113 protein-coding genes, 5 tRNA genes and 1 pseudogene (2 of these 119 running past the window's edge) are annotated in these 115,343 nt (G+C 43.7%); 83 read left to right on the plus strand and 36 right to left on the minus strand.

The window, feature by feature from the left end; all coding sequences use genetic code 11:
* The 9 genes from fabZ to mog form a co-directional block, all read left to right on the plus strand.
* A protein-coding gene (fabZ, locus tag HMPREF9064_RS08000) for a 3-hydroxyacyl-ACP dehydratase FabZ (RefSeq protein ID WP_050540575.1) crosses the window boundary here: on the plus strand, nt 1-363 show its 3' portion. 48 nt of this gene lie to the left of the window's left edge; 363 of the gene's 411 nt are visible here — the last part of the coding sequence; its start codon lies beyond the left edge, outside the window; it ends in the stop codon at nt 361-363.
* Nucleotides 364-382: 19 nt separating this feature from the next.
* Nucleotides 383-1,171, plus strand: coding sequence for an acyl-ACP--UDP-N-acetylglucosamine O-acyltransferase (lpxA, locus tag HMPREF9064_RS07995; RefSeq protein ID WP_006716881.1), 789 nt, complete (start codon nt 383-385; stop codon nt 1,169-1,171).
* A 79-nt stretch (nt 1,172-1,250) separates the two neighbouring features.
* A complete protein-coding gene (gene lpxB / locus HMPREF9064_RS07990) occupies nt 1,251-2,435 on the plus strand; it encodes a lipid-A-disaccharide synthase (protein ID WP_032997756.1) in 1,185 nt (394 codons plus the stop codon).
* Nucleotides 2,428-3,027 carry a ribonuclease HII gene (gene rnhB, locus HMPREF9064_RS07985; RefSeq protein ID WP_006716887.1) on the plus strand — a complete coding sequence of 200 codons (600 nt, stop codon included), beginning with the start codon at nt 2,428-2,430 and terminating at the stop codon, nt 3,025-3,027. Before lpxB ends, rnhB begins: the two co-directional genes overlap by 8 nt.
* Before the next feature lie 39 nt (nt 3,028-3,066).
* Nucleotides 3,067-4,929 (plus strand): SLC13 family permease, encoded by a 1,863-nt coding sequence (locus HMPREF9064_RS07980; protein WP_006716888.1) that lies wholly within the window; start codon nt 3,067-3,069, stop codon nt 4,927-4,929.
* 17 nt (nt 4,930-4,946) lie between these two features.
* The gene (locus HMPREF9064_RS07975; protein ID WP_006716890.1) at nt 4,947-5,555 is read left to right on the plus strand and encodes a CDP-alcohol phosphatidyltransferase family protein; all 609 of its coding nucleotides are present in this window, start codon (nt 4,947-4,949) and stop codon (nt 5,553-5,555) included.
* A 10-nt stretch (nt 5,556-5,565) separates the two neighbouring features.
* Nucleotides 5,566-6,198 carry a lysophospholipid acyltransferase family protein gene (locus tag HMPREF9064_RS07970; RefSeq protein ID WP_006716891.1) on the plus strand — a complete coding sequence of 211 codons (633 nt, stop codon included), beginning with the start codon at nt 5,566-5,568 and terminating at the stop codon, nt 6,196-6,198.
* Nucleotides 6,198-7,127, plus strand: coding sequence for a phosphatidate cytidylyltransferase (locus tag HMPREF9064_RS07965; protein WP_006716893.1), 930 nt, complete (start codon nt 6,198-6,200; stop codon nt 7,125-7,127). The genes HMPREF9064_RS07970 and HMPREF9064_RS07965 overlap by 1 nt, the downstream gene beginning before the upstream one ends.
* Nucleotides 7,128-7,195: 68 nt before the next feature.
* On the plus strand, nt 7,196-7,777 hold the full coding sequence (gene mog, locus HMPREF9064_RS07960; RefSeq protein ID WP_032997757.1) for a molybdopterin adenylyltransferase: 582 nt from the start codon (nt 7,196-7,198) through the stop codon (nt 7,775-7,777).
* Between the two features lie 95 nt (nt 7,778-7,872).
* Here the strand turns inward: mog and proB are convergent, their stop codons facing one another.
* Entirely contained in the window at nt 7,873-8,979 is a 1,107-nt protein-coding gene (gene proB / locus HMPREF9064_RS07955; protein ID WP_006716901.1) for a glutamate 5-kinase, read from the minus strand.
* 165 nt (nt 8,980-9,144) lie between these two features.
* Between proB and HMPREF9064_RS07950 the strand changes: the two genes are divergently transcribed.
* From HMPREF9064_RS07950 to folA, 3 genes are read left to right on the plus strand one after another with little or no spacing between them, the layout of a single operon-like run.
* Nucleotides 9,145-9,930, plus strand: a complete 786-nt coding sequence (locus HMPREF9064_RS07950) for a threonine/serine exporter family protein (protein WP_081456142.1) — start codon at nt 9,145-9,147, stop codon at nt 9,928-9,930.
* Between the two features lies 1 nt (nt 9,931).
* On the plus strand, nt 9,932-10,396 hold the full coding sequence (locus tag HMPREF9064_RS07945; RefSeq protein WP_006716906.1) for a threonine/serine exporter family protein: 465 nt from the start codon (nt 9,932-9,934) through the stop codon (nt 10,394-10,396).
* A gap of 39 nt (nt 10,397-10,435) precedes the next feature.
* Nucleotides 10,436-10,918, plus strand: coding sequence for a type 3 dihydrofolate reductase (folA, locus tag HMPREF9064_RS07940; protein ID WP_006716908.1), 483 nt, complete (start codon nt 10,436-10,438; stop codon nt 10,916-10,918).
* A 140-nt stretch (nt 10,919-11,058) separates the two neighbouring features.
* On the opposite strand, the gene HMPREF9064_RS07935 is transcribed toward folA, so the two are convergent.
* The 10 genes from HMPREF9064_RS07935 to asd form a co-directional block, all read right to left on the minus strand.
* Nucleotides 11,059-12,354, minus strand: coding sequence for a polyamine export protein PaeA (locus HMPREF9064_RS07935; protein WP_032998080.1), 1,296 nt, complete (start codon nt 12,352-12,354; stop codon nt 11,059-11,061).
* A 91-nt stretch (nt 12,355-12,445) separates the two neighbouring features.
* The gene (locus HMPREF9064_RS07930; RefSeq protein ID WP_006716911.1) at nt 12,446-12,970 is read right to left on the minus strand and encodes a DUF1523 family protein; all 525 of its coding nucleotides are present in this window, start codon (nt 12,968-12,970) and stop codon (nt 12,446-12,448) included.
* 31 nt (nt 12,971-13,001) lie between these two features.
* Nucleotides 13,002-13,784, minus strand: coding sequence for a TatD family hydrolase (locus tag HMPREF9064_RS07925; RefSeq protein WP_006716913.1), 783 nt, complete (start codon nt 13,782-13,784; stop codon nt 13,002-13,004).
* Nucleotides 13,785-13,787: 3 nt separating this feature from the next.
* Nucleotides 13,788-14,771 carry a DNA polymerase III subunit delta' gene (locus tag HMPREF9064_RS07920; protein WP_006716915.1) on the minus strand — a complete coding sequence of 328 codons (984 nt, stop codon included), beginning with the start codon at nt 14,769-14,771 and terminating at the stop codon, nt 13,788-13,790.
* Nucleotides 14,768-15,400 (minus strand): dTMP kinase, encoded by a 633-nt coding sequence (gene tmk / locus HMPREF9064_RS07915; protein ID WP_006716917.1) that lies wholly within the window; start codon nt 15,398-15,400, stop codon nt 14,768-14,770. Before tmk ends, HMPREF9064_RS07920 begins: the two co-directional genes overlap by 4 nt.
* A 1-nt stretch (nt 15,401) precedes the next feature.
* Nucleotides 15,402-16,445, minus strand: a complete 1,044-nt coding sequence (gene mltG, locus HMPREF9064_RS07910) for an endolytic transglycosylase MltG (RefSeq protein ID WP_006716918.1) — start codon at nt 16,443-16,445, stop codon at nt 15,402-15,404.
* 124 nt (nt 16,446-16,569) lie between these two features.
* Complete coding sequence (locus HMPREF9064_RS07905) at nt 16,570-17,625, minus strand: AI-2E family transporter (RefSeq protein ID WP_006716921.1); 1,056 nt, start codon at nt 17,623-17,625, stop codon at nt 16,570-16,572.
* Nucleotides 17,626-17,628: 3 nt separating this feature from the next.
* Nucleotides 17,629-17,967, minus strand: a complete 339-nt coding sequence (glnB, locus tag HMPREF9064_RS07900) for a nitrogen regulatory protein P-II (protein ID WP_006716923.1) — start codon at nt 17,965-17,967, stop codon at nt 17,629-17,631.
* A 221-nt stretch (nt 17,968-18,188) separates the two neighbouring features.
* Nucleotides 18,189-18,821 carry an FKBP-type peptidyl-prolyl cis-trans isomerase gene (locus HMPREF9064_RS07895; protein ID WP_006716926.1) on the minus strand — a complete coding sequence of 211 codons (633 nt, stop codon included), beginning with the start codon at nt 18,819-18,821 and terminating at the stop codon, nt 18,189-18,191.
* A gap of 25 nt (nt 18,822-18,846) precedes the next feature.
* On the minus strand, nt 18,847-19,716 hold the full coding sequence (gene asd, locus HMPREF9064_RS07890; RefSeq protein WP_006716928.1) for an archaetidylserine decarboxylase: 870 nt from the start codon (nt 19,714-19,716) through the stop codon (nt 18,847-18,849).
* A gap of 227 nt (nt 19,717-19,943) precedes the next feature.
* On the opposite strand from asd, the gene bioA reads away from it, so the two are divergent.
* The 13 genes from bioA to HMPREF9064_RS07830 all read left to right on the plus strand — a co-directional run bounded on the left by bioA (nt 19,944) and on the right by HMPREF9064_RS07830 (nt 31,010).
* Complete coding sequence (gene bioA, locus HMPREF9064_RS07885) at nt 19,944-21,233, plus strand: adenosylmethionine--8-amino-7-oxononanoate transaminase (RefSeq protein WP_006716932.1); 1,290 nt, start codon at nt 19,944-19,946, stop codon at nt 21,231-21,233.
* The gene (locus tag HMPREF9064_RS07880) at nt 21,226-22,398 is read left to right on the plus strand and encodes an 8-amino-7-oxononanoate synthase (protein WP_006716934.1); all 1,173 of its coding nucleotides are present in this window, start codon (nt 21,226-21,228) and stop codon (nt 22,396-22,398) included. The genes bioA and HMPREF9064_RS07880 overlap by 8 nt, the downstream gene beginning before the upstream one ends.
* Complete coding sequence (locus HMPREF9064_RS07875) at nt 22,383-23,033, plus strand: DUF452 family protein (protein ID WP_006716936.1); 651 nt, start codon at nt 22,383-22,385, stop codon at nt 23,031-23,033. The genes HMPREF9064_RS07880 and HMPREF9064_RS07875 overlap by 16 nt, the downstream gene beginning before the upstream one ends.
* Nucleotides 23,027-23,791, plus strand: a complete 765-nt coding sequence (gene bioC, locus HMPREF9064_RS07870; RefSeq protein WP_006716938.1) for a malonyl-ACP O-methyltransferase BioC — start codon at nt 23,027-23,029, stop codon at nt 23,789-23,791. Before HMPREF9064_RS07875 ends, bioC begins: the two co-directional genes overlap by 7 nt.
* Complete coding sequence (bioD, locus tag HMPREF9064_RS07865; RefSeq protein WP_032997758.1) at nt 23,791-24,432, plus strand: dethiobiotin synthase; 642 nt, start codon at nt 23,791-23,793, stop codon at nt 24,430-24,432. The genes bioC and bioD overlap by 1 nt, the downstream gene beginning before the upstream one ends.
* 71 nt (nt 24,433-24,503) lie before the next feature.
* Entirely contained in the window at nt 24,504-25,028 is a 525-nt protein-coding gene (yceD, locus tag HMPREF9064_RS07860; RefSeq protein WP_006716942.1) for a 23S rRNA accumulation protein YceD, read from the plus strand.
* A 16-nt stretch (nt 25,029-25,044) separates the two neighbouring features.
* On the plus strand, nt 25,045-25,215 hold the full coding sequence (rpmF, locus tag HMPREF9064_RS07855) for a 50S ribosomal protein L32 (RefSeq protein ID WP_005544470.1): 171 nt from the start codon (nt 25,045-25,047) through the stop codon (nt 25,213-25,215).
* 27 nt (nt 25,216-25,242) lie between these two features.
* Entirely contained in the window at nt 25,243-26,277 is a 1,035-nt protein-coding gene (gene plsX, locus HMPREF9064_RS07850; RefSeq protein ID WP_006716990.1) for a phosphate acyltransferase PlsX, read from the plus strand.
* Nucleotides 26,278-26,312: 35 nt separating this feature from the next.
* Nucleotides 26,313-27,263 (plus strand): beta-ketoacyl-ACP synthase III, encoded by a 951-nt coding sequence (locus HMPREF9064_RS07845; protein WP_032997759.1) that lies wholly within the window; start codon nt 26,313-26,315, stop codon nt 27,261-27,263.
* A gap of 107 nt (nt 27,264-27,370) precedes the next feature.
* Nucleotides 27,371-28,309 (plus strand): ACP S-malonyltransferase, encoded by a 939-nt coding sequence (fabD, locus tag HMPREF9064_RS07840; RefSeq protein WP_006716993.1) that lies wholly within the window; start codon nt 27,371-27,373, stop codon nt 28,307-28,309.
* A 21-nt stretch (nt 28,310-28,330) separates the two neighbouring features.
* Nucleotides 28,331-29,059 carry a 3-oxoacyl-ACP reductase FabG gene (gene fabG, locus HMPREF9064_RS07835; RefSeq protein WP_006716994.1) on the plus strand — a complete coding sequence of 243 codons (729 nt, stop codon included), beginning with the start codon at nt 28,331-28,333 and terminating at the stop codon, nt 29,057-29,059.
* A gap of 269 nt (nt 29,060-29,328) precedes the next feature.
* Complete coding sequence (gene acpP, locus HMPREF9064_RS0109380) at nt 29,329-29,559, plus strand: acyl carrier protein (RefSeq protein ID WP_005627318.1); 231 nt, start codon at nt 29,329-29,331, stop codon at nt 29,557-29,559.
* A gap of 224 nt (nt 29,560-29,783) precedes the next feature.
* Complete coding sequence (locus HMPREF9064_RS07830; protein WP_006716996.1) at nt 29,784-31,010, plus strand: MFS transporter; 1,227 nt, start codon at nt 29,784-29,786, stop codon at nt 31,008-31,010.
* A gap of 129 nt (nt 31,011-31,139) precedes the next feature.
* Here the strand turns inward: HMPREF9064_RS07830 and rho are convergent, their stop codons facing one another.
* The gene (gene rho, locus HMPREF9064_RS07825) at nt 31,140-32,402 is read right to left on the minus strand and encodes a transcription termination factor Rho (protein WP_005701308.1); all 1,263 of its coding nucleotides are present in this window, start codon (nt 32,400-32,402) and stop codon (nt 31,140-31,142) included.
* 298 nt (nt 32,403-32,700) lie between these two features.
* On the opposite strand from rho, the gene rhlB reads away from it, so the two are divergent.
* The 10 genes from rhlB to lipA all read left to right on the plus strand — a co-directional run bounded on the left by rhlB (nt 32,701) and on the right by lipA (nt 42,099).
* The gene (gene rhlB, locus HMPREF9064_RS07820) at nt 32,701-33,957 is read left to right on the plus strand and encodes an ATP-dependent RNA helicase RhlB (RefSeq protein WP_032997760.1); all 1,257 of its coding nucleotides are present in this window, start codon (nt 32,701-32,703) and stop codon (nt 33,955-33,957) included.
* 66 nt (nt 33,958-34,023) lie between these two features.
* A complete protein-coding gene (rsfS, locus tag HMPREF9064_RS07815; RefSeq protein WP_006717000.1) occupies nt 34,024-34,332 on the plus strand; it encodes a ribosome silencing factor in 309 nt (102 codons plus the stop codon).
* A gap of 48 nt (nt 34,333-34,380) precedes the next feature.
* Nucleotides 34,381-34,848, plus strand: coding sequence for a 23S rRNA (pseudouridine(1915)-N(3))-methyltransferase RlmH (gene rlmH, locus HMPREF9064_RS07810; protein WP_006717001.1), 468 nt, complete (start codon nt 34,381-34,383; stop codon nt 34,846-34,848).
* Nucleotides 34,849-36,786: a penicillin-binding protein 2 gene (mrdA, locus tag HMPREF9064_RS07805; protein ID WP_006717002.1), complete on the plus strand. Its 1,938-nt coding sequence runs from the start codon at nt 34,849-34,851 to the stop codon at nt 36,784-36,786.
* Nucleotides 36,773-37,894 (plus strand): rod shape-determining protein RodA, encoded by a 1,122-nt coding sequence (gene rodA, locus HMPREF9064_RS07800; RefSeq protein ID WP_006717004.1) that lies wholly within the window; start codon nt 36,773-36,775, stop codon nt 37,892-37,894. The genes mrdA and rodA overlap by 14 nt, the downstream gene beginning before the upstream one ends.
* Before the next feature lie 47 nt (nt 37,895-37,941).
* The gene (locus tag HMPREF9064_RS07795; RefSeq protein ID WP_006717006.1) at nt 37,942-38,805 is read left to right on the plus strand and encodes a septal ring lytic transglycosylase RlpA family protein; all 864 of its coding nucleotides are present in this window, start codon (nt 37,942-37,944) and stop codon (nt 38,803-38,805) included.
* 30 nt (nt 38,806-38,835) lie between these two features.
* A complete protein-coding gene (locus HMPREF9064_RS07790; protein ID WP_032997761.1) occupies nt 38,836-40,023 on the plus strand; it encodes a serine hydrolase in 1,188 nt (395 codons plus the stop codon).
* 72 nt (nt 40,024-40,095) lie between these two features.
* Nucleotides 40,096-40,398, plus strand: coding sequence for a DUF493 family protein YbeD (gene ybeD / locus HMPREF9064_RS07785; RefSeq protein WP_006717010.1), 303 nt, complete (start codon nt 40,096-40,098; stop codon nt 40,396-40,398).
* Nucleotides 40,399-40,443: 45 nt separating this feature from the next.
* Nucleotides 40,444-41,082, plus strand: a complete 639-nt coding sequence (gene lipB, locus HMPREF9064_RS07780) for a lipoyl(octanoyl) transferase LipB (RefSeq protein ID WP_006717011.1) — start codon at nt 40,444-40,446, stop codon at nt 41,080-41,082.
* A 54-nt stretch (nt 41,083-41,136) separates the two neighbouring features.
* Nucleotides 41,137-42,099 carry a lipoyl synthase gene (gene lipA / locus HMPREF9064_RS07775; RefSeq protein ID WP_006717013.1) on the plus strand — a complete coding sequence of 321 codons (963 nt, stop codon included), beginning with the start codon at nt 41,137-41,139 and terminating at the stop codon, nt 42,097-42,099.
* Nucleotides 42,100-42,224: 125 nt separating this feature from the next.
* Here the strand turns inward: lipA and cysS are convergent, their stop codons facing one another.
* The gene (gene cysS / locus HMPREF9064_RS07770) at nt 42,225-43,604 is read right to left on the minus strand and encodes a cysteine--tRNA ligase (protein ID WP_006717015.1); all 1,380 of its coding nucleotides are present in this window, start codon (nt 43,602-43,604) and stop codon (nt 42,225-42,227) included.
* Nucleotides 43,605-43,703: 99 nt separating this feature from the next.
* On the opposite strand from cysS, the gene HMPREF9064_RS07765 reads away from it, so the two are divergent.
* On the plus strand, nt 43,704-44,216 hold the full coding sequence (locus HMPREF9064_RS07765) for a peptidylprolyl isomerase (RefSeq protein ID WP_006717017.1): 513 nt from the start codon (nt 43,704-43,706) through the stop codon (nt 44,214-44,216).
* Nucleotides 44,217-44,260: 44 nt separating this feature from the next.
* Nucleotides 44,261-45,052, plus strand: a complete 792-nt coding sequence (locus HMPREF9064_RS07760) for a TatD family hydrolase (RefSeq protein WP_006717019.1) — start codon at nt 44,261-44,263, stop codon at nt 45,050-45,052.
* Nucleotides 45,053-45,079: 27 nt separating this feature from the next.
* Here the strand turns inward: HMPREF9064_RS07760 and nrdG are convergent, their stop codons facing one another.
* From nrdG to HMPREF9064_RS07745, 3 genes are all read right to left on the minus strand, one after another.
* On the minus strand, nt 45,080-45,547 hold the full coding sequence (gene nrdG / locus HMPREF9064_RS07755; RefSeq protein ID WP_032998084.1) for an anaerobic ribonucleoside-triphosphate reductase-activating protein: 468 nt from the start codon (nt 45,545-45,547) through the stop codon (nt 45,080-45,082).
* Nucleotides 45,548-45,932: 385 nt separating this feature from the next.
* Nucleotides 45,933-48,059, minus strand: coding sequence for an anaerobic ribonucleoside-triphosphate reductase (gene nrdD, locus HMPREF9064_RS07750; RefSeq protein WP_006717025.1), 2,127 nt, complete (start codon nt 48,057-48,059; stop codon nt 45,933-45,935).
* Between the two features lie 280 nt (nt 48,060-48,339).
* Nucleotides 48,340-50,127 carry an AMP-dependent synthetase/ligase gene (locus tag HMPREF9064_RS07745; protein WP_006717027.1) on the minus strand — a complete coding sequence of 596 codons (1,788 nt, stop codon included), beginning with the start codon at nt 50,125-50,127 and terminating at the stop codon, nt 48,340-48,342.
* A gap of 245 nt (nt 50,128-50,372) precedes the next feature.
* On the opposite strand from HMPREF9064_RS07745, the gene dnaE reads away from it, so the two are divergent.
* Nucleotides 50,373-53,849, plus strand: a complete 3,477-nt coding sequence (gene dnaE, locus HMPREF9064_RS07740) for a DNA polymerase III subunit alpha (RefSeq protein WP_032997762.1) — start codon at nt 50,373-50,375, stop codon at nt 53,847-53,849.
* A 69-nt stretch (nt 53,850-53,918) separates the two neighbouring features.
* Here dnaE and HMPREF9064_RS07735 read toward each other — a convergent pair whose 3' ends face one another.
* The 8 genes from HMPREF9064_RS07735 to HMPREF9064_RS07700 form a co-directional block, all read right to left on the minus strand.
* The gene (locus HMPREF9064_RS07735; RefSeq protein WP_032997763.1) at nt 53,919-54,749 is read right to left on the minus strand and encodes a class II glutamine amidotransferase; all 831 of its coding nucleotides are present in this window, start codon (nt 54,747-54,749) and stop codon (nt 53,919-53,921) included.
* Nucleotides 54,750-54,949: 200 nt separating this feature from the next.
* Nucleotides 54,950-56,299: an NADP-specific glutamate dehydrogenase gene (gdhA, locus tag HMPREF9064_RS07730; protein ID WP_006717034.1), complete on the minus strand. Its 1,350-nt coding sequence runs from the start codon at nt 56,297-56,299 to the stop codon at nt 54,950-54,952.
* 270 nt (nt 56,300-56,569) lie between these two features.
* Nucleotides 56,570-57,943 carry an argininosuccinate lyase gene (argH, locus tag HMPREF9064_RS07725; protein ID WP_032998085.1) on the minus strand — a complete coding sequence of 458 codons (1,374 nt, stop codon included), beginning with the start codon at nt 57,941-57,943 and terminating at the stop codon, nt 56,570-56,572.
* A 114-nt stretch (nt 57,944-58,057) separates the two neighbouring features.
* Entirely contained in the window at nt 58,058-58,846 is a 789-nt protein-coding gene (locus tag HMPREF9064_RS07720; RefSeq protein ID WP_006717039.1) for a glycosyltransferase family 32 protein, read from the minus strand.
* Nucleotides 58,847-58,957: 111 nt separating this feature from the next.
* A tRNA-Val gene (locus HMPREF9064_RS07715) sits at nt 58,958-59,033 on the minus strand.
* A gap of 27 nt (nt 59,034-59,060) precedes the next feature.
* Nucleotides 59,061-59,136, minus strand: a tRNA-Val gene (locus tag HMPREF9064_RS07710).
* A gap of 36 nt (nt 59,137-59,172) precedes the next feature.
* Nucleotides 59,173-59,248, minus strand: a tRNA-Val gene (locus tag HMPREF9064_RS07705).
* Nucleotides 59,249-59,286: 38 nt separating this feature from the next.
* Nucleotides 59,287-59,362 (minus strand) — tRNA-Val (locus HMPREF9064_RS07700).
* 170 nt (nt 59,363-59,532) lie between these two features.
* On the opposite strand from HMPREF9064_RS07700, the gene gltX reads away from it, so the two are divergent.
* From gltX to hemN, 10 genes are all read left to right on the plus strand, one after another.
* Nucleotides 59,533-60,978, plus strand: a complete 1,446-nt coding sequence (gltX, locus tag HMPREF9064_RS07695; RefSeq protein WP_006717041.1) for a glutamate--tRNA ligase — start codon at nt 59,533-59,535, stop codon at nt 60,976-60,978.
* Nucleotides 60,979-61,056: 78 nt separating this feature from the next.
* Nucleotides 61,057-61,132: transfer RNA gene (locus HMPREF9064_RS07690), tRNA-Ala, on the plus strand.
* 267 nt (nt 61,133-61,399) lie between these two features.
* Entirely contained in the window at nt 61,400-61,999 is a 600-nt protein-coding gene (rppH, locus tag HMPREF9064_RS07685; protein ID WP_006717043.1) for an RNA pyrophosphohydrolase, read from the plus strand.
* A 2-nt stretch (nt 62,000-62,001) separates the two neighbouring features.
* Complete coding sequence (locus HMPREF9064_RS07680; protein WP_006717046.1) at nt 62,002-62,799, plus strand: sulfite exporter TauE/SafE family protein; 798 nt, start codon at nt 62,002-62,004, stop codon at nt 62,797-62,799.
* Between the two features lie 8 nt (nt 62,800-62,807).
* Nucleotides 62,808-63,605: a prolipoprotein diacylglyceryl transferase gene (gene lgt / locus HMPREF9064_RS07675; RefSeq protein ID WP_006717048.1), complete on the plus strand. Its 798-nt coding sequence runs from the start codon at nt 62,808-62,810 to the stop codon at nt 63,603-63,605.
* Nucleotides 63,602-64,453: a thymidylate synthase gene (locus HMPREF9064_RS07670; RefSeq protein ID WP_006717050.1), complete on the plus strand. Its 852-nt coding sequence runs from the start codon at nt 63,602-63,604 to the stop codon at nt 64,451-64,453. Before lgt ends, HMPREF9064_RS07670 begins: the two co-directional genes overlap by 4 nt.
* Before the next feature lie 63 nt (nt 64,454-64,516).
* A complete protein-coding gene (gene tadA, locus HMPREF9064_RS07665; protein WP_006717052.1) occupies nt 64,517-65,044 on the plus strand; it encodes a tRNA adenosine(34) deaminase TadA in 528 nt (175 codons plus the stop codon).
* Between the two features lie 99 nt (nt 65,045-65,143).
* Entirely contained in the window at nt 65,144-65,704 is a 561-nt protein-coding gene (gene yihI, locus HMPREF9064_RS07660; protein WP_006717055.1) for a Der GTPase-activating protein YihI, read from the plus strand.
* Nucleotides 65,705-65,717: 13 nt separating this feature from the next.
* Nucleotides 65,718-66,152, plus strand: a complete 435-nt coding sequence (locus HMPREF9064_RS07655) for a DUF2489 domain-containing protein (protein WP_006717057.1) — start codon at nt 65,718-65,720, stop codon at nt 66,150-66,152.
* A 16-nt stretch (nt 66,153-66,168) separates the two neighbouring features.
* Entirely contained in the window at nt 66,169-67,536 is a 1,368-nt protein-coding gene (gene hemN / locus HMPREF9064_RS07650; RefSeq protein WP_006717059.1) for an oxygen-independent coproporphyrinogen III oxidase, read from the plus strand.
* Nucleotides 67,537-67,642: 106 nt separating this feature from the next.
* On the opposite strand, the gene HMPREF9064_RS07645 is transcribed toward hemN, so the two are convergent.
* Nucleotides 67,643-68,086, minus strand: a complete 444-nt coding sequence (locus tag HMPREF9064_RS07645) for a hypothetical protein (RefSeq protein ID WP_032997764.1) — start codon at nt 68,084-68,086, stop codon at nt 67,643-67,645.
* Nucleotides 68,087-68,261: 175 nt separating this feature from the next.
* Here HMPREF9064_RS07645 and tpiA point away from each other — a divergent pair, with 175 nt between their 5' ends.
* From tpiA to HMPREF9064_RS07585, 14 genes and pseudogenes are all read left to right on the plus strand, one after another.
* Nucleotides 68,262-69,053, plus strand: coding sequence for a triose-phosphate isomerase (gene tpiA / locus HMPREF9064_RS07640; protein ID WP_006717063.1), 792 nt, complete (start codon nt 68,262-68,264; stop codon nt 69,051-69,053).
* Nucleotides 69,054-69,164: 111 nt separating this feature from the next.
* The gene (menB, locus tag HMPREF9064_RS07635) at nt 69,165-70,022 is read left to right on the plus strand and encodes a 1,4-dihydroxy-2-naphthoyl-CoA synthase (protein WP_005701557.1); all 858 of its coding nucleotides are present in this window, start codon (nt 69,165-69,167) and stop codon (nt 70,020-70,022) included.
* A 102-nt stretch (nt 70,023-70,124) separates the two neighbouring features.
* A pseudogene (locus tag HMPREF9064_RS10040) lies at nt 70,125-70,415 on the plus strand (nucleotidyltransferase domain-containing protein); the annotation flags it as partial.
* 21 nt (nt 70,416-70,436) lie between these two features.
* Nucleotides 70,437-71,438 carry an o-succinylbenzoate synthase gene (gene menC / locus HMPREF9064_RS0109385; protein WP_032998086.1) on the plus strand — a complete coding sequence of 334 codons (1,002 nt, stop codon included), beginning with the start codon at nt 70,437-70,439 and terminating at the stop codon, nt 71,436-71,438.
* Between the two features lie 106 nt (nt 71,439-71,544).
* Nucleotides 71,545-71,994, plus strand: a complete 450-nt coding sequence (aroQ, locus tag HMPREF9064_RS07630; RefSeq protein ID WP_006717072.1) for a type II 3-dehydroquinate dehydratase — start codon at nt 71,545-71,547, stop codon at nt 71,992-71,994.
* A 147-nt stretch (nt 71,995-72,141) separates the two neighbouring features.
* Nucleotides 72,142-72,603: an acetyl-CoA carboxylase biotin carboxyl carrier protein gene (gene accB / locus HMPREF9064_RS07625; RefSeq protein ID WP_006717076.1), complete on the plus strand. Its 462-nt coding sequence runs from the start codon at nt 72,142-72,144 to the stop codon at nt 72,601-72,603.
* Between the two features lie 41 nt (nt 72,604-72,644).
* Nucleotides 72,645-73,991, plus strand: a complete 1,347-nt coding sequence (accC, locus tag HMPREF9064_RS07620; RefSeq protein WP_006717078.1) for an acetyl-CoA carboxylase biotin carboxylase subunit — start codon at nt 72,645-72,647, stop codon at nt 73,989-73,991.
* 57 nt (nt 73,992-74,048) lie between these two features.
* Entirely contained in the window at nt 74,049-74,324 is a 276-nt protein-coding gene (locus tag HMPREF9064_RS07615; protein WP_006717080.1) for a YhdT family protein, read from the plus strand.
* Nucleotides 74,321-75,754, plus strand: coding sequence for a sodium/pantothenate symporter (panF, locus tag HMPREF9064_RS07610; RefSeq protein ID WP_006717083.1), 1,434 nt, complete (start codon nt 74,321-74,323; stop codon nt 75,752-75,754). Before HMPREF9064_RS07615 ends, panF begins: the two co-directional genes overlap by 4 nt.
* A 17-nt stretch (nt 75,755-75,771) precedes the next feature.
* Nucleotides 75,772-76,656, plus strand: a complete 885-nt coding sequence (gene prmA, locus HMPREF9064_RS07605; protein WP_006717085.1) for a 50S ribosomal protein L11 methyltransferase — start codon at nt 75,772-75,774, stop codon at nt 76,654-76,656.
* A 287-nt stretch (nt 76,657-76,943) separates the two neighbouring features.
* Nucleotides 76,944-77,906, plus strand: coding sequence for a tRNA dihydrouridine synthase DusB (gene dusB / locus HMPREF9064_RS07600; RefSeq protein WP_206540976.1), 963 nt, complete (start codon nt 76,944-76,946; stop codon nt 77,904-77,906).
* 20 nt (nt 77,907-77,926) lie between these two features.
* Nucleotides 77,927-78,223 (plus strand): DNA-binding transcriptional regulator Fis, encoded by a 297-nt coding sequence (gene fis / locus HMPREF9064_RS07595; protein ID WP_032997766.1) that lies wholly within the window; start codon nt 77,927-77,929, stop codon nt 78,221-78,223.
* Between the two features lie 159 nt (nt 78,224-78,382).
* Nucleotides 78,383-82,276 carry a phosphoribosylformylglycinamidine synthase gene (gene purL / locus HMPREF9064_RS07590; RefSeq protein ID WP_006717093.1) on the plus strand — a complete coding sequence of 1,298 codons (3,894 nt, stop codon included), beginning with the start codon at nt 78,383-78,385 and terminating at the stop codon, nt 82,274-82,276.
* Nucleotides 82,277-82,339: 63 nt separating this feature from the next.
* On the plus strand, nt 82,340-83,188 hold the full coding sequence (locus tag HMPREF9064_RS07585) for a hypothetical protein (protein ID WP_006717095.1): 849 nt from the start codon (nt 82,340-82,342) through the stop codon (nt 83,186-83,188).
* Between the two features lie 101 nt (nt 83,189-83,289).
* On the opposite strand, the gene metK is transcribed toward HMPREF9064_RS07585, so the two are convergent.
* The 5 genes from metK to HMPREF9064_RS07565 all read right to left on the minus strand — a co-directional run bounded on the left by metK (nt 83,290) and on the right by HMPREF9064_RS07565 (nt 88,814).
* The gene (gene metK / locus HMPREF9064_RS07580) at nt 83,290-84,444 is read right to left on the minus strand and encodes a methionine adenosyltransferase (protein ID WP_006717097.1); all 1,155 of its coding nucleotides are present in this window, start codon (nt 84,442-84,444) and stop codon (nt 83,290-83,292) included.
* Between the two features lie 201 nt (nt 84,445-84,645).
* Nucleotides 84,646-84,915 (minus strand): 30S ribosomal protein S15, encoded by a 270-nt coding sequence (gene rpsO / locus HMPREF9064_RS0109390; RefSeq protein ID WP_021615823.1) that lies wholly within the window; start codon nt 84,913-84,915, stop codon nt 84,646-84,648.
* Nucleotides 84,916-84,993: 78 nt separating this feature from the next.
* Nucleotides 84,994-85,758 carry a 2-succinyl-6-hydroxy-2,4-cyclohexadiene-1-carboxylate synthase gene (gene menH, locus HMPREF9064_RS07575; RefSeq protein ID WP_006717099.1) on the minus strand — a complete coding sequence of 255 codons (765 nt, stop codon included), beginning with the start codon at nt 85,756-85,758 and terminating at the stop codon, nt 84,994-84,996.
* 51 nt (nt 85,759-85,809) lie between these two features.
* Nucleotides 85,810-87,516 carry a 2-succinyl-5-enolpyruvyl-6-hydroxy-3-cyclohexene-1-carboxylic-acid synthase gene (menD, locus tag HMPREF9064_RS07570; RefSeq protein ID WP_006717101.1) on the minus strand — a complete coding sequence of 569 codons (1,707 nt, stop codon included), beginning with the start codon at nt 87,514-87,516 and terminating at the stop codon, nt 85,810-85,812.
* Nucleotides 87,507-88,814 carry an isochorismate synthase gene (locus HMPREF9064_RS07565; RefSeq protein WP_006717104.1) on the minus strand — a complete coding sequence of 436 codons (1,308 nt, stop codon included), beginning with the start codon at nt 88,812-88,814 and terminating at the stop codon, nt 87,507-87,509. Before HMPREF9064_RS07565 ends, menD begins: the two co-directional genes overlap by 10 nt.
* A 117-nt stretch (nt 88,815-88,931) precedes the next feature.
* On the opposite strand from HMPREF9064_RS07565, the gene HMPREF9064_RS07560 reads away from it, so the two are divergent.
* Entirely contained in the window at nt 88,932-90,146 is a 1,215-nt protein-coding gene (locus HMPREF9064_RS07560) for a pyridoxal phosphate-dependent aminotransferase (RefSeq protein WP_006717107.1), read from the plus strand.
* Nucleotides 90,147-90,239: 93 nt separating this feature from the next.
* Here the strand turns inward: HMPREF9064_RS07560 and fadR are convergent, their stop codons facing one another.
* Complete coding sequence (gene fadR / locus HMPREF9064_RS07555; RefSeq protein ID WP_006717109.1) at nt 90,240-90,965, minus strand: fatty acid metabolism transcriptional regulator FadR; 726 nt, start codon at nt 90,963-90,965, stop codon at nt 90,240-90,242.
* Nucleotides 90,966-91,152: 187 nt separating this feature from the next.
* On the opposite strand from fadR, the gene nhaB reads away from it, so the two are divergent.
* Nucleotides 91,153-92,694 carry a Na(+)/H(+) antiporter NhaB gene (gene nhaB, locus HMPREF9064_RS07550; RefSeq protein WP_006717111.1) on the plus strand — a complete coding sequence of 514 codons (1,542 nt, stop codon included), beginning with the start codon at nt 91,153-91,155 and terminating at the stop codon, nt 92,692-92,694.
* A gap of 24 nt (nt 92,695-92,718) precedes the next feature.
* The gene (dsbB, locus tag HMPREF9064_RS07545; protein WP_006717113.1) at nt 92,719-93,258 is read left to right on the plus strand and encodes a disulfide bond formation protein DsbB; all 540 of its coding nucleotides are present in this window, start codon (nt 92,719-92,721) and stop codon (nt 93,256-93,258) included.
* A gap of 60 nt (nt 93,259-93,318) precedes the next feature.
* Here the strand turns inward: dsbB and HMPREF9064_RS09955 are convergent, their stop codons facing one another.
* The 3 genes from HMPREF9064_RS09955 to folB are packed head-to-tail and all read right to left on the minus strand — an operon-like array spanning nt 93,319 to nt 95,331.
* Entirely contained in the window at nt 93,319-93,465 is a 147-nt protein-coding gene (locus HMPREF9064_RS09955; protein WP_006717115.1) for a hypothetical protein, read from the minus strand.
* Nucleotides 93,434-94,954 carry a membrane-bound lytic murein transglycosylase MltF gene (mltF, locus tag HMPREF9064_RS07540; protein WP_006717117.1) on the minus strand — a complete coding sequence of 507 codons (1,521 nt, stop codon included), beginning with the start codon at nt 94,952-94,954 and terminating at the stop codon, nt 93,434-93,436. Before mltF ends, HMPREF9064_RS09955 begins: the two co-directional genes overlap by 32 nt.
* A gap of 23 nt (nt 94,955-94,977) precedes the next feature.
* Nucleotides 94,978-95,331 carry a dihydroneopterin aldolase gene (folB, locus tag HMPREF9064_RS07535; protein WP_006717119.1) on the minus strand — a complete coding sequence of 118 codons (354 nt, stop codon included), beginning with the start codon at nt 95,329-95,331 and terminating at the stop codon, nt 94,978-94,980.
* A 94-nt stretch (nt 95,332-95,425) separates the two neighbouring features.
* On the opposite strand from folB, the gene plsY reads away from it, so the two are divergent.
* Nucleotides 95,426-96,022 carry a glycerol-3-phosphate 1-O-acyltransferase PlsY gene (plsY, locus tag HMPREF9064_RS07530; protein WP_032997768.1) on the plus strand — a complete coding sequence of 199 codons (597 nt, stop codon included), beginning with the start codon at nt 95,426-95,428 and terminating at the stop codon, nt 96,020-96,022.
* 67 nt (nt 96,023-96,089) lie between these two features.
* On the opposite strand, the gene sodA is transcribed toward plsY, so the two are convergent.
* Together sodA and HMPREF9064_RS07520 are read right to left on the minus strand one after the other, a co-directional pair.
* Complete coding sequence (sodA, locus tag HMPREF9064_RS07525; protein WP_006717123.1) at nt 96,090-96,734, minus strand: superoxide dismutase [Mn]; 645 nt, start codon at nt 96,732-96,734, stop codon at nt 96,090-96,092.
* Between the two features lie 145 nt (nt 96,735-96,879).
* On the minus strand, nt 96,880-99,144 hold the full coding sequence (locus tag HMPREF9064_RS07520; protein ID WP_006717125.1) for an NADP-dependent malic enzyme: 2,265 nt from the start codon (nt 99,142-99,144) through the stop codon (nt 96,880-96,882).
* 228 nt (nt 99,145-99,372) lie between these two features.
* Between HMPREF9064_RS07520 and rsuA the strand changes: the two genes are divergently transcribed.
* From rsuA to HMPREF9064_RS07435, 17 genes are all read left to right on the plus strand, one after another.
* On the plus strand, nt 99,373-100,077 hold the full coding sequence (rsuA, locus tag HMPREF9064_RS07515; RefSeq protein WP_006717127.1) for a 16S rRNA pseudouridine(516) synthase RsuA: 705 nt from the start codon (nt 99,373-99,375) through the stop codon (nt 100,075-100,077).
* A gap of 1 nt (nt 100,078) precedes the next feature.
* Complete coding sequence (locus HMPREF9064_RS07510; RefSeq protein ID WP_032997769.1) at nt 100,079-101,275, plus strand: Bcr/CflA family multidrug efflux MFS transporter; 1,197 nt, start codon at nt 100,079-100,081, stop codon at nt 101,273-101,275.
* 193 nt (nt 101,276-101,468) lie between these two features.
* Nucleotides 101,469-102,104, plus strand: a complete 636-nt coding sequence (gene ccmA / locus HMPREF9064_RS07505; protein WP_032998087.1) for a cytochrome c biogenesis heme-transporting ATPase CcmA — start codon at nt 101,469-101,471, stop codon at nt 102,102-102,104.
* 4 nt (nt 102,105-102,108) lie between these two features.
* Complete coding sequence (ccmB, locus tag HMPREF9064_RS07500) at nt 102,109-102,774, plus strand: heme exporter protein CcmB (RefSeq protein ID WP_006717132.1); 666 nt, start codon at nt 102,109-102,111, stop codon at nt 102,772-102,774.
* Between the two features lie 10 nt (nt 102,775-102,784).
* Nucleotides 102,785-103,522, plus strand: coding sequence for a heme ABC transporter permease (locus tag HMPREF9064_RS07495; protein WP_006717134.1), 738 nt, complete (start codon nt 102,785-102,787; stop codon nt 103,520-103,522).
* 17 nt (nt 103,523-103,539) lie between these two features.
* Nucleotides 103,540-103,746, plus strand: a complete 207-nt coding sequence (ccmD, locus tag HMPREF9064_RS07490) for a heme exporter protein CcmD (protein ID WP_006717136.1) — start codon at nt 103,540-103,542, stop codon at nt 103,744-103,746.
* Nucleotides 103,743-104,261, plus strand: a complete 519-nt coding sequence (gene ccmE, locus HMPREF9064_RS07485; protein WP_006717138.1) for a cytochrome c maturation protein CcmE — start codon at nt 103,743-103,745, stop codon at nt 104,259-104,261. Before ccmD ends, ccmE begins: the two co-directional genes overlap by 4 nt.
* On the plus strand, nt 104,261-106,219 hold the full coding sequence (locus HMPREF9064_RS07480; protein WP_006717140.1) for a heme lyase CcmF/NrfE family subunit: 1,959 nt from the start codon (nt 104,261-104,263) through the stop codon (nt 106,217-106,219). Before ccmE ends, HMPREF9064_RS07480 begins: the two co-directional genes overlap by 1 nt.
* A gap of 29 nt (nt 106,220-106,248) precedes the next feature.
* Nucleotides 106,249-106,797 (plus strand): DsbE family thiol:disulfide interchange protein, encoded by a 549-nt coding sequence (locus HMPREF9064_RS07475; RefSeq protein WP_006717144.1) that lies wholly within the window; start codon nt 106,249-106,251, stop codon nt 106,795-106,797.
* Nucleotides 106,797-107,279 (plus strand): cytochrome c-type biogenesis protein, encoded by a 483-nt coding sequence (locus HMPREF9064_RS07470; RefSeq protein WP_006717146.1) that lies wholly within the window; start codon nt 106,797-106,799, stop codon nt 107,277-107,279. Before HMPREF9064_RS07475 ends, HMPREF9064_RS07470 begins: the two co-directional genes overlap by 1 nt.
* The gene (gene ccmI / locus HMPREF9064_RS07465; RefSeq protein WP_006717147.1) at nt 107,276-108,196 is read left to right on the plus strand and encodes a c-type cytochrome biogenesis protein CcmI; all 921 of its coding nucleotides are present in this window, start codon (nt 107,276-107,278) and stop codon (nt 108,194-108,196) included. Before HMPREF9064_RS07470 ends, ccmI begins: the two co-directional genes overlap by 4 nt.
* Before the next feature lie 477 nt (nt 108,197-108,673).
* Nucleotides 108,674-110,197 carry an ammonia-forming nitrite reductase cytochrome c552 subunit gene (gene nrfA / locus HMPREF9064_RS07460; protein WP_169308657.1) on the plus strand — a complete coding sequence of 508 codons (1,524 nt, stop codon included), beginning with the start codon at nt 108,674-108,676 and terminating at the stop codon, nt 110,195-110,197.
* A 72-nt stretch (nt 110,198-110,269) separates the two neighbouring features.
* Nucleotides 110,270-110,935: a cytochrome c nitrite reductase pentaheme subunit gene (gene nrfB / locus HMPREF9064_RS07455; RefSeq protein WP_006717150.1), complete on the plus strand. Its 666-nt coding sequence runs from the start codon at nt 110,270-110,272 to the stop codon at nt 110,933-110,935.
* Nucleotides 110,935-111,612 carry a cytochrome c nitrite reductase Fe-S protein gene (gene nrfC, locus HMPREF9064_RS07450; RefSeq protein WP_005695543.1) on the plus strand — a complete coding sequence of 226 codons (678 nt, stop codon included), beginning with the start codon at nt 110,935-110,937 and terminating at the stop codon, nt 111,610-111,612. The genes nrfB and nrfC overlap by 1 nt, the downstream gene beginning before the upstream one ends.
* Nucleotides 111,609-112,574, plus strand: a complete 966-nt coding sequence (gene nrfD, locus HMPREF9064_RS07445) for a cytochrome c nitrite reductase subunit NrfD (RefSeq protein ID WP_006717157.1) — start codon at nt 111,609-111,611, stop codon at nt 112,572-112,574. The genes nrfC and nrfD overlap by 4 nt, the downstream gene beginning before the upstream one ends.
* A gap of 354 nt (nt 112,575-112,928) precedes the next feature.
* Nucleotides 112,929-114,839 carry a heme lyase NrfEFG subunit NrfE gene (gene nrfE, locus HMPREF9064_RS07440; protein ID WP_006717158.1) on the plus strand — a complete coding sequence of 637 codons (1,911 nt, stop codon included), beginning with the start codon at nt 112,929-112,931 and terminating at the stop codon, nt 114,837-114,839.
* Nucleotides 114,832-115,343 carry the 5' portion of a DsbE family thiol:disulfide interchange protein gene (locus tag HMPREF9064_RS07435; protein ID WP_006717160.1) on the plus strand. It continues 19 nt past the right edge of the window, so 512 of the gene's 531 nt are visible here — the first part of the coding sequence; its start codon is at nt 114,832-114,834; the stop codon falls past the right edge of the window. Before nrfE ends, HMPREF9064_RS07435 begins: the two co-directional genes overlap by 8 nt.

A 115,343-nucleotide genomic window follows, 5' to 3' on the forward strand; every position in this document is an offset into this window, starting at 1 on the left:
ATCAATTTTGAAGAAGGCAAATGGTTGACTGCGATTAAAAATATCAGTGTGAATGAGCCTTGTTTTACCGGCCATTTCCCGGGAAATCCCATTTTACCGGGCGTGTTAATTCTTGAAGCCATGGCGCAGGCTATGGGTATCTTAGCTTTCAAAACCCATGAGTTAGCCGGTGGTGAGATTTTCTATTTCGCCGGTGTTGATGAAGCCCGCTTTAAGCGTCCGATTGTTCCTGGCGATCAAATGGTATTACACGTTGAAGTGATTAAAGAACGTCGTGGTATTACTGCCTTTACCGCTACAGCAACCGTTGATGGTGAAGTGGCCTGTGAAGCGAAACTAATGTGTGCTCGTCGTGTAGCATAATTCAGACAAGGGGATAAATATGATTCACCCAACAGCCAAAGTTCATCCGCAGGCCATTGTTGAAGAAGGTGCCAAAATTGGTGAAAACGTGGTTATCGGCCCGTTTACGATTATCGGTAAAGACGTTGAAATCGGCAAAGGCACCGTCGTCCACTCCCATGTTGTGATTAATGGGCATACACGAATCGGTGAAGATAATGAAATTTATCAATTTGCCAGCATTGGTGAGGTGAACCAAGATCTTAAATATCAAGGCGAGCCGACACGCGTTGTGATCGGTAACCGTAACCGTATTCGTGAAAGTGTTACCATTCATCGTGGTACCGTACAAGGTGGCGGAGTGACGAAAATCGGTGATGACAACTTATTCATGATTAACGTCCATATTGCACATGACTGCGTGATTAAAAACCGCTGTATTTTAGCCAATAATGCCACCCTTGCCGGACACGTGGAATTGGACGATTTCGTGATTGTCGGCGGAATGTCTGCGATTCACCAATTCGTTGTCGTAGGCGCTCATGTGATGTTGGGTGGTGGTTCCATGGTCAGCCAAGATGTGCCTCCATATGTCATGGCACAAGGCAATCATGCTCAACCGTTCGGGGTAAACATTGAAGGGTTAAAACGTCGTGGCTTCGATAAGCCAACAATGCATGCGATTCGTAACGTTTACAAAATGATTTATCGTAGCGGTAAAACATTAGATGAAGTGATGCCGGAAATTGAACAAATTGCTGCCACAGAGTCAGCGATCAGTTTCTTCTTGGATTTCTTTAAGCGTTCCACCCGCGGCATTATCCGTTAATCCTTTTAATAAATTCATTTATTGCCGACCGCTCTTTTCTATGACTAAAAGAGCGGTCGTTTTTTTCAGAGTTTTGACTATGCCAAATTCAATATCCCTCAATCATTCTCCAACCATTGCAATCATCGCAGGCGAAGTCTCCGGTGACATTCTCGGAGCAGGTTTAATTCATGCCCTGAAAGCGTGTTATCCGCATGCCAAATTTATCGGTATTGGCGGTGAACGCATGATTGCCGAAGGATTTGAAACTCTGTTTGATATGGAAGAGTTATCCGTGATGGGATTGGTGGAAGTGCTGAAACATCTACCACGCTTACTCAAAATCCGCCGTAGCATCATCGAGCAATTATCGGCATTAAAACCGGATGTTTTCATTGGCATTGATGCACCGGATTTTAACTTAGACGTAGAATTGAAGCTCAAACAACGAGGCATTAAAACCATTCATTATGTGAGTCCGTCAGTGTGGGCATGGCGTCAGAAACGTGTGTATAAAATCGCAGCAGCCACTAATTTAGTGCTTGCCTTTTTGCCTTTTGAAAAAGCCTTTTATGATCGTTTCAATGTGCCTTGTCGCTTTATTGGGCACACCATGGCGGATGCCATTCCGTTGAAACCAAATCGTGATGAAGCCTGCCAATTACTGAATTTAGATCCAACGCAGCGTTATGTGGCGATGCTGGTGGGGAGTCGTGGTTCAGAGGTGGAATTTCTGAGTGAACCTTTCTTACAAACTGCGCAACTGCTACATCAGCGTTATCCGGATGTTAAATTTCTTGTGCCGTTAATTAATCAAAAACTTCGTCAGCAATTTGAACAAATCAAACAATGCGTTGCGCCGGAATTGGATATGATTTTATTGGACGGCAATGCGCGTGCCGCCATGATCACCGCAGAAGCAACGTTGCTGGCCTCAGGTACGGCTGCGTTGGAAGCGATGTTATGTAAATCCCCGATGGTAGTGGGGTATCGTATGAAGCCTTTCACCTATTTCTTAGCCAAACGCTTGGTGAAAACCAAATACGTTTCTTTACCAAATTTGCTGGCGGATGAAATGTTAGTGCCGGAATTAATTCAAGAAGACTGCAATCCGACGAAGTTGGCAGAAAAATTGTCCCTGTATTTAAGTGAGGATAAAAGTGCGGTGCAAAATCGCCATGTTTTATTACAACGTTTTGCTGAGTTACACCAAAGGATTCAATGCAATGCCGATCAACAAGCCGCACAAGCAGTGATTGATTTATTGGAGCCATCTCATGGATAAGTTTGTGTACCCACAGGGCTATGCGCTAATTGCCGGTGTAGATGAAGTAGGACGCGGGCCGTTAGTCGGTGCCGTGGTGACGGCAGCAGTGATTTTGGATCCGAACAATCCTATTGAGGGGCTTGCTGATTCTAAGAAACTGTCGGAAAAAAAACGTTTATTGTTAGCGGAAGAAATTAAGCAAAAAGCCTTGGCGTGGGCGCTTGGGCGAGCGGAACCACATGAGATCGACGAGTTGAATATTTTGCATGCTTCCATGCTTGCCATGGAACGGGCGGTAAAACATTTGAAAATTCAACCGCACTTTGTGTTGGTGGATGGCAATCGGATTCCTTCAAATTTGTCGATACCTGCTCAGGCAGTTGTTAAAGGGGATGCTTTAGTCGCGGAAATTAGTGCGGCGTCTATTTTGGCAAAAGTCGCACGGGATCAGGAAATGTTGGAATTGGATCAACAATATCCACAATATGCCTTTGCGCAACACAAGGGCTACCCAACGAAATTGCATTTGGAAAAAATCGCCGAATTTGGCCTTTTACCACAGTATCGCCGTAGTTTTGCGCCTGTTAAAAAATTATTAGAATCGCTATAATTTGACCTGCATTTGAACATTTTTAGCACGGAGGGCGCCATGAACCAATTCACCAGCTTACTTGATTCTTTCCGTCCGGAACCTTGGGTATGGGTGCTATTGTTGCTCATTGCTTCCGTGATTCTCTTCATTCGTAACCGCATTCGCATGGACGTCGTCGCTATTTTGGTGATGTTGGCGTTCAGCCTCAGTGGCATTTTAACCGTACAAGAAGTGTTTGCCGGGTTTAGTGACCCTAATATTATTCTGATTGCTTTATTGTTCATTGTTGGGGAAGGCTTGGTACGTACCGGCGTGGCGTATCAAGTGAGTGAATGGCTGTTAAAAGCTTCTCATAACAGCGAAGCCCGAGTCTTAGTTTTCATGATGTTAGCCGTGGCTGGACTGGGGGCTTTCATGAGTTCCACGGGTGTCGTGGCCATTTTCATTCCTGTGGTGCTGATGATTTGTCGCCAAATGAATATCTCGCCAAAACGTTTGATGATGCCACTGAGCGTTGCCGGGCTTATTAGCGGCATGTTGACGTTGATTGCGACAGCGCCCAACCTCGTGGTGAATGCCGAGTTGGTACGCGAAACGGATATGCGTTTGAAATTCTTCGATTTTACGCCTATTGGTTTAGTGATTTTGTTTATGGGGATCGGCTATATGCTGGTTGCCCGTCGTTGGTTAAAGTCCGATAAAGAAAATGAAACCAACAGCATGGATAAACGTTCCATGAGTGATTTAATTCATGAATATGGTTTGCAACAACGCACGCAGCGTTTTGTGGTAAGAAAAGGCTCACCGCTTATTGGTAAAAATCTGGATGAATTACATTTACGTTCTAAATTTGGTTTGAACGTGTTGGCGATTGAACGTTGGAAGCGTTTTCGCCCGATATTTATTGCTGCGCTTGGTTCCTCAGAAGTCCGTGAGAAAGACATTTTATTGATGGATAGCAGCGATCCTGAACTCAATTTGAAAGCATTTTGTCAGGAATATAATCTAGAGCGGGCGGAAATTCGCGCACAGTCTTTTTCTGAACAAGCCAGTTCTATTGGCATGGCGGAATTGATTTTAGTGCCGGATTCCGACTGTATCGGAAAATCGACTGAGGAACTTGCTTTTCGCTCCAAATACGGTTTGAACGTGGTGGGCATTAAGCGTGACGGAGAAGTGCTTGGTGGGCATTTTGTCGAAACTCCCTATAAAGCCGGGGATTTATTGTTGGTGATTGGTGATTGGAAACTCATCCAGCAAATGCGTAGCCACAGCAAAGATTTCTTTGTATTAAATTATCCGAGCGAAATTACTAGAGCGGTGCCGGCGCAAAGCCAAGCGCCTTATGCCTTGTTAAGTATTTTGGTGATGGTGGTGTTGATGGTGACCCGCCTTGTGCCAAATGTGGTGGCTGCCCTCATTGCTTGCTTAATGCTAGGCTACTTCCGTTGCGTAGATAGCAAAAGTGCCTATGATTCGATTCACTGGTCAAGTCTTGTATTGATTGTAGGCATGATGCCATTTTCGTTGGCTTTACAGAAAACCGGCGGGGTGTCGGTGATTGTCGAGTTAATGCTGAATTTAGTTGGCGGCATGGGCAAACATTGGATTTTAATTAGCCTGTTTATTCTCACTGCTGTTGTCGGTTTATTCATTTCTAACACAGCGACTGCAATTTTGATTGCGCCAATCGCCATTACAATGGCACATCAACTCAATTTATCCCCGATGCCATTTGCGATGGTGGTGGCCATCGCTGCTTCAGCCGCGTTTATGACGCCGGTATCATCGCCGGTGAATACCATGGTTTTTGGCCCCGGTGGCTATAAATTTGCTGATTTTGTCAAAGTCGGTGTGCCGTTCACTCTTTTAGTGATGTTAGTGAGCGTGTTTCTTATTCCTTTACTCTTTCCTTTTTAACGTTTAAGGAGAATGTGATGAGTATTTATGATCTGAAACCTAAATTCCAAAATCTATTACGTCCTCTCGTGATAAAGCTGGAACAACGTGGTGTGACTGCCAATCAAGTCACCTTAACCGCGTGTGCCATTTCTGTTATTTTAGGGCTAATTTTGACCGCATTTTCCGGTTATCACTGGCTTTTTATTTTGATTCCTATTTGGTTGTTCGTGCGCATGGCACTTAATGCCATTGATGGTATGTTAGCGCGTGAATTTAACCAAAAATCCCGTTTGGGCGGATACCTGAATGAAATCACTGATGTCGTGTCTGACGCCGCATTATATTTGCCTTTTGCTTTTGTCCATCCTTTTGATACGTTACAAATTGGCTTGATCATTTGGTTGTCGGCATTGACGGAATTTTGTGGTGTGCTCGGGCAAGTGCAAGGAAAAACACGTCGTTATGATGGTCCGTTAGGTAAAAGCGACCGAGCGTTTTTGTTTGGCGTGTTAGGCTTGGTTTATGTTTTTGTTCCGACTTTACCGGATTTTCTCTATTGGCTGCTTTGGATTGTCATCATTCTGTTAATTGTCACTTGTGTCAAACGTGTGAAGTCTGGCTTGGCTGAAGTGGGTAACGAATAGGAGCGTGATTATGTTAGCCAAATTGATCGATTTTCTTTTATGTCGTTTCACCTCCTTTATCACCGGCGTCCGTCCACAAAAAAATGTGGAACAGCAATCCGCGGATAAACATCGTTTGTATTTTGCCAACCATAACAGCCACGGTGATTTTATTTTGTTGTGGGTCTCTTTGCCTTATCAAGTGCGCAAAAACACCCGTCCGGTTGCCGGTGCGGATTATTGGACAAAAGGGCCGATTCGTCGTTTCTTAGCATACAAAGTGTTTAATATGTTGTTGATTGAGCGGGGCGGCGATAACCCGCAAGCCATTACCGAACAAATTAGTGATGCCTTGCAACATCATTCTCTGATTATTTTCCCTGAAGGCACCCGTAAAATGGACGACGATGTGGCGCTACAACCTTTCAAAAGTGGTTTGTATTACATCGCAAAGCAAAACCCGCAATTAGAACTTGTGCCGGTATGGATTAGTAATATGCATAATGTTTTGCCGAAGGGTTTTGTGGTGCCAATTCCGCTGTTGTGCGATTTATATATGGGAGAGCCGCTCTTCTACCGTGAGGCGGAAGACAAAACCGATTTCTTGAACCGAGCCGAACAGGCACTATTAAGTCTAAATTTAACCGAAAAAGGGAAAGCATAATGGAAATATGGCAACTGTTTGGTGGGTTAATCATCACCTTAATTATTGCGTCATCAATCGGTTATGGATTGAAATTCAAAGTCGGCTTTTCCACCCCTCATGCGGTAATTGATAATCTTAACGCACGCATTAATGCCTGGTGGATCATGATTCTGATCATCTTTGCCGCCGCGGCATTGGGATTTTATGGCGTAATCGGGTTATTTTTTGTCATTTCTTTCATGGCATTGCGTGAATTTTTATCATTGCTTTATATTCGTCGTGGCGATCATCTCGCACTTGCCGCTTGTTTTTACGTCATTCTGCCTCTTCAATATTTTTTAGTGGCAATTGACTGGTTCAGTATGTTCACCATCTTCATTCCGGTGTATGGTTTCCTGTTTTTGCCAATCCTTTCCGCCTTGTTGGGCGACACAGCGCATTTCTTAGATCGCTCCACCAAAGTGCAATGGGCATTGATGATCAGTGTCTTTTGTATTTCTCACATCCCGGCAATCCTGACATTAGACATTGAAGGTTTTGAAGATAAAAAACTGCTATTGATGATTTTCTTGATTTTAGTGGTGCAATCCAGTGATGTATTACAATATGTATGGGGCAAGTTGTTCGGCAAACACAAAATTGCGCCAAAACTCTCGCCATCCAAAACCGTGGAAGGTTTTGTAGGCGGTGTCGTCAGCGCCAGTGTGCTGGGTGGCTTGCTTTATTGGCTTACGCCCTTTAACCCGGTACAAGCGGTGTTAATGAGCTTATTAATCTGCCTTATGGGCTTTTTAGGCGGCTTAGTGATGTCCGCGATGAAACGCAGCATGGGGGTAAAAGACTGGGGGAATATGATTAGTGGCCACGGCGGTATGCTAGATCGCATGGATTCCCTTTGCTTTGCTGCGCCAATTTTCTTCCATGTGGTGAGATATTATTGGGCTTAGTAGGATTTTTGTGAGAACGGCTTCTAGCCGGATTTATTGATTAACAAACCTTAAAAATGAGAGAAAAAATGACCGCACTTTTAAAGATTGGGTTGGTGTCTGTTTCTGATCGGGCATCGCAAGGCGTGTATCCGGATCAAGGCATTCCGGAACTTAAACATTGGTTGGAACAGGCGTTGGTGGAGCCTTTTGAGGTAGTCGAACGCCTGATTCCGGACGAGCAACCGGAAATCGAGCGCACGCTATGCAACTTAGTGGATGAAGAACATTGTCATTTGGTGCTCACCACCGGCGGCACCGGGCCGGCAAAACGAGATGTTACACCGGATGCGACACTTGCTGTCGCGGATCGTGAAATGCCGGGGTTTGGCGAGCAAATGCGTCAAGTCAGTTTGCATTTTGTGCCGACAGCCATTCTTTCTCGTCAAGTGGGCGTGATTCGTAAAGACAGTTTGATTTTAAATTTACCGGGGCAGCCGAAGGCGATTAAAGAAACGTTAGAAGGCGTAAAAGATGAAAACGGTAATGTGTTGGTGAAGGGGATTTTTAGCGCCGTGCCGTATTGCTTGCAGCTCATCAACGGATTGTATATCGACACTAAACCGGAAATCATTGCCAGTTTCCGCCCGAAATCAGCACGCCGGAGTTAAATGGGGAGAAAAGTGCGGTCATTTTTGACGGCATTTTTACAGCGCACTAAAACAAAAACGGTATTCCCTTGTTTTGATGGAATACCGTTTTTTGTTTATAGCACAATCATATCATCTCGATGAATGGCGACGGCTCCATATTCATAACCAAGCAGTTGTTCAATATCATGAGACTGTTTACCTTTGATTAATTCCAGTGCATCGCTGTTATAACGTGGCATGCCGAGAGCAATATCTTTGCCTTGTGAGTTACGAATGCGCACAACTTCACCACGGGAGAAACGCCCGCTCACATCAACGATACCCGCCGGTAGCAAGGATTTGTGCTGAATTAACACCGCACTTTGTGCTCCATCATCGATCGTTAGCACGCCTGCTGAGGGGGCGGCGAAGAGCCATTGCTTGCGACTTTCCAATCGATCCGCCTGTACCGTGAATTTAGTGCCGATGGCTTGATCGTATGCTAAATCGACGATGACGTTAGGTTGATTACCCGGCGCAATAATAGTTTCAATGCCAGAACGGGTAGCGACATCTGCTGCGGTGATTTTGGTGGACATGCCACCGGTACCTAAATTTGTGCCGCTACCACCCGCGATAGAACGAATATGATCGGTGATTTTCTCCACGACCGGAATCAATTTCGCCTGTGGATTTTTACGCGGATCGCTGTCAAACAAGCCCTGCTGATCGGTCAATAAATAAAGCTGTTCCGCTTGCACTAAAATTGCCACTAAGGCGGATAAATTGTCGTTATCACCCACTTTAATTTCTGCTGTGGCGACAGCATCATTTTCATTGATAACAGGGATGATGTGATTATCCAATAATGCATGCAATGTATCGCGCGCATTGAGAAAACGTTCGCGATCTTCAATATCCGCACGGGTTAACAACATTTGCCCGATATGAATATCATAAATGGCAAAGAGTTTTTCCCACGTTTGAATCAGCTGGCTTTGACCCACTGCCGCCAATAATTGTTTGGATGCTACAGTAGGTGGTAATTGCGGGTGATTTAAATAATGTCGACCGGCGGCAATGGCGCCTGAAGTGACAATCACTAAACGAAAGCCGGCGCGATGTAATTGTGCCAACTGACGGACGATTTCCATCATGTATGCTAAATTTAATTTGGGTGTGCCTTGGGTTAAGGTGCTGGTGCCGAATTTCACCACAATCGTTTTGTTATTCTGTTGCATACTGACTCCTTGTCAAAAATGCGTTTAAGTTAGCATTAAGCGTGGCAAAAAGCATTAAATTTATCGGGGAAATCCACCGCACTTCAATAGGGGCAGGATGAAATACTGTTGTTCCTTTTAGAAAGTTTTATAATGGGCGGCACAGTCAATTTAGGTAAAAGTATGATGAAAGCAGAACAGATTACTCAGGAATACCAACGAGACGTTACCCGTGTATGCGTAGAAACAGCGTTGTTGTTATTACAACATGGTGTGGAAAGTGCGGTGGTCGTGCAAATGACGCAACGACTTGGTGTTGCGCTTGGGGTTGCCAGCGTGGAATGTGCATTAACCGCTAACGCAGTGATTCTTACCACGCTCACCAACGGACATTGTATTACGACGACCCGTAAAAGTGCCGACAAAGGCATTAATATGCAAATGGTCACGGATGTTCAACGCATTATTATTTCTGCGGAACATGGTATATACGATTTACATCTGGTGAAGAAAAAACTAGACCACCTCAAACCATTAAAATATAACCGTTATTTTGTTGTCTTGATGGTGGGGTTGTCTTGTGCCTCCTTTGCGCATTTATCCGGAGGCGATGCATTAATTAGTCTTATCACTTTCTTGGCTTCCTCTGTGGCGATGTATGTGCGGCAGGAATTATCGAAACGCCATTACAATCCCATGATTGTTTTTTGCATTACAGCCTTTGTGGCGTCATTGATTGCGGGCATGAGTTTGAAATATCAAATCGGCAATGATCCGCAAATTGCCTTGGCGTCCAGCGCGTTGTTGTTGGTGCCTGGATTCCCGTTAATCAATTCACTGGCGGATATTTTAAAAGGCTACGTTAACATGGGGATTAGTCGTTGGGCGGTGGCGACCATTCTCACCTTTGGGGCGTGTTTGGGCATTGTCTTTGCGCTCAGCGTGCTGAACATTACGACTTGGGGGAACTAAGATGGATTGGTTATTTTGGTTACTCGATGATATGTTCTTTGCGGCAATTCCAGCCGTGGGCTTTGCGCTGTTGTTCAATGTGCCGGCTAAAGCACTGAAATATTGCGCGATGCTTGGCGCGTTAGGGCATGTAACCCGTACCTTGTTGCTCCATTGGGATATGCCGATTATTTTTGCCACGGTGGTTGGTGCTGCGCTGATTGGTTTTATCGGGGTTCACCTTTCCCATCGTTATTTGGCCCATCCGAAAGTCTTCACCGTGGCGGCAATTATTCCAATGATTCCCGGCGTGCATGCTTACAAAGCCATGATAGCGATTGTGCAGATTCACCATTACGGTTTTTCTGACGAACTGTTTGCACAAATGATCAATTCCTTTATAAACACCACCTTTATTCTTGGTGCATTAGTTTTTGGGTTGGCGTTGCCGGGCCTGTTGTTCTATCGTGGAAAACCTGTGGTATAGTAACCGCACGTTAAGCCATTAAATAACTTAGGAAAATACATGAATTTAAGCCTAATTGTCGCCATGACGAAAAATCATGTTATCGGTAAAGATAACCAAATGCCGTGGCATTTGCCTGCTGACCTGGCTTGGTTTCGTCAAAACACGACCGGCAAGCCAGTGATCATGGGGCGCAAAACCTTTGAAAGCATTGGTCGCCCGTTGCCGAAACGCACGAATATTGTGCTTTCACGTCAACCCTTCATGCATGAAGGCGTTGTGTGGAAAGCGAGTCTGGAAAGTGCGGTGGATTTTGTGCGCGATTCCGAGGAGATTATGCTGATTGGTGGTGGACAGCTTTTCAAACAATATTTACCGCAAGCCGATCGTCTTTACCTCACTGAAATTCAAACAGAATTGGTGGGCGATACTTTCTTTCCACCAATCGATTGGAATGACTGGTCGATTGAATTTGAACAATACCGTCCTGCCGATGAACAAAATTCTTACGATTGCCGTTTTTTGATTTTGGTAAGAAAGTGATTTTTGCGTAAAAGTGCGGTGGGTTTTCCGTGCGTTTTGATATTCTTCCTCCTTGGTCTGATGTAGGGGGAGGAAGAATACTTGGAATAGGGTTGACGAGCGGGAGCAAAACGGAACGCTCGCCTAAGTGAAAAGAATCCTTATTCCGCCAAGTCTTTTCTAAAGGACACCATCAATTGATCGATTTTAAAATTCTCGGTGTCAATGATTTCAAATTTATAGCGGTCATATAACACAAAATCGGTTTTCTTCGGGATTTTGCGCAACATATACATCATAAAGCCGGCGATGGTCTCATAGTTTTCATCGTGCGGGAAACTTTCGATATCCAAGGCGCGTTTCACATCTTCCAACGGTGTGGCGCCATCAATCAGCCAAGAATCTTCATCACGGCGAATAATTTGTTCTTCTTCACTGGAAACCAATTCGCCCATTACAATGCTCATCACATCGTTTAAGGTCACAATCCCTACGACTAACGCGTATTCGTTGACGATGACGGCGAAATCTTCACCGGTGGATTTAAATAGCTCTAACACTTCATATAAGGACAACGTGTCCGGCACGTACAACAACTTGCGCAATAAGCGGTTATCAGTTAATTGCACTTGTTCTTCTTTTAAAAACAAGGTCAACAAACTGTGGGATTCCACATACCCTAAAATATGATCCAAGCCCTGATCGCAAATCAATAATTTAGAATGAGAGTTTTTCGTTAACGTGTCCAGCACTTGTTGACGGGTGAAAGTGCGGTCTAAAAAGATGATGTTTTCACGCGTGGTCATGGTTGAGGTGACCTTGCGTTGCTGCATATCAAAGATGTTTTCGATTAAATAATGTTCCTGTGCTTTTAACACACCGGCTTCTGCGCCCGCATCTACGACAGCGACAATATCTTCTGATGTCATGCTTTCAACGCGTACGGTGGAAATTCTGAACAGGCGGAACATCACATTCGCCAACGAATCAAAAATCCACACAATCGGTTTTAATAGGATAATGCACAGTTGCATAATGCGTACCGTGCGTAGTGCCACCGCTTCCGGATTGATTAATGCAAGACGTTTTGGCATTAAATCTGCTAATAAAATGAACGAAGCGGTGACAATGATAAAGGCAAGCCAAGATGCAGCACTGTCAACCCAAGGCGCATCGGTATATTGTTGCAGAAACGCTTGTAAATGCACGCTGATAGTTGCTTCGCCAATGACCCCGCCTAAGACGGCAACCATATTTAAGCCGATTTGCACCACCGTAATAAAACGCCCCGGCTGCTCCTGTAATTTGAGCACCATGGCCGCTTTAGTATTTCCTTCGTTAGCCATGTTTTGTAATTTAATACGACGCGCGCCTGCCAATGAAATTTCGGCAGAGGACACGATGGCGCTGACAATAATCAGTAAGATTAAAATTAAAATTGCGCTGAATAAACTCATAAGGTTCTCAATAACTTGATGTAAACGAGACATAAAGTGCGGTTAATTTTGACTGTGTTTTTAACCGCACAAAAGAAATGAAAAAAGAAACCTAATTTTCGCTATCAAACCAGCCGCGAATAAACTGCACGGCAAAGAAGAAGGTAAAGAATAAAAGTACGTAAAGAATATAGCTAAAAATCGGGTGGCTTGGGGTATTGGTTTCCGTTACTTCTTTTACGGATAACGCATTTGGAAACTCATCAAACATGGTCAGACGCCAACCGTAATATTTAATTTCCACGGTTTTTTCTTCATTGCCCAAGGCTTGCGCCAATGCCTGTAAATTTGCTGAGCCGAATTTGAAATAGAACGGAAAACCCCAACGGGTATCTTCGTTGCGATATACCATCACTTTGCCGTTTTCATGTTGCGTATTGATAAAATACACATCGCGGGTCGGGCCGTCTACCGGATTGGCTTTTGTAATCGGCCCGTCTTTATCTACCCGTTTCACCTCAACGCCGGTCACTTTGGTGACATCATAGCTCGGCATCGCATAATTTATCGCCGCAGCAATGCATAAATGAAAAAGAAAAATGACGGAAATAAAAAAATATTTTAAAAATTTTCTCATCTTTTTGTCCTATTGAAATGAGATTGGTTAATTATTGTACCTGAATTTTAAATAAACGCTCGAAGTTTTGCGTGGTGATTTGCGCCATTTCCTCGGCTGAAACGCTTTTCAATGTCGCAATATATTCACACACTTCGCGGGTATATGCCGGTTGATTTTGTTTACCGCGATAAGGCACCGGTGCCAAGTAAGGCGAATCGGTTTCCACCAACAGACGATCCAACGGTAGTTTGCGCACCACATCCCGAAGTTCTTCCGCATTTTTAAAGGTGATAATCCCTGAAATGGAAATGTAAAAACCCAAGTCTAACGCTTGTTTTGCCATGTCATAGTTTTCGGTAAAACAATGCAAAACGCCGCCGCACTTTTCTGCCTGATTGTCGCGTAATAGGCGAATCGTGTCTTCGCGCGCCTCGCGTGTGTGAATGATGACCGGTTTATTTAGCTGGTTGGCCACGTCAATTTGGCTAGCAAACACGGCTTGTTGGGCGGCTTTGTTTTCTGCACTGTAATAATAATCTAAGCCGATTTCGCCGATGGCGATGACTTTTGGATCTTGTGCCAAGCGTAACAAACGCGCGGCATCATAAGGTTCTTCTTCAAAATCCAGCGGGTGCACGCCACAGGCTAAAGAGACGTTATCGAATTTTGCTAATTCCGGATACACTTTTTCAAAACGGCCCAAGGTCACGCCAATCGCTAATAAATGTTTCACATCGCGTGCTTTTGCTTTTGCCACGACATCAGCAATATTTTGATGTAATGTTTCGTAATCTAAGGCATCCAAATGGCAATGGGAATCCACAATAAACATATTTTATCCTTCAAACACTTCAGTAATTAAACGGGTCAGCCCGTCGAGTAAAATCAATTCTAAATTCAACGCCGAATTTGCCGATAAATCTGACCGCACTTTGCCAACAATTTGTGTCGCTTTTAACAATGCCGGTGCAGACAGTCCTTGGCTAAATTGAATGACGCCTTGTTCAATATCCTGACAAATCCAGTCTTCGTGAATATGCAGCTTGTTTTTCAAACTGTCGCTTAAAAAAGCCGACAACCAATCCAGCTGCTGCAAGACAAGTTCTTTAGTAAAAAACGGCAGTAATTCCAAGGGCGAACAACGACGATAGAATAGCCAAAATTGGCGTAAAAATTCCCGTCGTTGCGCCAGTAAATTTTGCTCTAACATGGCAAGTGCGAGCAGTGGTCGAGCATAATTCACCCGAAGTGCGGTCAATATATCGGATGTTTCGGCGGATGTTTGTGATTGCAACCACTGTAATGCCGTGACTGTGTCCGGTGGTAAGAGGTTCCACACTTGGCAGCGACTGTAAATGGTTGGCAACAACGCCTTTTGCATATCGCACTGCAAAATGAAATAGGTGTTCGGACGAGGCTCTTCCAGTGTTTTTAAAATGGCGTTGGCAGCGGCTTCCGTCAGACGATGTGCCTGTTCGATATAAACGACTTTATTGCCGTTTTGCTGCGCATGCTGCGTCGCTTGTTCGTTCATGGCACGAATTTGATCCACGCCGATGTCTTTGTTATCAATGGGCGAGATAGGCTGGAAATCCGGGTGGCTGTTGGCTTGCATTAAATGGCAAGCATGGCATTCGCCACAAGCCTCCGCCCCGTTGGGTGTTAAGCACATCAGACGTTTTGCCAACGCGGAGCAAAGTTGCTCTACACCAAGGCCGTCATCGGCGCGAATCAGCAGGGCGTGGTGCCCTAAAGCCTCATCAAAAGCCTTTGTGATTTTGTGATAAGTTGGCGTCAGCCAAGGGGTTAAAAGGCTCATTTTGATAGCGAAATCCACCAATTTTTGACCGCACTTTTAATGTCTGCCTGCACTTGCTCAATGGATTGTTCCGCATTGATCATCACGGCTTTCGGATTGTCTTTTACCAATTCTAAATAACGGGCACGGGTACGGTGGAAAAAATCCAGATGTTGTTGTTCGATACGATCCAGCTCACCTCGTCCACGGGCGCGGGCTAAACCGACGGCTGGATCAATGTCTAAATACAGGGTCAAATCCGGTTCAAAATCGCCCAATACGATTTGTTTTAAATGCGTTAAAAAAGCAGCTCCCAACTGGCGGCCACCGCCTTGGTACGCTTGTGACGACATATCATGGCGATCCCCAACGACCCATTTGCCTTTGGCGAGGGCGGGCTTAATGACATTATCCACTAATTGAATTCGGGCAGCATATAACATCAACAATTCGGCTTTGTCTGTGACCGGCTCTTCTGTTTCATGTTTAATGAGGTGACGTAATTTTTCTGCTAACGGTGTGCCACCGGGTTCGCGGGTGAACACGACATCATTAACACCCAATTCCTTTAAGGTATCCACGACACATTGATGGGCGGTACTTTTGCCCGCGCCTTCCAAGCCTTCAATCACGATAAATTTGCCTGCCATATTATTTTCCGTTTTGTTGGCGGTACCAGCGTAAATATTCCTGCACCGCTTTATTGTGTTCATTCAAGTTTCGACTGAATTTGTGACCGCCCGTGCCGTCGGCAACGAAATAATAAAATTCCGTTTGCGCAGGATGCGCCACAGCTTGTAATGCATCTTCGCTTGGCATGGCAATCGGCGTTGGCGGTAAACCATCAATCACATAGGTGTTATAAGGGGTCGGCGTTTCTAAATCTTTTTTACGAATATTACCGTTGTAATCCTCCCCCATGCCGTAAATCACTGTCGGATCGGTTTGAAGCTTCATTTTGGCTTTCAAACGATTGATAAACACCGATGCCACTTGAGGGCGCTCTGCGGCGATGCCGGTTTCTTTTTCTACGATAGACGCGAGAATCAACATCTCGTAAGGATTTTCTAAGGGTAAGTCCTTATCGCGCTCATTCCAGGCTTTATCTAAGGCTTTTTTCATGCGTTCTGCAGCGCGTTGCAACAGTTCTAAGTCGGTAGAGTTCGGCGTGTAATTATAAGTGTCCGGATACAACCAACCGTCGATTTTCATCCATTCATCAATGGCTTTTGAGACTTTTGGCAGTGCCAATAACTGGAAAATCTCTTGTTCGGATTTATCTTTTAAGGTCTGTTTTAAGTGCGGTGCGTTTTCGAGGCGTTTTCGCCAATTTTTAAAGGTGTTGCCTTCAATAAATTGCACGTTAAATTGCGCTTCTTTGCCTGAGTTGAGTAATTTCAGCAAATCTTCTACGGTTTTCACATCATCCAACAAATAAGTGCCCGCTTTCACTTTGCTCAATTTCGGGTGCAATTTTAAGGCCCAAGGCAATAATGCGGCACTGTCCAAAATACCTTCTTGCTCTAACAACGTGACTAATTTATTACCGGTTGTGCCACGTTCTACGGTAAGAAGTTGATCCTTTTGTACATTGACGGGTTGTTGTACAAACTGTTCTAGTTGTTGATATCCCCAAAAGCCGGCGCCTGCCAATAAGGCAACGAGGAACAAAAGAAGGAAGAAAAATTTTTTCATATGCGTGATCGTGGCGTTGTGAAAGACGTTGTAAAAATGATGATAAAAGTGGCGGGATTATAGCACGAAATTGTGTTTTTTATCGAAAAAGAGCCTTGTCGAAACAAGGCTCTGATACGCAGGATTATTTATTTTCATGGGCACTGTCAGAATCACCGAGCAACAAGGCGTACTTCACGGTTGTTGGGCTAGCTTCTAAGGCAATTTTGAGTGCCATGGTGAGCGGCACAGACAGCAACATTCCTACTGTTCCTAGCAACCATCCCCAGAACAACAAAGACAGGAATACCACCAACGTGGAAAGCCCCAATTTTTTACCCATTAATCGAGGTTCAAGCACATTGCCGATAATCATGTTGATGGCAATGACACCGATAATGACTTCTAAGCCCACCACAAAACCGTTGAGTAACAATGCCTGTACGATAATCGGAATGGCAGCGATAATTGAGCCGATATTGGGAATGTAATTGAGCAGGAAACTCAGTGTTGCCCACAAAATCGCATATTGCACACCGACAATTTCCAATAAAAGCCAAATGCAAATAGCGGTTAACAAACTCATCATGGTTTTTACGCCAAGGTAGCTGATAACGCCTTGTAGAATACGATCTAAATAACGTTCTTGTTGGCTGATTTCCTTCGAGTCACTGCTAAATACCACGGCAAATTTGTGTTTAGCATAAGGGGCTTCCAACAACATGAAAATCACGACTAACACCAACACGAAAATATTGGTGACCACGCCGGAAAAACTGAGAAAAACACGACGCACAAAATTCATGATCACGCTTGGATCGAAATGCTCCATGATGCTTTTTTCGGAAATATCCAACGGGATTTTCAGACTTTGTGAAAGTGCCACTAGGCTATTAACCCGTTCGCCTAATAATTGGCGATATTGCGGGATCGATTGGCTAAATTCTTGGATTGTGCTGTTAATTAAGCCGAACAGAAAGAAAAAGACGATTAAAGTCAATGCTAACAACAAGCCAATAGCGAGACCGTAGGGCACTTTTTTCTTGGTCAGGTAATTGAGTGACGGCGAGCAAATAATCGCGATAAACAGCGACAGTAAAAATGGCACGACAATTTCTGAGGCCGCTTTAATACCGGCTAAAATAATCACGATAGCAGCACAGGCGACCAGTGCTTTTACTAAAGAAGCGTGTTTTTCCATTAACTAAATTGCATCCTCGTTTTCTTCACCGGTACGGATACGAATCACCCGTTCCACTTCATACACAAAAATTTTGCCGTCCCCGATTTTGCCGGTTTGTGCCGTATCGACGATAGCGTCCAAGCATTGTTCTAATAAATCATCAGGTACCACAATTTCCATTTTCACTTTCGGCAGAAAATCCACCATGTATTCGGCACCACGATACAATTCCGTATGTCCTTTTTGGCGTCCGAAACCACGGACTTCGGTGACGGTCATGCCGGTAATGCCAATGTCGGATAAGGCTTCGCGCACATCATCCAATTTAAACGGTTTAATGATTGCTTCGATTTTTTTCATTCTTGTTGCTCCTGAAAATGGTCATTAAAAATCAGCCTGTTGTGAGCGCAGACTTTATCAGATCTTGAGAGTGAAAAACACTGGAGAGTATGAAAAACATCACGGAAAACGACCGCACTTTTATGCACTTTTCTTGGTGAGGAAATTAAATAGCATGGAGATTTTTACATAAAAAAACGGCGCTATGATTAACGCCGTTTTGAGTGAGATAAGTTATCCGATTAAAGAATTTCTAATAATTCCACTTCAAAGACTAATGGACTAAATGGTGGGATGGCTGCGCCTGCGCCACGTTCGCCATAGGCTAATTCGTGTGGAATTGCCAAACGCCATTTGGAACCAACCGGCATCATAGAAAGCGCTTCGATCCAACCTTTGATTACGCCGTTAACCGGGAATTCTGCCGGTTGGCCGCGTGCGACGGAACTGTCGAATACGGTACCGTCCGGTAATGTGCCGGTGTAGTGAACGCGTACTTTGTCTGTTGTCGATGGCACGTTGCCGTTGCCTTCAACTAACACTTCATATTGTAAGCCGGAATCCGTGACTTTCACGCCGTCTTTTTGTTTGTTCGCCTCTAAGAAAGCTTTGCCTGCGGCTTCAATTTCTTTGAATTGCGCTTGTTGGGCTTCCGCAGCTTGTTGTTGCAATTGTTGCAACGCTTGGCTGATTTCGTTGAAATCTAATGCCGGCGCATGTTGATTTAACACATCGTAAATCCCTTTTGCTACCGCTTCCGCTTTCACCGCTAATTGGCTATCCAATAATTGTTGACCGATTTGCAAACCGATACCATAACTGCCTTTGGCTTCGGTATCGTCTAATGTCACTTGATTGAAAAATTCTGCTGTCATGTTGTTTTCCTTTCTGTTGATAAAACTATTTCATTGTGGCTAAGATTTCGCCCATTCTTACCGGAACGTCCACCTCTAAATGTTCTGCTAAGGTCACGGAATTCGCCGGGAATAAGTTAATGACGGTTGAGCCCAATTGGAATGCGCCCATTTCTTGACCTTTGGTAAGTTTAATGGCGTTGTCTCCTTGATATGTCCAGACTTTGACTTCACCGGTGCGTGGCGGATTAATGACGCCGGCCCAAACCGTGCTCATGCTGGCAGTAATGGTCGCCCCCACAAGGATTTGTGCCATTGGGCCGAACGCTGTATCAAAAACACAAATAACGCGCTCATTGCGAGCGAATAAATTTGGCACGTGTTCCGCTAAGAACGGATTGACCGAGAATAAATCGCCCGGCACATAAATCATTTTGCGCAAGGTCGCATCGCACGGCATGTGGACGCGGTGATAATCACGCGGAGATAAATAAATCGTGGCAAATTCGCCGTTTTTAAAGGTGTTAACTAATTCTTCATCGCCGGCTAATAAATCAGATAGGCTGAAAAAATGCCCTTTGGCTTGCAATAAACGTTCATCGTCAATATGCCCGATTTGGCTCACGCGACCATCCGCCGGCAAGCAAAGTGCGGTCGGATTTTCATTGATTTTTCTCGCGCCGTCTTTTAACTCACGAATAAAAAATTGGTTGAAGCTTTCATAATCACTAAAGTTCTCTTTTTTTGCTTCGCTCATATCTACGTTGTATTTCTTTGCGAAAACCTTGATCACGAAATGTGTTACCGCACCCCATTTTTGTTGGGCAAACCAGCCGGCTAATTGGGTTAAATACAGTTGCGGCATAATGTATTGAAAAGCAACTTTCGCACGTTGCCAATAAGTGAATTTATTCATAGTGGTTATTTTTTCTACAGTGTCAAAAAGAAGTCGGTGATTATAACAACTTATTCGGCTTGTGCAATGTATCGGCGGATTTGCCTCCTTATTCCACGCTGAAAATCATCAAAATTGTGGCAAATGCCTCAAAAAACACAAAAAATCGGACGGGGAAGTGCAAAGCTTTAGAATTGCCTTATTTTCTCAGGTAAAATTACGACTTCTCAATTTTTGAAGCTAAGCCTATGAACCAACAACAGTTATTGCAAATTGATCGTGAGCATATTTGGCATCCTTATGCCGCCCTTCCACCGACTACACCGATTTATGCCGTTGAACGCGCTGACGGTGTGATGATCACGCTTAAAGACGGTCGCCAACTAATTGACGGCATGTCCTCTTGGTGGGCGGCGTTGCACGGCTACAATCATCCGCGCTTGAATGCGGCCGCGATAAAACAGTTGGAACACATGAGCCACATTATGTTTGGCGGCTTAACGCACGAACCCGCCGTCAAATTGGCGCAAAAATTATTGCCTTTATTGCCGCAGGGGTTGGAGCAAATCTTCTTTGCCGACAGCGGCTCCATTGCAGTAGAAGTAGCGATGAAAATGGCGATTCAATATCAACACGCCAAAGGCGAAACACAACGGCATAAATTCGCCACCATTCGTTCCGGTTATCATGGCGACACTTGGCATGCGATGTCGGTGTGCGATCCGGTGACAGGCATGCATGGGCTGTTTGCGAAAAGTTTGCCGGTGCAATATTTTCTCCCGCAGCCGCAAACGCCTTTTGGGCAGCCTTGGAACGAAGACGATATTAAACCTTTAGCAGATTTATTAGAAAAAAAAGGCGCAGAACTGACCGCACTTATTTTGGAACCGGTGGTACAAGGGGCGGGAGGAATGTATTTCTATTCGCCGATGTACTTGATGCGCGCCAAGCAGCTGTGCGAACAATACGGCGTATTGGTGATTTTTGATGAAATTGCCACCGGTTTTGGACGCACGGGCAAATTGTTTGCCGCGGAATATGCCGGTATTTCGCCGGATATTATGTGCATCGGCAAGGCACTTACGGGCGGTTATTTAACCCTGTCCGCCACCATCACCACACGCGCTATTGCGCAAACCATTTGTCAGGGCGAAGCGCACTGTTTTATGCACGGCCCGACCTTTATGGCGAATCCGCTGGCTTGTGCCATTGCCGCTGAATCCATTGATGTGTTGTTGGAAAGTGATTGGGTGGGTAATGTCCAACGGATCGAAGCCCAACTGAAAGCCGAGTTACAGGTCGCAGAAAGTTTTAAATCCGTCAAAGAAGTGCGTGTTCTAGGCGCCATCGGCGTATTGGAAATGCACGAACCGGTGAATTTGGCGAGTTTGCAGGCGCGTCTGGTGGCGCACGGTGTTTGGGTACGTCCTTTCGGCAAGCTCGTTTATATCATGCCGCCATTCATTATCACACCAACCCAATTATCTGCGTTAACGGCAGGCATGCTGGCGGCGATTGAAGAGGAATACCATGAGTAAGTCAGATTATTTTGCAGTGCAATTGGAAAAACTTCGTCAAAAAGAACAATATCGTCGTTTTCCGCAAATTGTGCATAAGGGCAAGTTTGTGGAGCAAAACGGACGGTCAATGCTGAATCTGGCTTCCAATGATTATCTCGGGCTGGCTAATGACGATGCATTGCAGCAAGCGTTTCTTGAAAAACTCGCTGAAAAACGACCGCACTTTACCTCATCCTCTTCCCGTTTATTAACCGGGAATTTCTCTGAGTATGAAAGTCTTGAGCAGCAGATGGCGGAGGCATTTCAGCGTGAAGCCTGTTTGTTATTTAACAGCGGCTATCACGCCAACATCGGCATTTTACCGGCGGTAGCCAATAAACAGACGTTGATCGTGGCAGACAAGCTGGTGCATGCCAGTATTATTGACGGCATTCGTTTGAGCGATGCGCCGTTTGTGCGTTATCGCCACAATGATTACGCCCATTTGCACGAGATTTTGCAAAAACAACATCTCAACTACGAACGCATTATTGTGGTGACGGAAAGCCTGTTTAGCATGGACGGCGATTTTGCCGATTTGCCTCAATTAGTTGAATTTAAACGGCAATTTGGCAATGTTATGTTGTATGTGGATGAAGCGCATGGCATTGGGGTTTACGGCGAACAGGGGTTAGGCGTTGCCGAGCAAATGAATTGTCTTCCGTACATTGATTTCTTGGTGGGCACGTTCGGCAAAGCGTTGGCGTCGATGGGGGCTTATGTGGTTTGCGATCAAGTGATCAAAGATTATTTAATCAACACCATGCGCCCGTTGATTTTCAGCACTGCGTTACCTCCGTTTAATGTGGCGTGGACAGAATTTCTCTTTGAAAAACGACCGCACTTTCAGGCGAAACGGCAACATCTTATGCAATTAAGCGCGCGCTTACGGCACGTCGTGGCAGAAAAGTTAAATATGCCAATGCCAAGCGAAAGCCATATTGTGCCGTTTATTCTGGGTGACAACCAATGCACCGTGCAAACGGCGCAACGTCTGCAACAGCAAGGATATTATTGCCTACCGATTCGTCCGCCGACAGTGCCTGTCGGCACCTCGCGCATTCGTTTGTCTCTCACTGCCGACATCACGCATGATGAACTTGAGCAATTTATAGAACAGTTATTTTTATGCAATATCAATTAATTAGCCAAAATCCACCAAGCCGGAATTTAATCGTTTATTTTGCCGGTTGGGGCACACCGCCTTCTGCCGTACAACATTTAGCCATTCCACCGGCGTATGATTTGTTGCTGTGTTATGACTATCGGGATTTTTCGTTGGAGTTTGATTTTTCTCGTTATGAAAATGTGCGTTTGGTGGCGTGGTCGATGGGCGTTTGGGTAGCTGAACGTGTGATGAGACAAATCCCTTTGCTTTCTGCAACGGCGATGAATGGCACAGGCTTGCCCATGCATGATGACTACGGCATTCCATGCGCCGTTTTTCAAGGCACGTTGGATACGCTAGATGAAATTAATCTAGGTAAATTTGAGCGTCGCATGTGTGGTGACAAACAGTTATTGCAGCAATATCAATCTTTGGAAGGACGGCGTTCAATTGAAGAAATACACGCAGAATTGACCGCACTTTATGATGTGTTATCGGCAGAACATCAACATACGGCGTTATCTTGGACGCAAGCGATTATTGGTACACAAGATCGTATTTTCCCTACACAAAATCAGCGAAATTATTGGCATGAACGCTGTGAGGTGAGTGAAATGGTTGGAGGGCATTACCTTTTCCCATTGCTACAAACTTGGGAACAGCTATGGTAGTAACACAACAACGGGTGATGCAATGTTTTAGTGCCGCCTTACCAACCTACGAACAAAATGCCATTGCTCAAAAGCAAATCACCGAGGATTTATTACAGTTGCTATTGGAGAAAGGCGGAAATCAATTTCACAGTGTGTTAGAGATTGGTTGTGGCACTGGCAATTTTACCCGCTTACTCATGCAACATATCAACACAACACATTGGGATTGCAATGATTTATGTGATATTGCCAACCACTTGGCACGTAATTTGCCACAGAAAAATTATCGTTTTTATCAAGGGTGTGCTGAGCGTCTCGATTTTGCCCATCAATATGATTTGATTGCTTCTGCCTCGACCATTCAATGGTTTGCTAATCCGCTGGCGTTTCTTCAACGTTGTTCAAATTATTTAACGCCTCATGGCATGATTTTATTCGGCACCTTTGCACCGACCAATTTACACGAAGTTAGAGCATTAACGGGCGTCGGTTTGGATTACCCCGATTTAGCACAATGGCAGGAGACATTAACGTCAGATTTTTCCGTGTTGCATTTAGAGCAAAAAGAAATTCAGTTGAAATTTGATTCGCCGTTATCGGTGCTTAAACATTTGAAAGAGACCGGTGTGACGGCCACCAATAATCAAATTTGGCACTACAAGAAAGTTGCCCAATTTTGTGAGCAATATCGACAACAGTATGCCGACGAGCAGGGCAAGGTCTCGTTAACTTATGTGCCTATTTTAATGTTGGCGCAGAAAAAAGAGGAAATATGATGGGAAAGGTATTATTCGTTTCGGGAATTGATACAGATATTGGTAAGTCTATCGCGACAGGGTATTACGCTAAGTATTTAATGCAGCAAGGATATTCGGTGATTACACAGAAAATGGTGCAAACGGGCTGTCAGGAAATATCAGAAGATATTGTCGTGCATCGAAAAATCCAAGGCATTGCGTTAACCGAGGAAGATCGTCAGGGCATTACATGTCCTTATTTGTTTGATTATCCTTGTTCGCCTCACATGGCCGCACGTTTGCAACAGACTTGCATTGATGAAAAAATCATTGAAAAATCCACCGCACTTTTGGCGCAAAACTACGATTATGTTTTGCTGGAGGGCGCGGGTGGCTTGATGGTGCCTTATTCCGAGGAGAAAACCACGTTGGATTACCTTGCGGCGCGTGGGTATCCGTTAATTCTGGTAACGTCGGGCAGATTGGGAAGTATTAATCACACATTACTCAGCCTTGAGGCATGCGCGCAGCGAAAAATTACCGTAGAAGCACTGATTTATAATCTTTATCCGTCGGCGGATGAATTGATTGCGCAAGATACGCAACAATATCTGCGCGGTTACTTAGCCAAACGCTTTCCGGAGACAAAATTTATGTTGATGGAAAAAATCGATTTTTAGCGTTGATTTTCATGCTCGGCGCAATAATTTCCTTTGACTATTTTTTTTTCAAAGGGTAATATGCGCTCCCTATGCAAAAGGTAAAACTACCCCTAACTGTTGATCCGGTAAAGGATGCGCAACGAAGATTGGATTATCAGGGTTATTACTCCGCTAATCAATTAAGTCGTCTTGCCGAATCGGTCAGTAAAGTGCTCAGCGATGCACAGGTTACATTATCGTTCTTTGTTGATCCGCAAAAATTGGTTGTCATGAAAGGCCATGCCAAGGTTGATGTTGAATTAAATTGTCAGCGTTGTGGTGAACCTTTCGTTCAAACCGTTGATTGTGAGTTTTGTTACAGTCCGGTGGCTAATTTGGATCAAATTGATGTATTGCCGGAAATCTATGAGCCAATTGAATTCAATGAATTCGGTGAAATAGATTTACTTGGAACAATTGAAGATGAACTCATTTTGAGTTTGCCGATTGTGCCAATGCATTCATCTGAACACTGTGAAGTGTCCGTGGCTGAACAGGTTTTTGGCGAATTGCCGGAAGAATTGGCAAAAAAACCGAACCCGTTCGCTGTATTAGCTAATTTAAAGCAAAAATAATTTAGGAGTATAGCCAATGGCTGTTCAACAAAATAAAAAATCCCGTTCACGTCGTGATATGCGTCGTTCTCACGATGCGTTAACAACTGCTGCAGTATCCGTTGATAAAGCAAGTGGTGAAACTCATTTGCGTCACCATGTAACCGCTGACGGTTACTATCGTGGTCGTAAAGTGATTAACAAGTAATTATCTCAATTACATAAAGGTAATCACTTGAGTCGTCTAACCCTTGCGTTAGATGCGATGGGCGGGGACATTGGTCCCCGTATTACTATCCCAGCATCCATTTTAGCCTTGGAACGAGATCCAACGCTTTCTCTCTTATTGTTTGGCGATCGCCAACAAATTCTTCCTCTTTTATCTTCTGCTCCTAACAGTATTCGGCAACGTTGTGACATTGTTCATTGTGCTCGTGTGATTGATAGTCGTCAGGGTATTTCCTACGCCTTGCGCCATAGCAAAGAGACCTCTATGCGTTTGGCAATAGAAGCCGTACAAAAAGGCAATGCGCAGGCTTGTGTGAGTGCTGGTGATACAGCAGCTTTGATGGGCTTATCGAAAATCTTGTTGCAACCTCTAGAAGGTATCCATCGTCCGGCACTGATTTCTACGATTCCAACGGTGACAGGTGAGCGTTCGATTATGTTGGATCTGGGGGCAAATGTTGAGTGCGATGCAGAAAACTTGTATCAATTTGCCTTGATGGGTGCCATTTTTGCAGAAAATACCCTGAATTTGGTTTATCCGCGTATTGCGTTATTGAATATTGGTATTGAGGCGGTGAAAGGATACAAATCCATCCGGGATGCGGCAGATTTACTGAAAAAAGACACTGCACTTAATTACATTGGATTCCTTGAAGGCAATTTTTTACTCAATGGCAAGGCGGATGTGATTGTGACAGACGGTTTTGCCGGCAATGTTGCGCTGAAAACCTTGGAAGGCGCCGCAAAGAACGTGATTTCTCTACTGAAAAGTGATAAGAAAAAGAGTATATTAAGTCACGTTTTTGGGTATTTAATTAAATATCTTTTCAAAGATAAATACCAACGATTAAAGCAAATCAACCCTGATCAATATAATGGCGCATCGCTTATCGGTTTGACTTCCGTTGTGGTGAAAAGTCACGGAAGTGCAAATATAGAGGCATTTGCTTATGCAATTGCCGATGCGGCATTACAAGCCCGACGTCAAATTCCACAAAAAATTTTCGCGGGCCTAAATAAAAATGAAATATTAATGAAGTAGTGAGTTCCCTCGCTATTATTTTTAACGAGATGACTATGTTTAGCAAAATTTTATCGACAGGTAGCTATTTACCTCAACATATTCGTACCAATGCTGATTTAGAAAAAATGGTAGATACTTCAGATGAGTGGATTGTTACCCGTTCCGGTATTCGTGAACGTCGCATTGCAGCACCGGATGAAACCGTCTCTACCATGGGATTTGAAGCGGCCCAAAAAGCCATTGAAGCGGCAAACATCAATCCACAGGAAATTGATCTTATTTTAGTGGCGACAACCAGCAATTCTCATGCTTATCCAAGCGCAGCTTGCCAAATTCAAGGGATGTTGGAGATTGATGATGCAATCGCGTTTGATTTGGCTGCAGCTTGTACCGGCTTTGTGTATGCGTTAGGTGTCGCTGATCAATTTATTCGTACCGGTAAAGTGAAAAAAGCGCTCGTGATTGGTTCTGATTTAAATTCCCGTAAGTTAGATGAAACAGACCGCAGCACTGTTGTGTTGTTTGGTGATGGGGCTGGCGCGGTTATTTTGGAAGCATCGGAACAAGAAGGGATTATTTCTACCCATTTACACGCCTCAGCAGATAAAAATGCCGCATTGTTACTTCCTCAGCCTGAGCGTGGCGTGGCAAAATCCGGCTATATCGAAATGCAAGGCAATGAAACCTTTAAATTGGCTGTGCGTGAACTTTCTAATGTGGTGGAAGAAACCCTTGCCGCCAATAATTTAGATAAAAAAGACATTGATTGGTTGGTGCCTCACCAAGCTAATTTACGTATTATTTCGGCGACTGCGAAAAAATTAGATATGGATATGTCGCAAGTGGTGGTAACGCTGGATCGTTATGCCAATAATAGCGCGGCAACCGTGCCGGTCGCATTGGATGAAGCGGTGCGTGATGGACGTATTCAGCGTGGTCAGTTGCTCCTTCTTGAAGCCTTTGGCGGTGGTTGGACTTGGGGTTCGGCTTTAGTGAGATTTTAGATAATCTGTTATTATTCGTGAAAAAAGTGCGGTTATTTTTGACCGCACTTTTCGACTGTAACGCATATCGGAATAAATTGATTTATTTTTTAATATAGGTAAGAGACATGAAAAAATTTGCAATGGTTTTCCCAGGACAAGGTTCACAAACGGTGGGAATGTTAGCGGAATTAGCCGGCGACTACCCAATTGTACAAGAAACTTTTAAACAAGCTTCAGAAGTATTGGGATATGATTTGTGGCAATTAGTGCAGGAAGGCCCTGTGGAAGAATTAAACAAAACATGGCAAACGCAGCCAGCGTTGTTAACGGCATCAGTGGCTGTTTATCGTGTATGGCAACAAAAATACCCGGCATTAAAACCAGAGGTGATGGCTGGTCATAGCTTAGGTGAATATTCTGCGTTGGTGTGTGCAGGTGTGTTAGATTTCCAAGATGCGGTTAAATTAGTGGAACTGCGCGGTAAGCTTATGCAACAAGCCGTACCGGAAGGTACGGGGGCGATGTACGCGATCATTGGTTTAGACAATGACGCCATTATTAACGCCTGCAAACAAGCAGAACAGGGCGAAGTGGTTTCCGCTGTGAACTTCAATTCACCGGGACAAGTCGTGATTGCCGGAGCGAAAGCCGCAGTAGAGCGCGCGGCTGCATTATGTAAAGAAGCCGGGGCTAAACGTGCATTACCGTTAGCGGTGAGTGTGCCTTCACATTGTGCTTTAATGAAACCAGCAGCAGATCAATTATCCGTTTCCTTAGAAAGTATTACGTTGAAAGAAGCAGGTGTTTCTGTTCTAAATAACGTAGATGTAAAAAATGAAATTGAAGCCGATGCGATTAGAAATGCCTTGGTTCGCCAACTTTATAGCCCGGTACGTTGGACGGAAACTGTAGAGAAAATGGCACAAAACGGTGTGGAAGTGTTGGTTGAAGTTGGCCCAGGTAAAGTGTTAAACGGGTTAACAAAACGCATCGTGGATTCCTTACAAGCGGTTTCTGTAAATGATGTTAAATCCCTCGATTCCGTCGAAGAAGTATTAGCATAAGAATAAAAAGGAGAGAAAGTTATGCAAGGTAAAATTGCATTAGTGACAGGTGCAACCCGTGGTATTGGTCGTGCAGTAGCCGAAGAATTAGTATCAAAAGGCGCTTTTGTCATCGGTACAGCAACGTCTGAGAAAGGCGCTGAAAGTATTTCTGCCTATTTAGGTGAGAAAGGCAAAGGATTGGTATTAAATGTTGCCGATCAAGCTTCCATTGATGCGGTATTGGAACAGATCAAACAAGAATTTGGCGACATTGATATTTTGGTGAATAACGCCGGTATTACCCGTGATAATTTGTTAATGCGCATGAAAGATGAAGAATGGTTCGATATTTTACAAACTAACTTGAGTTCTGTTTATCATCTTTCCAAAGCGATGCTACGCACTATGATGAAAAAACGTTTCGGGCGTATTATCAATATTGGTTCTGTCGTGGGTTCCATGGGCAATGCCGGTCAGACAAATTATTGCGCGGCAAAAGCAGGTCTCATTGGTTTCAGTAAAGCCTTAGCAAAAGAAGTGGCTTCCCGTGGTATTACGGTAAACGTCGTAGCACCGGGTTTTATCGCGACCGATATGACAGACGTATTAAGTGAAGAGTTAAAAAATAACTTATTAACTCAAATCCCGGCAGGCCGTTTGGGTGAGCCGAAAGATATCGCTAAAGCCGTGGCATTTTTGGCCTCTGAGGATGCGGCTTATATTAACGGCACAACGTTGCACGTTAACGGCGGCATGTACATGAGCTAAGCGCTATTTAGCAAAAGGTTACTCGCAGCAAAGCGGATAAAAGCAATAGCCAAACGTGTGGCTTAGTGTTAAAATCCCTTCGCAATGTAACTTGGTTAGGTCATTCAAGGGTTCGTGGAAGACGTAACTATTTTTTCACTGTATGGTTTTGTGAAAATTCAATGTTTTTGAGGTTTGACCTCTCACCGGAAATATTGCAAATTTTTTACAAATACATACACTACTTAACTTATCGCAATGAGCGTAAACTTAAACATAGGAAGAAACAAATGAGCATTGAAGAACGCGTAAAAAAAATCATCGTTGAACAATTAGGCGTGAAAGAAGAAGATGTAAAATCTGAAGCGTCTTTCGTTGAAGATTTAGGTGCGGATTCTTTAGATACTGTTGAATTAGTTATGGCTTTAGAAGAAGAATTCGATATCGAAATTCCAGATGAAGAAGCTGAAAAAATCACAACAGTTCAATCAGCAATTGATTACGTTCAAAACAATCAATAATTGATTTTCTAATTTAGGCGGTTTTTATAACCGCCTAAATTTTATCTAGCCTCAGCGTATTCCCTCCATAAAAAACGCCGTAAAAACTTACCGCACTTTATTGAAATTTTTCTTGAAATCAGTAAACTAGCGCACAATTTTTTGGCCTTGTTTTATGCAAGCTAAAAAATCACATCTTTATAAACTTTAAATGTTACCTGTGAGTAACAGAAGGACAATTCAACATGACTACAAAAGTAAATAGCTATGGCTGGAAAGCCTTGCTAGGCTCCGCCGTCGGGTATGCGATGGACGGTTTCGATCTTCTTATCCTCGGTTTTATGTTAAGTGCCATATCTGCCGATTTGGGGTTAACCCCAGCGCAAGGTGGTTCTTTAGTAACTTGGACATTGGTTGGTGCTGTTTTCGGTGGCATCGTTTTCGGTGCATTAAGTGATAAATATGGCCGTGTGCGCGTGTTAACGTGGACGATCATTCTTTTTGCGGTATTTACCGGTTTATGTGCATTGGCGCAAGGTTATTGGGATTTACTGATTTATCGCACCATTGCCGGTATCGGTTTAGGTGGTGAGTTTGGGATTGGCATGGCATTAGCGGCGGAAGCTTGGCCGGCACGTCACCGTGCGAAAGCTGCCTCTTATGTGGCGCTTGGCTGGCAGGTTGGGGTGTTAGGCGCGGCATTGTTAACTCCATTATTACTGCCACAAATCGGTTGGCGTGGCATGTTTGTGGTGGGCATTTTCCCCGCATTTGTCGCGTGGTATTTACGTGCCCGTTTGCATGAACCTGAAATTTTTGTGCAAAAACAGACCGCACTTCCAAAACCAACAAACCGTTGGGCATCTAAATTGGAGTCATTCAAGTTATTAGTGAAAGATAAAGCCACTGCGAAAGTCAGTTTGGGCGTGGTCATCCTGACCTCCGTACAAAACTTCGGTTATTACGGCATTATGATTTGGATGCCGAATTTCCTTTCCAAACAACTTGGTTTTAGCTTGACGAAATCCGGTGTATGGACGGCAGTGACCGTTTGCGGCATGATGGCCGGCATCTGGATTTTCGGGCGTTTGGCTGATCGTATCGGACGTAAACCAAGCTTCCTCTTGTTCCAAGCTGGGGCTGTCGTCAGTATCATCGCCTATTCTCAATTAACGGATCCGAATACCATGTTAATTGCCGGAGCATTCTTAGGGATGTTTGTTAATGGTATGATGGGCGGCTACGGTGCTTTAATGGCAGAAGCCTATCCAACTCAAGCACGCGCTACTGCGCAAAACGTGTTGTTTAACTTAGGACGTGCTGTGGGCGGCTTTGGCCCGGTAGCCGTGGGCGCAGTGGTTTCCGCATATTCCTTCCAAACCGCCATTGCCTTTTTAGCCGTGATTTATGTCATCGATATGTTAGCAACAGTGTGTTTAGTGCCGGAATTAAAAGGCAAAGAGTTACATTAATGCGATAAAAGTGCGGTTGAAAAATGAAATGTTTTTTCACCGCACTTTTTAAATTCATAAAATGCTATAAACAAAAAGCCGCTTTTGACATGATCAAAAGCGGCTTTTTTGTTGAAAGTGCGGTGAGAATTATGAGCGTTTCATAATCTCAAAGAACTCTTCGTTGGTTTTCGCCACAGCGAGTTTATCGATAAGGAACTCCATCGCTTCCACTTCACCCATCGGATTAAGGATTTTTCGTAGGATCCACATTTTTTGCAGCTCGTCAGGGGTGGTGAGCAAGTCTTCTTTACGGGTACCTGAACGATTAAAGTCGATAGCCGGGAACACACGTTTTTCCGCAATTTTACGGGAAAGATGTAATTCCATGTTACCTGTACCTTTAAATTCTTCGAAGATGACTTCGTCCATTTTAGAACCGGTATCCACTAATGCGGTGGCGATAATGGTTAAGCTACCGCCTTCTTCCACGTTACGCGCTGCACCGAAGAAACGTTTTGGACGGTGTAATGCATTGGCATCCACACCACCGGATAAAATCTTACCGGATGCCGGTGTCACGGTATTGTAAGCACGTGCTAAACGGGTGATGGAGTCGAGCAAAATCACCACATCTTTTTTGTGTTCTACAGAACGTTTGGCTTTTTCAATCACCATTTCTGCCACTTGGACGTGACGGGTTGCGGGTTCATCGAAGGTAGAGGCAATCACTTCGCCTTTTACGGAGCGTTGCATTTCAGTTACCTCTTCCGGGCGCTCATCGATCAATAACACAATAAGCTCCACATCAGGGTAGTTGTGGGTAATGCTTTGTGCAATATTTTGCAACAACATGGTTTTACCCGCTTTCGGTGGCGCCACGATCAAACCACGTTGACCTTTCCCGATAGGGGAGGCTAAATCTAAAATACGGGCGGTTAAATCTTCGGTAGATCCGTTGCCGCGTTCCATTCTTAAACGGGAGTTGGCATGTAATGGGGTTAAGTTTTCGAAAAGGATTTTGCTGCGGGAAACTTCCGGTTTGTCGTCATTGACTTGGTCAACTTTAAGGAGAGCAAAGTAGCGTTCTCCTTCTTTTGGCGGTCGAATTTTCCCTTCGATTTTATCCCCGGTTTGCAAATTGAAACGACGAATTTGGCTTGGAGAAACGTAGATGTCATCCGGGCCGGCTAAATAGGAACTGTCTGCCGAACGTAGAAATCCAAAACCGTCCGGTAAAATTTCCAAAACGCCGCCGCCGAAAATATCTTCTCCGCCTTTCGCGTGTTGTTTCAAAATGGCAAAAACGATGTCTTGTTTGCGTAAACGGGCTAAATTTTCCAAACCCATTTGGTCTTCGCCGAGTTTCACGAGATCGGAAACAGGCATATTTTTAAGTTCTGTAAGATGCATAATTAATTTGAAAGTTATTTAGATTAGATGAATTAGAAATAAATGAATGGGGTATTTGAAATTGGCGCGTAAATTAGCATTAAATTCAAGCACTGTCTAGTTTTTAGCTGAGTTTTTCTTGTTTTGCTTGATTGGCTTCAAATCGTATAGAAAAAGTGCGGTCATTTTTGACAGTGTTTTTAGCGCGGACTTTAATTTTTCTTGTTTTATTTACTGCAATTCGCACTGATGAATTTTTGGTGGATTTGCTTGGTTCGTGCTATTCTTAGCGGCAATTTTTTATAATGAATTTGAGACTATGCAACAGAATTATTTGAGCTCGGCACGTTTTGCTGATTTTCCGCTACATCCTTTGGTGTTACAGGCGTTGAACGATAAAGGATTTGAATTTTGTACGCCGATTCAGGCGCTTTCACTGCCCGTGACTTTACGAGGAAAAGATGTCGCAGGGCAAGCCCAAACCGGCACGGGAAAAACAATCGCATTTTTGACCGCACTTTTTCACCATTTATTAACCCATCCAACTGAGACAGATAAGAATCAACCGCGTGCGTTGATTTTAGCGCCGACCCGAGAATTGGCAGTGCAAATTGAACATGATGCGCAGATTTTCTTAAAAACAACGAAATTTAAGACCGCACTTGCTTATGGTGGTGATGGCTATGATAAGCAATTAAAAGCCATCGAAAACGGCGTGGATGTGCTTATTGGCACGACCGGACGCGTCATTGATTATGTGAAGCAGGGCATTATCCGCTTGGATCAGATTCAAACGGTGGTGTTGGATGAAGCGGATCGGATGTTTGATTTAGGTTTTATTCGCGATATTCGTTATTTATTGCGTAAATGTCCGCCTCCGCAACAACGTCTGACAATGTTGTTTTCCGCCACGCTGTCTTACAAAGTGCGCGAACTTGCCTTTGAAGATATGAATGATCCGGAATACGTAGAAATTGAGCCGGAACAAAAAACCGGGCAGCAAATTAAAGAAGAATTATTTTACCCGTCTAACCAAGATAAAATTCCGCTATTGCTCACGTTGTTAGAAGAAGAATGGCCGGAGCGTTGCATTATCTTCGCTAACACGAAACATCAATGTGAGGCGATTTGGGGCTATTTAGCCGCGGATGGACACCGTGTTGGTTTGTTAACCGGCGATGTGGCGCAGAAAAAACGTCTTTCTTTGTTGAAACAATTTACCGATGGCGATTTGGACATTTTAGTGGCCACAGATGTGGCAGCGCGTGGGTTGCACATTGCAGAGGTGACACATGTGTTTAACTATGATTTGCCGGATGATCGGGAAGATTATGTGCACCGTATAGGGCGTACCGGACGCGCGGGCGAAAGCGGGATTTCCATTAGCTTTGCTTGTGAGCAATACGCTATGAATTTACCGGCAATTGAAGAATATATCGGGCATAGTATTCCGGTGAGTCAATATGATCCGAATGCATTATTGCAGGATATTCCGCAGCCTTATCGGTTAAAACGGGAAGGTAATTTTAGCGCACCGAACAATCAACGTCGTAAGCCGTTTTGCGCGAAACGCTAGTCAAAAGATTGGCGGGTATTTTATTCAGTGTTAAAATTCGCGCCTTTTGTCAATTGAGGAAAAATAATGTTATTAGTCGATTTCGTGGTGAATAAGTTAGATGATTTAAAAGCCACTGATATTCTGCCTTTAAACGTGAAAGGAAAATCGTCCATCACCGATACCATGATTCTTTGCACCGGCACGTCTTCTCGTCACGTGTCTTCCTTGGCGCAGAAATTAATCACCGAATGTAAACTTGCCGGCATTGACGTGTTTGGCGATGAAGGCAAAGAAACAGCGGATTGGGTGGTTGTCGATTTGGGCGAGGCTATCGTGCATATCATGCAGGCAGAAAGCCGCGAAATGTATCAATTAGAAAAACTTTGGGCATAGGGCACATAAAGTGCGGTCGTTTTTCACGACGTTTTTTGAGGCGCGAGAATGAAAATTCAGTTAATTGCCGTTGGAACCAAAATGCCGGCGTGGGTGACTACGGGATTCGAGGAATACCAACGTCGCTTTCCAAAAGACATGCCTTTTGAATTAATCGAAATACCTGCCGGTAAACGGGGTAAAAATGCCGATATTAAACGGATTTTAGAACAGGAAGGTAAAGCCATGTTGGCGGCGGCCGGAAAGGGTAAAATCGTGACATTGGATATTCCCGGTAAACCGTGGACGACCGAACAATTAGCGCAACAGCTGGAAGGTTGGAAAAATGACGGACGTGATGTCTGTTTACTTATCGGCGGACCAGAAGGGCTTTCACCTGAATGTAAGATGGCCGCTGAACAAAGTTGGTCGCTATCGCCTTTAACCTTGCCACATCCGTTAGTACGCGTGGTGGTAGCAGAAAGCTTGTATCGTGCCTGGTCATTAACCACTAATCATCCTTATCATCGAGAATAAATGAACTTAAAGAAATTACTGTCTCAGCCACAATACGATCCGATTCGTGATAAAAAAGCCGAGCGCAATTTATTTGCTCGTCGCGCTTTGGTGTCATTTATCGGCGTTTTGGCTTTGTCGGCAATTTTAGTGCTGAATCTCTATGGCTTACAGGTGGTCAATTACGACAGCTATCAAACCCGCTCTAACGGAAACCGCATTAAATTGTTGCCGTTGCCGCCTACACGCGGGCTGATTTACGATCGTAACGGTCACTTATTGGCAGAAAATTTGACCTTCTTTGGGTTATATATCGTGCCGGAAAAAGTGGAAAATTTAGACCGCACTTTTGAAGAATTGAAAGTATTGGTCGGTTTAACGGATACGGATATCGAAAACTTTAAAAAAGAACGTCAACGTTCTTCGCGCTATACGCCAATTTTGTTGAAACCAAATCTAACAGAAGAACAAATCGCCCGTTTTTCGGTGAATCAATATAATTTCCCAAGTTTGGATGTGAAGCCTTATTTTAAACGGCATTATCTCTATGGCGAGCCGTTGACCCATATTTTGGGCTATGTGTCGAAGATTAATGATCGTGATGTAGAGCGTTTAAAGAAAGAAGAAAAATTAGCTAACTATGCGGGCACCCATGATTTAGGCAAGTTAGGCATTGAACGCTATTATGAGGAAGCGCTACACGGCACCACCGGTTTTGAAGAAGTGGAAGTGAACAGCCGTGGCAAAGTGATTCGTAAATTACGCGAACAGCCGGCAGTGGCAGGAAAAAGTATTCATCTCACCATTGATTTGAATTTGCAACTTTATGTTACCGATTTATTAGCGGGGCAAAAAGGTGCCGTTGTGGTGATAGATCCGAAAGATAACAGCGTGTTAGCGATGGTTTCCGTGCCGAGTTATGACAATAATTTGTTTGTGGACGGTATTTCAGCGGAGGCTTATAGCCGCTTGTTAAACGATCCGAACCGTCCCTTATACAGCCGTGTGACACAAGGGGCTTATCCACCGGCATCGACGGTGAAACCGTTTATTGCGGTTTCTGCGTTGCAGGAAAATGTGATTACACCGGAAATGACGATTTCTGATCCCGGTTATTGGGTTTTGCCGAATACCACGAAACGTTTTCGCGATTGGCGTAAAGGCGGGCATGGCATGACGGATTTAAATAAAGCCATTACCGAATCTTCCGATACCTATTTTTATCAAACCGCCTATAACATGGGGATTGATCGCTTGTCTGATTGGATGAAGCGCTTTGGGTTTGGTGTGCCGACCGGTATTGATATTCAGGAAGAAACTGCTGCGAATATGCCGACCCGAGAGTGGAAGCAAAAACGCTACAAAAAACCGTGGGTACAAGGCGATACGATTTCTGTGGGAATCGGGCAAGGCTACTGGACGGCAACCCCTTTACAATTAGCAAAAGCGACGAGCGTGCTAGTGAATAACGGTAAAGTTAATACACCGCATTTAATGAAAAATATTGAGGGGGCGGTAGTCGAACCTTATAAAGATCCGTTGCTATATGAAGATATTACCGAACCAAAACAATACTATTGGGATGTGGCCAAGCGCGGTATGTATAACGTGGTGAATTCTGCAGCAGGAACCGGGCGTAAGGCATTTGCCGGAACACCTTATCGTGTGGCGGGTAAATCAGGAACGGCTCAGGTGTTCAGTTTGAAGGAGAATCAGAGCTACAATGCCGGAGCGTTAAAAAAAGAATTGCATGACCATGCTTGGTTTACCGCTTTTGCGCCTTATGATAATCCACAAATCGTGGTGGCAATGATTTTGGAAAATGCGGGCGGTGGTTCCAGTAATGCCGCGCCTGTCGTTAGAAAAATTATGGACTATTATTTTAAGCAAAGTAACGGACAAACAACGGAAGAAATACTGACACCAACAATGTCGGGAGCGCCAAATGAAAATGAATGATCGTAATATTTGGTTGGAATTATGGCGTCGTTTGCATATTGATTTGTGGTTGTTTATCGGACTCGTCGTCATTAGCGGTTATGGTATGTTGGTATTGTATAGTGCATCCGGTGCAAATGAAGCGATGTTTCATAACCGCATTGTACAGGTTGGGCTTGGTTTTGCCGTTATGCTAATGATGGCACAATTTCCACCCAAATTTTATCAGCGAATTGCACCTTATTTATTTATTCTCGGCATTGTTATGCTTGTTTTAGTGGATCTTATCGGGACAACCAGTAAAGGGGCGCAACGTTGGCTGGATTTGGGCGTTGTGCGCTTTCAGCCCTCTGAAATCGTCAAACTGGCAGTGCCGTTGATGGTGGCGGTGTATTTAGGGAATCGACCGCAACCGATTAAGATAAAGGAAACCATGATTGCGTTGGTGATTATTCTTATTCCAACGCTGTTGGTGGCGATTCAACCGGATTTAGGTACTGCAATTTTGGTTAGCGGCTCAGGCCTATTTGTGGTATTTTTAGCCGGTATGAGCTGGTGGTTGATTTTAGCGGCAGTTCTCGCCTTGGCAGCATTTTTGCCTATTATGTGGTTTTATTTAATGCACGATTATCAACGTACCCGAGTCTTAACCTTGTTTGATCCGGAAAAAGACTTATTGGGGGCGGGGTATCATATTTGGCAATCTAAGATTGCTATCGGTTCCGGTGGAATGTGGGGAAAAGGTTGGATGCAAGGCACGCAATCCCAATTGGAATTTTTACCTGAACCTCATACGGATTTTATCTTCGCAGTATTAAGTGAAGAATATGGCATGATCGGTTTCTTGATTTTATTAGCCATTTATTTGTTTATTATTGCTCGCGGTTTAATGATTGGCGTCAGCGCACCAACCGCATTTGGGCGTATTTTAGTTGGGGCATTAACGTTAATTTTCTTCGTTTATGTCTTTGTTAATATTGGAATGGTGAGTGGTATTTTGCCTGTGGTGGGCGTGCCTTTGCCATTGGTGAGCTATGGCGGCACATCTTATGTAGCAATTATGGCGGGCTTTGGCTTGATCATGTCGGTCCATACTCACAAAGAACACTTTCTGAAGGGAACTAATTAAGTTTTCAGTTTTCTTAATAGTCATCTCTACAGAGAGGGAGAAATTTAATGAATTTAAAGCAAACTGTAAAATATGTTTTTATTTTATTTTCATTTTTGACCGCACTTTCCGTGCAAGCAGAAACGAAAAAGCTTTATGGCGTAGAAGAGCCAAAGTTAACGTATCGTCCTCTTTCTAACACAACGCAAACCTACCAAGTGAAAGGGGAGGTTTACACAACAAGAACGCATCAGGATGCGAAGGATTATAGTAAAGAAGGTATTGCCAGTTATTACCATAATAAATTTAATGGACGTCGCACTTCCAGTGGGGAGCCCTATAACTCTACTTTGTTCACCGCCGCGCATAAAACCTTACCACTGAATTCCTACGCGGTTGTAACGAATATGAGTAACCAACGTAAGGTTATTGTGCGTATTAATGACCGCGGTCCTTTTTCTAAAGGTCGTATTATTGATTTGTCCCATGCGGCAGCAAAAGAAATCGGTATTATCGGCAGTGGCATGGGCATGGTAAAGATTGAAGCGTTACATGTCGATTCCAAAGGCGAACTTTCCGGGGCAGGCGCTTCTACATTGGTAAAAAACAGCAATAATGATGAGTCTTTAAAGCGTTTGCCGGTGGACGATCTTGATATTGATAAGGAAGCATTACAAAACGTTAAAGTGCCTCATATACAAGATGAAAGTTACGAGTTGAGAATGATCAATTTAGCCAGCAAAAAACATGCTGAAGAGGTGATTAATCAACTTGCGTTAAAGAATATTAAAGCGGAAATTGCCGCGAATGGGCAGAAGTATAATATTCATTTGGGGCCGTTAAACTCGAGGGCTCAAGTGACTGATTTGAAAACACAATTAAAGCGATTAAATCATTCTGAACCGCTAGTTGTGTATTCTTATAATAAATAACCGTTACATGATGTTAGGATGTTCAATCTTATGTTTAATAAAGTAGTAAAACACACAAAAATTGCATTAATTGCAGGCGCTTTGTGCGCATCGTTTAGCGCGGTGGCAGACGATATTCAATTTAATATTGCCGTACCGGAAATTAATGCGCAAACCTATATTTTAATGGACTATAACTCAGGCACTGTCTTGGTAGCGTTAAATCCGGATCAGCGCCAATATCCCGCGTCATTAACGAAAATGATGACCAGTTATGTAACGGGGCAAGCATTAAAACAAGGTAAAATTCATGATACGGATGTGGTCACGATCGGTGAAAGCGCCTGGGGGCAAAATTTCCCTGGCTCATCCAAAATGTTTTTAAACTTAAACCAACAAGTTTCTGTTGCTGATTTGAATAGAGGGATTGTCATCGTATCCGGCAATGATGCTTGTGTGGCGATGGCAGAGCATGTTTCCGGCACGGTGACGAACTTCGTTGCGACCATGAACAAATATGTAGAACAATTTGGTTTGAAAAACACTCATTTTACAACTGTTCATGGCTTGGATGATGAAAATCAATATTCTTCTGCTCGGGATATGGCAATTATTGGTGCGCATATTATTCGTGATTTACCGGAAGAATATAAAATTTATGCAGAAAAAGATTTTACCTTTAATAAAATCAAGCAACCGAACCGTAACGGCTTATTGTGGGATAAAACCATTCATGTGGATGGCATGAAAACCGGTCACACAGATAAAGCTGGCTATAATCTTGTCGCCTCTGCCACCAATCCAAATAATATGCGTTTGATTTCTGTCGTGATGGGGGTGCCAACCTACAAAGGCCGCGAAGTGGAAAGCAAAAAATTATTACAATGGGGCTTTGCTAATTTTGAAACCTTTAAAACCTTTGAAGCCGGCAAAGCGATTTCCGAGCAACGGGTTTATTACGGTGATGAAAGCAACATTCAGTTAGGCGTGTTACAGGATGCGTTTATTACCATTCCGAAAGGTAAAAGTAGTGAGTTAAAAGCCCGTTATGAGCTAGAGAAAAAATACCTCGAAGCACCATTAGCAAAAGGTCAGGTCGTTGGCAAAGTGGTCTATCAACTTGATGGTAAAGACATTGCCAGCGTGAATTTGCAAGTTATGCAAGAAGTTAAAGAGGGCGGTATTTTCGGTAAAATCTGGGACTGGTTAGTACTCACGGTTAAAAGCCTCTTTAGCTAATCTTTAAAAAACATTTCGAAAACCGACCGCACTTTTTATGAAAGTGCGGTTAAATTTTTTAGGAAAAGACAAATGAACGATAAAAAAACAGTAAATTTAACCGACCTTGCACATGATAAAAAATTAAAAGATCTTCTTGAGTTTCCTTGTGATTTTACTTTTAAAGTGGTGGGAGCAGCTCGCCCGGATTTAGTGGATGATGTGGTTCAAACGGTTCATAAAACCATTAAAGGCGATTACACGCCGAGTACCAAAGAAAGTGGTAAAGGCACTTATCATTCGGTATCCATCAACGTACGAGCCGAAAATATTGAGCAAATTGAGAAACTCTACAAAGAGTTGGCAGAAATCAACGGCGTGAGAATGGTGTTGTAATCACCAAAATGCGGTTATTTTTTATAGCGTTTTTAGGAAATCATCATGCAATCCGAATTAATTGTACGTCAGCTTGGTATTCGTGATTACGAGACCGTTTGGCACGAGATGCAGTCGTTTACCGATAACCGTACGGAAGATACCACTGATGAAATTTGGTTGGTGCAACATCCGTCGGTATTTACCCAAGGTCAGGCGGGCAAACCGGAGCATTTATTGCAGCAAAGCACTATTCCTGTGGTGCAATCGGATCGTGGTGGACAGATTACCTATCACGGTTTAGGCCAGCAAATTATGTATGTGCTGATTGATGTGAAGCGCCATGAAAATTTAAATGTTCGCCAATTAGTCACCGCACTTGAGCAATCCGTGGTGAAAACGCTAGCGGATTATGGTATTGAAGGTTATCCAAAACCGGATGCGCCAGGGGTGTACATTGATGGCAAGAAAATTTGTTCCCTTGGCTTGCGCATTCGACATGGGCGTTCATTTCACGGTTTAGCGTTTAATATCAACATGGACTTAAGCCCTTTTTATCAAATTAACCCTTGTGGTTATGCCGGATTAGAAATGTGCCAGCTGGCAGACTTCATTCCAGCTCAAGACGCGGATTGCGACAAGGTTTCACCACAATTAGTTAAGCATTTCGCCGAGCAGTTAGGGTATAATGTAACAACTTGTTAACATCAATAAACAGCATTTCATCTCATTATCTTCATAAAAAATTAAGGAATATCAATGGGAACACCTTTTAAAATGGAGCGCGGTGTTAAATATCGCGATGCAGCTAAAACCTCCATTATCCCGGTGAAAAATATCGATCCTGAGCAAGAGCTATTGAAAAAACCGGAATGGATGAAAATCAAAATTCCGGCAAACGGAGCGCGTATTCAAAGCATTAAATCCGGTATGCGTCGTCATGGCTTGCATTCTGTATGCGAAGAAGCCTCTTGTCCTAACCTGCACGAATGTTTTAATCATGGTACGGCAACCTTTATGATTCTTGGAGCAATTTGTACCCGCCGTTGTCCGTTCTGCGATGTCGCGCACGGCAAACCATTACCACCGGATCCGGAAGAACCGCGTAAATTGGCAGAAACTATTCAGGACATGAAATTACGGTATGTAGTGATTACTTCCGTTGACCGTGATGACTTACCTGATCGCGGTGCCGGGCATTTTGCGGATTGCGTACGTGAAATCCGTGCGTTAAACCCAAACATTAAAATTGAAATTTTGGTGCCGGATTTCCGTGGACGCATTGAATTGGCGTTGGAAAAATTAAAAGACAATCCGCCGGATGTGTTTAACCACAACTTGGAAAATGTACCACGTTTATATCGTGAAATCCGTCCAGGCGCCGATTACGAATGGTCTTTGCGTTTACTGAAAGAATTTAAAGCCATGTTCCCACATATTCCGACCAAATCCGGTTTAATGGTGGGATTAGGCGAAACGAACGAAGAAATTTTAGAGGTTATGCAGGATTTACGCGACCATGGTGTAACTATGTTGACCCTCGGGCAGTATTTGCAACCAAGTCGCCACCATTTACCGGTGGCGCGTTATGTACCGCCGGCAGAATTTGATATGTTCCGCGAAAAAGCCCAAGCCATGGGCTTTGAACATGCGGCTTGCGGTCCGTTCGTACGTTCTTCTTACCACGCTGATTTACAAGCAAGCGGTGGTGTAGTGAAATAAACGGAAAAGTGCGGCCGTTTTTCAAGGTGGAAAACGTAGCTAGAAACAACCGCACTTTATGGCACTTAATAAGAAAAAAGGAAAGTGAGAGATTCACTTTCCTTTTTCTTTTTTAACTTGTGTTCTTATTGTTTCCGCCAAGTGGTGCCGTTTAGCCCGTCTTCTAACACAATGCCCATTTGGGTTAAGGCGTTGCGTGCCGCATCAGCAGCCGGCCAGTCTTTGGCGGCGCGGGCTTCGTTGCGTTGTTTGATGAGACCTTCGATTTTGGCGACTTCGTCATCATCAGAGCCGGCTTGTAGGAATTGTTCCGGATCGAGTTGAAGCAAGCCGAGAATGCCGGCAAGTTCGCGTAAACGCGCGGCAAGTCCATTGGCTTTGTCCATGTCTTCGGTTTTCAGTTTGTTCAATTCACGCGCCATTTCAAATAGTACGGAAAGGGCGTTTGGCGTATTGAAGTCGTCGTCCATCGCCTCGCGGAACGTATCCACAAAATTTTCACCGCCAAAAGCCACCGCACTTTTATCGGTGCCGCGCAATGCGGTGTAGAGGCGTTCTAATGCGCCATGGGCGAGATTGAGGTTTTCTTCGCTGTAATTTAATTGGCTACGGTAGTGGGCGCTGAGCAGGAAGTAACGCACGCTTTCCGCATCGTAGTGATTTAATACATCGCGAATCGTGAAGAAGTTGCCGAGGGATTTCGACATTTTCTCTTTATCCACCATGATCATGCCGGAATGTAGCCAATAGTTCACATACTGGTTACCGTGGGCGCAACAAGATTGAGCGATTTCGTTTTCGTGGTGCGGAAACATCAGGTCGGAGCCGCCACCGTGAATGTCAAAATGTTCGCCAAGTTGTTTGCTGTTCATGGCGGAGCATTCAATGTGCCAACCCGGACGGCCTTTGCCCCAAGGTGAATCCCAACTTGGTTCATTTGGTTTGGACATTTTCCACAACACGAAATCCATTGGGTTTTTCTTGATTTCATTGATTTCAATACGAGCCCCCGCTTGTAATTGCTCTAAATCTTGGCGGGATAATTTGCCGTACTCTTTGAAGCTTTCCACATCAAACATCACATCGCCATTGTCCGCCACATAAGCATGTCCGCGTTGAATCAGTTTTTCTACAATAGCAATAATTTCAGGAATGTGATGGGTCGCACGCGGTTCAAAATCCGGACGCAAAATGTTCAGGGCGTCAAAATCCTTGTACATTTCCACGACCATGCGATCCACCAATTGCTCACAGGTTTCTTTGTTTTCTAAGGCGCGTTTAATGATTTTGTCGTCCACGTCAGTGATGTTGCGCACATAGGTCAACTCGTAGCCTAAATAGCGTAAGTAACGCGCCACTACATCGAAACAGACAAAGGTACGGCCGTGTCCGATATGGCAGAGATCGTAAACGGTCACGCCGCAAACATACATGCCGATTTTGCCTGCATGAATCGGTTTAAAAATTTCTTTTTCGCGAGTAAGAGTATTGAAAAGTTTTAACATATTGGGATCCAAATCTTTTTGAAAACGTACCGCACTTTATGGCGATTTGGGGCGGATTATGAAATAATGACGCTCTTTAATTCGTATAGGAAAAGCACAATGATTACACTACACACTAATTTCGGCGACATTAAAATTGCCTTAAATCACGAAAAAGCACCGGTAACGGCAGAAAACTTCTTAACTTATTGTAAAAATGGGTTTTATGATAACACAATTTTCCACCGCGTGATTGACGGTTTTATGATTCAGGGCGGCGGCATGGAAAGTGGTATGCGCGAAAAAGCGACTAACGCACCGATTAAAAACGAAGCCAACAACCGTTTAAGCAACAAGAGTGGCACCATTGCCATGGCGCGTACTTCCGATCCGCATTCGGCGACGGCGCAATTCTTCATTAACGTGGCGGATAACACCTTCTTGGATTACCGTTCAAAAGAAATGTTTGGCAAAGAAGTGGTGCAAGAGTGGGGCTACGCAGTATTCGGTGAAGTTGTTGAAGGCATGGATGTGGTGGACAAAATCAAAGGTGTGAAAACCGGCAATAAAGGTTTCCACCAAGACGTACCGAACGAAGATGTGGTGATTACCTCTGTTACCGTTGACGAATAAGACTATGGGCAACTCATTGAGTTGCCTGATTTTTTTAGATTGATATGTATTCCTTTTTTGACACTCATACTCATCTTGATTATTTACAGCAGTTCACCGGTGAGCCGTTGGCGCAGCTTATGCAAAATGCGCAGATAGCTGGCGTGCAAAAGATCTTGATTGTCGCCGTGTTACAGCGGGATTTCAAAATAATTGAAAAAATGACCGCACTTTATCCGCAACAGTTGTATTACGGCTTGGGGTTACATCCCTTGTACATCAAAGAACACCAAGCGCAGGATTTGGATTTATTGGAACAGGCGTTAGCAACGCGTTCGCCAAATTGCACAGCGGTGGCGGAAATCGGTTTGGAACGTGCCGTGCCGGAATTATTAACCGATGAGCTATGGCGCAAGCAATGCGATTTTTTTGAAGCGCAACTGCATTTGGCGAAAAAGCACGATTTGCCGGTAAACATGCATTCCCGCAAGTCGCACGATCAGCTGTTCTCTTTTCTCAAACGCATTGAGGTGCCGAAACGTGGCGCCGTGCATGGTTTTGCAGGCAGCTACGATCAGGCAAAACGTTTTGTGGATTTGGGCTATTCTATTGGTGTAGGCGGCACGATTACCTATGAGCGTGCTAATAAAACCCGTCAAACCATCGCGAAATTGCCGCTTGATGCCTTGCTGTTAGAAACGGATTCGCCCGACATGCCGGTATTCGGTTTTCAAGGTCAACCGAATCGCCCGGAAAGAGTGCAACAGGTTTTTAAGGTGTTGTGTGAATTAAGACGTGAAACGCCGGAGATGATTGCCGAGACAATTTGGCAAAATAGCCTCAGAAAATTTGCTTGAAAAAAGCACCGCACTTTTATGTAGGTATTAAATCTTAAAACGATGAATGATCTGATTTGCCGAACCGCGCCAAACCAAGCTTGGGTCCGCCTGTTCTTGAATAAACTTACCATCAATGAGCACATCAATGTAGGGCAACATTTGCCGTTGATATTCGTTCAATTCCTCTAATTTGTAACCCGTCCAGACCCAAATATCTTTATCGGGACATTCCCGTTTTACCCGTTGAACCAAAGGCAACAGCGCTTCTACGTTTCTCGGATGCAAAGGGTCGCCACCGGAGAGGGTCAAACCTTGGCGTTTAATACGGGTGTCTTTGAGATCCTTGAGAATTTGTTCTTCCATTTCACTACCAAAGGGCACCCCGGCGCTAAACGACCAGCTTTTTTGGTTGTAGCACCCCTTACAGCCGTGAGTGCAGCCGCTGACAAAAAGCGTACAACGCGTGCCTTCGCCATTGACGATGTCGACGGGGTAGTATTGGAGGTAGTTCATTTTCGTTTTGTTTAAATCAAATTCGCTTTTTTTAATATTGGGTTTCGCCGATGGCGACTCACTTTCTTTTGCTTGCACAAAAGAAAGTAAGCAAAGAAAAGTGCACCCGGATAAGCCGCTGCTCTTCGCTTGATTGCCATTTTCTTTACGGCAATTTTCGAACTCGCTACGCTCAAACAGACGAAAATTGCCTAAAAATGGCAAGCCGCTCAGGCGTCTTATACGGGAATCCCATTTTATTTGAGCGTTGCAAAAGTGCGGTCAGATTTTTTCATGTTTTTGACTGAAAATCTCTCAAAAATGACCGCACTTTATCGTGATAATGCGACTAAAATCCCCCTCTTTAGCAAAGAGGGGCTAGGGGAGATTTGGCATAGCCTTAAAATCACATATGTTTAACCCGACGCTTCACCTCTTCCTGTTTTCCAGCATTAAACGGACGGGCATCCGGGCTGCCGAGGTAGCCGCAGACACGACGGGTGACAGAAACTTTTTCACTGTCGTGGTTGCCACATTTCGGGCAGGTGAAACCTTTGCTAGTGCATTCAAATTCACCGGTGAAACCGCATTCGTAGCATTCGTCGATTGGCGTGTTGGTCCCGTAGTAAGGCACGCGGTCGTAGCTGTAATTCCATACGTCTTCCAACGCTTTCAAGTTATGTTGAATATTCGGGTATTCGCCGTAGCAAATAAAACCACCGTTAGCCAATGGTGGGTACACCATTTCAAAGTCTAACTTGTCGTACGGGTTCACTTTTTTCTCTACGTCCAAGTGATAGCTGTTGGTGTAGTAACCTTTATCGGTCACGCCGTCGATAACGCCGAACTGTTTAGTGTCAAGGCGGCAGAAACGGTCGCACAGATTTTCACTTGGTGTAGAGTATAAGCTGAAGGCATAACCTGTTTCGGCACGCCATTGTTTAACCGCGTTGCTTAAGTGTTCCACGATAGCACGGCCTTTTTCTCGCAGCATTTCGTCATCGTAAATATGCCCTTGGTGATACAACGCATTGATGGTTTCGTGAATACCGATGTAGCCAAGGGAAATGGATGCGCGGCCATTTTTGAAGATTTGCGCCACGTTATCGTCTGCTTTCAAACGCACACCGCAGGCGCCTTCCATGTAGAGAATTGGCGCGACGCGGGCTTTGGTGTGTTCCAAGCGGGCAATACGGGTCATTAAGGCTTTTTTCGCCAAAGCCAAGCGTTGATCCAATATTTCATAGAAACGTTTTTCATCGCCTTTGGCTTCAATGGCAATACGTGGCAAATTGAGGCTTACTACGCCGAGGTTGTTACGTCCGTCATGGATTTGTTCGCCATCCTCTTCGTAAGCGCCCAAGAAACTGCGGCAGCCCATGGGGGCTTTAAAGGAGCCGGTGACTTTGACGACTTGGTCGTAATTCAGAATATCCGGATACATCCTTTTGCTGGCGCATTCCAACGCAAGTTGTTTGATATCGTAATTCGGGTCGTTTGGTTCCAAATTTACCCCTTTGCGTTGAGTAAAGACCAGTTTCGGGAACACCGGTGTTTTGTGGTTTTTGCCTAAACCGCGAATTCGATTTTGTAAAATGGATTTTTGAATTAAACGTGCTTGCCAAGTTGTGCCTAAGCCAAAACCAAAGGTAACAAACGGTGTTTGCCCGTTGGCGGTGTGTAAGGTGTTTACTTCATATTCCAAGGACTGGAAGGCATCGAAACATTCTTTTTCAATCAAGGCTTGCGCATATCCTTGCGTATCTGGAATGTTCCATTGCTCTGCATTTTTGAGGTGTTTTTCATAGCTTAACTGCACATAAGGTGAAAGGACTTCATCAATACGGTTAATGGTGGTGCCGCCGTAAATATGGCTGGCCACTTGAGCAATGATTTGGGCAGTGACAGCGGTTGCGGTACAGATCGATTTTGGCGGTTCGATTTCTGCATTTCCCATTTTAAAACCATGGGTCAACATGCCTTTTAAATCGACTAACATACAGTTAAACATCGGGAAAAATGGGGAATAATCTAAATCATGATAATGGATTTCCCCTTTTTCATGGGCTTCCACAACATCACGCGGCAAAATATAACGCTTGGCATAATGTTTCGCCACGATACCGGCCAATAAATCCCGCTGTGTCGGGATCACTTTGGCATCTTTATTGGCATTTTCGTTGAGCAATTCCACGTTGCTTTGTTCAATCAGCCCTTCGATTTCTTTGGTTAATTGACTGCGTTTTTCACGCGCCATATCACGTTCGTGACGGTATTCAATATAAGCGCGTGCAATTTGTGGATATTGGCTTGCCATCAGGTGATTTTCGACAATCTTTTGAATGTGGCTAATATCAATTTCTTGTTGATGATGCGCGAAAATGTCATTGCTGACTTTTTGTGCAATGTCATGACAAAAGCGTTCATCTTGAATATCCACCGCTTGCGCTGCTTTTTTAATGGCATTAATAATGCGTTGAATTTCAAACCCGATGCGTGAACCATCACGCTTTATGACGAAAAATGTACCCATGTTAGCCACCTATATTTAGTGTGTTATCAAAGTGGCGATACTATATATAGATATTTTTTTAAATTCAACACACAATATGTAGTGTTTTTGTGTGTTTGGAATGTATTAAATGTCGTGAGGCAAGTTAGTCATTGGTTTTGTTGAAAATTTAGCAGAAAAGAAAAATAAAAGAATTTTATTGTTTTGTGATTTTGATCACAAATTGAACGTTTTGTGTTTAAAATAAAAAAGCGCGGTCAAAATTCATTGTCAATTTTGACCGCACTTATTATGTAAAAACTTAACTATACATCGCTTCAATCTGCTCTTTATAGCGTTGCAGAATGACTTTTCGACGTAATTTTAGCGTGGGGGTAATTTCTTCCAGCTGCGTGCTGAATGCCTGAGGCAACAACGTGAAACGTTTGATTTGTTCCCAACCGGCAAGCTCTTTTTGTAATTCATTGATTCGCTGTTCTAGCATTTGCAAAATCTCAGAATTTTTGAGCAATTCCAACCGATCTTGATATTTGATATTGACCTGTTTGGCGTACTCCTCAAGGGCGGCGTAGCTAGGTACGATAAGGGCGGAAACGTATTTTTTTGCATCAGCAATGACTGCAATTTGTTCGATAAATTTATCTTTGCCGATTTTGCTTTCCAACACTTGTGGGGCGATATATTTGCCATTGGAGGTTTTCATTAATTCTTTAATGCGGTCGGTGATGTATAAATTCCCCTCGGCATCAAATTCGCCTGCATCACCGGTTTTTAAGAAACCGTCTGCAGTGAAAGTATCGGCCGTTTCCTGCGGTTTTTTGTAATAACCTTTCATCACCATGCCACCGCGCACGAGGATTTCGTTATTTTCGCCAATTTTGGCTTCTGCGCCCGGCATTAAGCGACCGATGGAATTGGCGTTAAAGTGAAGATCATCCCAGCAGGAAACCGTCGCGGTGGTTTCTGTCATGCCGTAACCCAGCTTAATGTTTAAACCGATGCTGTGGAAAAATAAACCGATCGTCGATTCTAATTTAGCACCGCCGCAAGGCATCATCCGAATGCGCCCGCCAAGTAGCGCACGTAATTTTCCAAGTACCAACTTGTTGGCGAGGGCATACTGTTGTTTTAACAAAAAGCGGATCTTTTGTCCTTTGGCAAGGGCATCGAAATGCTGATGCCCAACGTCTATCGCCCAATGAAAAATACGTTGGCGAAGTTTTGGCGCATGATGGACTTTGTCTAAAATGGCCGTATAAATTTTTTCGTAAAACCGTGGCACGGCACACATTAAGGTTGGACGAATCTCTGTCAAAGCCGACCGCACTTGATTGGTGTCTTCAATGTAACAGTTGGTCGCGCCGCGATGAAGCACATAAGCTACCCAAGCGCGCTCAAAAATATGAGATAACGGCAAGAAGGAAAGAGATACGTCGGTATCATCCACTTTTAATGCCTGATCGTGGGCGTTGAGTTGATGCGCTAAATTCGCGTAATCCAACATCACGCCTTTCGGCTCACCGGTCGTGCCGGAGGTGTAAATTAATGTGAACAAATCCTCCAAGCACTTGCCATCCAACCGTTGTTGTAATTCCGCCTGATATTGTTCATCTGCCATCTCAATAAAGTCTTGCCAATGGCAGGCTTTGGCGTGTTCATGCAAATGGATTGTGCTTTTCATCGCCACGATTTTTTCCAGTTTCGGGCATTCATCGACGATCTCCAATACTTGATCATATTGTTCTTGGTCGCCCACGAAAATGATCTTCATATCTGCATTGTTAATAATAAATTGGGCTTGTTTGGCGGTGTTCGTGGCATAAATCGGCACGGTGACGGCACGCACTTGCAATGCACCGATATCGGTGATTGTCCAACGCGGCATATTATGCGAGAAAATACCAATTTTATCTTGAATATCAATATGATTTGCTAATAACGCTAATGAAATTTGGTCAATTTGTTGTTGAAACTCTGACCAAGAAATAGACAACCAATTGTTGTCTTTGAAGTAACGAAGTGCGGTGTGATTTGCTAACGTTTTTGCTTGGCTACGCACACGGTGAATAAAATGAAAATTGAGATCCATGGTTAAAAAATCCAAAATCAGCTAACAGTTGTGCGCTAATATAGCGGATTGAGGCTCAAAACTCTAGCAATAAGACTGTGTTTTGTGGGGATTTATTGTGTTGATGCCACTAGACAAATTATCCCTATAATTCTCGACAAAATACCGCTAAAATTACCCACTATGGCTTTGTCAACCTTGCTCAAGCCAACGCTCAAAATCCATTGGATTTTTTGACCGCACTTTTTGTTATTTTAAGGATGTTTATGTCACCGCCACGTTTTGTTCATTTGCAGGTTCACAGTGATTTTTCCATGATTGACGGTATCGCCAAAGTGAAACCGTTGGTGAAAGCCTGTGTGGAAAATAACATGGTGGCGATGGGGCTAACAGACTTCACGAATTTCTGTGGCTTGGTCCGGTTTTATGGTGAGGCATTATCTTCCGGCGTGAAGCCGATTATCGGGGCGGATGTGCTAGTGCAAAATGAGCTGTGTGGCGAGGAAAGATTCCGTTTAACCCTCTTGGCAAAAAATAATGAAGGTTATAAAAATATCACCTTGTTGCTTTCCAAAGCCTATGAGCGCGGTTATGCCGATGTGCCGTATATTGATCAGCAGTGGCTAGTAGAACATCGTGCCGGGGTGATTGTTTTATCCGGCGGCGTCAATGGCGATGTAGGTAAAAAATTACTGCGTAGCAATACTGATGAACTTAAAAGTGCGGTGGATTTTTACCACGAATTTTTCCCTGATCATTTTTATCTGACGCTTACCCGTACCGGTCGCCCTGATGAAGAACATTACATCCAAGCCGCGTTAGAGTTGGCTGAACGCGAACAATTGCCGGTGGTGGCGACCAATGATGTATGCTTTTTACAGGCAGAAGATTTTGAAGCCCATGAAATTCGTGTAGCGATTCATGACGGTTTCACGTTAGACGATCCGAAACGTCCTAAAAATTATACTAGTCAACAATATTTCCGTTCTGAACAAGAAATGTGTGATTTGTTTGCCGATGTGCCAAGTGCATTGGAGAATACGCTACTGATTGCACAACGCTGTAATGTCACCATTCGATTGGGTGAATATTTCTTACCGAAATTTCCAACCGGGGATTTAAGCACCGAAGATTACCTTGTGAAACGCGCCAGAGAGGGCTTGGAAGCGCGCCTCAAAGTGTTGTTTCCTGATGAAAACGAGCGTGCAGCGCGCCGTGCGGAATATGATGAACGCTTGCAGGTGGAACTGGATGTCATCAACCAAATGGGCTTTCCGGGTTATTTTTTGATCGTGATGGAGTTTATCCAATGGTCAAAAGATAACGATATTCCTGTCGGGCCGGGGCGGGGTTCCGGTGCGGGGTCTTTAGTGGCTTATGCGTTAAAAATTACCGATTTGGACCCGTTGGAATTCGATTTGCTTTTTGAGCGTTTCCTCAATCCAGAACGGGTTTCCATGCCTGACTTTGACGTGGACTTCTGTATGGACGGACGCGACCGCGTGATTGAACACGTCGCTGAAATGTATGGACGTGGTGCGGTGTCGCAAATTATTACGTTCGGTACCATGGCGGCAAAAGCGGTGATTCGCGATGTGGGGCGCGTACTGGGACAACCTTATGGTTTTGTGGATCGCATTTCTAAACTAGTACCGCCTGATCCCGGTATGACACTTGCCAAAGCCTTTGAAGCCGAGCCAAAACTGCAAGAAATTTACGATGCGGATGAAGAAGTCAGAGCTATTATTGATATGGCGCGCAAGCTGGAAGGTGTCACTCGAAATGCCGGTAAGCATGCCGGTGGGGTGGTGATTTCGCCAACGCTAATTACAGATTTTTCACCGCTGTATTGTGATTCGGAAGGTAAACATCCGGTGACCCACTTCGATAAAAATGACGTGGAATATGCGGGTTTAGTGAAGTTTGACTTCTTAGGTCTGCGTACCTTAACCATCATCAAATGGGCGCTGGATATGATTAACGCGCGCATGGAAAAAGAAGGCAAACCGTTGGTGGATATCAACACTATCCCATTGGATGATCACCAATCTTTTGAAGTGTTGCTCAATGCCGAAACTACGGCGGTGTTTCAGTTGGAATCGCGTGGCATGAAGGATTTGATTAAGCGCCTCAAGCCGGACTGTTTTGAAGATATTATCGCGTTGGTGGCGTTATTCCGTCCCGGCCCATTGCAATCGGGTATGGTGGATAACTTTATCGATCGTAAACACGGGCGCGAAGAAGTATCTTATCCTGATGCCAACTATCAGCATGAAACCCTTAAGCCAATTTTAGAACCGACCTACGGCATTATTTTGTATCAAGAGCAGGTCATGCAAATTGCTCAAGTGTTGGCGGGTTATACGTTGGGTGGCGCGGACTTATTGCGTCGTGCGATGGGTAAGAAAAAACCGGAAGAAATGGCGAAGCAGCGTTCCGTATTTGAAGAGGGTGCCATCAAAAATGGCATAGACGGCGATCTTTCCATGAAGATCTTCGATTTGGTGGAAAAATTTGCGGGTTATGGCTTTAACAAATCACACTCTGCCGCTTATGCTTTAGTGTCCTATCAAACCCTGTGGCTGAAGGCGCACTACCCGGCGGAATTTATGGCGGCAGTCATGACTTCGGAAATGGATAACACCGACAAAATCGTTGGCTTATATGACGAATGTATGCGCATGGGCTTGAAAGTCGTGCCACCGGATATTAACACCGGAAAACATCATTTTAGCGTCAATGAAAACGGCGAAATTGTGTATGGTATCGGTGCGATTAAAGGCGTGGGTGAAGGGCCGATTGCAGCCTTGGTAGAAGCTCGTGAGAAAGACGGTATTTTCAAAAACTTGTTTGATTTATGTGCCCGCGTGGATTTAAAGAAAATCAATCGACGTACGTTTGAAAGCCTGATTAAATCCGGCGCTTTCGATAAACTTGGGCCACATCGTGCGGCGTTACAACAAAATTTGGAAGATGCACTACGTGCCTCCGATCAACATGCCAAAGACGAGGCTTTAGGGCAGACGGATATGTTCGGCGTGTTGACGGAAACCAATGAAGAAGTGGAACATTCTTATGCCAATATTGCCCCTTGGACGGAAAAGACCATTTTAGACGGTGAACGGGAAACCCTCGGGCTGTATCTCAGCAGCCATCCGGTGAGTCGTTATTTAAAAGAATTATCCCATTACAGCCCAATGCGCCTAAAAGAATTAACGCCGAATTATCGCGGACAAATGAGCACCGCCAGCGGTTTGGTGGTGAATACGCGCATTGCCGTGACCAAAAAAGGCAACCACATCGGCATTGCTACCATTGATGATCGCTCCGGTCGTTTAGATTTAACGTTGTTTGGCGAAGCGTTGGATAAATTCGGTGAGAAACTGCAAAAAGACACGGTGATCGTGGTGTCGGGACAAGTCAGTTTTGACGATTTCTCGCAAGGCTTGCGAATGTCTGTGCGGGATTTGATGACGATTGATGAAGCGCGTGCGCGTTATGCCAAAAGCCTGGCGATTTGTCTTTCGCAAGAGCAAATCACACCGCAATTTATTAAGAAATTCAAACATATTTTACAGCCTTATAGCAGCAATTCTCTGCCGGTGCATATTTATTACCAAAGCCCACAAGGCAGAGCCTTAGTCAAAATGGGCGTGCAATGGTCGGTCAACCCAACCGATGAATTGCTGACCGAACTTGTGACATTGCTTGGCGAAAGCGCGGTGGAGTTGGAGTTTGAATAGATAATAGAGATAAAAAGTGCGGTCGGAAAAATCATTGTTTTTTCGACCGCACTTTTTCTATGAGCCGGGTTAGGCAACTTTAGCCGTGCCTAACGTCCCATCATCAATCATTTCTGTTCTCGGCGTGCCGATGATTTCCCACACTTTTTCCCCATTTTTGAAGAAGACAAATCCACCGTTTTCCATTTTGCTCCAGACTTCGTCTTTGGTGAGTGGTACGGTGGTAATGATCGTGACTTTATCGCCCTCTTTGGCGTATTCATTGAAGTCGATGACACCATCGTCATCAACACGTTGTGCTTTGCCAAATGGGGCTTTACGGGTGAGATAGTGTAAATTAGTGGAACAGCGGGCAATCATCCATTCGCCGTTAGACAGGATAAAGTTAAAGGTGCCATGCTCTGCGAGTTTGTTGCTGATATCTTGCACGGCTTGAAAAATCTGTTCTTCGTTTGGTTTTTTGCGAAAGCGATTTTTTAATTGTTCTGCCATGTAACAGAAAGCGGTTTCTGAATCAGTGCTGCCGATAGGTTGACAGAAGGATTCGCTCATGTCGGGCAGTTCGGTTAAGTTACCATTATGGGCAAACACCCAATTTTCTCCCCAGATCTCACGGATAAAGGGATGGGTATTTTCAAGATTTACATCGCCTTGCGTCGCTTTGCGAATATGCGAAATAACGTTGAGGGATTTGATGTGATATTGTTTCACGCAATCAGCGATAGGGGAAATGTGGCCCGGTTTATTGTCGCGGAAAATACGCACGCCTTTGCCTTCAAAAAAAGCGATACCAAATCCGTCAGAATGGGAATCAGTAAGTCCGGCACGATGACGAAATCCTTCAAATGAAAACACAATATCCGTCGGCGTATTGCAGTTCATTCCCAATAATTGGCACATAAATTTGTTTTAACCCTTGTTTAGAATAACCATAGAAGAAGTGTAGATTTAACACCATAACTCCGCGAATTTCAATATTCTCACGACCTCATTTTTAGAACAAAATGTGCTGTCTCATAACAAAATTAGCTTAAAAAAATACCGCACTTTTTGTTGCTCTCAAAAGTGCGGTCGTTTTTCGAGGTGTTTTTTCGTGTCGATTAATACACGCCTTGTGCCAACATGGCATCAGCTACTTTAACGAAACCGGCGACGTTCGCACCCACCACATAGTTGATGTTACCTTGCGCATCACTGCCGTATTTTTTACAGTTAGCATGAATGTCTAACATAATGCGGTGCAATTTGGCATCGACTTCTTCTCTTGTCCAACTTAAGCGTTGTGCGTTTTGCGACATTTCCAAACCGGAAGTGGCGACGCCGCCTGCATTTGCTGCTTTGCCCGGCCCGAAGAGTACGCCGGCGTCAATAAAGGCATTGGTGGCCTCGATGGTCGTTGGCATATTGGCACCTTCCGCTACCACTTGCACGCCATTGGCAATCAAGGCTTGTGCATCGCTTAATGCCAATTCGTTTTGAGTGGCACATGGTAGCGCAATATCCACTTTTAAATGCCATGGGCGCGCGCCAGCAACATATTTCAAGCCAAAGAGATCGGCGTAATCTTTTACACGACCGCGTTTTACGTTTTTAATATCCATTAACGCGGCTAATTTTTCAGCCGTGAAACCTTCTTCATCCACAACGGTACCGGATGAGTCGGAACAACTAATGACTTTAGCACCTAGTTGTAGGGCTTTTTCAATCGCATATTGTGCCACGTTGCCGGAGCCGGAAACCGCGACAGTTTTGCCTTTCAAATCTTGTCCCTTTTCTGCCAGCATCGCTTGGACGAAATAGACCAAACCATAACCGGTAGCTTCCGGACGAATTAAGCTACCGCCGAAACTCAAGCCTTTGCCTGTAAAGACACAGCCGGTTTGATTGGAGAGTTTTTTCATCATGCCGGTTAAATAACCCACTTCACGCGCGCCAACACCAATATCACCTGCAGGTACATCTGTGTCCGGGCCGATGTGGCGATAAAGTTCAGTCATTAAGGCTTGGCAGAAGCGCATGACTTCCGCATCGCTTTTACCTTTTGGATCAAAGTCGGAACCGCCTTTGGCCCCCCCCATTGGCAATGTGGTTAAAGCATTTTTAAAGATTTGCTCAAAGCCTAAGAATTTTAAAATGGATTGGTTGACGGACGGGTGAAAACGCATGCCACCTTTGAAAGGGCCGATAGCGCTGTTAAATTGAATGCGGAAGGCGCGGTTGACTTGCACTTGACCTTTGTCATCTGTCCATGCTACGCGGAATTGAATGATGCGTTCCGGCTCAACTAAACGTTCTAATAAGGCTTCAGAGCGGTATTTCGGGTTTTTCTCAAGGAATGACCAAATAGACGTGAATACTTCGCGTATCGCTTGTAAAAATTCCGGTTGATTTCCGTCACGTTGTTCGACTTTTGCTAAGAATTCTTCGAGTGAGGCAACTGCGTGAGACATAAGAATTTCTCCTGTGGATAGTATGTTGGTGTTTGCTTTATTTATTTTCGCTTGGCTATATTGCTAAGTCGGAATTACTATGCAACAGGAAATCATATGCTTTCAAATATTTTTACGAAAAAATAATTAAATTATTTTATGTTGTTAACTTATTTTATTTTTTATTTAAAAAATGAGTTTATTTATTAGATTTGATTTATTTTTGGAGGGTGAAAACAAAAGTGCGGTCATAAAAATAAGATTTTTTATGACCGCACTTTAGAACAGATGTTAGGCGAATCTTGCTTTTGCTTCTGCAATGGCTTCTGCGATACGCAACGGTGATACTCCACCTTTGGCGGCGCGTTTGTCTAAGCAAGATTGTAAAGAAAGAATGTCGTACACATCGTCTGACACTTTTTCACAGAATTGACGAAATTCAGGAATCGTCAGGTCTTCTAAGGCTTTGTGTTGTTTGATGGCATACACCACGGTTTCGCCCACAATGTGATGGGAATCACGGAATGGTACGCCTTTGGCAACCAAATAATCGGCTAATTCAGTGGCGTTGGAGTAGCCTTTCAGGGCAGATTCACGGGTGCGTTCTACGTTCACTTTGATGTCGTCTAACACCAATGACGCCATGTCTAAACAATCCTGCCAAGTGTCCAATGCATCGAAAATGCCTTCTTTGTCTTCCTGCATATCTTTGTTATAGGCTAACGGTAAACCTTTTAAGGTCATTAACATACCATTTAACGCACCGATAACACGTCCCGCTTTACCACGAATTAATTCGCAAGCATCGGGGTTTTTCTTTTGCGGCATGAGGGATGAGCCGGACGTCACGCGATCGGAGAGTTCCACAAAGTTAGATTCACCACTGTTGAAAATAATCATATCTTCGGCGAAACGGGATAAATGCACCATGCTCAGTGAGGCGGCTGAAAGTAGTTCAACAATATGATCGCGGTCGGATACGCTGTCCAAACTGTTACGGGTAGCAAAGGCGAAATCGAGATCTTTGGCGAGCTGTTCGCGATCGATAGGATACGCCGTGCCGGCAAGGGCGCCACTGCCTAGCGGGCAGCTATTCATGCGGCGGTAAGCATCGGCTAAACGCGAATAATCGCGATCCAACATTTCAACATAGGCCATGCACCAATGGGCAAAGGTAATCGGTTGGGCGCGTTGCAGGTGGGTGTAACCCGGCATCACGGCATCTTGGTTATTTTCTGCGGTAAGCACCAATTTGCGTTGTAATTCGCGAAGGGAATGTTGTAATTCATCCACCCGTTCTTTACACCACATTTTGATGTCGAGCGCCACTTGGTCGTTACGGCTGCGACCGGTGTGCAGTTTTTTACCCAAATTGCCCACTTTGTTGATAAGTTTACTTTCCACCCAACTGTGAATGTCTTCCGCATCATCTTGCAAAATCGCTTGCGGATTTGACCGCACTTCAATCAATAATTCGTTCAGCGCTTGTTCTAATTGTTGTTGTTCCTGTACCGTTAAAATATTGACAGAAACCAAGGCTTTCGACCAGCCGATAGAGCCTTCGATATCTTGCTCGGCAAGGCGATAGTCAAAGCGTAATGAATCGTTAAAATTTTTAAAACGCTTGTCCGCCGCCTGCGTAAAGCGTCCACCCCAAAGTGCCATAGAATCCTCTGATTTGTGATTGGTGTCATTGGTTAAAAAATATATCACAGAAACAAAAAAGGCGATCAACAAAAAATTTGCTTTTTGTGACCGCACTTTTTGTGTCATTGACCGTTATTTTAATAAATCTTCGTTTTTAGCGTGGATCCACTTGCCACGTTTTTTATCCATATATTGAAAATACTCGTTAGCGAACGTGCCTTGAGCGCAAGTAAATTTATCACGGCGGGTGTTTACTTCCTTGTTTTCTAAGGCTTTGTTTAACGTTTCCGGGCCGGTAAGAACAAATACGCCACCGTCAACGCGACGATTTTCAATGTTGTCCACAATAATATCCAACGTTTCCTTTAAAAATGGGTTACCTTTGCGGCTGGCTAAGAAAAAGTTAGTGTAACGCCCACGACGGGTGATGAGGACTTCGTCATCTTCCGGATCAATCATCGTATCTAAGCAGCCGACAAGATGACCATCAATATCCATATAAATGCCGCCGTCTTGATATAGCGTGAATAAGCGCCAAAAATCTGCTTGTGCGGCACCGTCTGTAAGTTGGCTATAAGCAGCAAACGTGCGTGGGTCGGCATATTTTTCAATATATTCGCTACGTGCTTCAGTACTGACATAGCGATAATCGTAACTTAACGAAAATAAGCGGTTGACCAAATAGTTGCAGTAAATTGGCAACGTCACTTTATTGCTGTAGTTGGTTTGCCAAATCACGCGATTAATTTTGCTTGGTTTGCCGGATTGGCGTTTGGTCGGGCTGAATTCGGGAATCGTAAAGCGTTTTTTCGGAAAAAGTGCATGGAAAGGGTAGCTTAGGATTTTGACAATGTTCCCGGCTAAACGTAATAGGCCGTTTGAAATTAAAAGTGCGGTCTGATTTTTTATTGTTTTTTGCATTAAATGAATCCGTTTATTCTGTTGAAAAACTGGTTGTACTTTATCACTTTACACAAAAAGAATAAACGTCAGGAAGGCTTTGAAAGAGAAATCATTAAGTAGGAAGTAGAGTGGTGGGCGATACCGGTCTCGAACCAGTGACCCCCTCCTTGTAAGGGAGGTGCTCTCCCAACTGAGCTAATCGCCCGACGAATCGGTATTTTAAGATTTTAAGTGGTGGGCGATACCGGTCTCGAACCAGTGACCCCCTCCTTGTAAGGGAGGTGCTCTCCCAACTGAGCTAATCGCCCACGTTAGAATCTTAAAATAGGGAAGTATGTAAGAAATGGTGGGCGATACCGGTCTCGAACCAGTGACCCCCTCCTTGTAAGGGAGGTGCTCTCCCAACTGAGCTAATCGCCCACGTCGTTACATTGACAACATTGAGAAACCTTAAAAAGTGGTGGGCGATACCGGTCTCGAACCAGTGACCCCCTCCTTGTAAGGGAGGTGCTCTCCCAACTGAGCTAATCGCCCTCAATGTTGTGAGCGTGCATTATAATTGCTCAATGATTTCAGTCAACAAATTTTTGCCAAAAATCCTTCGGTTGTTTCAAAAATAGGCACAATTCGTGATTTTCCCTTATGAATTCAAGCAACTCGTAGTACAATACCGCACAATTATTTGCACATAAAAAGGTTATAACATGAAATTAGAAGCATTATTTGATTTGGATCCAAGCGTGAAAGTGCGCACTCGTTTTGCACCGAGCCCAACTGGTTATTTGCACGTTGGCGGCGCACGCACCGCACTTTATTCTTGGTTATATGCGAAACACAATCACGGCGAATTTGTGTTGCGTATTGAAGATACCGATTTGGAGCGTTCCACACCGGAGGCCACACAAGCCATTTTAGAAGCGATGGAATGGTTAGATTTGGCCTGGGAGCACGGTCCATATTATCAAACCAAGCGCTTTGACCGTTATAACCAAGTTATCGATCAAATGATTGAACAGGGCTTGGCATACCGTTGTTACTGCACCAAAGAACGTTTGGAAACATTACGTCATACACAAGAACAAAATAAAGAAAAACCACGTTATGACCGCCATTGTTTGCATGATCATGCAGAACATTCTGCCGATGAACCGCATGTAGTGCGTTTTAAAAATCCAACTGAGGGTTCTGTGGTATTTGATGATGCGGTACGTGGACGCATTGAAATCAGCAACAGCGAATTGGATGACTTGATTATCCGCCGTACCGACGGCTCACCGACCTATAACTTCTGCGTGGTGGTAGATGACTGGGATATGGGCATCACCCACGTTGTGCGCGGTGAAGACCATATTAATAACACCCCGCGTCAAATTAACATTTTAAAAGCCCTTGGTGCACCGATTCCGGTGTATGCACACGTTTCTATGATTAACGGGGACGATGGTCAAAAACTTTCCAAACGTCACGGCGCCGTGAGCGTAATGCAATATCGTGACGAAGGTTATTTGCCGGAAGCGCTTATCAACTATTTGGTGCGTTTGGGCTGGGGCCATGGTGATCAGGAAATTTTCACCCGACAAGAAATGATTGATTTATTTGATTTACACTCCGTGAGTAAATCTGCCAGTGCCTTTAACACCGAAAAATTATTGTGGTTGAACCATCATTATCTTCGTGAATTGCCAGCGGACTACGTTGCGAAACATTTAGCATGGCAATATCAGGATTTAGGCATTGACACTTCCAATGGCCCGGCATTAACGGAAATCATCACCATGCTGGCGGATCGTTGTAAAACCTTACGTGAAATGGCGCTTGCCAGTCGTTATTTCTTTGAAGAGTTTGAAGCTTTCGATGAAGCTGCGGTGAAAAAACATTTCAAAGCGGGCGCGGTAGAAGCGCTTGAAAAAGTAAAAGAAAAACTGACCGCACTTTCCACTTGGGATTTGCATTCTACTCACGAAGCTATTGAACAAACCGCTGCCGAATTAGAGGTAGGCATGGGTAAAGTGGGAATGCCGCTGCGCGTCGCTGTGACCGGTGCAGGACAATCGCCGTCTATGGATGTGACCTTAGTAGGAATCGGACGTGAGCGCGTATTAAGCCGAATTCAACGTGCTATTGATTTTATTCACGGGCAAAATGCTTAAGATTTAATCTGATGGCAATGAATTAAAAATTTAATATTGACAGACCAAGGGGCGGAATTTATCATAGCCGCCACTTATGGGGATATAGCTCAGTTGGGAGAGCGCTTGAATGGCATTCAAGAGGTCGTCGGTTCGATCCCGATTATCTCCACCAAATTTTAAACCTTATCAATGAAGTCAATTGATAAGGTTTTTTTTTAGCGTTGTGCTTCATGCTTATCAACGCAAATGCTATTAAGCTCTTGCCTCTAAAGTTATCTCATCTAATGTGAAATTTATGCTTTAAAAGAGCATTTAAACATTTCTTAAATGCCCTATCTCTCCCCGTTTCTTGCTAAATGAGTTGCCCGAAAGGGGAGTTTATGAAACAATTTGTCGCTATTCCAATTTAAAAAATTAACTGAATTTTAAGGATACGATAGTGATCGATTTCGATGGCTACCGTCCGAATGTAGGCATTGTTATTTGCAACGACAAAGGGCAAGTGCTGTGGGCGAAAAGATACGGACAGAATTCCTGGCAATTTCCGCAAGGCGGGATTAATGATAATGAAACGCCAGAACAAGCGATGTACCGAGAATTGTTTGAGGAAGTCGGATTAACACGCAAAGATGTGCGAGTGCTCTATGCTTCTAAGCATTGGCTGCGTTATAAATTGCCAAAACGACTGTTACGTTATGATTCCAAACCTATTTGTATCGGACAGAAACAACGCTGGTTTTTATTGCAGTTAGTCAGCGACACCAAAAACATCAATATGCAATGCAGTAAAACACCGGAGTTTGACGGTTGGCGTTGGGTGAGTTTCTGGTATCCGGTGCGTCAAGTGGTTTCTTTCAAAAGAGATGTCTATCGTAAAGCGATGAAAGAGTTTGCTACGGTGTTATTTGATGAAAATAACAAAGACTTGTTATTGCGGGCTGACTCTAGCGCAGTAGAAGAGAAAAAGAATACCTTTTCAACGCCAAAACAGACCCATTCAAAGCATTCCAAATATTCATCACAAAAGTATAAGAGATAATTATGTTAACCTTCTTCCTCTTTTGTTTGCTTGCCGGTTGTGTCGCCGGCTTTTTAGCCGGTTTATTCGGCATTGGTGGCGGCATGGTGATTGTGCCGATGATGGTTTATTTACTACCAATTGTCGGCGTACCGGATTCGCTCTTAATGTCCACCGCACTTGGTACCTCCTTCGCGACTATCGTGGTTACCGCTTTTTCTTCCGCACAACGACACCACAAACTTGGCAATGTCGTTTGGTCCACCTTGAAGTATTTTGCCCCTGCATTAATGATCAGTGCCTTTATTTCAGGGCAATACATCAGTAAATTGCCTCATGACGTTTCCAGTAAGTTGTTTGCCTGCTTAGTTGTTTATTTAGCAGCTAAAATGATTTTGTCTATTAAGCCGAAAAACATCGACCCGAATAAAAAAATTACGCCTTTATCCTCCATTATTGGCGGTGCCTTGATTGGCATGGCATCAAGTGTTGCCGGTATTGGCGGTGGCGGATTTATTGTGCCGTTTTTAAATTCTCGCAACGTAGATATTAAAAAAGCTATTGGCACTTCTGCTTTCTGTGGCATGTTAATGGGTATTGCGGGAATGTTAAGTTTTATGGTGAGCGGTTGGAATGCGCAAGGTATGCCGCCTTATTCGGTCGGTTTCGTGTATTTTCCGGCTGTTTTGGGCATCACGGTTACCTCATTTTTCACTTCTAAACTTGGTGCCAATGCAACGAACAAACTCCCGGTGCCGACCTTGAAGAAAGCGTTTGCCGCCTTTTTAATTGTGGTGGCGATTAATATGTTATTGAAATAAGGAACGTTATGAATTCAGATTACCTTGTATTACCGCATTTCGATCCGGCAATTTTTGAATTTGGTCCCATCGGTTTGCGCTGGTATGGATTAATGTATTTACTCGGTTTTATTTTTGCTCGTTGGTTAGGTGTGCGCCGCGCTCAGCAAGCCAACAGTGGTTGGACGGTAGATCAAGTTGATTCTTTATTATTCAATGGTTTCATGGGCGTCTTTTTAGGCGGTCGAATTGGTGATGTCTTCTTTTATAATCTTGATCGTTTTTTACAGGATCCGCTGTATTTATTCCGCGTTTGGGAAGGCGGGATGTCTTTTCATGGTGGCTTAATTGGCGTGATTATTGCCATGGTCATTACCTCTAAAATACAAAAACGCAGCTTTTGGGCGACGGCAGATTTTGTTGCGCCTCTCATTCCTTTCGGTTTAGGAATGGGGCGTCTTGGTAATTTCATTAATTTAGAATTATGGGGGCATGCAACGGATGTGCCTTGGGCCATGATTTTTCCAACAGATCCGCTATTACTACCACGCCATCCATCTCAATTATATGAAGCTATGTTAGAAGGTTTGGTGTTGTTCCTTATTTTGAATTGGTTTATTCGTAAACCACGTCCAATGGGATCGGTAGCCGGGCTCTTCCTCATCGGTTATGGCGTTTTCCGTTTTATGATTGAATATGTGCGCGAACCCGATGTAGAGCTGTTTCTTGATGTGATCACAAGAGGTCAATTACTTTGCTTGCCAATGATTTTCGGCGGCATTTTCATTATGTTTTGGGCATACAACAAAAGTGCGGTGAAAAAATGAAACAATATTTAGACTTGTGCCAACGCATTGTTAACGAAGGCGTTTGGGTAGAAAACGAACGTACTGGCAAACGCTGTTTAACGGTGATTAACGCCGGTTTGACTTACGATGTGGCAAACAACCAATTTCCGCTGATTACGACCCGTAAAAGTTATTGGAAAGCAGCGATTGCAGAATTTCTAGGCTATATTCGCGGTTATGACAATGCTGCCGACTTCCGCAAGCTGGGTACCAAAACGTGGGATGCCAATGCTAATGAAAATCAGGCTTGGCTCAATAATCCGCACCGCAAAGGCACCGATGACATGGGGCGCGTATATGGCGTGCAGGGCAGAAGTTGGCGTAAACCGAATGGTGAACATCTCGATCAACTACGCAAAATTGTTAATAACCTCAGCAAAGGCATTGATGACCGCGGTGAGATTCTGACGTTCTATAACCCGGGTGAATTTGATTTAGGCTGTTTGCGCCCTTGCATGCACACACATACGTTTTCTTTGTTGGGTGATACGTTATATCTCACCAGTTATCAGCGTTCTTGTGATGTCCCGCTTGGTTTGAATTTTAACCAAATCCAAGTATTTACCTTCTTAGCATTAATGGCACAAATCACCGGTAAAAAAGCAGGGCAGGCATTTCACCACATTGTGAATGCGCATATTTATGAAGACCAGTTGGCACTTATGCGTGATGTGCAATTAAAACGTGAGCCTTTCCCGTCACCGCAGTTGGAAATTAATCCGGACATTAAATCTTTAGAAGACTTGGAAACCTGGGTCACCATGGATGATTTTAAAGTAACGGGTTATCAATGCCACGAGCCGATTAAATATCCGTTTTCCGTCTAACAAAGTGCGGTCGGTTTTAAAAACGTTTTTAAAATCCACCGCACTTTTCATCTGAAGAACCTCATGACTGAATCTCAACAGCAACTGGATGAACAATTTATGCGCCACGCCTTAATGTTGGCGGACAAAGCAGAAGCCTTGGGTGAAATTCCTGTGGGTGCCGTGTTAGTGAGCGAGGAAGGTGAAATTATTGGCGAGGGATGGAATTTATCGATCATTGATTCTGATCCTACGGCGCACGCCGAAATTGTTGCTCTACGCCAAGGCGGCCAACGCTTACAAAATTACCGCTTGTTGAACGCAACCTTATACGTCACCCTTGAGCCTTGCACCATGTGCGCCGGGGCAATTTTACACAGCCGCATTAAGCGCCTTGTGTTCGGTGCGGCTGACTATAAAACCGGCGCAGTGGGTTCCCGTTTTCATTTTTTCGATGATTATAAAATGAATCATGCCATCGAAATTACCGGTGGGGTGTTGCAGCAGGAATGCAGTGAAAAACTCAGTGCGTTTTTTCAAAAACGCCGTGCGCAACAGAAAGAAGCGAAATTAGCGCAACAGTTGATGACTGAAACGAAGTCTGATAGTTAAAAGTGCGGTCATTTTTTTCAGCATTTTTTAATATCCCTCGTTAAATTTCCTGCGGAGTGATACAATCGCCGCTCAATTTTATTAGTCAAGAGATAAGTTATGTCCCGTCAGAAAAAGACTCGCCGCCTTACAGATATCATGCCGGCCCGCAAATCCGATAAGAAACCGGAACAACCCCTTTCTGGTCGTAAAGCGACGCGTTATGAACTGGATGCGAAAGCCCGTGAAGAGAAGAAAAAACGTAAGCATAAAGGATTGGATTCCGGTTCTCGTCATAGTGCGCCGGAAAATAAAGCCGCGAATCAAGTAAAAGAAATTCAGGACCCACGAATCGGTAGCCGTAAAAAAGTACCGTTGATGGTGGAGTTCGTCAATAAACCGCAAAAAGCGCAAGCAGTATCAGCCGCAAAATCTGAGCCTAAAGCCACATTGGATCCGATGTCAGAATTAGAACAGTTAGAAAATAACGAATGTTTGAGTCAGTTGCTGGATCAATTAGACGAAGGCAAAAAATTGTCTGCCGAAGATCAAAATTTTGTGGATGCCTGTTTGGCGCGTGTCGCCCAATTAATGGACGAATTAGGCATTGCGGATGATGAAGAAAACGAAGAAGATTTATACCGCACTTTTGAACGAATCGACATCAACCAATTTAAATAAGTATCTTTAAATTATGTGGAAAACGTTTTTACTCATTGCAGCTGTCATCATCATTGCCGGTATGGTCGGTTATGCCGCGTATTTGTTGTTGGCGTTGCAAAAGCAGAAAAAAGCACTGTTGCAAGCGCGCCGAAACCGTATTCATCGCATTAAAGAAAGCCTTGAAATTATTGCGAAAGCCATGTTGAACGGTGATTGTAATTTGTCGGAAGGTGTATTGCGTTTGAAAATGCTACTCGAACCAGTGGGCATGAGCCTCAAACATTATTCTGCCATGTGGCGATTGTATGAAACGGTCGAAGATATGCCGACTCATGAGGCTCGCAGAGAATTAAAAAAGAACGAAAGAATGCGTTTGGATTTACAGCGTGAAAGCACAGAAGCCGAGCTTGAAAGTAAGATTAAGTCAGAACTAAACCGACTTCTAACGGATATCCAAACATTATAAACGTGGGGAAAATTGAATGTCTGAGATCATTTGGGATTTAGCATTAATTCAAAAATATAATCAATCCGGTCCGCGATACACATCCTATCCGACAGCGCTTGAGTTTAACGAACAGTATACGAATGAGGACTTTATTGCCGCGGCACAACGTTATCCAACACGTCCGTTGTCGTTATATGTGCACATTCCGTTTTGCCACAAACTTTGTTATTTCTGCGCCTGTAATAAAGTTATTACGCGCCATCAGCACAAAGCAGACATTTACTTGGATTTTCTGGAACGAGAGATAAAAGAGCGGTCAACATTATTTACAAATCGTGTGGCAACGCAAGTGCACTGGGGTGGTGGCACGCCAACGTATTTAACGGAGGCACAATCTGCCCGTTTAATGCAAATGTTGCGCGACAATTTTAATATCGCCGATAACGCAGAAATCAGTATTGAAATGGATCCCCGTGAAATTGAGCTTTCGATGTTAGAACATTTGCGTAACATCGGGTTTAACCGTATTAGTATGGGCGTGCAAGATTTCAATAAAGACGTGCAGAAAGCGGTGAATCGCGAGCAGGATGAAACCTTTGTGAATGCGCTGTTGATGCGTGCTCGTGAGCTCGGTTTTCAGTCGACTAATCTCGATTTGATTTATGGTTTGCCATTCCAGAGTGTTGAGAGCTTTATGTTCACCTTGAAAAAAGTCATTGAACTCAACCCTGATCGATTGAGCGTATTTAACTATGCCCATTTGCCAAGCCGTTTCGCCGGACAAGCAAAAATAAAAGATTGGCAGTTACCGAAACCGGAGACGAAGCTGGAAATTTTACAAAAAACCATCGAAACACTGGGCAGTGCAGGTTATAAGTTTATTGGTATGGATCATTTTGCCAAACCGGACGATGAACTTGCTATTGCACAGCAAAATGGCGTGTTGCACCGTAATTTCCAAGGCTATACGACGCAGGAAGAATGTGATTTGTTGGGGCTGGGTGTGTCGGCAATCAGCTTATTGGGCGATACCTATGCGCAAAATCAGAAGGATTTGAAGGAATATTATACCGCGGTGAATACTAATGGCATTGCCTTACATAAAGGTTTAGCCATGTCAGAAGAAGATTGTTTGCGTCGTGATGTCATTAAGCAATTGATTTGTAACTTTAAATTAGCGTATGCCCCATTAGAAAAACAGTACAATATTGATTTTAAACAACACTTTGCAGAAGATTTGGCCTTGTTAGCGCCTTTGGCCGCTGATGGTTTATTGGATATTGGTGAGGAGCAAATCACGGTTTCCGCAAAAGGACGCTTGTTGATTCGTAATATTTGTTTGTGTTTCGACACGTATTCACGCGCACAAGCAAAACAACAGCAATTTTCGCGGATTATTTAATTTGACATGTCGGGGGAGGTTTTATGCCTATCTCTGCGCCTGTTTTCTAAAATAAAAAGTGCGGTTGAAATTCATCGGAAATTTCAACCGCACTTTTCGTTTATCATTACCCCACTAAATTCAATTCAAACACAGATTTTTTCGGGTTTAAGCGGAACCCCTCTTGCTCCAGCAAATGATGTTGCTGTCGATCTTGTTCTACCACTAATCGTGTGGATTGTGTGTAGCTGACGAATTCTTTGGCTTTGGCAATAAGTGCGGTGTAAATGTCATTTGATTGATTGCCTTGACGCACGAAAATATCTGTTAATTGCCAGTAGCGCTGTAATTGTAGAGAAGAAAGTCGAGGATAAAGTTGAATGAAACCGAGCGCTTGTTGAGATTGACCGAGAGCGAGGAAAAAAATGCTTTCGCTAAAACGAATACGATTGGAGAGGAAGGTGAGCGTACGTTCCGGATTTTCTGTCATGCCCTGAGAAAGACGATATTCTTCAAATAGCGGTAGGAGTGTTTCCAGGTTCCATTGTTCAGCTTTAAAAATTTTAATCATGAGGCAATCGGTCATTTTTTGTTAAATTTATACAGTAGATTGTATCTTTTTAGCCCAAAAGAATCATCTGTTACAAAGAAAATTTTTTAGAACTGTGATTTTTTACCAAAAAAAGTAGGCGTTTTTTGTTATAGTAGGCGCAGTTTTTATTCAATCATATTTAAGGAGAAACAAAATGGCTCGTCGTCCTTTAGTTATGGGTAACTGGAAATTAAACGGTAGCAAAGCCTTCACTCGTGAATTAATCACCAGTTTAAAAGAAGCATTACACGGTGTGACCGGCTGTGACGTGGCAATTGCCCCACCGGTAATGTATTTGGCGGAAGCAGAAAAATTATTATCCAACTGTGGTTGCAGCTGTGGCGGTGAAAATATCATCCAATTAGGCGCACAAAACGTGGATGTGAACGTGAAAGGCGCCTTCACCGGTGACATTTCCACAGAAATGTTAAAAGATTTCGGCGCGAAATATATTATTATCGGTCACTCCGAGCGTCGTACTTATCACAAAGAAAGCGATGAATTCGTGGCGAAAAAATTCGGTGCGTTAAAAGAAGCGGGCTTGGTACCGGTGTTGTGTATCGGTGAATCTGAAGCGGAAAATGAAGCAGGCAAAACCGAAGAAGTTTGCGCACGTCAAATTGATGCCGTCATCAACCTGTTAGGCGTAGAAGCCTTCAACGGTGCGGTGATTGCGTATGAACCAATTTGGGCAATCGGAACCGGCAAATCTGCGACTCCGGCACAAGCGCAAGCTGTACACGCATTCATCCGTGGTCACATTGCGAAAAAATCTCAAGCGGTTGCTGATCAAGTGATCATTCAATACGGCGGTTCTGTTAACGATGCTAACGCGGCAGAATTGTTCACCCAACCGGATATTGACGGCGCATTAGTGGGTGGCGCGTCCTTAAAAGCCCCAGCCTTTGCGGTCATCGTGAAAGCAGCGGCAAAAGCGAAAAACTAATTTCATTTTGTCTTTGAGGGTCGGTGAATACCGACCCTTTTCGTTTTCAGATTTCAGAAACTTCCGCTATAATGACCGCACTTTTTTAACCTTAAATTAAAGGAATTTCTCATGCAAAATCCAAAAGATGATGTTTTATATGCGCCGGTTGAGTGGGTTGATCACAGCGCGGGTTACACCGACATTCGTTATCACAAATCCACCGACGGCATTGCCAAAATCACCATCAATCGTCCGGAAGTGCGCAATGCTTTCCGTCCGCAAACCGTTAAAGAAATGATCACCGCTTTTGCCGATGCCCGTTTTGACGAAAAAATCGGTGTTATCGTGTTGACCGGTGAAGGTGAAAAAGCGTTCTGTTCCGGCGGTGACCAAAAAGTACGTGGCGATTACGGCGGCTATAAAGACGACAGCGGCGTGCATCATCTCAACGTGTTGGATTTCCAACGTGATATTCGTACTTGCCCGAAACCGGTGGTAGCGATGGTGGCAGGTTATGCCATTGGTGGTGGCCACGTGTTACACATGATGTGTGATCTTACCATTTCCGCAGACAACGCCATTTACGGCCAAACCGGCCCGAAAGTGGGTTCTTTTGATGGCGGTTGGGGTGCAAGCTATATGGCACGTATCGTCGGTCAGAAAAAAGCGCGTGAAATTTGGTTCTTATGCCGTCAATATAATGCACAAGAAGCCTTAGACATGGGCTTAGTGAACACAGTCGTGCCTTACGCTGAGTTAGAAAAAGAAACTGTACGTTGGTGTCGTGAAATGCTACGCAACAGCCCGATTGCTTTACGTTGCTTGAAAGCGGCATTAAATGCCGACTGCGACGGTCAATCCGGTCTTCAAGAACTTGCCGGGAACGCCACCATGTTGTTCTACATGACAGAAGAAGGCCAAGAAGGTCGCAACGCCTTCAATGAAAAACGCGCGCCGGACTTCGGTAAATTTAAGCGCAATCCTTAAGATAAAAAGTGCGGTCGATTTAAAAAACATTTTTAAAAACGACCGCACTTTTGTTATTGAAAGCAAAATAATTTCTTTTCTGTAATTGTATAGGTAAAGGCGATGGATTTCGGTTTAACAGAAACAATCATTAAAAACATCGGTTGGCATTTACGCCATTTCCCTCAGGTTGAAACAGCAATTTTATTTGGCTCGCGCGGGAAGGGGAATTTTCGTGAAGACTCGGACATTGATTTAGCCTTAAAAGGCGATGGCATTACTGACGCCATGTTGCACGACATTCAGCAAACCCTCTCGCAAACTACCATTCCGTATAAATTTGATGTAATCATTTATGACAAGATTACCGATCCGGCTTTACTGGCGCATATTCAACAGGTGGGCAAAATTTTCTATGAAAAGAAAGATTGCGCTATTCAACATCGTCGCTATCAACTTTTCCGTTATTCCATTCCGGTGGATTCTCAACTGATTTTGCGCAATCGCTTTTTGAAAAAGCGTGAAGGTCTTTTGGTGAAAGTGTGCTGTGGGCAAAATGAAGGTTGGGGCGAAATTGCGCCGTTGCCGGAATTTAGCCATGAAACCTTAGATCAAGCGCAAGCCCAAGCCATCGAATGGCTGGAAAAATGGGATCAATCCCGCAGTTGTAATGTAAAACTGGATTTAACGGCGGATTTGTATCCTTCCGTGGCATTTGGTTTAAGCTGTGCGTTATTTGAAATGAAAGGTCGCTTGGACGATGAAGGCAATTATCAAACGGCGCCTTTATGTTATGGCGATCCCGATGAACTTTATGAACCGCTGGATCAAATGCAGGGTGAAAAAGTGGCGAAAGTGAAAGTGGGCATGTATGAAGCCAATCGTGATGGCCTCATTGCCGATATGCTGTTAGAAGCCATTCCAGATTTGCAATTACGGCTAGATGCTAACCGTAGCTGGACACCGGCTAAAGCGCAAATGTTTGCGAAATATGTGAAACCTGAGCATCGTGCGCGCATTCAATTTATTGAAGAACCTTGCAAAACCCGTGAAGAAAGTCGCCAATTTGCGGCAGAAACCGGCATTAACATTGCCTGGGATGAAAGCGTACGCGAACCGGATTTTTGCGTGGAAAAAGAACCGCACTTGGCAGCGATTGTGATTAAACCGACCTTGGTGGGATCTATTGAGCGTTGTGCTGAGTTGATTGCACAGGCGCATGCATTAGGTATTAAAGCGGTTATCAGTTCCAGCATTGAAAGTAGCTTCGGTTTAACCCAACTGGCACGCATGGCGCAACAATATACGCCAAATGTCACGCCGGGATTAGACACACTGGATTTAATGGATTATCAAGTCGTCAGAACCTGGCCAGGGTCGGAGTTACCTGTCGTTGACTTCGATTCGGAATTCATTACCGAAGTCATTTTAGATTAAAAGTGCGGTCGTTTTTTCGATTATTTTTTATAGTGCGGTTTTTTACAGATTAGACCAGCCAAAAGCGAAAAATCATTATAATGCGCGCAATAAAAAGGAATGTGATATGTCATCAAAATACAACATTTTGCTGTTAAATGGCCCGAACTTGAATATGTTGGGTGTGCGTGAGCCAGGTCATTACGGACATTTATCCTTAGCGGAAATTGAACGGCATTTGCAACAACAAGCGGTAAAACAGCAAGTGGCACTGGATTGTTTTCAAGCCAATAGTGAAGAAAAATTGATTGAGAAAATTCACCAAAGCTTTCAAAAAGTGGATTTTATTATTATCAATCCCGCGGCCTATACCCACACCAGCGTGGCGTTGCGTGATGCGTTACTTGCCGTTGGCATTCCTTTCGTTGAAGTGCATTTATCCAATATTCATAAACGAGAACCGTTTCGTCATCATTCCTATTTTAGTGATGTGGCGGAAAGTGTGATTTGTGGCTGTGGTGCGCAGGGGTATGATTTTGCATTACAGTTTGCCGTAAATTATCTTTCAAAAAAGTGAAGATCGGCGAGATTTAGCAAAAAATCGCAGAATTTTATCGCCAAAATAATGATTTTGAGGTAATCTCTCGGGCGAAAATTTATCTTAATCCATACCGTGCTTTTTTCAAAAGTGCGGTGAAAATCTAGCATATTTTAGGAAAAAACTATGGACATTCGTAAAATTAAAAAACTGATTGAATTAGTGGAAGAATCCGGTATTACGGAACTCGAAGTTTCAGAAGAAGAGGGTTCTGTACGTATTAGTCGTGCCACTGTTGCCGCGCCGGCAAATGTTCAGTATTCCATTCCAGCAGCTGCACCGGTTCCGGTTGCGGCTCCTGTTGCACCAGCTGCCGCGCCGGCAGCCCCTGCTGCTGCACCTGAAGAAGTTTCTGGTCATAAGATCCGCTCTCCGATGGTAGGAACGTTCTATCGTAGTCCAAGCCCTGAAGCGAAAGCGTTTGTTGAAGTGGGGCAAACCGTAAAAGTAGGTGATGCACTTTGCATCGTTGAAGCGATGAAAATGATGAACCGTATTGAAGCGGATAAAGCAGGTGTAGTAAAAGCTATTTTGGTAAATGATGGTGAGCCTGTCGAATTTGATGAGCCGTTGATTATTATCGAATAATTAACATAGCAGACCATAATTTAAACAAGAATGGATTTATTATGTTAGAAAAAGTTGTTATCGCCAATCGTGGTGAAATTGCACTGCGAATTTTGCGCGCCTGCAAAGAATTGGGCATTAAAACTGTTGCGGTTCATTCCACCGCCGACCGTGAGTTAAAACACGTTCTGCTTGCAGATGAAACCGTGTGTATCGGTCCTGCTCAATCTGCAAAAAGTTATTTAAATATTCCGGCAATTATTGCCGCAGCTGAAGTGACCGGCGCTGATGCTATTCACCCGGGCTATGGTTTTCTTTCCGAAAATGCGGATTTCGCCGAACAGGTAGAAAGCTCCGGTTTCACGTTTATCGGACCAACTGCCGATGTGATTCGTTTGATGGGCGACAAAGTGTCCGCGATTAACGCCATGAAAAAAGCCGGTGTGCCTTGCGTTCCGGGTTCTGATGGCCCATTAACCTCTGACATCGCGAAAAACAAAGAAATCGCGAAACGTATTGGCTATCCGATCATTATCAAAGCCTCCGGTGGCGGCGGTGGTCGTGGTATGCGTGTAGTCCGTAGCGAAGAGGCGTTAGAAGAATCTATTGCCATGACGAAAGCAGAAGCGAAAGCGGCTTTCAACAACGACATGGTTTACATGGAAAAATATTTGGAAAACCCACGCCATGTGGAAATCCAAGTATTAGCAGACACCCACGGCAATGCGGTTTACTTGGCAGAGCGTGACTGTTCTATGCAACGTCGTCACCAAAAAGTGGTGGAAGAAGCGCCTGCACCGGGCATTACCGAAGAAGTACGTCGTGATATCGGTTCTCGTTGTGCGAAGGCTTGTGTGGAAATTGGCTATCGTGGTGCGGGTACGTTTGAATTCTTATATGAAAACGGTGAGTTCTATTTCATTGAAATGAATACCCGTATTCAAGTGGAACATCCGGTGACGGAAATGATTACCGGTGTGGACTTGGTGAAAGAGCAATTGCGTATTGCGGCGGGCTTGCCGATTTCTTTCAAACAAGAAGACATCAAAGTGAAAGGCCATGCGATGGAATGTCGTATCAACGCAGAAGATCCAAAAACCTTCTTGCCTTCACCGGGTAAAGTGGCACATTTACATTCCCCGGGTGGTCTAGGCGTGCGTTGGGATTCTCATGTTTACGCAGGTTACACGGTTCCTCCGCATTATGATTCCATGATTGCGAAATTAATTACTTACGGCGATACCCGTGAAGTGGCGATCCGTCGTATGCAAAATGCCTTATCAGAAACCATCATTGATGGGATTAAAACGAATATTCCGTTGCATGATCTGATTTTAGCAGACGAAAACTTCCAAAAAGGTGGCACAAATATCCACTATTTGGAGAAAAAATTAGGTATGCACGAATAAAACGTGGCATTAATAGAAAAAGTGGATTTTATCCACTTTTTTATTTAGGAATGATATATGGACTTACAACAACGTTATAAACAAGCGACCAAAGAAGCCCGTTGGGCATTGGGCTTAACTTTGCTTTATGTAATTGGTTGGTGCTTATGTGCTTACTTACCCAAAGGTACACAAGGGCCAATTGGTTTTCCTCTGTGGTTTGAATTAGCCTGTATTTACCTGCCGATTCTGTTTATTGTGGTCGCGTATTGGCTGATTAAAATTGTGTTTCAGGATATTCCACTGGATGTGGAACAGGAAAAACAACATTCGACAACGGAGCGTCATCAATGAACCTAGGGATTATTTTTCCGCTCATCATTTATTTAGCCTTTGTTTTCGGGGCGGCGATTTATGCTTATGTTAAACGCCAAAAAGGTGGTGATTTTCTTTCCGAATATTATGTGGGTAACCGTTCTATGACGGGCTTTGTGCTTGCCATGACAACTGCTTCTACCTACGCCAGTGCCAGTTCCTTTATTGGCGGTCCCGGTGCGGCGTATAAATACGGCTTAGGCTGGGTCTTGCTTGCCATGATCCAAGTGCCTGCGGTGTGGTTAGCACTTGGTGCGTTGGGGAAAAAATTTGCTTTGCTTTCCCGTGAGACCAATGCGTTGACCATCAACGATTTATTACTTTATCGCTATAAAAACAAATATTTGGTATGGATTGCCTGTGTTGCGTTGTTGATCGCGTTCTTTGCGGCGATGACCGTGCAATTTATCGGTGGTGCCCGTTTATTGGAAACGACTATCGGCATTCCTTATACTCAAGCCTTACTGATTTTCGCTTTAACCGTGGGGATTTATACCTTCATCGGTGGTTTCCGTGCTGTGGTGTTAACGGACACGATCCAAGGTACCGTGATGATTCTCGGCACGATTGTGTTATTGGTCGGCGTGATTTATCAGGTGGGTGGTGTCGAAAGTGCGGTCAAAAAATTAACTGAAATTGATCCAAGCCTCGTCAGCCCGTACGGTCCGAATGAGATGTTGGATTTCCAATTTATGGCGTCTTTCTGGATTTTGGTTTGCTTCGGTGTAGTTGGTTTGCCGCACACAGCCGTGCGTTGCATGGCGTTTAAAGACAGCAAAGCCCTGCACAATGGTATGCTAATCGGCACGATCGTGTTGACGATTATCATGTTCGGTATGCACTTGGCGGGCGCATTGGGGCGCGCCATCGTGCCGGATTTAACGGTGTCGGATAAAGTGATTCCAAGCCTGATGTTGCAAGTGTTGCCACCGATTGTGGCTGGGATTTTCCTTGCAGCACCAATGTCAGCGATTATGTCCACGGTGGATGCGCAGCTTATTCAGTCGTCTTCTATTTTTGTGAAAGACTTGTATTTGGCGGCAAAACCGCAGGCAGTGCAAAATCAAAAACGGATTGGTCGAATCTCCTCAATCATTACGTTAATTTTGACCGCACTTTTAATTTTTGCGTCTCTGAATCCGCCGGATATGATCATTTGGCTGAACCTGTTTGCCTTTGGTGGACTTGAAGCTGCATTTTTGTGGGTCATCGTTCTCGGACTTTACTGGGATAAAGCCAATGCTTATGGTGCGGTTAGCTCCATGTTGGTCGGCTTGGTTTCGTTTATTTTATTTACCCAATTTGGCATTAAACTCTTTGGCTTCAACCCGATTGTGCCTTCTCTCGTCTTTGGCTTAGCGGCATTTTTGATTGGGAATAAAATCGGCGAGAAGCGCCATTCATCATAAAATATATAGGAATAAACATGGCTTGGATTCAAATTCGCCTAAACAGTACTAACGAAAAGGCAGAGCAAATCAGTGATTTTTTAGAAGAAATCGGCTCAGTGTCCGTTACTTTTATGGACAGCCAAGATACGCCGATTTTTGAACCGTTACCGGGAGAAACCCGCTTGTGGGGCAACACCGATGTGATTGCTTTGTTTGATGCAGAAACCGATATGAATGTGGTGGTGGATGCACTTAAACAGGCGAAGCATTTGGATGAACATACCGCTTATAAAATCGAACAAATCGAAGACAAAGACTGGGAGCGCGAGTGGATGGATAATTTCCATCCAATGCAATTTGGTCAGCGTTTGTGGATTTGCCCAAGCTGGCGTGATGTGCCGGATCCGAATGCCGTGAACGTGATGCTTGATCCGGGCTTGGCGTTTGGTACAGGGACACACCCGACCACAGCGCTTTGTTTGGAATGGCTCGATAGTTTAGATTTAAAAGATAAAACGGTGATCGACTTTGGTTGTGGCTCCGGCATTTTGGCCATTGCGGCATTGAAGCTGGGCGCAAAAAGTGCGGTCGGTATTGATATTGATCCTCAAGCGATTTTAGCCAGCCGCAACAATGCGGAACAAAACGGCGTGGCGGATCGCTTGCAACTGTTTTTATCCGATGAAAAACCGTCGGACTTGAAAGCCGATGTGGTGGTAGCGAATATTTTGGCGGGGCCGTTAAAAGAGCTTTACCCGGTGATTAGTCAGTTGGTGAAACCATACGGGGATTTGGGCTTGTCGGGTATTCTGGCGACACAAGCGCAATCCGTGTGTGATGCCTATGCAGAGCGCTTTGTGTTGGCGCCGGTGGCAGAACGCGAAGAATGGTGTCGAATTACCGGTAAGCTAAAGGCATAACGCACAATAAGCCTCAAAGTATAATAGAAAAGTGCGGTGGAGAAATATCACGTTTTTTCACCGCACTTTTTGTTTTACGGCGCTCAATGAACGAGACAATTTCCCCATCAAAGTCAATTCTTTTATAGCAAATTTCTGCAGAAATTTGGCAAATTGAATTGGATCTAAAAAAATTATAATTTGTATAAAAATTACCCTTTGCAAACGCATTAAAAGTGCGTATGATAGCGCACCTTGTCGGTTGGCAGCCGAGTTTGGTCAAGTTGTTGGAAAGTCGCGGAGTCATAATGCGCATTGGTCATTATCAATTAAAAAATCGCATTTTATTGGCACCCATGGCGGGAATTACCGATCAACCTTTCCGTAAAATCTGCGCCCATTACGGGGCGGGTTTAACCTTTTCAGAAATGATGTCAACCAATCCGCAAGTGTGGCATACCGAAAAATCGAAATTGCGCTTAGCGCACCACCAAGATGCCGGTATCAATGCCGTACAAATTGCGGGTTCCGATCCCGACGAAATGGCGCAAGCCGCTCAAGTGAACGTGGAATACGGCGCTCAAATTATTGATATTAATATGGGCTGTCCAGCGAAAAAGGTGAATCGTAAAATGGCGGGCTCCGCCCTTTTGCAATATCCCGACTTAGTTCAACAGATTCTTGAGGCCGTCGTGAAATCTGTCAATGTTCCGGTAACGTTGAAGATTCGCACCGGTTGGGATACGGAAAATCGAAATTGTGTCGAAATTGCTAAAATCGCAGAGCAAAGTGGCATTCAAGCGTTAACCGTGCATGGTCGCACGCGCGCCTGTAAATTTGAGGGCGTCGCGGAATATGACTCGATTAAAGCGGTAAAACAAGCTGTTTCCATTCCGGTGATTGCCAATGGCGATATGATTTCCCCACAACAAGCCAAATTTGTGCTCGATTATACGGGGGCAGATGGCGTAATGATCGGCCGAGGGGCATTAGGCCGACCTTGGGTGTTTCAAACCATGGTGGGGTTGGTGGAACACAATTCGATCGTGAACGAACCAAGCTTAGAAGAAAAGTGCGGTGTAATTTTGCAACATATCCGTGAGCTACATCAGTTTTACGGTGATGAAAAAGGTTACCGAATCGCACGTAAGCATATCGCTTGGTATTTACAGGATATTCAACCTCATTCTGTTTTCAAACAAGATTTTAATGCGATCACTTCCGCTTCGGCGCAGTTAGACGCATTAGAACAATTTTTTCGTTTAATTTGATTTAATTAATGGATAGAACAATGTTAGAACAACGTAATCCGGCGGAAGCATTAACTGTTTCTGTGCTAAATTCTCAATCTCAAGTAACCAACAAGCCATTACGCGACTCTGTAAAACAGGCTTTAAAAAATTACTTATCCCAATTAGACGGTCAAGATGTCAACGATCTTTATGAGTTGGTATTGGCAGAAGTTGAACATCCGATGTTGGATATGGTTATGCAATATACCCGTGGTAATCAAACCCGTGCAGCGACAATGCTAGGCATTAACCGTGGTACATTGCGTAAAAAATTAAAAAAATACGGTATGGGTTAGTTTTTAGCTCATTTTTCATTCTCGCCCTTGTCCTTATGACAAGGGCTTTTTTATTGTTTTTTCCCGTTTGTTTTTCTTGCGCAAACGTTTTCGTTTCTCCCGATTTCCTTTATAATAGCCCGCAATTTTTGTTTCAATTCAACCTCAAAGGTAATCCTCATGTTCCAAACTTTCCGTGGCTCTCCTGCCCTTTCCGAATTCCGTATCAATGGCTTAATGCAAAAATTCCAACAGCAACAATTACCGGTGAAATCCGTGTATGCGGAATATGTGCATTTTGTGGCATTAAATGACGCACTTTCTGCTGAACAGGAAGCCAAACTGAAAGCCTTGTTGCATTACGGTCCAACCTTGGCAGAACATGAAGCCAAAGGGGAAAGTTTTATTGTGATTCCGCGTGTCGGCACGATTTCCTCTTGGTCCTCCAAAGCTACCGATATCGCCCACAACTGCGGCTTAAACGAAGTGGAACGTATTGAGCGTGGTTTGGCGTATTACTTTGAATTGACACAGCCGTTAGATGAAAAAACAACGGAAAAACTGACCGCACTTTTACATGACCGCATGATGGAAACCGTCGTACGCAAGGCAGACGAGGCGGAAGTGTTGTTCCGTCAACAAGAACCAAAACCGTTCAAAACCGTGGATATTTTAAACGGTGGACGCAGTGCCTTAGAAAGTGCCAACGTGGAACTTGGATTGGCGTTGGCGGAAGATGAAATTGATTATTTGATGGAAAATTTCACCGCACTTGGACGCAATCCGCACGACATCGAACTGTACATGTTCGCGCAAGCCAACTCGGAACACTGTCGCCACAAAATTTTTAACGCCGACTGGATTATCGACGGCAAAAAACAGGACAAATCCCTGTTCAAAATGATCAAAAATACCTTTGAGAAAACCCCTGATTTTGTGCTTTCCGCGTATAAAGACAACGCGGCAGTGATGGAAGGTTCCAAAGCGGGACGTTTCTTCCCAGATGAAGACGGCATTTACCGTTATCACAATGAAGACACCCACATTTTGATGAAAGTGGAAACCCACAACCACCCGACCGCCATTTCTCCGTTCCCGGGGGCGGCAACCGGCTCCGGTGGGGAAATCCGTGACGAAGGCGCGACCGGTCGTGGTGCAAAACCGAAAGCGGGTTTGGTGGGCTTCTCTGTATCCAACTTATGCATACCAAACTTTGAACAACCTTGGGAAGCGCCGCTTTCCAAACCGAACCGTATTGCTTCCGCTTTAGACATTATGCTGGAAGGTCCGTTAGGTGGTGCAGCGTTTAACAACGAATTCGGTCGTCCTGCATTGCTTGGCTATTTCCGTACTTACGAACAAAAAGTGAATAGCTTCAATGGCGAAGAAGTGCGCGGCTACCACAAACCGATCATGTTGGCAGGCGGTATCGGCAACATTCGTGCCGAACACGTGCAAAAAGGCGACATTCCGGTGGGCGCAAAATTGGTTGTGCTTGGCGGTCCGGCAATGAACATCGGCTTAGGCGGTGGTGCCGCCTCTTCTATGGCATCCGGTAAATCCAAAGAAAACTTGGATTTCGCCTCCGTACAACGGGATAACCCTGAAATGGAACGTCGCTGCCAAGAAGTGATCGACCGTTGCTGGCAGCTAGGCGACGACAACCCGATTGCCTTTATTCACGACGTGGGCGCGGGCGGTTTATCTAACGCCATGCCGGAATTGGTGCATGACGGCGGTCGTGGCGGTAAATTTGAACTTCGTAAAATCTTAAGCGATGAGCGCGAAATGAGCCCGTTGGAAATTTGGTGTAACGAATCGCAAGAGCGTTATGTGCTTGCCATTCATCCGGAAAAACTACCGCACTTTGAGGAACTCTGCCGTCGTGAACGCGCGCCTTATGCGGTGATCGGCGAAGCTACGGAAGAAGAACATTTAACCTTACACGACGAGCATTTCAACAACGATCCGATTGATTTACCGATGGGCGTGTTGCTCGGCAAAACCCCGAAAATGACCCGCGATGTGCAAACCGCTAGCGTTAACGGCGAACCGCTTGAACAAAGCCAAATTCAATTAAAAGAGGCGTTACATCGCGTACTTCGTTTACCGGCAGTGGCGGAAAAAACCTTCTTAATTACCATCGGTGACCGCACGGTGACCGGCATGGTGGCACGTGATCAAATGGTCGGCCCGTGGCAAGTACCGGTGGCAGACTGCGCGGTGACCACGGCGACATTAGACAGCTACTACGGCGAAGCCATGTCTATGGGTGAACGTACGCCGGTAGCATTGCTAGATTTCGCTGCGTCTGCCCGTTTAGCTGTGGCAGAATCCTTAACCAACATTGCCGCCACGAATATCGGCGACATTAAACGCATTAAATTATCTGCCAACTGGATGTCTGCCGCAGGCCATAAAGGCGAAGACGCGGGCTTATACGCTGCGGTGAAAGCCGTGGGCGAAGAGCTTTGCCCACAATTAGGCTTAACCATCCCGGTAGGCAAAGACTCCATGTCCATGAAAACCACTTGGCAGGAAAACGGCGAGCAAAAAAGCGTGACCTCACCGCTTTCTTTGATCATCAGCGCCTTTGCTCGCGTGGAAGACGTGCGCAAAACCGTCACCCCACAATTACGCACCGATAAAGGACAATCCCGCTTGTTGTTGGTGGATTTGGGCGAAGGCAACAACCGCTTAGGCGCTACGGCGTTAGCACAGGTGTATGCGCAACTTGGCGACAAACCGGCGGATGTGGTCAACGCTGATACGCTGAAAAATTTCTTTAACGCCATGCAGGAATTGGTGGCGCAAGAAAAATTATTGGCATATCACGACCGCTCCGATGGCGGATTAATTGTCACCTTGGCAGAAATGGCATTTGCCGGACATTGTGGCGTGGCAGTGGATATCAGCGCCTTGGGTGACAACGATTTAGCCGTGTTATTTAACGAAGAATTGGGTGCAGTGATTCAAGTGCGCGACAGCGATTTGAGTCTCGTGCGCGATGTCTTTGCCAAACACAATGTGTTGCATTTGGTGAAAGAATTGGGTGCCGTGACTGAAGACGACGAAATTGAAATCACCCGTGGCAACAAAGTGTTACTCAATGAAAAACGCTCAGAATTACGCGGTATTTGGGCGGAATTGACTCATCAAATGCAACGCTTACGCGACAACCCGGAATGTGCCGACCAAGAATTTTCGGCGAAGAAAAATCTGCAGGACAAAGGCTTCTCCGCCCATTTAACTTACGACCCAAGCGAAGACATTGCTGCGCCTTATATTGCCACCGGAAAACGCCCGAAAGTGGCGGTGTTGCGTGAGCAAGGCGTCAACAGTCATGTTGAAATGGCGGCGGCATTTGACCGTGCCGGCTTTGAGGCCATTGATGTACACATGAGCGACTTGCATAATCGCCGTTATGACTTGCAACACTTCAATGCATTGGTGGCGTGCGGCGGCTTCTCTTACGGCGACGTGCTTGGCGCCGGTGGCGGTTGGGCGAAATCCATTTTATTTAACCCGCACTTACGGGATCAATTCAGCCAATTCTTTGAACGTGAAGACACGCTCGCACTTGGTATTTGCAACGGCTGTCAAATGCTTTCCACCTTGGCAGAAATTATTCCGGGCACGGAAAACTGGCCGCGTTTCGTGCGTAACAAATCCGAACGTTTTGAAGCCCGTGCCGCCTTGGTTCGCATTAACGAAAGCAACTCTCTGTGGTTCCAAGGCATGGCAGGCTCCCACATGCCAATTGCCGTTTCCCACGGCGAGGGCAGAGTGGAATTCAAAACACCCGGAGATCTGACCGCACTTCAAGGGCAAAACTTAATTGTGGCGCAATACATCGACAACAACCTCAACCCGACAGAAGTGTACCCGGCAAACCCGAACGGCTCCGCCCTTGGCATCACCGCCCTTTCCAACACGGATGGACGCGTCGCCATCATGATGCCACACCCGGAACGTGTCTTCCGCACCGTGAGCAACTCATGGCATCCGGAAGAGTGGGGAGAAGATGGAGCTTGGATGCGGGTGTTTAGGAATGCGAGGGTTGTGTTTAAATAATATAGTGTAATTATGAAATAGCGTTCCATAAGGAACGCTATTCTTTTATTAAAGGAATGAAATATGAAGAAACGTATTACTGCTAGAATGTATAAAGTCACTGAATGTCAGGAACCTAATAAATTTCATGAATTAAAGATTAATAACAGTAATATTCTTTTTTTAAGGTCTGTTTTGTTATCTAATAATTCTTTTTACGAGGATGAAAATGGCAATTGGTTATTAAAGTTTTTTTTAGGGGAACAATATGAGCAAGTTATATTTATTGATTTTTCTCAAAAAGAATTGAGTTATAAGAATCTTCAGGTTTTATCTCTTTCTAAATTGATCATAGATGATTCTGCTTTTGATGATCTTCTTGCTGAAGAGATTTCTCTTGAAATTAGAAAATCAAAAGCAATAAGGAAGCATCATTTTATAGAGTATCCATCTCATTATGAGCATATTGATGGTAGAGGAATGGGATTCTATTCTAGAATTCCTGACCAAGAATATAATTTCAGTCGTAGGCTAATTCTATTAGCTTTGGCTTATGCTTATTTAGGAGCTATTGAAAATATAAGCAATAGGCTTTCAGAATGTATTTGTTGCCAGAGTGATGATATTGAAAAGTTAAGACAGCTTTATATTGAAGCTACAAAGTTTAAAGCAGTGTTTTTATTTCATCAGCCAGTTTTGATGAAAAATATTAGTCTTATTGAAACATGGAAATATTTAGATAAAGTATTTGACATAAATTCTGCTTCAGATGAATTATTAGAGCAATTATCTAGTGTGCATTATATTTTAAATCTAGATGATGATAAAAAAAGAAAAAATATTGAGGATTTGAAAATTAAAAGGCAGGAGAAATGGAATATGTTATTTACAATGTTAGGTATTTTTATTGGATTAATAGAATTATTCAAATGATAAGCCTCATTGTTAATAAAGAACGATAAAAAAGTACTCTGTTTTTTAAACAAAAAAGGATAAGCCTTTCGACTTATCCTTTTTCATTTTTAAATTCAAGATTATTTCAATCCGGCTGCTGCACGTAACTCTGCGGCACGATCGATTTTTTCCCAAGGGAATTTTTCGCGACCGAAGTGGCCGTAAGCGGCGGTTTGGCGGTAAATTGGTTGGATTAAATCTAACATTTTAATTAAGCCGTACGGACGCAAATCAAAGAATTCACGTACGAGGCTGACCAACAATTCATTAGCAACTTTGCCTGTGCCGAAGGTTTCGATCATGATGGATGTCGGTTCGGCAACACCGATAGCGTAGGAAAGTTGGATTTCACAGCGATCGGCAAGGCCTGCGGCAACGATGTTTTTCGCTACATAACGGGCGGCGTAGGCGGCAGAACGGTCAACTTTTGATGGGTCTTTACCGGAGAATGCACCGCCACCGTGACGGGCTGCGCCGCCGTAAGTATCCACGATAATTTTACGGCCGGTTAAACCACAGTCACCCATTGGGCCACCGATAACGAAGCGGCCGGTTGGGTTGATGAAATATTTGGTGTCTTTGGATAACCAGTGCGCCGGCAATACCGGTTTGATGATTTCTTCCATCACGCCTTCATGCAAATCTTTTTGGCTGATGGTTTCAGCATGTTGAGTAGAAAGCACAACGGCATCAATGCCGACAATCTTGTGATCTTCATATTTAAACGTTAATTGGCTTTTTGCATCCGGACGCAACCAGTCTAATTTACCGCTTTTACGCACTTGCGCTTGGCGTTCCATTAAACGGTGGGCGTAAGTGATGGCGGCCGGCATGAATACATCGGTTTCATTGGTGGCGTAACCAAACATAATGCCTTGGTCGCCTGCGCCTTGATCTAACGGATTTTCACGATCCACGCCCTGATTGATGTCGGCAGATTGTTTGCCAATCGCGTTTAACACGGCACAGGAATGGCCGTCAAAGCCCATTTCGGAGCTGGTGTAACCGATGTCGCAAATGACTTCTCGGGCTAAATTTTCAATATCAACCCAAGCAGAGGTGGTGATTTCTCCGCCCACTAATGCCATCCCGGTTTTCACATAGGTTTCGCAGGCAACGCGAGCTTTCGGGTCTTGTTTAAGAATTTCGTCTAATACCGCATCAGAAATTTGATCGGCGATTTTATCCGGATGTCCTTCGGAAACGGATTCGGATGTAAATAAATATTGGCTCATTGTTTCTCCGGCATAATTTTATACAGAATAAATGTAAGGGTATTTGGAAGTATTTCCATCTGGACGGCTATAATACGCTTTTAGGCTAAAAATGCAACTTGTCAGAGGGATTTTGTCCATTTGCTATTAATAATGGCATCGGTAAAAAAGAAAAAACCCTCAACAAACGCTGAGGGTTTTCGATTAACACAACTAAAAAGATTAGCGACGTAAACCTAAACGAGCGATTAAGCTGCTGTAAAGTTCAAGATTAGTACGTTTTAAGTAATCTAAAAGTTTACGACGACGGGAAACCATGCGTAATAAACCGCGACGACCGTGGTGGTCTTTTTTGTGTTCAGCAAAGTGTGCTTGTAAGTGGTTGATTTGTGCGGTTAATAAAGCGATTTGAACTTCGGAAGAACCGGTGTCTTTACCATCGCGACCAAATTCAGCAACGATTTTTGCTTTTTGTTCAGTACTTAGAGACATAATAACTCCTAATATGAAGTGGTTAATGATACATCGTTCGCCGATCTCTAATTCAGCGACGACAAAGGAGTGTAGATTTTAGCCATTGCGCGGCGAAAAAGCAACGAATTTATCCTGTAATAACGCATTTAATTGCTCGGCAAATGCTGTTGGATTTTCTTGATGCGCATTATGCCCTGCTTGAGGAATAAGCGTCAGGTTCAGCTGATTTTCTAAGGCCATTTGCTTAAATTTATGATCTCGTTCGCCGCAGAAATACTCGATCGGATAAGGACTGTTTTTGACGTAAGGGCGTAAATCCGGTTGTTTAGCAAGGGAGGTCGCCAACAGCATTTGGGCGATATTATCGCCGCAGTTGGCTTGGCGTTTTTCAATCAATCCCTTGCGTTGGTCTTCCGTTAAATGGGCGAAGACAGGTTGTTGATACCAATCATTCAGTACGGAAGTCGCGGTTTCATGGTGAAAACGTTGCGCCCAAAACACGTCATTTTCCCACCGCACTTTTTTGTCTGCGTCATTCGTTAATCCAAGGTTGCCACCTTCAATAATCAGCCCTTGTAGGTTGTATTTGTCCTGTTGACTGCAAAGGGCGTAATAAAGCGCGATTCTGCCACCGAGGGAGTAGCCCACTAAAAAATAAGGGTGATTTCCTACCGCACTTTGGATGTGTTGTGCCACATAAGCGCAGGTATCATCAAAATCCTGTACTGGGTGATTTTTCGCGCTGCCGTGGAAAGGCAAATCCAAGGCAACGCAATGAAAGTGCGGTAGATTTTCCGTGAGTTTTTGCCAGTCGGCTTGGGTGCCGAGTAAGCCGTGTAAAAAAACGAGGTAAGGTTTCATAGCATTAAAAAAGCAAACTGGCGTGCGCGAGTTTGCTTTTGATCTTTCCGTTTATTCGCCAACAACCGCATAGCTGATTTGGTCGATGAGGCGTTTGTAAATGGTGCTGCCGTCATTCGGCGCGACTTTAATTTCGATGATAGTGGCTTCGCGACGTGAGTAGGCTTGTTTTAGCACGGAGCTTAAATCCGCCCAGGTATAAGGACGCGCATATTTTAAATCGAACATAGACGCCACTTGGGAAAACTCGGTGTGGTGCGGCATGCGATAGAACTTGTCTTTCACTTCAGCATCCACCGGCAACATATCAAAAATCGCGCCACCGTTGTTATTGATAATAAACAAAATAGTCGGTTGGGTAAGTTTTTTGAACAATGCCAGCGAGTTTAAATCATAGAGTGCGGAGGTATCACCCACTAAGGCGACGACCGGTTGGTTAGAACCGATACCAATGCCGGCAACGGTGGCAAGTAAACCGTCAATACCACTCGCCCCACGATTGGTATGGATCGGGTAGCCTTCCGGCAATTTGGTAAGCGCATCCACTAAACGCACAAATAAACTGTTGCCGAGGAAAAGGGTGCCATTGTTCGGCAGTAAACGTTCAATGTGGTGGGCCAAGGAAGCTTCATTTAAATTGCCGCCCACTTGCTGCTCAATAAAGGTGGCGCAGAATTTGGATAACGCCAACGCTTCTAATAACCATGGTTTTTGTCTTAACGGCGGGTGGGCGCGTAACCAATGATGAATTTTGGCGACAAAACGGGTGTGGGAATGATGGTAAGGATCCACCGCTTGTGGGTTTTCATCCACAATCCAATATTCGTTTTTAAATTCGGCTAAAAACTGGTTAATGCGTTTACTGATAAAACGGTTGCCAAGTTGAATGACAATATCTGCCTGCAACATTTTTTGTTTCACCGTTTGATTCGCAAGCCAAATATCCGCATAAGGCAAACTGGCTTCCACACCGGATTGAATATCGGTCAGTAACACCCAGCCCATGGTATTTGCCCAAGAAGCAATACCCATGGCTTGTTCTGCCGGCATTCTGCCCGCCACAATAATCCCGCGTTTGGTGCGCCACTGATCCCAGTGTTCGTGAATCAATACTTCTTGATGTTGCGCAGGGTAGGTTGTCCAACTTTTGTTTTGGCTTAACCAACGTTGAACGGGCGCTAACCAAGGATGGACGTCAATTTCTTCTGCATTGGCATCATATAAAGGCTCGGCGAAAGGCACATTAATGTGAATTACACCGGCTTCTTCCGCTTGTTTATGGCAGGCGTGCTCAATTTTTGAAATCAACCAGCTTGCAGCATAATCTTGGCTTGGGCGCGGAAGATTCAAATTGGCAAGGGGATAATCGGCAAACATATTTTCTTGTAAAATCGCCTGATTCGCACCGCACTCTAACAATTCCGGAGGGCGATCCGCAGTGAGTACAATCAGATTGACGTGACTTTGACGGGCTTCAATGATTGCCGGGTATAAATTGGCGGCAGCCGTGCCGGAAGTGACAATAACGGCAACGGGTTTTTTGGTGGATTTTGCGATGCCAAGGGCAAAAAAACCTAAACCGCGTTCATCAAAATGCGTATGGCAAAGGGCACGATTGGCATTTTGTAAACGTACGGCTTCCAATGTCAGTGGGGTCGAACGCGAACCGGGCGCGATACAAAAGTGGGTTACGCCTTGACGCACAAGGGTTTCCAAGATCACTTTTGACCAACAACGATTAAAGACGCTTACTGACATTTTTGCTCTCCGTTTTCAGATTTCGTTATTTTTAATAATGAGATTAATCCCGCGGCTTTGCGCTCGATTTCTTGCCATTCTAGCAAGGGAACTGAGCCTTCAACAATACCGGCGCCGGCAAACACATGAATTTTGTCTGCTTCAACAAAGGCAGAACGAATCGCTACACAAAACTCCGCTTGTTGTTGATTAAAAAAGCCTAATGTGCCCGCATACCAACTGCGATCGTAATGTTCAATTTGTTGTAACAATGCTTTCGCTTTTTGTTGCGGCAAACCGGCAACGGCAGCCGTCGGATGAATGGCTTGCAAACAGTTTAAGTCGGTACAGTTATCGGTTAAAAGTGCGGTGATTTCTCGGCGTAAATGTTGTACTTGACGAAGCTGTTTGATGCCGAGGTTGCCTACTTCAATGTGTTTCGTAAAGGGCGCTAAATTGGCGCAAATCCCATCCGCCACTAATTGGTTTTCATGAATGTTTTTCTTGTCGCTAAGTAACCAATCAGCTTGTTTACGATTGGCTTCATGATCCTCGCTCATGGGCGCGGTGCCTGCGAGGGCCTCTGTTTTTAAATGACGCTCATGACGCGCATACAACCGTTCCGGCGAAGAGCCAAGGAAACTTGTTTTGTCATCTTGCGTGAAAAGAAAGTGGTAGCAGCCTTTATTGTAAATTTCACTTTGCGCTAAAAAATCCTTGGCATTGAGTGGCTGATTGAGGGCAAAGGTGCTTTTATTAGCTAACACCAATTTGGTCACTGTTTTTTCATGAATTTGCGCCAGAGCCTTTTCTACCCAATTTGCCCATTGTGTTGGATTTGCTTGTTGTTCAATCAAATCCGCTTGGCTTTGAAGCGGTAAAAGTGCGGTCGTTTTTTCAAATGTTTTTAAAACCTGTAATGCTTTGTCTTTATTGTGAATAAGATTATCTTGGTCAATAAAAACCGTGACATTAATTTGATTATCGCGCTGTTCTAACACTAACTGTGGCAGAAAAAAGGTGGTTTGCCCGTAAAATTGAATGCCGCCGAAAAGAGGCAAATTGTGTTGATTCACGAAATCTTGCGCCGCATCTAATTGTTGAAATCTACGAACGGCGCCAATCGTGGCAAAACATTGTGTTGTTTGCTGTAATTGAAAATAGAATTGCGGATAGTGCGGTTGTGCTTTTAGCCAACCTAATAAATCAACATCGCATTCGGCTTGTGCTGAACAAACCGCAATGTGATGAGGTTGATTTAATTGTAATGCATTAATTTGATTGATTAATTGCGTTTTAAGTGATTGCAAACTATCCATTTTGAAAAAGCATTGTCTTTAACGGGAAAATAAGTTAAAAATGAACCGCAATTCTACCGCACTTTACGGGAATTTTTCACAAAATATTTCATTTCTTAATTACTCAAGGTCAAAACTATGGAACGCTTTCCCAAATCAGATAAATTAGAGCACGTTTGTTACGATATTCGCGGACCCGTGCACAAAGAGGCACTACGCCTTGAAGAAGAAGGGCATAAAATTTTAAAACTGAATATCGGTAACCCCGCGCCTTTTGGTTTTGAAGCGCCTGATGAAATTCTCGTTGATGTCTTACGCAATCTGCCTTCAGCACAAGGTTATTGTGATTCCAAAGGGCTTTATTCCGCCCGCAAAGCCATTGTGCAATATTATCAATCGAAAGATATTCGTAGTGTCACTGTGAATGATGTTTACATCGGAAACGGCGTGTCAGAGTTGATTACGATGGCGATGCAAGCACTGTTGAATGACGGTGATGAAGTGTTAATTCCTATGCCGGATTACCCATTATGGACTGCTGCGGCGACATTGGCGGGCGGTAAAGCGGTACATTATTTATGTGATGAACAGGCGGATTGGTTCCCGGATGTGGAAGACATTAAAAGCAAAGTCACCTCACGCACGAAAGCCATTGTGGTAATCAACCCGAACAACCCGACCGGTGCGGTTTACAGCAAAGAATTGTTGTTAGACATCGTTGAAGTGGCACGTCAGAATAATTTAATTATTTTTGCCGACGAGATTTACGACAAAATTTTATACGATGGTGCGGTACACCACCATATCGCGGCATTAGCGCCTGATTTATTAACGGTCACGTTTAACGGTTTATCTAAAGCCTATCGTGTTGCCGGTTTCCGCCAAGGTTGGATGATTTTAAATGGACCAAAAAAACACGCCAAAGGGTACATCGAAGGTTTGGATATGTTGGCGTCCATGCGTTTGTGTGCCAACGTGCCAATGCAACATGCGATTCAGACCGCACTTGGTGGCTATCAAAGCATTAATGAATTCATTTTGCCGGGCGGACGCTTGTTAGAACAACGCAATAAAGCCTATGAATTGCTCAACCAAATTCCGGGAATTAGTTGTACGAAGCCAATGGGAGCGTTGTATATGTTCCCGAAAATCGACATCAAAAAATTTAATATGTATGACGATGAAAAAATGGTGTTTGATTTATTGGCACAGGAAAAAGTCTTGTTGGTGCATGGCCGCGGTTTTAACTGGCATTCACCGGATCACTTCCGCATTGTAACATTGCCGTATGTTCATCAAATTGAAGAAGCCTTAGGCAAATTTGCTCGATTCTTATCCCATTATCATCAATAATGTTTTCCCGAACAAAAAGCCCCGAATATCCATTCGGGGCTTTTTGTTTAGCATAAAGTGCGGTCATTTTTTTGAATGATTTTTAGCTTCGCATTATTCACTAAAATTTTCCGGTAAAAATGCCTGCATATTGGACCACATGACACCACTTTCTTTTCCGTATTGCAAAACACAAGGGACTACTTCATCAATAGCCTCGCGTTGGCAAATATCTTGAAGTTTGATGTAAAAGCGTTTGGCAAGTGCACGAGCTTCTGGATTTTGGAAATAAAATAAGCCGATGCGGGAATATAAGCTTTTGAAACTATTTAAAATTAAACCATAAACGGGATTGTCTGAAGCAAATGCCAAATTGCGGAATACATCGTAGTCAAACTTTGTGTAATCTTCAGCCGTATCTTCTAAGTTATTGAGCGGTTGCAAAATACTGAGTGATTGTTCCTTTGCGCGTTTAAAGGCTTTGGGAATGTAAATCATTGAAATGTCAGTACGCGCTGAGCGCATGTTGGCAATAAGCGAAGGCAATCTTGTGCCATCGAGCTGAATCATGGTCTCTAGAATATTAAGACCGGAGGTTTCCCAAATATCATTGACTTTTGTTGGTTTACCATGTTGGATGCTGAGCCAACCATCACGCGCTAAGCGTTGTAAGACTTCACGTAACGTTGTTCTGGTAACACCAATTTTATCGGCAAGTTCACGTTCGGCAGGTAAATCAGAACCTGGGGGAAAATAATTATTCCAAATGCTTTTTACAATATATTCTTCAGCTAAAGCGGCAGGACTTTGCGCCTTCAGAAGAGTCGAGTCATTATGCATAATTGTTTAGTATAAATAGAGGGTAAATTCGCCGTTATTATCGTAGAAACGCCTATACATTACAATTAGATAATTATTTTTTAAATTCATTGACAATATTTGCGATTTTTGACAGAGTTGAACGCGGAATTGCCTCCAATAGCGTAGGTTAAAATATTGTTAATTAAAAGAATTAAGGTCAATTTGTATGGACAATTATCAACAGGCGTTTCTAAAAAACTTTTTGGGCTCGAGTCCGGACTGGTACAAAATAACGATTGTCGCCTTTCTTGTTATTAACCCTATCTTATTTTCAATTTCCCCTTTCTGGGCAGGTTGGTTATTAGTCATTGAATTCATTTTCACCTTGGCGATGGCACTAAAATGCTATCCGTTACAACCCGGCGGGTTACTTGCTATTGAAGCGATTTTTATTGGCATGACAACACCAGAGCACATTAAAGCAGAAGTGTTGGCTAACTTTGAAGTGATTTTGCTGTTGATGTTTATGGTGGCGGGTATTTACTTCATGAAGCAGTTATTGTTGTTTGTGTTCACTAAACTGCTTCTTAATATCCATTCTAAATTAGTGCTTTCCTTGGCGTTTTGCTTCAGTGCAGCTTTTTTATCGGCATTTTTGGATGCGTTAACTGTGGTTGCAGTAATCATCAGCGTTGCAATGGGATTTTATGGCGTGTACCACAAAGTCGCTTCTGGTGGCACGTTCTATGATTCTACCGATATTACGAATGACGAGAAAATCGGTACTCACCATGAAACCTTAGAAGAATTCCGCGCCTTTTTACGTAGCTTAATGATGCATGCCGGGGTTGGTACTGCATTGGGTGGTGTTATGACGATGGTTGGTGAACCGCAGAACTTGATTATCGCGGATCAAGCCGGTTGGAATTTTGTTGAGTTCTTCCTTCGCATGGCACCGGTGACTGTTCCAGTCTTTGTTTTTGGCTTGCTAACTTGTGTTGCGTTAGAGAAATTTCATTTGTTCGGATACGGTGCAAAATTACCGCAAAAGGTATGGGAAGTATTGGCCGATTTTGATCGCGCCAATATGAAAAAAATGAGTAAACAAGAACGTCTGAAACTCATCGTACAAGCAATAGTCGGTATTTGGTTGATTATCGGTTTAGCATTTCATTTAGCTTCCGTAGGGTTGATCGGGTTAAGCATTATTATTTTATGTACTTCATTTTGTGGTATTACAAGTGAACATGCTTTGGGTAAGGCTTTCCAAGAATCTTTACCGTTTACCGCACTTTTAGTAGTGTTCTTTACGATTGTTGCAGTGATTATTGACCAAAAACTTTTTGCACCGATTGTGCATTATGTTTTGTCTGCAGAAGAAAGCACTCAACTCACGTTATTCTACGCTTTCAACGGTATCCTTTCTGCTATTTCCGATAACGTATTTGTGGCAACAGTTTATATTAACGAAGCAAAAAATGCGTTGGCAGCGAATATTATTCCACCGCATCAGTTTGAATTATTAGCTGTGGCGATTAATACGGGGACTAACTTGCCTTCCGTCGCAACACCAAACGGACAAGCAGCTTTCTTATTCTTATTGACATCATCGCTTGCGCCACTTATTAACCTCTCTTACGGTAGAATGGTTTACATGGCGTTACCTTACACCATTGTGTTATCGTTGGTAGGTTTATTGGCTGTGGAATATATTTTACCGCCAATGACAATTTTGTTGGCGAATTTAGGCCTAATCATGCCAATTTAACATTTTTTAGGGAGAAAGAGCGCTATGCTAAAATTTTTCAAAACACTTTCCGTACAACGTAGCGGTTGGTTGTTATTGATAATCTCAGCATTGGTGTTGGAAGGGATTGCACTTTACTTCCAATATGGCATGGAATTGCAGCCTTGTGTGATGTGCGTTTATGAACGAGTCGCATTGTTTGGATTAGCCTTTGCTGGACTTTTCGGTTTAATCGCACCACGTTTTTTAATAGTCCGTTTATTGGCGCTATTAATTGGTTTTGTCAGCGTGGTTAAAGGACTGTTGCTTTCTCTCAAACATGTAGACTACCAACTTCATCCTGCACCTTGGAATCAATGTTCTTATTTGCCGGAATTTCCACAAACGCTACCGTTGGATAAATGGTTTCCAGTGCTATTTCAACCTACTGGCTCTTGTGAGAATGTGGCTTGGTCATTCCTTGGCTTTTCAATGGCGCAATGGATTGTAGTCATGTTTGCCATTTATTTGCTTGTGTTGTTACTTGTTTTAATTAGCCAATTTAAGCGTCTTGATACGAGAGGGAGAAGACGTTTATTCAAGTAACGTTTTCTATTGAATAGATGTAAAAAAATGGTGTTGTATAAAACAACACCATTTTTTATTTTATATATCTTGCACCACGAATTGTAACGCATGGCGGGCAAATAATTTCGCTTTACGTTGTTTTAAATGCTTTAAACGCAAAGTACGTGCTTGTTGTTGATGAATGAATTTTTTCTTAGTTGGTTTGAGAAATCTTTTCTTGTGCATGGATATTTTCCTCTGTTTGCCGATTTTCATGTTGTTTATTTTCATTCAAATAAGAATGGTCTTTCTCTGCATTTTTGCTCTCATTATCAGATTCTTGCGTTAATTTCTCGCTTTGATTTTGCTGAACACGATAATAATTCACAATGCTATTCATGTAACGACGAATATTTTCGATGTATTGAAACGCTTCATAGCCTCGTGCATAGCCGTATTTAAGGTTTGAATAGTAACGTTTTTCGGCTAATAAAGGTAAATTCTTTTTGACATCAAGCCAGTTATCCGGGTTACCACCTAAATTTTTGGTGAGACGGCGGGCATCCAGTAAATGGCCTAGCCCCATGTTATACGCTGCCAGGGCAAACCAAATTCTTTCTTCATCATTGATACTGGTAGGCATCTGTTCAAGCAACCAATGTAAATATTCTGAACCGGCTTTGATACTTTGCTCGGGATCGGTTCGATCCTGAATTTTCATATGTTCCGCGGTATCTTTCGTCAGCATCATGATGCCTCGAACACCTGTTGGTGAGGTGGCATCTGGGTTCCAATGGGATTCCTGATAGGCGATTGCTGCTAATAAGCGCCAGTCCAAATCACCTTTATGCTTAGTAAAGAGCGGTTCAAATTTTGGAAGAATTGTTTCTATCGCATTTAAATAAGATTTTGCGTCAACATAGTCAAAGTCGCGAAAATGGCTAAAATATTTTTCTTCAATATTGGCAATTAAGCCGGAATCTATAGCGCCATTCATGAAATCTAATAAAGCTGATTGCAATTCATTGGATGCGTTATTCGCTAGATACCAATGCACGCTCATTTCATCGGTTAAGTCAAAAGCCACCGCAATTTGTGGCTTAATATGTTGAGCCGCTGAAATATCCAAAGAATTGGCAATTGTATAGTCAATTTTGCCATCAGCAACTTGTAACAACAGTTCTTCTTGCGTTTGTTTTTTATCTACCACCCAGGTTAGATGGGGATTTTTTAGTTTGGCCTCTTTCAGAATATGTTCCAATTCTACATTATCTGGAATGACGAGTTGGCTATTAATTTGTGCTAGTGAACGTGGCCGATTTTCACCTTTTCGATAAGCAATTTGCCAAGAAGCAGAATAATATGACGGTCCCAATTGGAAATGTTCAACTTTATTGGGCTGATAAAAAAGATTGGCCGCCGCAATATCAATAGCATGATCATTTAAGGCGGTGAAAAGTTCTTCACTGTTGTTTAACGGTTTGATTTCTAGCTCAACGTTCAAATAATCCGCAAACGCTTTACTGAGTTCATATTCTAAACCGGATTGCCCTTCTGCATTGATAAAGTAAGAAATAGGATTGTTAATAGTACCTACAATTAATTTGCCACGACGTTGAATGGCGTGATAAGGATTTTCTTCCGAAGACATGATTTGTTGCCATGGAAATACCATATCTAACGCCCATAAGAGCAAGCATATGCCTGCAATAATGCGTAAAAATAAACCTTTCAAATGATCTCTTTCTCTAAAAAATATTAGCGATTCCGCTCAATAATGACACCAACGTTATTGGCTTGTGCAACAGCTTTTGGTTTACTCAATTTGAGTCGAAGTCGACTAATGTTAAATTGATGTTGTAATTGATCTGCCACTTCATTGGCAACCCGTTCGATTAAAAAGAATGGCTTGGATTGCACGTAATCAATGATAAATTGGCTGATTTCGGCATAATTTAACGTGTATTGAACATCATCAGTTATCGCAGCCTGACGCGTATCCCAAGCCATTTCGACATCAAAGATCAGTTTTTGTTTAATTTGTTGTTCCCAATCATAAACGCCAATTTGCGCAAATACGCTCAATCCTTCAATAAAAATGAGATCTTTCATGATGTTCCTATCGTTATCGCTTAAATTTTTGTGGGCTTATACTATCAACTTTGGGTACAATAGACGAACAATTTTTCCACTCCAAGGAAGTCCTATGAGCCTTTTCGCCCTTTTCTACATGTTATTGAGCTATTTACTGGGTTCTATTTCTAGCGCGATTTTATTATGTCGTATTGCCGGCTTACCGGATCCAAGAAAAACAGGATCGAATAATCCTGGCGCAACAAATGTATTACGTATTGGTGGACGTTGGATTGCGCTTGGGGTTTTAATTTGTGACATCTTAAAAGGTATGTTGCCGGTTTGGCTCGGTTACTCTTTAGGCTTAACCCAATTTGAATTAGGCATGGTGGCGTTAGGGGCATGTTTAGGGCATATTTTTCCTATTTTCTTCAAGTTTAAAGGAGGAAAGGGAGTAGCAACAGCTTTCGGAGCCATTGCACCAATTGGTTGGGGGGTATTATTTTCTACATTGGGAACTTGGGTTTTCGTCTTCCTCATTAGCGGTTATTCCTCCCTTAGCGCAGTGATTAGCGCGTTATTAGTTCCGCTCTATGTTTGGTGGTTTAAACCGGAGTTCACCTTTCCTGTTGCTTTAGTTTGTTGTCTTCTCATTTATCGTCACCATGAGAATATTCAACGTTTATGGCGCGGAGAAGAAGATAAAATGTGGAATAAGTTTAAAAAGTAGAAGTGAAAAGTAAGAATAAAAAAGTGCGGTCATTTTTGACCGCACTTTTTGTTTTTATAAGCCTTAATTAGTGGTGAACACCGGCTAATGCTTTTTCAAAGCGTTCGTTAGCAAAATCCCAGTTCAATACATTCCAGAATTCTTTGATGTAGTCTGGACGGCGGTTTTGGAATTTCAAATAGTAAGCGTGTTCCCAAACGTCTAAACCGAAGATTGGTGTGCCTGAACAGCCGGCAAATTCTTTACCCATAATTGGGTTGTCTTGGTTTGCTGTAGAAACCACGGCAAGTTTGCCGTTTTCTAACACTAACCATGCCCAACCGGAACCAAAACGGGTCGCTGCCGCTTTTTCAAATTCCGCTTTGAAGTTTTCAACGGAACCAAAATCACGTTCGATGGCATCTTTTAGTGCGCCTTGTAATGTTGTGCCTTTTTTCAAACTTTTCCAGAATAAGCTGTGGTTTAAGTGACCACCTGCATTGTTGCGTAATGCCGGGCGTTTTTCAGGTGCAACTTCATGTAAGTGCGCCAATAATTTACCCGGGCAACCACTGGCAAGTTCTTGTAATTCCGGGGAGTTTTCTAACACCGCGTTAGCATTGTTGACATAGGCTTGGTGGTGTTTAGTATGGTGGATTTCCATAGTTTGCGCATCGAAATGGGGTTCTAATGCGTCATAGGCATAACCTAATTCAGGTAAAGTATAAGCCATAATTTTTTCCTTTTGTTAGAGTAAATTCATGTTTAAAAAACGGCAAAATGATAGCATAAAAATTGATTAAGATCATTAAATGCTATGGTTGATGCATAAAAAAGAAGATGGCAACTAGCCATCTTCTTTATTTTTTGTTAGGTCATTATTGTGCTTTTACCGCAGCAATTGCCACCATATTAATAATACGGCGAACAGAAGCGACTGACGTTAAAATATGCGCTGATTTTTTCAAGCCCATTAAGATTGGCCCAACGGTTGTCGGTGTTGCCGTGCCTTGTAATAGATTTAAGCTGATACGCGCAGCTTCCATATTTGGCATCACCAGCACGTTTGCCGCACCTTTGAGTGGGCTGTCCGGCATCACATCATCACGGAGCTGTTGTGATAAGGCAACATCACAGTGCATTTCGCCGTCAATAGAGAGTTCCGGTGCTCTTTCTTTCACTAAACGTAAAACGTTACGCATTTTGACCGCACTTGGGGTGTTGTTGCTGCCGTAATTAGAATGTGAAATTAAGGCAATTTGCGGTTCGATACCAAACAGGCTGACTTCTTTCGCTGTCATGAGCGTAATTTCCGCTAATTCTTCCTCTGTTGGATCGTTGTTCACGAAGGTATCGGCAAGGAATAAGTTGCCTGCCGGTAGCACCAAACCGTTAACGGTAGCGGCTGTATGTACGCCTTCTTGCAAACCAATGACGTTTTTGAGGGTTTTTAAATGATCAGCATAATGTCCTACTAAACCACACAACATGGCGTCGGCATGACCTAAATGTAACAACACGGCACCGATAGCGGTTGGGTTATTAAACATTTCACGTTTTGCAATGCTTGGTGTGACGCCTGAGCGTTTGAGCATGTCATAGTAAGTTTTACAACATTCTTGATAACGTGCGTCATTTTCAATGTTAATTAACTCGAAATCACGTCCCGCCTGAATATGTAAACCGAGTTTTTTAATGCGTTGTTCAATCACGCTTGGGCGACCGAGTAAAATCGGATAAGCGATGCCTAAGGTCGAGATTTCTTGTACGGCGTGTAAAATTCGGGTTTCTTCACCGTCGGTTAATAACACACGTTTCTTGTCTTGTTTGGCTTGAGCAAACACCGGTTTCATAAACAAGTTGGTTTTATAAACGAACTGGGTGAGTTGTTCAATGTATGCATCAAAATCTTTAATTGGACGAGTCGCAACACCGGAATCCATCGCGGCTTTTGCCACAGCAGGTGCGATACGCACGATTAAACGCGGATCGAATGGTTTCGGAATAATATATTCCGGCCCAAAAGACAATTCGCTGTCGCCGTAAGCGGAGGTTACCACATCGCTTTGCTCTGCCAAGGCTAAATCGGCAATGGCGCGCACCGCGGCAAGTTTCATTTCTTCGTTAATGGTGGTGGCGCTGACATCCAATGCACCACGGAAAATGAACGGGAAGCAAAGTACGTTGTTAACTTGGTTCGGATAGTCGGAACGACCGGTACATACAATAGCATCCGGACGGGCTTCTTTTGCCAATGGTGGCAGAATTTCCGGTTCAGGGTTGGCGAGTGCCAAAATCAACGGATGTGCCGCCATGGTTTTAACCATTTCTTGCGTTAACGTACCGGCAGCAGAACAACCTAAGAAAATATCCGCATTCGGAATGACTTCCGCTAAGGTACGTTTGCCGTTATCGTCGATCGCATACAGTTTTTTGGTTTCGTCCATACGATCATCGCGGTTTTTATAGATCACGCCTTTGGAGTCGCACACGGTGATATTTTCTCGTTTCATACCGAGGGAAACCAATAAGTTCAAGCACGCAATCGATGCGGCACCGGCACCGGAGGCAACCAGTTTCACGTTTTCGATTTTTTTATCGACAATGCGTAAGCCGTTTAACACCGCTGCGGCAGAAATAATCGCGGTGCCGTGTTGGTCATCGTGGAAGACAGGAATTTTCATTCTTTCACGTAATTTGCGTTCAATGTAAAAACATTCCGGTGCTTTAATGTCTTCCAAGTTAATGCCGCCGAAGGTTGGTTCAAGAGACGCAATAATATCGATGAGTTTGTCTGGGTCGTGTTCATTTACTTCAATATCGAATACGTTGACACCAGCGAATTTTTTAAACAATACGCCTTTCCCTTCCATCACAGGTTTACCTGCTAAAGCCCCAATATTGCCTAAACCAAGCACTGCGGTACCGTTCGAAATTACCGCCACCAAGTTTCCTCGAGAGGTATATTTATAGGAATCTGCCGGATCTGCCTGAATGGCTAAACAAGGCGCTGCAACACCGGGGGAATAAGCCAAGGCTAAGTCGCGTTGGGTGGCAAGCGATTTGGTTGGTGTCACTTCAATTTTTCCCGGAATTGGGAATTCGTGGAAATCTAATGCTGCTTTTTTTAGTTGTTCATCCATAAAAATATCCTCTTTTGAATAAATTCAGTTAGAAAAAAGTACCCCGCATTATAATTAAAATAGAAAAGAATTCTGTGACATTTCACACATTATTAACAATTTGTCTGAAGTATGAAATGTTGGTCTATGGTGTTTTAATAAAGTGCGGTTATTTCTTGTTGTGTTTTTCCGTGGGCGAAGGACGATAATTAGCGCTATAATGCGCGAGGATTTTTATAAGGAATTTCTATGCGCTTAGATAAATTTTTAGCGGAAACAACCGGTTTAACTCGTTCACAGGCGGCAAAAGTGTTGCGTCAAAGTGCGGTCACGATTAACGGTAAAATTGAAAAGAGCGGGGCGGCGAAAGTGAGCCCTGATGATGAAATTTATTATGATGGTGAGCGTTTAACGTGGGTAGAAAACGGGCAATACATTATGTTGCACAAACCACAAGGTTACATTTGCTCCCATGAAGATGGCGATCATCCGACGATTTATCAATTTTTTGATTATCCTTTATCTACCTGTTTGCACAGTGCCGGGCGGTTGGATGTGGATACCACAGGTTTGGTGCTGTTGACGGATGATGGGCAGTGGTCTCACCGTATTACCTCACCCAAACACCATTACCCGAAAACCTATTTGGTGACCTTGGCAGATCCCGTTGAGGCGAACTATGCGCAGGCTTGTGCTGAGGGTATTTTATTGCGTGGGGAAAAGGAGCCGACCAAACCGGCTGAGTTAGAAATTTTGGATGATTACAATGTCAATTTGACGATCAGCGAGGGACGTTATCATCAAGTAAAGCGGATGTTTGCTGCATTAGGGAATAAAGTTGTCGGGTTGCATCGTTGGAAAATCGGTAATTTGGTGCTAGATGATGATTTAGGCGAAGGAGAATTTCGTCCTCTAACAGAGGAAGAAATCGCATACTTAGGTGGAGAATCCTAGTTTGAGTTCAAATAAAACAGTCAAAACGAATTTTATTTTTGTGGTGGCGTTGGGTATTTTGTCCATGTTGCCGCCATTGGGTGTGGATATGTACCTGCCGGCGTTTTTGAATATTGCGCAGGATTTACAGGTCACAAACGATCAGGTGCAACATACGCTAACCGCTTTTGCTTATGGTTTGGCGCTGGGGCAATTATTCTGGGGACCGTTCGGTGACAGTTTTGGACGCAAGCCAATTATTTTGTTAGGCGTAACGGTTTCTGCGATAGCGGCATTGATTTTAACGCAAATCCATTCTATCGGAAATTTCACCGCACTTCGTTTTGTTCAGGGCTTTTTTGGTGCGGCGCCGGTGGTATTGGTGGGCGCATTGTTGCGTGATTTGTTTGACAAGAATGCACTTTCCAAAATGATGTCGACAATTACGCTGGTGTTTATGATTGCGCCGTTGATCGCACCGGTTGTCGGTGGTTATATTGTCTATTTTTTCCATTGGCACGCCATTTTTTATGTGACTGCTTTCATGGGACTATTGAGTATTTTGCTGGTCTTTTTTGTGGTGCCGGAAACGCATCATAAAGAAAATCGGATTCCGTTACGCTTGAATATTATTGCCCGTAATTTTATGGCGTTATGGAAACAAAAACCGGTGTTAGGTTATATGTTCTCAACGTCCTTTGCCTTTGCCGGCTTATTTGCGTTTTTAACGGCAGGATCGATTGTGTATATCGGGATTTACGGCATCAAGCCTGAAAATTTCGGCTATTTCTTTATGTTGAACATTGGCGTGATGACCTTTAGTTCATTCTTAAATGGGCGTTTAGTGGCTAAATGGGGGGCGGAGACCATGTTCCGTTTGGGGCTTGGGATACAAGGTTTGGCGGGCATCTGGTTGTTGCTTGTGGCGTTATTAGATTTGGGTTTTTGGTCAATGGCGCTGGGCGTAGCAGTGTTTGTGGGACAAAATCCATTGATTTCCTCTAATGCGATGGCCTCTATTTTAGAAAAGTTCCCCAATTCGGCAGGATCGGCGAATTCTATGGTCGGGAGCGTACGGTTTGGCATTGGCGCTTGCATGGGATCTTTGGTGTCTTTATTGCCGATCAATTCGGCGGCGCCAATGTTATTCGCCATGGTGCTTTGTTCTGTGATTGCGGTCGTTTGCTACGTTACGTTAACGGTTAAACATCGGGAATAACCCACGAATTAACTCAGTTATATCAAGGGTTTCGCACATTATGAGAGGTATTCGTATTTGTAACAAAGAACGAAATTTGTTCTAAGTCAAAAAGTAGTTAAACTACCTCTAAGTGGTTATATTATTTAACCCTGCCATTTAATTTCCTTATGATAGAATGCCCCGCAAAAATAAGTCTGTGAAACAATCTGTTATGGTAAATCAATTAATTCTCGAAAATCTCGCTTGCCAACGTGGCGATAAAGTCCTTTTCCAATACTTGAATTTACAAATTCAGGCGGGAGATTTCGTGCAAATTGAAGGGCATAACGGCATTGGTAAAACCAGTTTGCTACGCATTATTGCAGGCCTTGCTTCACCACTGGAAGGAAAAGTGCGGTGGAATTCTGAAGAGATTACTAAACAGCGTGAAATTTTCCATTATGATTTGTTGTATTTAGGGCATCAGAGCGGCATTAAGCCTGAATTAACTGCTTGGGAAAATTTGCGCTTTTATCAGCAAATCGGGCATTGCCATCAGGGTGATGATTTGTTGTGGGAGGTATTACAAACGGTCGGTTTGCTCGGTCGAGAAGATATTCCTGCAGCACAACTTTCTGCCGGACAGCAAAAACGTATTGCGTTGGCTCGTTTGTGGTTATCAAAAGCGCCGTTATGGATTTTAGATGAGCCATTTAACGCTATCGATAAAAAAGGAGTGGCGGTTTTGACCGCACTTTTTGAGCAACACGCACAAAATGGCGGTATTGTAATATTAACCAGCCATCAGGAAGTGCCGAGTGCTCGGTTGAAAAAAATCAATTTAGAACAGTTTAAGTGTACAGAGTGATGGCATGATCTTTTGGAATATTATTAAACGCGAACTACAAATTGCCATGCGCAAACAGGCGGAGATTCTTAATCCGTTGTGGTTTTTTCTTATCGTGATTACCTTGTTTCCATTGGTTATTGGGCCTGATCCGAAACTGCTTTCTCGTATCGCGCCCGGTGTGGCTTGGGTGGCGGCGTTGTTGTCAGCGTTATTGTCGTTTGAGCGTTTGTTTCGTGATGATTTTATTGACGGTTCTTTGGAACAGGTGATGTTGACGTCTCAACCGTTGGTATTAACGGCGTTGGCGAAAGTGCTGGCGCATTGGTTGCTAACAGGCTTGCCGTTAATTTTATTATCGCCTATTGCAGCATTATTGCTGTCATTGGAAATATCAATTTGGTGGGCGCTAGTTCTGACATTATTATTGGGCACACCGGTATTGAGCTGTCTCGGTGCTATTGGTGTGGCGCTTACGGTGGGGCTGCGTAAGGGCGGTGTGCTGTTGAGTTTGTTGGTTGTCCCGCTGTTTATTCCTGTGCTTATTTTTTCCGCGTCGGTGTTAGATGCCGCCGGATTAAATTTACCTTACGGCGGGCAATTGGCCATTCTTGGCGCGATTTTAGCCGCCGTGGTGACATTATCTCCTTTTGCCATAGCAACGGCATTACGGATTAGTTTAGATCAATAGAGGATAGTTTATGTGGAAGTGGTTGCATCCTTATGCAAAATCGGAAACTCAATATCAATTATGTGGTAAGTTCAGCCCTTATCTTGCAATCCTGACCGCGCTGTTATTGAGTGTTGGTATCGTGTGGGGTATCGCATTTGCGCCTGCGGATTATCAACAGGGCAATAGCTTCCGCATCATGTATGTGCATGTGCCGACAGCAATTTGGTCGATGGGGGTTTATGGCTCCATGGCGGTTGCGGCATTAGTTGCACTTGTGTGGCAAATTAAGCAGGCACAATTGGCAATGATTGCCATGGCGCCTATTGGGGCATTATTTACCTTCTTGGCGTTGGTGACCGGTGCGATTTGGGGAAAACCAATGTGGGGTGCTTGGTGGGTATGGGATGCCCGCTTAACTGCCGAGTTAATTCTGTTTTTCTTATATTTAGGTGTGTTGGCATTGTATTCCGCTTTTCAAGATCGCAATGTCGGTGCAAAAGCCGCTTCTGTCTTGTGCCTTGTTGGTGTGGTGAATTTGCCGATCATTCACTTTTCGGTGGAATGGTGGAATACCTTACATCAAGGTGCAAGTATCACAAAATTAGAACGACCATCTATTGCTACACCAATGTTGCTGCCGTTGATTTTATGTATCTTTGGTTTCATGACGTTATCTATTTGGTTGACGTTGGTACGTTACCGCAACGAATTATTGAAAGAAGATGCTAAACGCCCATGGGTAAAAGCATTGGCTGAAAAATTTTAGGTTGAACCGGGGGAATTATGTTTTTTGAATCTTGGAGTGAATTACTGGATATGGGAGGCTACGGTTTTTATGTGTGGCTTTCTTATGGTCTGAGCTTATTGGCGATTGTGGTGCTTATCGTGCAGAGTCTTGCAGGCAAAAGTGCGGTGCTAAAATCCATCAAACGTGAACAACAACGTGAAGCCCGTTTACAACAAATGAAACAAAAAGGAGATACGCTATGAACCCGAGACGTAAATCTCGTTTATCCGTGGTCTTATTCGTACTGTTAGGTGTGGCTGTGGCTTCCGCTTTAGTGTTATACGCGTTACGCCAAAATATCGATCTGTTCTATACACCATCAGAAGTGATTTACGGTAAAAACGATGATGCTGATCAAAAACCGGAAGTTGGACAACGTATTCGTGTCGGTGGCATGGTTGTTGCCGGTACGGTAGAACGTGATCCGAAAAGCTTAAAAGTTCGTTTCGATTTGAACGACATTGGTCCATCTATCAGTGTTGAATATGAAGGGATTCTTCCCGATTTATTCCGTGAAGGTCAAGGCATTGTTGCACAAGGTATTTTAAAAGAACCAACCTTGTTAGAAGCAAGCGAAGTGTTGGCGAAACACGATGAAAACTACGTGCCACCGGATTTAGAAAAACAAATGCAAAAAGTACATAAACCGATGGGTGTTTCTGATCTGAAAGGTGAGAGTGAACGCGATCGTCAAGAAAAAATGAAAGAAGGTCAGTAATGATTGCAGAATTAGGAAATTATGCTTTAGCGCTAAGCTTAGCAATCGCCATTTTATTGGCGATTTTCCCTTTATGGGGGGCGGAAAAAGGAAGTGTACAAATGATGTCCTTAGCGCGTCCAATGACATATGGTTTGTTTGTCGTGTTAACTTTTTCTTTTGGCGCCTTATTTTATTTGTTCGCTGTTAACGATTTCAGCGTGCAATATGTGGTGAATAACTCTAACACGACATTGCCAATTTATTATCGTTTGTCTGCAGTATGGGGTTCCCATGAAGGATCATTGTTATTATGGATTTGGTTGCTCTCTTTGTGGAGCGCAGCAGTAGCATTGTTTAGTAAACACTTACCACAAGAAGCAACCGCTCGTGTGCTTGGTATCATGGGGATTATCAGCATTGGTTTCTTACTTTTCATGTTATTTACCTCCAATCCATTTAACCGTACTTTCCCTGAATTTCCGGTGGACGGCAAAGAACTTAACCCGTTATTGCAGGATGTCGGGTTGATTTTCCATCCGCCATTGTTATACATGGGATATGTAGGTTTTTCTGTCGCCTTTGCTTTTGCCATCGCGTCTTTGATGACCGGTAAACTTGATACCGCTTGGGCTCGTTGGTCGCGCCCTTGGACGATGGCCGCTTGGGTGTTCTTAACACTTGGTATCGTGCTTGGTTCTTGGTGGGCATATTATGAACTCGGCTGGGGCGGCTGGTGGTTCTGGGATCCGGTAGAAAATGCCTCCTTCATGCCTTGGTTGGCAGGTACCGCGTTGTTGCACTCTTTAGCAGTAACGGAAAAACGTGGGTCTTTTAAAGCCTGGACGGTGTTACTCGCAATTTCTGCGTTCTCCTTGTGTTTGCTTGGCACATTCTTGGTGCGTTCCGGTATTTTGGTTTCCGTACATGCCTTTGCCTCTGACCCAACCCGTGGTTTATATGTCTTAGTCTATTTAATCGTGGTGATTGGCGGCTCACTGACCTTGTATGCTTACAAAGGAAGCCAAATTCGTTCACGTGATAATGCGGAGCGTTATTCCCGTGAAAGCCTGTTGTTGTTAAATAATATTTTATTAATGACCGCACTTTGTGTCGTATTGTTGGGAACATTGTTGCCTCTCGTACACAAACAGTTAGGCTTAGGCTCCATTTCTATTGGTGCGCCGTTCTTTGATCAAATGTTCCTGATTATTATGACACCGTTTGCTTTGCTGTTAGGTATTGGTCCGCTTGTGAAGTGGCGTCGTGACCAATTCTCTGCAATTCGCACGCCGGTGATTGTGAGTTTGATTATCATGCTGATTGCCGGTTTTGCACTGCCTTATTTATTGCAAGACAAACTTACCGTCAGTGCTGTGTTAGGCACCATGATGGCAGTGATTATCGTATTGCTTAGCCTTTATGAAATGCATCAACGGGCTACCCATCGGGAAAGTTTCTTGAAAGGAGTTACAAAATTATCCCGTTCCCACTGGGGCATGGTGTTGGCGCATTTAGGGGTGGCGATGACCGTTTGGGGAATTGCGTTCAGCCAAAACTACAGTGTTGAACGTGATGTCCGCATGAGTGTGGGAGATACCGTACAAATTGCTGACTATGATTTCACCTTCAAGGGCATTAGCGATGCTAACGGGCCTAACTATATTGGTGGAAAAGCACAAATTGATATCACCTATCATGGTAAAACCGAAGCGACATTATTCGCTGAAAAACGTCTTTATACCGTAAGCAAAATGCCGATGACTGAAGCGGCTATCGACTGGGGCTTTACCCGTGATTTATATGTGGCATTAGGTGAAAAATTAGAGAATAACGCCTGGGCATTACGCTTATATTATAAACCGTTTATTCGTTGGATTTGGCTAGGCGGGTTGTTTATGGCGCTGGGCGGTTTATTGTGTATGTTTGACCGTCGTTATCGCTTTAGCAAAATTTTAAGCAGTGAAAATGCGCAATAAATCTTCATTGGCGTAATAGAGTATTGATAATGAATAAAAAATTATATTTACCTTTAATCATTTTTTTAGGTTTAGCGATGGCATTTCTGGTGCAGTTGCAACGCAATTCACAAGGCGATGATCCGAAAACATTAGAATCTGCGCTAGTGGGTAAACCTGTTCCGGCAAAAACGTTACCGGATTTGCTTTCAGAGAAAACCTATGATGAATCCTTGTTTAAGCAAGGCAAACCGGTTTTACTCAATGTATGGGCGACCTGGTGTCCTACTTGTTATGCCGAACACCAATATCTGAACCAATTGGCGAAACAAGGGGTGACGATCATTGGTTTGGACTATAAAGATAATAACGCGAAAGCGATAAAATGGCTGAAGGATCTTGGTAATCCTTATCAGGTCGTGTTGAAAGATGAAAAAGGGTCTTTTGCTTTAGATTTAGGGGTGTATGGCGCGCCGGAAACCTTTATTGTTGATGGCAATGGCGTGATTCATTATCGCTATGCCGGTGATGTAAACGAAAAAGTTTGGCAGGAAACCTTGCAGCCGATTTATCAAAAATTAGGCGGAGGGAAAGAGTAATGATAAAAACACTTTTATTTTCTACCGCACTTTTGTTTAGCGTTAGTGCTTCTGCAGCGATTGATGCATTGAATTTCAGTTCACCGCAACAGGAAGATGATTATCACGCGTTAACGCAGGAATTACGCTGTCCGCAATGTCAGAATAACAACATTGCCGATTCCAACGCAGTGATCGCGGTGGATATGCGTGGCAAAGTGTTTGAGTTATTGCAAGAAGGCAAATCTAAACAAGATGTTGTGCAGTACATGGTGGATCGCTACGGTAATTTTGTCACTTATGATCCGCCGTTAACTCCCGCTACTATGATTCTTTGGTGTGCGCCGATTCTTTTCATTTTGCTTGGCGTTTTGGTACTTTTCCGTCGCAAACGTTCGCAAAGTGAGCAAGTGAGCCATGCAACGGAAAGTGCTACTAATGTGTTAACTGAAGAACAACAAAACCGTTTGAATACTTTATTAAACAAGGAGAATGATAGATGAATTTATGGTTAAGCATTCTCATCTTAACGTTGGTTGCCGCGTTAATTTGTTTTTTCCCGTTGTTATTAAAAGCCAAAAAAAGTACGTCAGTAAAACGCGATGATCTCAATAAAGCCTTTTATTTCGAGCGCTTAAAAGAGCTGGAAATAGATGAAAATCAAGGATTATTAGAAAATACCAAACAGCTTAAATTAGAGCTGCAACAATCCCTTTTGGAAGATATTCCTCAGCAGGCTGAAAGTACTTTTCTCAGTGAGAAAAATTACGGCAAGTTATGGTTTGTTTCCGGTTTCTTAGCATTAGCAATTTTGTCGGGTGCCGCATATTTTGCAGTGGGTTCTTGGCAATCGGAAATCATGTTAGAAAAAACGGCAGAAAAACTACCGTACTTTTATGAGCGCATAAAAAGTGAGACCACCAACCCGCTAGATGAAGCAGAAATGCAACAATTTGCGACCGCACTTCGAGTTGATTTACAGAAAAACCCAAACAACGCGAAAAATTGGTGGTTATTGGGACAACTTGGTATGAATTTGCAACAACCAAGAATGGCATTGGATAGTTTTGCTCGTGCGAATAAGTTAGAACCTGATAATAACCAGTATAAGCTCGGGTATGCTCGTGTTTTAATGTTTTCTGAAGACACGACGGACAAGTTAAAAGGCAATAATTTATTACGCGAAGTGATTCGTGAGGATCACAGCAATATTGAAGCCTTAAGTTTGCTGGCGTTTAGTTATTTTGAAACGGAAGATTACAAAATGGCAGCCGTCACATGGGCAATGATGTTAAAACTGTTACCGAAAGATGACCCTAGAGCGCCAATTATTGAGCGTAGCATTCGTTCTGCGCGTGATGCATTAGAAGGTCAAGAACAAGAGAAACATCAGCAGGTGATACCAAATAAGGAAAATTAAATTGATTTAATTTTTAGAAAAAATAGCGCTGTTTTTGACCGCACTTATTTTTTAAAAGGCTAAATTCTTTTCGGAATTTAGCCTTTTTGTTTCGTTCAAGTAAATGTAGCATAGGGTATTAAATCTAATACCTCTTTATGGTTACATGTAAATTGACGGTTTTAGAGTGGGTATTTGATTAAATACCTATGAATAGGTATTTTTGAGGTTTGGATATATCGATAATGATGCTACAAAAATAAACAAAATCAAGTCCTAGATTTTAAAAATTGATCAAGAGCAAGAAAACTGCAAATATCCATAGAAAAATTATGATTATTTCGCTATTTTACCGCTGATTTTAAGTCGTTTATGTCTTCTATCATATTGTTATTAATGATAAAAATTCTCATTAGTAATGAGCTGATAACAGATGTTTTTGTAACCTTCTATTAATTCTAGTAGAAGCCATTTTATAACCTTATTGGAGTGATTATCGTGAACGCATTGAGAAAAAGCCTACTCGTAGCAGCTTCTTTTGCAGCTTTCGGCGTATGTAATTCGGCGATGGCGGAATTGGTGTACAAACCGGTTGAGCAACCTGTTGAAGCACCTAATCCGAACCTAAAAATTGAAGCAGTAAATGAGAAATTTGCTGAAAAATACCCTAAACAATTTGAGTCTTGGAAAGCGACTGAAAAAGGCGACAAAATCATCTATGCAGATGAACAAGACCCTCGTTTGATCGTGTTATGGGGCGGTTATGCTTTCGCGAAAGAATATAACGCGCCGCGTGGTCACGTTTATGCAGTGAAAGACGTACGTGATATTTTACGTACCGGCGCACCAAAAACTACGACTGATGGCCCACAACCAATGGCATGTTGGACTTGTAAAGGTCCGGACGTTCCACGTTTAATCGCGGAATGGGGTGAAGATGGCTACTTTAGTGGTAAATGGGCTAAAGGTGGTGCAGAAGTGGTGAACTCAATCGGTTGTGCTGACTGTCACGACACCACATCAAAAGACTTTGCTGAAGGCAAACCTGCATTACGTATTGCTCGTCCACACGTTCTTCGTGCATTAGATCACTTAAATAATGCACTTCAAGCAAAAGCAAAAGCTGAAGGTAAAGAACAAACTAACTTAAGCTTTAACACAGCTGCTCGCACTGAAAAACGTGCTGAAATCTGTGCAAACTGTCACGTTGAATACTACTTCGCGGGCGACTTAAAACAAGTGACCTTCCCATGGGATAACGGTCAAACTGTTGATGATATCGAAAAATACTACGATGACATCGGTTTCACCGACTGGACGCACTCTCTTTCTAAAGCACCAATGTTAAAAGCACAACACCCTGACTTTGAAATTTGGTCTTTAGGTATGCACGGTAAAAACGGCGTAACTTGTATCGACTGTCACATGCCTAAAGTACAAGGTAAAGACGGTAAAGTTTACACCGACCACCAAATCCAAAACCCATTCGATGCATTTGATACCACCTGTGCAAACTGTCACGATCAAAGCAAAGAAAAACTTAAAGACATCGTTGCTTCACGTAAAAAAGAAGTGAAAGATGTAATGGGTCGTTTAGAAGATCAAGTCGTTCGTGCTCACTTTGAAGCGAAAGCGGCATGGGATGCAGGTGCAACTAAAGAAGAAATGGAACCTGTTTTAATGGATATCCGTCACGCTCAATGGCGTTGGGACTACGCAGCAGCAAGCCACGGTGGTCACATGCACGCACCTGATGTAATGCTTCGCGTATTAGGTTCAGGCATAGACAAAGCAGCAGATGCACGCGCTAAACTTGCAGCAATCTTAACTAAACATGGCGTGAAAACTCCAGTTGAAGTACCAGATATTTCTACAGCTGATAAAGCATGGAAAGTAATGGGTATTGATATCGAGAAAGAACGTAAAGCGAAAAAAGAATTCTTAGAAACTGTTGTACCTCAATGGGTAAAAGAAGCGAAATCCAATGGCAAATTAGCTGAAGATACCGCAACAAAACAATAAAAAAAGAACCGCACTTTGTAACTAAAGTGTCGAAGTGCGGCCATTTTTAACCCTATATTTGAGGTAATCAGAATGAATTTAACTTCTTTAATCAGTAAATCGGCAAAATCCCTTGCATTGCTTGCAATGCTTGCGGCAATGCCAATGACTACAAGTGCGGAAGAGATGGCAAAAACACCTGCCTCTCAACTCACTTATGAGCCACAATTGGATAACCAACGTGATCCGAACCAATATTGTGCAAAATGTCATAAATTTGATAAAGCCGATAAAAGTCAAACTTTAGATCAATCCGGTGGTGAATTACATTTCGGTAAATTCCACGGCGCACACTTAAATCAAAAAAGTCCTAACACGGGTAAACCGATTAACTGTGTAAACTGTCACGGTAATATTTCGGAAGATCACCGTCGTGGTGCAAAAGATGTGATGCGTTTTGATGGCGATATCTTTGGTGATAAAAAACCGATGTATAGCGCACAAGAACAAAACCAAGTTTGTTTTGCTTGTCACCAACCGGCAAAACTTCGTGAAAAACTTTGGGCGCACGATGTTCACGCAATGAAATTGCCTTGTGCAAGCTGCCATACATTACACCCGAAAGATGATGCGATGAAAGGTATTCAACCGAAAAATCGTGTGAAACTTTGTGTAGATTGCCACGGCGAACAACAAAAACGCAAAGCGGCAAAAGAAGCACAATCACAAACGCAATCAACCGAACAAAAGGATAAATAATGACAGCTTGTTCACGCCGAAACTTTGTTTCCGGCATGGGGGCATTAATCCTTATGACGGGAACATCAGTGACCTCTTTAGCGAAAGAGGAAAAGGCGGATAAACCGAAACGCTATGCAATGGTACACGACGAAACAGCTTGTATCGGCTGTACCGCTTGTATGGATGCTTGTCGTGAAACAAACCACGTTCCTGAAGGCGTTTCACGTTTGGAAATTCTTCGTAGTGAACCTTATGGCGAATTCCCAAATCAAGAATACGAGTTTTTCCGTCAATCTTGCCAACACTGTACAAACGCCCCTTGTGTGGCAGTTTGTCCGACCGGTGCATCATTTATTGATCCTGAAACAGGTATCGTAGATGTGCATAAAGATCTTTGTGTAGGTTGCCAATACTGTGTTGCAGTTTGTCCTTACCGCGTACGTTTCATTCACCCGGTACACCGTACTGCGGATAAATGTAACTTCTGTCGCGATACAAACTTAGCAGCTGGCAAACAACCTGCTTGTGTAGAAGCTTGTCCAACCAAGGCATTAACCTTTGGCGATATGAATGATCCAAGCAGTGCAGTTTCCCGCAAAGTGAAAGAAAATCCGGTTTATCGCACTAAAGTGGAATTAGGTACGCAACCAAATCTTTACCATATTCCATTCCAACACGGGGAGCCAAGAAGATGACATTAGATTATCCTGTTCCGTTTCATACACCTAATTTGGTGTGGGATTCAACAATCGCTATCTATTTATTCTTACTTGGTATTTCTTCCGGTGCGGTACAATTAGCGATTGCTTATAAACGTAGTCACAAATTAGAAAATCCTAGCAAAAACTGGATTATCCGAGCGGCCGCCGTTTTAGGTTCTGTGCCAACATTAATTGGTTTAACCCTGTTAATTTTCCACTTGGCACGTCCTTGGACATTCTGGAAATTGATGTTTAACTATCAATTCAACTCTGTAATGTCTATGGGGGTAATGTTATTCCAAGTGTATATGCTCTTCCTCGTGTTATGGTGTGCAGTGATTTTTAAAGATGAGATCGCTGCCTTGATTAATCGTTTCATGCCAAAACTGGGTTTCTTAGTGAAATGGATTAATGCAATTGAACGCGTGGTTGGTCCATGTGAAGTTATCCTATTCGTTTTAGCTGCCGTGTTAGGGGCTTATACCGGCTTCTTACTTTCCGCGTTGATTAGCTACCCGATGCTGAATAACCCGGTATTACCGGCGCTATTCCTAGCCTCAGGTACATCATCAGGTATCGCAGCCACCTTCTTATTTATCCTTATTGCAGGTAAATTAAAAGGTGATTCCCATGAATCTCACTTCATTCATAAATTTGAAGTGCCGATTATGGTTACCGAGTTTGGTTTATTAGTATGTTTCTTCGTTGGACTCTACTTCGGTGGCGGACAAAAGGTGGTGGCGTTACATAATGCGTTATCCGGCTTCTGGGGCGCAGTCTTCTGGATTGGGGTATTCTTTATCGGTATCTTAATTCCGTTGATTGCCAATATGTTTGTTAGCGATCGTTGGAAATTCAACAAGAACTTTATCATCCTAGTGTCGATTTTCGACTTGATCGGGGTGTTATGCTTGCGTTACTTTATCTTGTACGCAGGACAGCTTACCACCGCATGATAAGGTTTTTGTTTGTATCAAAAGGCGTAGTAAAATACGCCTTTTTGTTTGGCGTTATTTTCTTTGGCAAATAAAAATAAAAAAGAAAGACGGCTCAAAGAAGGAAATCTGATTTGTTTTTTCTACGAGTAAAGTGCGGTTAAAATTTTAAACGTTTTTATCTAACTTTCCCCTCTTTAGCAAAGAGGGGAAGGGGAGATTTGGCAGAAGTGATTTCAACCTTATGGGTTGTTTAATATCGTTAAAATCTCCTCCTAACCTCTTCTTTATTAAAGAGGCAGTATAAAATGCAGGCGAAACCTGAAGTGATCATCCACAAAACCAACATGACAATCTAAAACACGAGATTATTTTATGCTCTCCGAACTAGGCTTTCTTTCTCTTCTTCTTGCTACGATGAGCGCGTTGTTGCTCGCCGTTGTTCCACAACTTGGGCTTTGGTTGCGTAAGCCCGCATTAACCCAATTAGCTTGGGGATTAAGCTATTGCTTCGGCTTATTTACGTTAGTCGCCATTTCCATTTTAGCGTATTCCTTTGCGGCCGATGATTTTACCTTGGAATATGTCGCGGCCCATTCGAATTCTCAATTGCCGACTTTCTTTAAAATCGCGGCGACTTGGGGCGGGCATGAAGGCTCGATGTTGTTTTGGTTATTTTCACTTTCAGTTTGGGTTGTGCTGTTTGCATTATTTAATCGAAAAAATGACCGCACTTTTGTGGCGCAGAGTTTGGTGATTCTAGGCTTAATTTGTTTTAGTTTTGCCGTCTTTATCGTTTTTTTCTCCAATCCATATGGACGCATATTTCCCGCACCATTGGAAGGCCGCGATTTGAATCCGATGTTGCAGGATGTGGGGCTGATTTTTCATCCGCCGTTGTTGTATCTCGGTTATGTCGGCTTTGCAGTGAATTTTGCGTTGAGTATTACTGCATTATTGCATCAACATTTAGAAAGCCAAATTGCCCGCGTGATGCGGGTTTGGGTATTGGTCTCTTGGTTGTTTTTAACGTTAGGCATCGTGCTGGGCGCATGGTGGGCGTATTACGAACTAGGTTGGGGCGGCTGGTGGTTCTGGGATCCGGTAGAAAACGCGTCATTAATGCCTTGGTTATTAGGTTTGGCTTTACTGCATAGTCTGATCGTGAGTGAAAAACGAGGTATTTTTAATTATTGGACGACGCTTTTCTCGCTTTTAGCTTTCGCACTCAGTGTACTCGGTACTTTCATTGTGCGCTCAGGAGCATTAACTTCCGTACATGCTTTTGCAGTCGATAGCCAGCGAGGCACTGCATTGCTTGTGATTTTCTTCCTGTTGACTGTTGGGGCGCTCGGTTTGTTTGCTTTCAAAGCGAATATGCAGCAACAATCTGTGAAATTAAAGTTACTTTCTAAAGAAAGTGCGGTGCTTTTTTTGAATGTTTTATTGAGCATCGCTACCGTCAGCACGTTTCTCGGCACTTTCTATCCAATGCTATTCCAAGCCATGAATTGGGGCTCTATTTCTGTTGGTGCGCCTTACTTCAACAGTATTTTCCTTCCGCTGATTGCGTTAGTGTTAATTGCCATGGTGATTTCGCTCGGCTTGCATTGGGAAAAAGCAGATAAACGCATTTTATTAAACCGTGCCGTGTTATTGTTGCCGTCGTTGTTGCTTTCCTATTTGGTCATTCACCACTTTATGCAAAATGACGCTGCGTTACAGTTTAAATGGACAGCCTATTTTCTACTAACCTTAGCGATTTGGTTATTATTGGCAACATTATGGCAAAACTGGCGTAAGTTAGCTCTTTCTCACTATGCGATGATTTTTGCTCATAGCGGTGTTGCCATTGCAACGATGGGCGCCGTCATGAGCAGTTATTTCGGTAGTGAAATTGGTGTACGTTTATCTCCACAACAAAGCCAACAACTTGGCGCATTTAATTTTCACTATGAACGATTTTCCAATGAAATCGGCCCGAATTTTACCGCTGAAGTGGCAACGTTTAGCGTGACAGAAAAGGGCAAGCCGTATGCCGAATTACAGCCTGAACGCCGTTATTATGATGTGCGTACTATGACCATGAGTGAAGTAGGGTTGTCCGGTGGTTTTTGGGGCGATTTGTATATTGTTATGGGCGATCCGCTAGGCAAGGGTGAATTTACGTTCAGACTCCATTACAAACCGTTGATTCGTTGGTTGTGGTTCGGTGGTGTATTGATGGCATTTGGTGCATTGTGTTCTGTACTGATGACGAAGCGAAGAGGAAAACGTGATGAATAGAAAAGTAATTTTCTTCCTGCCATTAGCATTGTTACTTGGCGTATGCCTTTTATTGTTGGCGGGATTGAATCAAGACCCGAAAAAAATTGCCTCCGCTTTAATTGATAAGCCTGTACCTGAGTTTTATCAGGCGAATTTATTGGATAATCGTCAAACACTCAGCCCGAAAGATTTTCCGAAACGCCCATTTTTGATCAATATTTGGGGAAGCTGGTGCGGTTATTGTCAGCAAGAACACCCATTATTGCTTGAGTTAGCAAAAGAGATTCCCATCGTGGGCGTGGACTATCGTGACAAACCGCAAAATGGCATTGCGATGCTGCAACATATGGGCAATCCCTACACCTTAGTCATTGATGACAGCCGTGGTGAATTGGCGTTAAAACTTGGTGTAGACGGCGCGCCGGAAACCTATTTAGTGGATGCCAACGGTATTATTCGTTATCGTCATTCCGGCTTATTAGATCGGGAAACTTGGCAAAAAATTTTCGTGCCTCAACTTAA

The sequence above is a fragment of the Aggregatibacter segnis ATCC 33393 genome (genome assembly GCF_000185305.1).
Classification (GTDB): domain Bacteria; phylum Pseudomonadota; class Gammaproteobacteria; order Enterobacterales; family Pasteurellaceae; genus Aggregatibacter; species Aggregatibacter segnis.

Bases quoted from the DNA above. Each gene is read 5' to 3' on its own strand.
- lpxA (WP_006716881.1), top strand. From the start codon at position 383: ATGATTCACCCAACAGCCAAAGTTCATCCGCAGGCCATTGTTGAAGAA.
- lpxB (WP_032997756.1), top strand. From the start codon at position 1,251: ATGCCAAATTCAATATCCCTCAATCATTCTCCAACCATTGCAATCATC.
- rnhB (WP_006716887.1), top strand. From the start codon at position 2,428: ATGGATAAGTTTGTGTACCCACAGGGCTATGCGCTAATTGCCGGTGTA.
- HMPREF9064_RS07980 (WP_006716888.1), top strand. From the start codon at position 3,067: ATGAACCAATTCACCAGCTTACTTGATTCTTTCCGTCCGGAACCTTGG.
- HMPREF9064_RS07975 (WP_006716890.1), top strand. From the start codon at position 4,947: ATGAGTATTTATGATCTGAAACCTAAATTCCAAAATCTATTACGTCCT.
- HMPREF9064_RS07970 (WP_006716891.1), top strand. From the start codon at position 5,566: ATGTTAGCCAAATTGATCGATTTTCTTTTATGTCGTTTCACCTCCTTT.
- HMPREF9064_RS07965 (WP_006716893.1), top strand. From the start codon at position 6,198: ATGGAAATATGGCAACTGTTTGGTGGGTTAATCATCACCTTAATTATT.
- mog (WP_032997757.1), top strand. From the start codon at position 7,196: ATGACCGCACTTTTAAAGATTGGGTTGGTGTCTGTTTCTGATCGGGCA.
- proB (WP_006716901.1), bottom strand. From the start codon at position 8,979: ATGCAACAGAATAACAAAACGATTGTGGTGAAATTCGGCACCAGCACC.
- HMPREF9064_RS07950 (WP_081456142.1), top strand. From the start codon at position 9,145: ATGAAAGCAGAACAGATTACTCAGGAATACCAACGAGACGTTACCCGT.
- HMPREF9064_RS07945 (WP_006716906.1), top strand. From the start codon at position 9,932: ATGGATTGGTTATTTTGGTTACTCGATGATATGTTCTTTGCGGCAATT.
- folA (WP_006716908.1), top strand. From the start codon at position 10,436: ATGAATTTAAGCCTAATTGTCGCCATGACGAAAAATCATGTTATCGGT.
- HMPREF9064_RS07935 (WP_032998080.1), bottom strand. From the start codon at position 12,354: ATGAGTTTATTCAGCGCAATTTTAATTTTAATCTTACTGATTATTGTC.
- HMPREF9064_RS07930 (WP_006716911.1), bottom strand. From the start codon at position 12,970: ATGAGAAAATTTTTAAAATATTTTTTTATTTCCGTCATTTTTCTTTTT.
- HMPREF9064_RS07925 (WP_006716913.1), bottom strand. From the start codon at position 13,784: ATGTTTATTGTGGATTCCCATTGCCATTTGGATGCCTTAGATTACGAA.
- HMPREF9064_RS07920 (WP_006716915.1), bottom strand. From the start codon at position 14,771: ATGAGCCTTTTAACCCCTTGGCTGACGCCAACTTATCACAAAATCACA.
- tmk (WP_006716917.1), bottom strand. From the start codon at position 15,400: ATGGCAGGCAAATTTATCGTGATTGAAGGCTTGGAAGGCGCGGGCAAA.
- mltG (WP_006716918.1), bottom strand. From the start codon at position 16,445: ATGAAAAAATTTTTCTTCCTTCTTTTGTTCCTCGTTGCCTTATTGGCA.
- HMPREF9064_RS07905 (WP_006716921.1), bottom strand. From the start codon at position 17,625: ATGGAAAAACACGCTTCTTTAGTAAAAGCACTGGTCGCCTGTGCTGCT.
- glnB (WP_006716923.1), bottom strand. From the start codon at position 17,967: ATGAAAAAAATCGAAGCAATCATTAAACCGTTTAAATTGGATGATGTG.
- HMPREF9064_RS07895 (WP_006716926.1), bottom strand. From the start codon at position 18,821: ATGACAGCAGAATTTTTCAATCAAGTGACATTAGACGATACCGAAGCC.
- asd (WP_006716928.1), bottom strand. From the start codon at position 19,716: ATGAATAAATTCACTTATTGGCAACGTGCGAAAGTTGCTTTTCAATAC.
- bioA (WP_006716932.1), top strand. From the start codon at position 19,944: ATGAACCAACAACAGTTATTGCAAATTGATCGTGAGCATATTTGGCAT.
- HMPREF9064_RS07880 (WP_006716934.1), top strand. From the start codon at position 21,226: ATGAGTAAGTCAGATTATTTTGCAGTGCAATTGGAAAAACTTCGTCAA.
- HMPREF9064_RS07875 (WP_006716936.1), top strand. From the start codon at position 22,383: ATGCAATATCAATTAATTAGCCAAAATCCACCAAGCCGGAATTTAATC.
- bioC (WP_006716938.1), top strand. From the start codon at position 23,027: ATGGTAGTAACACAACAACGGGTGATGCAATGTTTTAGTGCCGCCTTA.
- bioD (WP_032997758.1), top strand. From the start codon at position 23,791: ATGGGAAAGGTATTATTCGTTTCGGGAATTGATACAGATATTGGTAAG.
- yceD (WP_006716942.1), top strand. From the start codon at position 24,504: ATGCAAAAGGTAAAACTACCCCTAACTGTTGATCCGGTAAAGGATGCG.
- rpmF (WP_005544470.1), top strand. From the start codon at position 25,045: ATGGCTGTTCAACAAAATAAAAAATCCCGTTCACGTCGTGATATGCGT.
- HMPREF9064_RS07845 (WP_032997759.1), top strand. From the start codon at position 26,313: ATGTTTAGCAAAATTTTATCGACAGGTAGCTATTTACCTCAACATATT.
- fabD (WP_006716993.1), top strand. From the start codon at position 27,371: ATGAAAAAATTTGCAATGGTTTTCCCAGGACAAGGTTCACAAACGGTG.
- fabG (WP_006716994.1), top strand. From the start codon at position 28,331: ATGCAAGGTAAAATTGCATTAGTGACAGGTGCAACCCGTGGTATTGGT.
- acpP (WP_005627318.1), top strand. From the start codon at position 29,329: ATGAGCATTGAAGAACGCGTAAAAAAAATCATCGTTGAACAATTAGGC.
- HMPREF9064_RS07830 (WP_006716996.1), top strand. From the start codon at position 29,784: ATGACTACAAAAGTAAATAGCTATGGCTGGAAAGCCTTGCTAGGCTCC.
- rho (WP_005701308.1), bottom strand. From the start codon at position 32,402: ATGCATCTTACAGAACTTAAAAATATGCCTGTTTCCGATCTCGTGAAA.
- rhlB (WP_032997760.1), top strand. From the start codon at position 32,701: ATGCAACAGAATTATTTGAGCTCGGCACGTTTTGCTGATTTTCCGCTA.
- rsfS (WP_006717000.1), top strand. From the start codon at position 34,024: ATGTTATTAGTCGATTTCGTGGTGAATAAGTTAGATGATTTAAAAGCC.
- rlmH (WP_006717001.1), top strand. From the start codon at position 34,381: ATGAAAATTCAGTTAATTGCCGTTGGAACCAAAATGCCGGCGTGGGTG.
- mrdA (WP_006717002.1), top strand. From the start codon at position 34,849: ATGAACTTAAAGAAATTACTGTCTCAGCCACAATACGATCCGATTCGT.
- rodA (WP_006717004.1), top strand. From the start codon at position 36,773: ATGAAAATGAATGATCGTAATATTTGGTTGGAATTATGGCGTCGTTTG.
- HMPREF9064_RS07795 (WP_006717006.1), top strand. From the start codon at position 37,942: ATGAATTTAAAGCAAACTGTAAAATATGTTTTTATTTTATTTTCATTT.
- HMPREF9064_RS07790 (WP_032997761.1), top strand. From the start codon at position 38,836: ATGTTTAATAAAGTAGTAAAACACACAAAAATTGCATTAATTGCAGGC.
- ybeD (WP_006717010.1), top strand. From the start codon at position 40,096: ATGAACGATAAAAAAACAGTAAATTTAACCGACCTTGCACATGATAAA.
- lipB (WP_006717011.1), top strand. From the start codon at position 40,444: ATGCAATCCGAATTAATTGTACGTCAGCTTGGTATTCGTGATTACGAG.
- lipA (WP_006717013.1), top strand. From the start codon at position 41,137: ATGGGAACACCTTTTAAAATGGAGCGCGGTGTTAAATATCGCGATGCA.
- cysS (WP_006717015.1), bottom strand. From the start codon at position 43,604: ATGTTAAAACTTTTCAATACTCTTACTCGCGAAAAAGAAATTTTTAAA.
- HMPREF9064_RS07765 (WP_006717017.1), top strand. From the start codon at position 43,704: ATGATTACACTACACACTAATTTCGGCGACATTAAAATTGCCTTAAAT.
- HMPREF9064_RS07760 (WP_006717019.1), top strand. From the start codon at position 44,261: ATGTATTCCTTTTTTGACACTCATACTCATCTTGATTATTTACAGCAG.
- nrdG (WP_032998084.1), bottom strand. From the start codon at position 45,547: ATGAACTACCTCCAATACTACCCCGTCGACATCGTCAATGGCGAAGGC.
- nrdD (WP_006717025.1), bottom strand. From the start codon at position 48,059: ATGGGTACATTTTTCGTCATAAAGCGTGATGGTTCACGCATCGGGTTT.
- HMPREF9064_RS07745 (WP_006717027.1), bottom strand. From the start codon at position 50,127: ATGGATCTCAATTTTCATTTTATTCACCGTGTGCGTAGCCAAGCAAAA.
- dnaE (WP_032997762.1), top strand. From the start codon at position 50,373: ATGTCACCGCCACGTTTTGTTCATTTGCAGGTTCACAGTGATTTTTCC.
- HMPREF9064_RS07735 (WP_032997763.1), bottom strand. From the start codon at position 54,749: ATGTGCCAATTATTGGGAATGAACTGCAATACGCCGACGGATATTGTG.
- gdhA (WP_006717034.1), bottom strand. From the start codon at position 56,299: ATGTCTCACGCAGTTGCCTCACTCGAAGAATTCTTAGCAAAAGTCGAA.
- argH (WP_032998085.1), bottom strand. From the start codon at position 57,943: ATGGCACTTTGGGGTGGACGCTTTACGCAGGCGGCGGACAAGCGTTTT.
- HMPREF9064_RS07720 (WP_006717039.1), bottom strand. From the start codon at position 58,846: ATGCAAAAAACAATAAAAAATCAGACCGCACTTTTAATTTCAAACGGC.
- gltX (WP_006717041.1), top strand. From the start codon at position 59,533: ATGAAATTAGAAGCATTATTTGATTTGGATCCAAGCGTGAAAGTGCGC.
- HMPREF9064_RS07680 (WP_006717046.1), top strand. From the start codon at position 62,002: ATGTTAACCTTCTTCCTCTTTTGTTTGCTTGCCGGTTGTGTCGCCGGC.
- lgt (WP_006717048.1), top strand. From the start codon at position 62,808: ATGAATTCAGATTACCTTGTATTACCGCATTTCGATCCGGCAATTTTT.
- HMPREF9064_RS07670 (WP_006717050.1), top strand. From the start codon at position 63,602: ATGAAACAATATTTAGACTTGTGCCAACGCATTGTTAACGAAGGCGTT.
- tadA (WP_006717052.1), top strand. From the start codon at position 64,517: ATGACTGAATCTCAACAGCAACTGGATGAACAATTTATGCGCCACGCC.
- yihI (WP_006717055.1), top strand. From the start codon at position 65,144: ATGTCCCGTCAGAAAAAGACTCGCCGCCTTACAGATATCATGCCGGCC.
- HMPREF9064_RS07655 (WP_006717057.1), top strand. From the start codon at position 65,718: ATGTGGAAAACGTTTTTACTCATTGCAGCTGTCATCATCATTGCCGGT.
- hemN (WP_006717059.1), top strand. From the start codon at position 66,169: ATGTCTGAGATCATTTGGGATTTAGCATTAATTCAAAAATATAATCAA.
- HMPREF9064_RS07645 (WP_032997764.1), bottom strand. From the start codon at position 68,086: ATGATTAAAATTTTTAAAGCTGAACAATGGAACCTGGAAACACTCCTA.
- tpiA (WP_006717063.1), top strand. From the start codon at position 68,262: ATGGCTCGTCGTCCTTTAGTTATGGGTAACTGGAAATTAAACGGTAGC.
- menB (WP_005701557.1), top strand. From the start codon at position 69,165: ATGCAAAATCCAAAAGATGATGTTTTATATGCGCCGGTTGAGTGGGTT.
- aroQ (WP_006717072.1), top strand. From the start codon at position 71,545: ATGTCATCAAAATACAACATTTTGCTGTTAAATGGCCCGAACTTGAAT.
- accB (WP_006717076.1), top strand. From the start codon at position 72,142: ATGGACATTCGTAAAATTAAAAAACTGATTGAATTAGTGGAAGAATCC.
- accC (WP_006717078.1), top strand. From the start codon at position 72,645: ATGTTAGAAAAAGTTGTTATCGCCAATCGTGGTGAAATTGCACTGCGA.
- HMPREF9064_RS07615 (WP_006717080.1), top strand. From the start codon at position 74,049: ATGGACTTACAACAACGTTATAAACAAGCGACCAAAGAAGCCCGTTGG.
- panF (WP_006717083.1), top strand. From the start codon at position 74,321: ATGAACCTAGGGATTATTTTTCCGCTCATCATTTATTTAGCCTTTGTT.
- prmA (WP_006717085.1), top strand. From the start codon at position 75,772: ATGGCTTGGATTCAAATTCGCCTAAACAGTACTAACGAAAAGGCAGAG.
- dusB (WP_206540976.1), top strand. From the start codon at position 76,944: ATGCGCATTGGTCATTATCAATTAAAAAATCGCATTTTATTGGCACCC.
- fis (WP_032997766.1), top strand. From the start codon at position 77,927: ATGTTAGAACAACGTAATCCGGCGGAAGCATTAACTGTTTCTGTGCTA.
- purL (WP_006717093.1), top strand. From the start codon at position 78,383: ATGTTCCAAACTTTCCGTGGCTCTCCTGCCCTTTCCGAATTCCGTATC.
- HMPREF9064_RS07585 (WP_006717095.1), top strand. From the start codon at position 82,340: ATGAAGAAACGTATTACTGCTAGAATGTATAAAGTCACTGAATGTCAG.
- metK (WP_006717097.1), bottom strand. From the start codon at position 84,444: ATGAGCCAATATTTATTTACATCCGAATCCGTTTCCGAAGGACATCCG.
- rpsO (WP_021615823.1), bottom strand. From the start codon at position 84,915: ATGTCTCTAAGTACTGAACAAAAAGCAAAAATCGTTGCTGAATTTGGT.
- menH (WP_006717099.1), bottom strand. From the start codon at position 85,758: ATGAAACCTTACCTCGTTTTTTTACACGGCTTACTCGGCACCCAAGCC.
- menD (WP_006717101.1), bottom strand. From the start codon at position 87,516: ATGTCAGTAAGCGTCTTTAATCGTTGTTGGTCAAAAGTGATCTTGGAA.
- HMPREF9064_RS07565 (WP_006717104.1), bottom strand. From the start codon at position 88,814: ATGGATAGTTTGCAATCACTTAAAACGCAATTAATCAATCAAATTAAT.
- HMPREF9064_RS07560 (WP_006717107.1), top strand. From the start codon at position 88,932: ATGGAACGCTTTCCCAAATCAGATAAATTAGAGCACGTTTGTTACGAT.
- fadR (WP_006717109.1), bottom strand. From the start codon at position 90,965: ATGCATAATGACTCGACTCTTCTGAAGGCGCAAAGTCCTGCCGCTTTA.
- nhaB (WP_006717111.1), top strand. From the start codon at position 91,153: ATGGACAATTATCAACAGGCGTTTCTAAAAAACTTTTTGGGCTCGAGT.
- dsbB (WP_006717113.1), top strand. From the start codon at position 92,719: ATGCTAAAATTTTTCAAAACACTTTCCGTACAACGTAGCGGTTGGTTG.
- HMPREF9064_RS09955 (WP_006717115.1), bottom strand. From the start codon at position 93,465: ATGCACAAGAAAAGATTTCTCAAACCAACTAAGAAAAAATTCATTCAT.
- folB (WP_006717119.1), bottom strand. From the start codon at position 95,331: ATGAAAGATCTCATTTTTATTGAAGGATTGAGCGTATTTGCGCAAATT.
- plsY (WP_032997768.1), top strand. From the start codon at position 95,426: ATGAGCCTTTTCGCCCTTTTCTACATGTTATTGAGCTATTTACTGGGT.
- sodA (WP_006717123.1), bottom strand. From the start codon at position 96,734: ATGGCTTATACTTTACCTGAATTAGGTTATGCCTATGACGCATTAGAA.
- HMPREF9064_RS07520 (WP_006717125.1), bottom strand. From the start codon at position 99,144: ATGGATGAACAACTAAAAAAAGCAGCATTAGATTTCCACGAATTCCCA.
- rsuA (WP_006717127.1), top strand. From the start codon at position 99,373: ATGCGCTTAGATAAATTTTTAGCGGAAACAACCGGTTTAACTCGTTCA.
- ccmA (WP_032998087.1), top strand. From the start codon at position 101,469: ATGGTAAATCAATTAATTCTCGAAAATCTCGCTTGCCAACGTGGCGAT.
- ccmB (WP_006717132.1), top strand. From the start codon at position 102,109: ATGATCTTTTGGAATATTATTAAACGCGAACTACAAATTGCCATGCGC.
- HMPREF9064_RS07495 (WP_006717134.1), top strand. From the start codon at position 102,785: ATGTGGAAGTGGTTGCATCCTTATGCAAAATCGGAAACTCAATATCAA.
- ccmD (WP_006717136.1), top strand. From the start codon at position 103,540: ATGTTTTTTGAATCTTGGAGTGAATTACTGGATATGGGAGGCTACGGT.
- ccmE (WP_006717138.1), top strand. From the start codon at position 103,743: ATGAACCCGAGACGTAAATCTCGTTTATCCGTGGTCTTATTCGTACTG.
- HMPREF9064_RS07480 (WP_006717140.1), top strand. From the start codon at position 104,261: ATGATTGCAGAATTAGGAAATTATGCTTTAGCGCTAAGCTTAGCAATC.
- HMPREF9064_RS07475 (WP_006717144.1), top strand. From the start codon at position 106,249: ATGAATAAAAAATTATATTTACCTTTAATCATTTTTTTAGGTTTAGCG.
- HMPREF9064_RS07470 (WP_006717146.1), top strand. From the start codon at position 106,797: ATGATAAAAACACTTTTATTTTCTACCGCACTTTTGTTTAGCGTTAGT.
- ccmI (WP_006717147.1), top strand. From the start codon at position 107,276: ATGAATTTATGGTTAAGCATTCTCATCTTAACGTTGGTTGCCGCGTTA.
- nrfB (WP_006717150.1), top strand. From the start codon at position 110,270: ATGAATTTAACTTCTTTAATCAGTAAATCGGCAAAATCCCTTGCATTG.
- nrfC (WP_005695543.1), top strand. From the start codon at position 110,935: ATGACAGCTTGTTCACGCCGAAACTTTGTTTCCGGCATGGGGGCATTA.
- nrfD (WP_006717157.1), top strand. From the start codon at position 111,609: ATGACATTAGATTATCCTGTTCCGTTTCATACACCTAATTTGGTGTGG.
- nrfE (WP_006717158.1), top strand. From the start codon at position 112,929: ATGCTCTCCGAACTAGGCTTTCTTTCTCTTCTTCTTGCTACGATGAGC.